Here is a 115014-nt window from a genome sequence, read left to right as displayed (position 1 = left end):
ACGCTGACAGCGTCATTGATACAATTCACCGGGCAAAGGGCGGAAACTATGCGAAAAATAAAGATTGGATTGGCATTGGGCGCGGGTTCGGCGAAGGGGTGGGCGCATATCGGCGTGATCAACGCGCTAAAGAAGTTGGGCGTTGAGGTCGATATAGTAGCCGGCTGCTCGGTGGGTGCCCTGGTGGGGGCCGCTTTTGCCAGCCATCGTTTGCCCGCCATGGAAACCTGGGTGCGTTCGTTCAGCTATTGGGACGTGATCCGATTGATGGACTTGTCCTGGCAACGGGGCGGGCTGCTACGCGGTGAACGGGTGTTCAACGCGGTGGGACAATTGCTGAAGATCGATGATATCGCCGAGTGCTCACTCAAATTCGGCGCCGTGGCAACCAATCTCAGTACCGGGCGTGAGCTGTGGTTGACGGAAGGCGATATTCATCAGGCGGTGCGTGCGTCGTGCAGCATGCCGGGCCTGTTGGCACCGGTCTGGTTTGATGGCTATTGGCTGGTGGATGGCGCAGTGGTGAATCCTGTGCCTATTTCATTGACCCGTGCATTGGGCGCCGACATCGTCATCGCCGTCGATTTGCAGCATGATGCTCATTTAATGCAGCAAGATTTGTTTTCGGTACGTAATCATGACGTAGAAGCGCCACAAGATCTCCCCGCCCGCAACTGGCGGGGGCGTTTAAGAGAACGAATCAGCAAAATGACGGCCAGAAAGCCTAATTTCACCCCAACGGCGATGGAAATCATGGGGACGTCGATCCAGGTTCTGGAAAATCGCCTGAAACGTAACCGCATGGCCGGCGACCCGCCAGATGTGTTGATTCAGCCCTATTGTCCGCAGATTTCCACGCTGGATTTCCATCGAGCGGATGAGGCAATCGCAGCTGGGAAATTGGCGGTAGAAAAACAGATCGATATGCTGTTGCCGTTGATAAAAAACAAATAACTACCGGTTTGCGGGAAAATACTCCACCGTTGGAAAAATTTCCGGCAAGCATAAATGGCCTTTTTGAGCCACTATTACACTATGGAAAGGGAAGAGGCACGGCTGATGGCATTACCATTGACTCACAAGCGCATTTTGGTGGTCGAGGACGAACTGGTTTTTCGTTCGGTGCTTGTTGGCTATTTGAAATCGTTGGGAGCAGAAACCAGTGAGGCGCCCAATGGTTTGCTGGCCTTGAGTCTGGTGGATGACGTTCATCCGGATTTAATCCTGTGCGATCTGGCGATGCCGGAAATGGACGGGATAGAGTTTGTCGAACATCTTCGCCTGCAGGGCGTACAAATTCCGGTGTTGGTGATATCGGCAACCGATAAAATGGCCGATATCGCCAAAATGCTGCGGTTAGGCGTACAGGACGTGTTGTTAAAGCCGGTGACCGATCTTAATCGTCTGCGTGAAGCGGTGCTGGGTTGTCTGTATCCCAATATGTTCACGTCCCCGGCGATTGAAGAAGTGGAGCTGTTACAGGACTGGGACGCGCTGAGTAAAAACCCCTCCGAAGCGGTGAAGCTACTCAAACAGTTGCAGCCTCCAGTGCAGCAGACCGTTGCCCATTGCCGGATTAATTATCGGCAATTAACCACCGGTGAAAACCCCGGGCTGGTACTGGATATTGCGGCGCTGTCGGATAAGGATCTGGCTTTCTATTGTCTGGATGTGACGCGTGCAGGGGATAATGGCGTATTGGCGGCGCTACTGTTGCGAGCTTTATTTAATGGGTTACTGCAAGATCATTTAGCGAATCAGCGTCAAAGGCTGCCGCAAATGAGCGCATTGTTAAAGCAAGTTAATCAATTATTACGCCAAGGCAAGTTGGAAGGGCAATTCCCACTGCTGGTGGGTTATTACCACGCCGAATATAAAAACCTGATTCTGGTCTCCGCCGGCCTGCATGCCAATGTGAATACCGGCGACAATCAAATTCAATTGAGCAACGGCGTGCCGCTCGGCACGCTGGGTGCCACCTACATGAATCAAATCAGCCAGCACTGTGCTGCCTGGCAGTGTCAGGTTTGGGGTTCTGGCGGGCGACTGCGGTTGATGCTCAGTGCCGAATAATCCCAACGGCTAAAATAGTATTTGAAATCCAGATATTTGAGATGCTTATTTTTACCTCAGTTAACCCCTTGGGTAATTGTCCTAAATTCTTTCTATTTGTGCTGCGGTTAATGCCAGACAGTCATAAGCTGGTATACTCCGAAGGTTTTTATATGGCGAAAAAGCTCATAAAGTGAGCGCTATTAAGAGAGGAAATAATGCCTGCTGTAAATCGTAAAGTCAGAAAGGCTGTGATCCCGGTTGCAGGCTTGGGAACACGGATGTTACCGGCGACAAAAGCCATTCCAAAAGAAATGCTGCCGCTGGTCGACAAACCCCTGATCCAATACGTGGTTAATGAATGTATTGCCGCGGGGATTAACGAGATTGTGCTGGTTACCCATTCCTCCAAGAATTCGATCGAAAACCATTTCGATACCAGCTTTGAGTTGGAAGCGATGCTGGAAAAGCGCGTTAAGCGCCAGTTGCTGGACGAAGTGCAGTCCATCTGTCCGAAGGGCGTGACCGTGATGCAGGTACGTCAGGGCGTTGCCAAAGGGCTTGGGCACGCCATTATGTGTGCCTATCCGTTGGTGGGTGACGAGCCGGTGGCCGTGATTTTGCCTGACGTAATCCTTGATGAGTACAGCTCCGATCTTAAAAAAGACAACTTGCACGAAATGCTGCAGCGGTTTGAGCAAACCGGCATCAGCCAGATCATGGTTGAACCCGTACCGCATAAAGATGTCGGTAATTACGGCGTAGCCGACTGCAAAGGCTATGCACTGCAGCCGGGTGAAAGTGCTCCGATGGTCAGCGTCGTCGAGAAGCCATCACCGGACGAAGCGCCTTCCAATCTGGCGATTGTAGGACGCTATGTGCTTTCTGCGGATATTTGGCCGCTGCTGTCGAAAACCCCTCCGGGCGCCGGCAATGAAATCCAGCTTACCGACAGCATCGAAATGCTGATGCAGCAAGAAACGGTTGAAGCCTATCACCTGAAAGGGATCAGCCATGACTGCGGCAACAAGCTGGGCTATATGCAGGCGTTTGTCGAATACGGCATGCGTCATCCGACACTCGGCAAAGATTTTTCGCAGTGGTTGAATCAGTTACTCGCCGCTGATAAAGAATAATTTATTTATCTTTCGTCTTAATTTGAAAAACTAGGATTTTCCCATGAAAGTAACAGTTTTTGGTATTGGCTATGTTGGCCTGGTGCAGGCTGCGGTGTTGGCTGAAGTCGGCCATGACGTTATGTGTATTGATATAGACGAACGTAAAGTCGAAAACCTGAAGAAAGGGAATATCCCTATTTTTGAGCCAGGCTTAACGCCATTGGTTCAGCAGAACTATGAAGCCGGCCGCCTGCATTTTACCACCGATGCCAAGGCTGGGGTGGCGCATGGTGCCATTCAATTTATCGCGGTGGGAACACCGCCGGATGAAGACGGTTCTGCCGATTTGAAATACGTGACTGCCGTTGCGCGCACCATCGCGGAGCACATGACCGAACACAAAGTGGTGATCGACAAATCTACCGTGCCGGTCGGCACCGCAGATAAAGTCCGCCAGGTGATGGAAGAAACCCTGCAAAAACGTGGCAGCAAAGTGCCTTTCGATGTGGTTTCCAACCCAGAGTTCCTGAAGGAAGGGGCAGCGGTAGCAGACTGCATGCGTCCTGAGCGCATCGTAATCGGTACCGATAACAAAGATGTGATCGAGCCTATTCGTGAACTGTACGAGCCGTTTAACCGCAATCACGATCGCATGATCATGATGGATATTCGCAGTGCCGAGTTGACTAAATATGCCGCCAACTGCATGCTGGCGACCAAAATCAGCTTTATGAACGAAATGTCCAACCTGGCCGAAATGCTGGGGGCGGATATTGAGAAAGTACGCCAGGGTATCGGTTCAGACTCCCGTATCGGTTATCACTTTATCTATCCAGGCTGCGGCTACGGCGGCTCCTGTTTCCCGAAAGACGTTCAGGCGCTGATCCGCACTGCGGAACATATTGGCTACCAGCCAAAACTGTTGCAGGCCGTAGAGCAGGTTAACTACCAGCAGAAGTATAAGCTGACCAAATTTATCAAGCAGCATTTCGGTGATGACCTGAAAGGCAAAACCTTTGCGCTATGGGGCTTGGCATTCAAACCGAATACTGACGATATGCGTGAAGCCTCCAGCCGGGTGCTGATGGAGCAACTGTGGGAAGCGGGCGCTATCGTTCAGGCTTACGATCCTGAAGCGATGAATGAAGTGCAACGTATTTACGGTCAACGTGACGATCTGAAGCTGGTAGGGACCAAAGAAGCGGCGCTGCATGGGGCTGATGCGTTGGTTATCTGTACTGAGTGGCAGAATTTCCGTGCGCCGGACTTCGATGTGATTAAGGGTGCGCTGAAGCAGCCGGTGATCTTTGATGGTCGCAACCTGTTTGATCCAGAGCGTCTGGAAAGCCGAGGCTTCACTTATTATGCGATTGGTCGCGGTGCGTCCATTCAGCCGGTTATTTAAGGGTTAACTATGAAATTCCTGGTTACAGGCGCGGCAGGTTTTATTGGTTATCATACTGCTGAGCGTTTGTTGGCCGCCGGTCATCAGGTTGTCGGTATCGACAACCTGAATGATTATTACGATGTGGGCCTGAAAATGGCCCGTCTTGATCTGCTGGCGGATAAGCCAGCCTTCCAGTTTATTAAGCTGGATTTGGCCGATCGAGAGGGGATGGCGCAGTTATTCGCAGAGCACCAATTCCAGCGAGTGATCCATCTGGGCGCGCAAGCTGGCGTGCGCTATTCGCTAGAGAATCCGTTGGCGTATGCGGACTCGAATCTTATCGGGCATTTAAACGTGCTGGAAGGCTGCCGACACAATAAAGTTGAGCATCTGTTATATGCTTCTTCCAGCTCGGTATATGGTCTAAATCGAAAGCTGCCATTTGCGACTGAAGATTCGGTCGATCACCCGATATCATTGTATGCGGCGACCAAGAAAGCCAATGAGTTGATGTCGCACAGCTATTCTCACCTATATGGTCTCCCAACTACCGGCCTGCGTTTCTTTACCGTCTATGGCCCGTGGGGGCGTCCAGATATGGCGCTGTTCAAATTCACCAAGGCCATATTGGCGGGTGACAGTATCGATGTATATAACCACGGCGAGATGCACCGTGACTTTACCTACATCGACGATATTGCCGAGGCTATTGTCCGCTTACAGGCGGTTATTCCTCAGCCAAATGCTGACTGGACGGTAGAGCAGGGATCGCCGGCGACCAGTTCTGCCCCATACCATGTTTATAATATCGGCAATAGCAGCCCGGTGAAGCTGATGAAATATATCAGTGCACTGGAACAGGCGTTAGGGATTGAAGCGCGTAAAAATATGCTGCCTATGCAACCTGGCGACGTGTTAGATACCAGTGCCGATACCGCCGAGCTCTATCGCGTGATTGGATTTAAACCGGAAACCAGCGTTGAAGAAGGCGTGAAACGCTTTGTTGAATGGTATAAATCATTTTATAAAGCTCAGTAATTGAGCAGTGCGTTAATGCTATAAGGGGCTCAGGCCCCTTTTTTTATGCTTTGGAAAAATGAAGGGCTCTGCCGTTAGCTGGCGGATAAATGGGGCTGTCCATTAGGATAATTACGCAAAGCCCAGTGGGGGGCTCTAAGAAACCTGAAAATAAGCATAACAAAAAGGCTCCCTTGGGAGCCTTTTTAACATGTGACTGGAATGCTATTACAGCAGGAAATCGTCCAGAGATTTACCTTGCTCTTCGATAGCTTTCTTAATCACTGCTGGGGTACGGCCCTGGCCAGTCCAGGTTTTCAGTTCACCGTTTTCGTCTTTATATTGGTATTTAGCTGGACGTGCTGCACGTTTCGCTTTACCAGCGGCTTTAGTTGCAGCCATAGTTTGCAGCAGTTCATTTGGATCAATACCGTCAGCAATCAGCATTTCACGATATTGCTGCAGTTTACGGGTACGTTCTTCAACTTCTGCTTGAGCCTGGCTGTCTTCTTCGCGACGTTCGTTCACAACAACTTCCAGTTTTTCAAGCATCTCTTCCAGCGTTTCCAGGCTGCATTCTCTTGCCTGAGCGCGGAGAGTACGGATGTTGTTCAAAATCTTTAATGCTTCGCTCATTGTCCTAGTCTCAAATTATATTGGTGGGGGGCGTCTGGATAATAATAGAGTGCTCTTTTCTTTTCTGCAATAGCCAAATTGAAAGGAACGCTCAAATTTACCTTTTAAAAGACCTAACCAGAACTCTCTGGCTAATATAAGCGGGGGAGATAAGTATTACAACCTCCCTTTTTAAGTCAAATTTTCTACAGCAGCGCTATGTTTGCTGCGCCACAAAGGCATTCATGGCTAAGTTATAATTGTGTTTTATATCAATATAACTCTGAATTCTGTGGGTTAAATCACGAGTTTTAGTCTGCCAACACTGTAAACAATAGGGGTATATCAGTAAAGGTAACGTCAAGAACTGTACCCGGTCTGTTTTATGTCATTAAATACTCAGGCGCGGCGTCTGGAGGGGTTAATAGATTTAATCTTACGCGCTGGCACCTGTTGCAGGGCCGCTTCACGGCATTGGCATAACCATTAATGTTGGGCGCTAATCATTAGTAGTAATTAAATGTGATGACGGACAGAAACCATCCTGTAAATAGATGTAAAAGCGCTATGGTAGCAGAACGGAATGTTTCATTTGAAAGTCGACTATTCGTCTGGCCCGGATATTGATTAATCCCGAGGTGTAAGCCGGTTGTCGCCTTATGGTACACTTGGCTGCTGAATCAACCGCTGAATATTTCTTATACCATTGGAGTAGCGGGCCCATGGCTCAACTTTATTTTTATTACTCTGCTATGAATGCAGGGAAATCTACCGCGTTGCTGCAATCTTCATATAATTATCAAGAACGTGGTATGCGTACGCTGGTGTTTACCGCCGAAATAGATCACCGTTTTGGCGTGGGTAAGGTGAGCTCGCGGATCGGTCTGTCTTCCCAGGCACAGCTGTATAATAATGACTCTATGCTTTTTACGATGATTGCGAAGGAACATCAGCAGCAACCTGTGCACTGCGTTTTGCTTGATGAAAGCCAGTTCCTGACGAAACAGCAGGTCGAGCAATTGTGCGATGTTGTCGATCAGTTGGATATTCCGGTGCTGTGTTACGGTTTGCGTACCGACTTCCTGGGGGAACTGTTTATTGGCAGTCAATATCTGCTGGCCTGGGCAGACAAGTTGGTGGAGCTGAAAACCATTTGCCACTGCGGGCGCAAGGCGAATATGGTGCTGCGACTTGATGAGAGCGGGAAGGCGATGCATGCCGGTGAACAGGTGGTGATTGGCGGTAACGAAAGCTACGTCTCCGTCTGCCGCAAACATTACAAAGAAGCGATACAGGCATTGGAATAGCCTCCAGCGTGCAACAGAGAGCCTTGCAGCGCGTTTTGACGCTATTGCGTAGACACTACCGCATTGATGAATAATATCACCGCATAAAAAAACCGCCTTTCGGCGGTTTTTTGTTGGCTCAACTCAATGAACCGTTATTTTTTGGTCTTCTTTACCGTCTTGGCGACAACCGGTGCGGCCAGAACCTCTTCATCAACCGCTTCGCTGAATTTACGGCCGTAGAAGGTATCCAGCATGATTTGCTTAAGTTCAGCAATCAGCGGATAACGAGGGTTAGCGCCGGTACATTGGTCATCAAAGGCGTCTTCAGACAGCTTGTCTACTTTCGCCAGGAAATCGGCTTCGAGCACGCCGGCTTCGCGGATTGAAGCAGGGATGCCCAGTTCGGCCTTGATTTCGTCCAGCCAGGTCAGCAGCTTCTCGATTTTCTGTGCGGTACGGTCGCCCGGTGCGCTCAGGCCCAGATGGTCAGCGATTTCAGCGTAGCGGCGACGCGCTTGTGGGCGGTCGTACTGGCTGAAAGCCGTTTGCTTGGTTGGGTTGTCGTTCGCGTTATAGCGAATGACGTTGGAAATCAGCATGGCGTTGGCCAAACCGTGTGGGATGTGGAACTCGGAGCCCAGTTTGTGGGCCATTGAGTGGCAAACCCCGAGGAAGGCGTTGGCGAACGCGATACCGGCGATGGTCGCAGCATTGTGCACGCGCTCACGGGCTACCGGGTTCTTGGCACCTTCTTTATAGCTGGTTGGCAGATACTCTTTCAGCAGTTTCAACGCTTGCAGCGCCTGACCGTCGGAGTATTCGTTCGCCAGGACTGAAACATAAGCTTCCAGCGCGTGAGTTACCGCATCCAGGCCACCGAAGGCGCAGAGGGATTTTGGCATGTTCATGACCAGGTTGGCGTCAACAATCGCCATGTCTGGTGTCAATGCGTAATCCGCCAGAGGATATTTCTGGCCGGTTACGTCGTCGGTCACTACCGCAAACGGCGTAACTTCTGAACCGGTGCCTGAAGTGGTGGTGACGGCAATCATTTTTGCCTTCACGCCCATTTTCGGGAACTTGTAGATGCGTTTACGGATATCCATAAAGCGCAGCGCCAGGTCTTCGAAGTGGGTTTCAGGGTGTTCGTACAGCACCCACATGATCTTCGCAGCATCCATCGGTGAACCGCCGCCCAGCGCGATGATCACGTCTGGCTTGAAGGAGTTCATCTGTTCAGCGCCTTTACGCACGATGGACAGCGTTGGATCCGCTTCAACTTCAAAGAATACTTCTGTTTCAATGCCGTGCGATTTCAGAACGGAGGTGATCTGGTCTGCATAGCCGTTGTTGAACAGGTAGCGGTCGGTCACAATGAAGGCGCGTTTTGCCCCGTCGGTCGCTACTTCTTCCAGCGCGATTGGCAGTGAGCCACGGCGGAAGTAGATTGATTTCGGAAGTTTATGCCACAACATGTTTTCTGCTCGCTTCGCTACAGTTTTCTTGTTGATCAGGTGTTTTGGACCGACGTTTTCAGAGATGGAGTTACCGCCCCAGGAACCGCAGCCCAGCGTCAGAGACGGAGCGAGTTTGAAGTTGTACAGGTCACCGATCCCACCCTGAGAAGCAGGGGTGTTGATCAGGATACGCGCGGTTTTCATCTTGTCGCCGAAGAAGGCTACGCGTTCCGGCTGGTTATCCTGGTCGGTGTACAGACAAGAGGTGTGACCGATACCGCCCATGGCGACCAGTTTTTCCGCTTTGCTGACGGCGTCTTCAAAGTCTTTGGCGCGATACATTGCCAGCGTTGGCGACAGTTTTTCGTGAGCGAAAGGTTCTGACTCATCGACCAGCTTCACTTCACCGATCAGCACTTTAGTGCTTGCCGGGACTTTGATGCCTGCCATTTCAGCGATTTTCGGTGCTGACTGACCGACGATAGCCGCATTGAGGCCACCGTTTTTCAGGATGATGTCCTGTACGGCCTTCAGCTCTTTACCCTGCAGCATGTAGCCGCCATGGGAAGCGAAACGTTCGCGCACTGCGTCATAGATGGAGTCAACCACGATGACGGATTGCTCAGAGGCGCAAATCACACCGCTGTCGAAAGTTTTAGACATCAGAATAGAGGCCACGACGCGTTTGATATCCGCCGTTTCGTCAACCACTACCGGGGTATTACCCGCACCCACGCCGATGGCCGGTTTGCCGGAGCTGTAGGCTGCTTTCACCATGCCTGGGCCACCGGTGGCCAGGATCAGGTTGATGTCAGGGTGGTGCATCAGCTGGTTGGAGAGTTCAACGGTAGGTTGATCGATCCAGCCGACGATGTCTTTTGGCGCACCGGCGGCAATCGCTGCCTGCAGCACGATATCAGCCGCTTTGTTGGTGGCGTTCTTCGCACGTGGGTGCGGAGAGAAGATGATACCGTTACGGGTTTTCAGGCTGATTAACGCTTTGAAAATGGCCGTGGAAGTTGGGTTGGTGGTGGGCACGATACCGCAAATCAGGCCGATAGGCTCGGCGATGGTGATGGTACCGAAAGTATCGTCTTCAGACAGGATACCGCAGGTTTTTTCATCTTTATAGGCGTTATAGATAAACTCTGATGCGAAGTGGTTCTTGATCACTTTATCTTCAACGATACCCATACCGGATTCTTCAACGGCCATTTTAGCCAGAGGAATACGGGCATCGGCAGCGGCGAGGGCAGCAGCGCGGAAAATTTTATCAACTTGCTCTTGAGTGAAGTTGGCATATTCGCGCTGGGCTTTTTTGACACGTGCAACTAGCTCGTTCAGTTCAGCGACATTTGTTACAGCCATAATGCTCTCCTGATAATGTTAAACTCTTTCAGTAAATCAGCCGTGCGAGCAACTAGTATAGACAGATCGGTGGAAAATGCTGTTTTAAAAACAAAGGTTTCCCATCTTTTTGTGCTGCATGTTGCTGATTTGCTTAAAGAGCTTTACCCGATGCCTCAGCAGGAGAAGACAGCGGGCCGAACAGAGATGCCACTTTTTCCTTAACCTGTTCTACTCCCTGACTACGACTAAGAGCTTAACTACTCTTGGGTAGTGATTATGTGATTTAAATCAAAAAAATCGCATGCTGACACCATTCAGCCATGGTTTTTGAGAACCATTCTTAATAACTGCGATGTCAGGCACTTTTTTCAACATAAAAAATCATAAACCGTACATTGCGTTAACAATGGTGATTTGCTTTATCAATACACGCATTAATAGATAAAAATCCTGCTGATGACCAATGGATAACCTGTGGCAATTCCATTACATTAGCGCGCGTAGGCAGTGTCACTTTTAAAGCTATTAAAGCGGAGTCATTTGTGGGCCAATCTCTGTTGGATTTTTCCGGCTACATTAAATTTTTTGTCGGCCTGTTTGCGCTGGTGAACCCGGTGGGCATTTTGCCGGTATTTATCAGCATGACCAGCTACCAGGCAGCTGCCGGGCGCAACAAAACCAACCTGACCGCCAATCTGTCGGTCGCCATTATCCTGTGGACCTCACTATTTTTGGGGGAAGGGATTTTGCGCATGTTCGGCATCTCAATCGATTCCTTCCGCATTGCCGGTGGCATCCTGGTGGTTACCATTGCGATGTCGATGATCAGCGGCAAACTGGGGGAAGACAAACAGAACAAACAGGAAAAATCAGAAAGCGCGATCCGCGAAAGCATTGGCGTCGTGCCGCTGGCATTACCGCTTATGGCCGGGCCGGGTGCGATCAGCTCCACCATCGTTTGGAGTTCCCGCTACCATAGCTGGCAGAACCTGTTGGGCTTTACTCTTGCTATCGCGTTGTTTGCCTTTTGTTGTTGGCTGTTGTTCCGGGCCGCGCCTTTGTTGGTGCGTTTATTGGGGCAAACCGGCATTAACGTCATCACCCGAATCATGGGTTTATTGCTGATGGCTTTGGGTATCGAATTTATCGTTACCGGTATTAAGGCCATATTCCCGGGACTGTTGTAATCCGGCGACGGAGTCGTGAATAGGGCGATTCGCGACTCAAATTAATTTTAAAAATTAAAATCAATTATTGGTTCGCATTAATATAGTGCGCAATATGAATGAATTTTATTCACTTGCACCAGGATGTGGCATAAATCTCAATTTGTTGCTCAATAAAAACGCTAAGCGTTGTTTTTACCCCTTATCCTCCCCAGTTTTTGCCCTTTTTCTGCCTCCTAACATCAAATCCGCTGTTAATTTAATCACATCATTCTGTAGGGCTTGTCTCGCTTTCATCCAGGTGTTATTAGTGATTAACCGCACATAAGCAGGTGTTTGTTCTTTGAACGGCTGGTTTGTTAACTGAATGTTTCTTTGTCTGTTTTGCCAGTTTGCTTCGTGCCGTCAGGATAAGGCTTGCTTTATTTTATCTGATTAAAATCAATTAGTTATGTTGTGCAACTGTCACCCTCGTCCGGGGGGTACAGATCGGGCTTGATGCAATAAAAGAGAATTGCTTAACATTTCTGTAAAAATTATTGGCTATGGAATTTGCCTTCTGCTAATATCCGAGCAACTTTCTACGCGCAATTAACGCGATTGCGTCGTCAAAGTGGGAATGATTTTTGCTGGTGTCTGTTTATTTAGAATTCTTATAAATACTTCACGAATATCGATAAGCAATGCTTGTTGGTGAAAAGGAGCCTCGACCATGCAGCAAACCCGAAAGCGCACTCCATTGGCTATGTTCATTGCCGGCTTGCTGAGTATCAGCGCCGTATATTCTGCTCAGGCGGCCGACGTTCCGGCCGGAGTGCAATTGGCTCAGCAGCAGAACATTGTAATTAACAACGGCACGGAAGTGGCTTCGTTGGATCCGCATAAGGTCGAGGGGATACCGGAAAGTAATATTATTCTTAACCTGTTGGAAGGGCTGGTCAGCACCGATGCCAATGGGCATGTGGTACCGGCGGCGGCAGCCCAATGGGAAAATCAGGATTTCAAAACCTGGACTTTCCACCTGCGTCCGGACGCGGTGTGGAGCGACGGCTCCCCGGTTACCGCACAGGACTTCGTTTATAGCTGGCAGCGCCTGGCCGATCCGAAAACCGGCTCGCCTTACGCCAGCTATCTGCAGTACGCAAAAATTGAAAATATCGACGACATCCTGACCGGCAAGAAAGGGCCGCAAAGCCTGGGCATTAAAGCCATCGATGATAAAACGCTGCAGGTCACGCTGAGCGAACCGGTGCCTTACTTCATTAGCATGCTGAGCCACACCTCGCTGAAGCCGGTAAAACGTTCGGTGATCGAGAAGTTTGGCGAGAAATGGACGCTACCGGCGAACTATGTCGGCAATGGAGCCTATCGCTTGAAAGAGTGGGTGGTGAATGAGCGTATTGTGCTTGAACGCAGCCCGAGCTATTGGAACAACAAGAAAACGGTGATCGATAAGGCGACGTTCTTGCCGATCGCCTCCGAGGTCAGTGACGTTAACCGCTTCCGCAGTGGTGAAATTGATATCACCAACAGCGCCATCCCGCCGAACCTGTTCGCGAAGATGAAGAAAGAGATCCCTGAGCAATTGCACGTTAACCCTTATCTGTGCACCTTTTATTACGAGATTAACAACCAGCGTGCGCCCTTTACCGATCCGCGAGTGCGCGCTGCCGTGAAACTTACGCTGGACCGCGACATTATCGCCAACAAAATCATGGGCCAGGGTCAGATCCCGGCGTTCAGTTTCACCCCAACCTTTACTGAGGGCGCCAAATTCACCGCGCCGGCGTGGGCGAGTTGGAGCCAGGAACAGCGCAATGCCGAGGCCAGGAAGCTGCTGGAGCAAGCCGGTTTCAGCGCCGCCAAACCGCTTAAGTTCACGCTGCTGTACAACACCTCCGACCAAAATAAGCAGCAGGCGATCGCCGCCGCTTCGATGTGGAAGAAAAACCTCGGCGCTGAGGTGACACTGCGCAATCAAGAATGGAAAACCTCGCTTGAAAGCCGCCATCAGGGTCAGTACGACATAGCGCGTGCCACCTGGTGCGGTGACTATAACGAGCCGAGCGCATTCCTCAATCTGGTGCTTTCCAACAGCAGCATCAACACCATTTTTTACAAGAGCCCGGCGTTTGACGCCCTGATGGGCGGCACGCTAAAAGCGCCGGACGAGGCTACACGCGCCGCCCTTTATCAGCAGGCAGAAGCTCAGTTAGATAAAGATTCGGCGTTGATTCCGGTGTATTACCGCGTCAGCGCCCGCCTGATCAGACCGTCGGTGGGGGGCTTTACCGGTAAAGATCCGCTGGACTACACCGATGTGAAAAATCTGTACATCATCAAGCAGTAACGAGGGGTATTACGCCACGCCATCAGCGGTGGAGTAATACAGGGAAGGCCGCCTGCCGTATTCGTTCAGCGGCAGCCGGTATAACAAGGTCCGCTCACGGGCAACGCAGGCTCCACGATGAGCCTGTGATAATAAAAACTGGAGTATACACATGACCAACATCACGAAAAAAACCATCCTTGCGGCCGGCATTATTGCCGCGCTGGGTATCACAGCAACCGGAAGTGCTTTTGCGGCCGACGTGCCGGCGGGCGTGCAACTGGCGGACAAACAAGAGATCGTTAAGAACAACGGTTCGGAAGTGCAATCGCTCGACCCGCATAAAATCGAAGGCGTACCTGAAAACAACGTAACGCGCGATCTGATGGAAGGCCTGGCCAACAACGGCCTGGATGGTTCCATTGTCCCGGGCGTAGCGGAAAGCTGGGATAACAAAGATTTTAAAGTCTGGACCTTCCATCTGCGTAAAGACGCAAAATGGTCGAACGGCAAGCCGGTCACGGCGCAAGATTTCGTGTATAGCTGGCAGCGCGTGGTGGATCCAAAAACCGCATCACCTTATGCCAGCTACCTGCAATATGCCCACGTAGAAAACGTGGATGACGTCATCGCCGGCAAGAAAGATAAGTCTACCCTGGGCGTGAAAGCCATTGATGACCATACCTTCCAGGTGACTCTGACCGAGCCGGTGCCATACCTGGTTGAAATGACGCCGCACTATGCGATGAAGCCCGTATATAAAGAAGCCGTCGAGAAGTTTGGCGAGAAGTGGACCTTACCGGCCAACTACGTCAGCAACGGCGCTTACAAACTGAAAGATTGGGTGGTTAACGAACGTATTGTGCTGGAACGTAACCCGGAATATTGGGATAACGCGAAAACCATCATCAACAAAGTGACCTTCCTGCCAATTTCTTCGGAAGTGACCGACGTTAACCGTTACCGCACCGGCGAAATCGACATGACCTATAACAACATGCCGATCGAACTGTTCCAGAAGTTGAAAAAAGAGATCCCGAAAGAGGTTCACGTAGATCCTTATCTGTGTACCTACTACTACGAAATCAACAACCAGAAAGCGCCATTTACCGACGCACGCGTGCGTGAAGCGCTGAAATTGGGTCTGGATCGCGACATCATCACCAATAAAGTGAAAAACCAGGGCGATCTGCCGGCTTACAGCTTCACACCACCATACACCGACGGCGCCAAACTGACTCCGCCTGAGTGGTTCAGCTGGACGCAAGAAAAACGCAATGAAGTGGCGAAAAAGCTGCTGGCCGATGCAGGCTATGGCCCAGGCAAACCGCTGACCTTCTCCCTGTTGTACAACACTTCAGATCTGCATAAGAAGCTGGCGATTGCCGCAGCCTCCATCTGGAAGAAAAACCTGGGTGTGGATGTGAAGTTGGTGAACCAGGAGTGGAAAACCTTCCTGGATACCCGCCATCAGGGGACCTACGACGTTGCGCGTGCCGGCTGGTGTGCAGACTACAACGAACCTAGCTCGTTCCTGAACATGATGCTGTCTGACAGCAGCAGTAACACCCCGCACTATAAGAGCGCCGAATTCGATAAGCTGATGGCCAATGTGCTGACGGCGAAAACCAAAGAAGAACGTGCCGAGCTGTATCAGAAAGCCGAAGTTCAGCTGGATAAAGATTCTGCCATCGTTCCGGTTTATTACTACGTGAATGCCCGTCTGGTGAAACCTTATGTTGGGGGTTACACCGGTAAAGACCCGCTTGATAACGTATACGATAAAAACCTGTACATCATCAAGCATTGATACGGTAAGTGCCGGCGGTGTTAACCGCCGGCCCATGTTGTGAATAATAAGCCGTTATCAGGCTGCAACACAGGGTTAGGGCAATGCTTAAATTTATATTTCGTCGCTTATTGGAAGCGATCCCGACGCTATTTATTCTGATCACCATTTCCTTCTTTATGATGCGCCTGGCGCCCGGCAGTCCATTTACCGGCGAACGCGCGTTGCCGCCGGAAGTGATGGCCAACATCGAAGCCAAATATCATTTGAACGATCCTATCTGGAAACAGTACGGCCATTATCTGGCCCAGCTGTCGCAGGGCGATTTTGGCCCTTCATTCAAATATAAAGATTATTCGGTCAACGATCTGGTGGCTGCTTCATTCCCGGTCTCTGCCAAACTGGGCCTGGCCGCATTTTTGCTGGCGGTGATCCTGGGGGTTAGCGCCGGTGTGGTGGCTGCGCTGAATCAAAATACCAAATGGGACTATACGGTGATGGGTTTTGCCATGACCGGGGTGGTGATCCCCAGTTTCGTGGTGGCGCCGTTACTGGTACTGATCTTTGCCATCACGCTGAAATGGCTGCCGGGAGGGGGCTGGAACGGCGGGGCACCGAAATTTATCATCCTGCCAATGGTGGCGCTGTCGTTGGCCTATATCGCCAGTATCGCCCGTATCACGCGTGGCTCGATGATTGAAGTGCTGCATTCAAACTTTATCCGTACCGCGCGCGCCAAGGGTTTGCCTATGCGCCGCATTATATTGCGCCATGCGTTGAAGCCTGCGTTATTGCCCGTGCTTTCCTATATGGGCCCGGCGTTTGTCGGCATCATCACGGGGTCAATGGTTATCGAAACCATTTACGGCCTGCCGGGTATCGGCCAGCTGTTTGTTAACGGCGCGCTTAACCGCGACTACTCTTTGGTATTGAGTCTGACCATTCTGGTTGGCGCTCTGACTATCCTGTTTAACGCGATCGTGGACGTGCTGTACGCCGTTATCGATCCAAAAATTCGTTATTAAGCTGGAGCACGCAAATGATGTTGACGAAAAAGAACAGCGAGGCTCTGGAGAACTTCAGCGAGAAGCTCGAAGTGGAAGGACGCAGCCTGTGGCAGGATGCCCGTCGCCGCTTTGTGCACAACCGGGCGGCGCTCAGCAGCCTGTTCGTATTGGCTTTGATTACTCTGTTTGTGATTGCGGCGCCGTGGCTGTCGCAGTTTGCCTATGACGATACCGATTGGGCGATGATGTCGGCCGCACCAAGTCTCGAATCGGCGCACTACTTCGGCACGGACTCATCGGGGCGCGATCTGCTGGTGCGCGTGGCAATTGGCGGGCGTATCTCGCTGATGGTTGGCGTGTCGGCTGCGCTGGTGGCGGTGATTGTTGGCACCCTGTACGGCGCAATGTCGGGTTACCTGGGTGGTAAAATCGACTCGGTGATGATGCGTCTGCTGGAGATCCTCAACTCCTTCCCGTTCATGTTCTTCGTGATCCTGCTGGTGACCTTCTTCGGGCAGAATATCCTGCTGATCTTTGTCGCTATCGGCATGGTGTCGTGGCTGGATATGGCGCGTATCGTGCGTGGCCAAACTCTGAGCCTGAAGCGTAAAGAATTTATCGAAGCGGCGTTGGTGTGCGGGGTTTCGAGCCGCAACATCGTGCTGCGCCATATCGTGCCGAACGTGCTGGGTGTGGTGGTGGTTTACGCCTCACTGCTGGTACCGAGCATGATCTTGTTCGAATCTTTCCTCAGCTTCCTGGGGCTGGGTACGCAAGAGCCGTTAAGCAGCTGGGGTGCATTGCTGAGCGATGGCGCCAACTCGATGGAAGTTTCACCGTGGTTGCTGCTGTTCCCGGCGGGTTTCCTGGTTGTCACTCTGTTTTGTTTCAACTTTATCGGCGATGGCCTGCGTGACGCCCTCGACCCGAAAGATCGTTAAGGAGTGCAATCATGAGCACCATTGAAAATCCGCAGTTGCAAACCGCCGGCAGCGTGAAGTCGTCGCTGTTGCTGGATGTAAAAGATCTGCGCGTGACCTTCGGCACCCCGGACGGTGACGTGACGGCAGTGAACGATCTGAATTTTGATCTGCGCGCCGGTGAAACGCTGGGTATCGTGGGCGAATCCGGTTCCGGCAAATCCCAGACCGCCTTCGCGTTGATGGGACTGCTGGCCAGCAATGGCCGCATTGGCGGTTCGGCCAAATTTAACGGTCGTGAAATCCTCAACCTGCCGGAAAAACAGCTCAACAAGCTGCGGGCAGAAGAAATTTCGATGATTTTCCAGGACCCGATGACCTCGCTCAACCCTTATATGCGCGTTGGTGAGCAGCTGATGGAAGTGCTGATGCTGCATAAAAACATGAGCAAAAGCGAAGCTTTCGAAGAGTCGGTTCGCATGTTAGATGCGGTCAAAATGCCGGAAGCGCGCAAGCGCATGCGCATGTACCCGCATGAGTTTTCCGGCGGCATGCGCCAGCGCGTGATGATCGCCATGGCACTGCTGTGCCGGCCCAAGCTGCTGATTGCCGATGAGCCGACCACCGCATTGGATGTGACGGTGCAGGCGCAGATCATGACGCTGCTGAACGAGCTGAAGCGCGAGTTCAATACCGCGATCATCATGATCACCCACGACCTGGGCGTTGTGGCCGGTATCTGTAATAAGGTCTTGGTGATGTATGCCGGACGTACCATGGAATACGGTAGCGCACGGGATGTGTTCTATCACCCGAGCCATCCTTATTCCATTGGTTTGCTGAATGCGGTACCGCGTCTGGACGCCGAAGGCGAAGCGCTGATGACCATTCCCGGCAACCCGCCGAATCTGCTGCGCCTGCCGAAGGGCTGTCCGTTCCAACCGCGTTGTGCGTACGCGATGGCGCAATGTTCGAGCGCTCCGCCATTGGAGCAGTTTGGTGAAGGGCGCCTGCGCGCCTGCTTTAAACCGGTGGAGGCGTTGGTATGACTGCGGTAACCGACAAGAAAGTGCTGCTCGAAGTGGCCGATCTGAAAGTGCACTTCGACATTCATGATGACAAACAGTGGTTCTGGCAGCCGCCAAAAACGCTCAAGGCCGTTGATGGCGTGACGCTGCGCCTGTTCGAAGGGGAAACCCTGGGCGTGGTGGGCGAATCAGGCTGTGGCAAATCGACGTTCGCCCGCGCCATTATCGGCTTGGTGAAGGCTACCAGCGGCCGCGTGGCCTGGTTGGGTAAAGACCTGCTTGGCATGAGCGATGTCGACTGGCGCAAAACCCGCAGTGATATCCAGATGATCTTCCAGGATCCACTGGCTTCGCTGAACCCGCGCATGACCATCGGTGAAATCATCGCGGAACCGCTGCGCACCTATTACCCAAAAATGCCGCGTCAGGAAGTGAAAGACAAGGTAAAGGCGATGATGCTGAAGGTTGGTCTGTTGCCTAACCTGATCAACCGCTATCCGCATGAGTTCTCTGGCGGTCAGTGCCAGCGTATCGGCATTGCGCGCGCCTTGATCCTCGAACCTAAGTTGGTGATTTGCGATGAACCAGTCTCGGCGTTAGACGTGTCGATTCAGGCACAGGTGGTGAACCTGCTGCAGCAGCTGCAGCGTGAAATGGGCCTGTCGCTGATCTTTATCGCCCACGATCTGGCGGTGGTCAAACACATCTCCGACCGTGTGTTGGTGATGTATCTGGGCCATGCGGTGGAGCTGGGTACGTATGATGAGGTGTACCACAATCCACAGCATCCTTACACCAAAGCGTTGATGTCGGCGGTGCCGATCCCGGATCCGGACAAGGAGAAGGAAAAGCAGATCCAGTTACTGGAAGGGGAACTGCCTTCGCCGATCAACCCGCCATCTGGCTGCGTGTTCCGCACCCGCTGCCCGATCGCCGGGCCGGAATGTGCCAAGACGCGTCCGCTGCTGGAAGGCAGCTTCCGCCATGCCGTGTCCTGTCTGAAGGTCGATCCGCTGTAAACGGCCATTTCATTCCATTTTGTTGCCTGAAGGGTTCATGTTTGCATGAACCCTTTTTTTATGGCATTCCCGCCACAAGGAAAAACCAACAAAAACCACAAATAACTCACGCGGCTAAAAATGAAGCTCATCGTATTTATTTAAAATAATAAATAAAATTCAATGAGTAATTCTATTTTTCTATGATTTTTGCTGTCCTCTTTATGATTTTAAAGTGTGGTTTTTGTGTTGTAATGGTGTGGTTTGTGTGGTTTTATTATCACATGTTTCGTGGTGAGAAAACGCGTATGACACAGCTAAATGAAAATGTTGATGTGGTAGTTATCGGAGGCGGCGTAGTGGGATGCGCCGTTTTCCGACGTTTCACCCTGATGGGCGCGAAAACGTTATTGCTGGAGCGAGGCGGCGATATCTTGTCCGGCGCCAGCAAGGCCAACAGCGCGATCCTCCATACCGGTTTTGATGCGCCAACGGGAAGCCTGGAGCTGCAATGCATGCAGGCGGGTTACGACGAGTATTTGGCGATCAGAGAAAAGATGAACCTTCCGCTGTTGCAGACCACGGCCATCGTGGTGGCCTGGAACGAAGAACAGCTCGCGGCACTGCCTGGCATAGTGAAACAGGCACATGAAAATGGGGTGACGGACGTGGCGCAGATTTCTGCCGCCGAAGTTTATCAGCGTGAGCCAAAATTAGCGGAGGGCGTGCTGGGTGGGGTATTAGTCCCCGGTGAATATGTCATCGATCCCTGGAGTGCGCCGCTCGCTTACGTTACGCAGGCCGTGATGCACGGTGGGGCTTACCGTTTTAACTGTGAAGTGACCAAGGCGACGCGCGATGAGCAAGGTTGGTTATTGCAGACTAGCCAAGGCAGCGTGCGTACTAAGTTGGTGATCAACTGTGCGGGTAACCATGGCGATTTGATCGATGGCCTGTGGCGGAAACCGGATTATGAAATCCGCCCAAGGAAAGGGCAGTTTCTGGTCTATGACAAAGCCGCCGCGGCGGATATCAATGCCATCATCCTGCCGGTTCCAACGCCCACCACCAAAGGCGTTCTGCTGTGTCGAACCATTTTCGGCAATATGATCCTGGGGCCGACGGCTGAAGAGCAAACCGACCGTAACCGGGCCGATGTCGATGAATCGGTGCTCAAAGGGCTGATTGAAAAAGGCAGCCGGATGTTGCCGACTTTGACGCAATACGGCGTGACCGCCACCTACGCCGGGCTACGGCCGGCAACGGAAAAGAAAGAGTACCGAATTTATCACTATCCGCAGGAAAATTGGATCAGCGTGGGCGGGATCCGTTCCACCGGGCTGACGGCTGCGTTGGGGATTGCCGCCCATGTAGAAACACTTTATCGCGACCATTTTAATCCGCTCTTTACCGATCAACCGCCTGCTGAGCTCCAGTGGCCGGTGATGCCGATGCTGTCTGATTATCAGCCGCGTGATTATGCCTGTTCGGGCAATGGCGGCATTGTCTGTCACTGCGAATTGGTCACGCGGCGTGAGCTGGAGGCGGCATTCCACTCGGCGGTACCGCCTGAATGTATCGGTGGTTTGCGTCGCCGTACCCGCGTCATGATGGGACGCTGCAACGGCTTTTTCTGCAGTAATCAGGTTGCCGAAATCGTGGGCGATCGTCTGGACAACACGCTGGTCGTTGGGAGGGTGGAATGAGTCAGTCATATGACGTGATTATTATTGGCGCCGGGCCGGCCGGTTTGGCCGCCGCCCGCGCTTTATGGGATGAAGGCGTAAATCGCGTTCTGCTGTTGGAAAGAGAAAAACAGGCGGGTGGCGTACCGCGCCATTGCCGTCATCCTACGTTCGGCATGCAGACGTTCTACCGGCCGATGAAAGGGCACCTCTGGGCCGAGCGCATTCTGAATCTGGTGCAAAACAATTGTGAAATCAGAACCGGTACCACGGTGGTAAATATCAAGCCCGGCGGTGAGGTAATCATCTCGGGCGATCGGGGCCTTGAAACCTTGCGTGCCAAACGCGTGATTATTGCCACGGGCGTGCGCGAAACGCCACGCCATGCCAGGCTGGTCAGCGGCGTAAGGCCGCAGGGTGTTCTGACTGCAGGGGCGTTACAGCAGTTTATCTATCTGAAAAAACTCAAGCCGGGCATTAAGCCGGTGATCGTCGGGTCTGAGCTGGTCAGCTTTTCCACTATCTGGACGCTGCGCAATGCGGGCATCAAGGCGCTGGCTCTGATAGATGAAAACCCCCGGCCAACGGCGTTTCGCGTGGCTGCGTTATATGCCCGTATTATGGGCGTTAAGCTCCATCTGGGTGCGCACATCACTCAAATCAATGGCGGCGAGCGGGTGGAAAGTATCGAATTTACCGCCGCGGACGGCAGCTCACAACAATTGGCCTGCGACAGCATTATTTTTACCGGCCGCTTTACCGGCGAGTATACGCTGATCCGTAACAGCCATTTGGCCTATGAGCCTGAGACTGGCCGCCCATGGTTCGACCAGCACGGTCGCTGTTCCGATCCGGCCTATTATGTTGCAGGTAATATGACGCACCCCGCCGATATGGGCGATCAGTGTTACCAGGAAGGGTTGCGCGTAGGTCGGCAAGTTGCCCGATCTCTGCAACAGGATGACGCCGTGCGATTTGAGATTCCTATTCAACTGGACGAGGTATTCCGTCTTGCTGCGCCAAATCGGGTTTCCGTGTCAGCACCGGCCGCCGATCGCGTCACGCTCAATGTCCGTGTTAACCGTTACCATAAAGGCGAAATCATCGTACGCGACGGTGAAAAAGAGCTTTACCGCGGAAAGCACCGCTGCTTGCCTGAACGTCGCATTCTTCTTAAAAATATCGATATTTCCGGTCTCACACCGAACAGTCACTTGACCGTTATCGCCCGATAGCGGTTTTTCCCACTTAGCACAATGAAAAAGCCTGCATATGCAGGCTTAGTTTATTCTGATGTCCAGAAAGCTATTTGAATTCGTGTTCAACCTCTGACCACAGACTTACGCGTTGATTGCGTGATTGATAGAACTCAATCTCTCGTTTAATGCCTGCGCTTTGATCCCAACCGGGAAGATCCAAAATAATCAACTCTTCCATCATGGCTAAAAACAGCGCATCCACCGGCGCCCACATTTTGCCAATCTCTGCTTTATCGGTGTTTTGCAACTGCAAATTAATTGGGTGCGACATGGTGACCTGGCTGAAAACCGCATGACCGGCCTCGATGATGTTGGCTGCCACTTTATTGCAGGCGAGAAATCGCTCCTGCACCACGTTCTCATCGGCATGGCTGTAGGGGCAGGCAAGGAATATCTTACGCATGGTGAACCTCATAGGATTACATAAAGAAAGCAGTGCCTGGTTACCAGGCACTGCTGGGGAATTAAGCGGGAAATTAAACGGCCAGGGGAACGGTTGGCCGATCGTTTTGCGCTGCCGCCTCTTCGCGTGCGTCGCGCTGCTCCATCCGTTGCGCCTCCGGGACGGAAATAAAGATTGCGATGGTCACGGCAATGGCACCGGCAAGGAATTTACCGACCATAATCGGCAGGACCAGGGTGGGCTGGAAGTTGGCGGTAAAGGCCAAATGGTCGCCTAAGGTCGCCTGGGCGCAGATACCAAAGGCCACGCACAGCACTTTGTCACGGGCACGCATATCTTTGAACAGGTGATAAACGGCGATGATGTTGGCCAGCACCATGACCATGCCAATGGCCCCGGCATCCGTGAGCCGAAGTTGTCGGCCGATAAACTTCATCGGGCGCTGGCAGTACTTCTGGAACAGGTAGCAAATCGGGAAGGTGCCCGCCAGCATGATGCCGATATAGCCCGCAATCTCAATCGCCCGGTAAAGTTCTTTTTCGTCGGCGAAAAGAGGATCGAACACCCAACCGCCAAAGACTTTGCTAAAGACCCCGGTGAAGTGCTGAATAATACAGGCGGCCAGCACCATTTTGATAAAGGCATCCATAATCTTGCCAAAGAACAGAAAGCATTTGACCATCCATAGGGTTCGGTATTTCAGCCCTAACGCCAGCAGGATGCAAAAAACGAACAGGGGGGAAAGCAGTTGCAAGGCATTGAAGAAGTCGATGCTTAAATAGTGGTTGGCGGGGGACGCTGTAGAAATGATATCCCGTACCGGAATATTATTAAGCGTGATGATCATCAATGAAATCAGTACGCCAAACGGAATGCTGATTAAGCCTGCCATGGCGCCCAGCGCCAGATATTTGTGGTCTGTTTGCTGTAGCATGACCAGGCCGACCGGAATTAAATAGACGATACTGGCACCGGAGGTGTAGCCAACCAACATGGCTGTGATCCATTGATCACGATTAGCCGCGATCGCGTCTGCCAACTGATAGCCGCCCATATCAACGGCGATAATCGACAGGGCGGCAATGGACGCATCCGATCCCATTGATTGGAACAGAGGGCCGACGGTGTAGGTAATAGCGTAAGAAAGAATCGGGATCGCCGCCATAATACCGGCCTGGGCCAGAAATACCGGGCCAATGGAATGAATACCATTGACGAATTCTTTGCCCAATCCGCTTTCGGGTTTGATCACCGAAGCTATGGCGCCGAGCAGGGTCCCGGCCATAATGATATAGATAATGATGTTGCCAATCTCAGACATAATTGCCTCCGTTTTCTTATTATTTATTCGCCGCGCAGGTTGCGGGAACGGGAAATAATGTCCTTATATTTTGCAAAATAAGGAGACAGATCGCGTTCTGCAGGCTCAGTGGTGACGTGTTGTGTTCTGACGTTCATCGGGTGGGTGTTGCCTAAGCCCTTGCGAGCCAGCAAAGCGACACCCTGCGCGGTAATTTCCCGGTTGGCAGGGGTAACGATGCGTTTTTGGATCAGGCTGGCAAGGAACTGCTTAAAGTAGAGGTTGGCCGATAAGCCACCGTCCACCGAAATGGTGTCGCCAATGGGCCGAACTTTGTCCATGGCGTAGATCACCTCGGCCGAGCGCATGGCGATCCCTTCAAGAATGGACTGCAGCATGTCTTTGCGCTCGGTTTCCAGCGACAGCCCAGCCCATAATCCGGCTGCCGAGCGATCCCAATAGGGGCAACCCAAGCCGGAGAGTGCAGGGATAAAAGCCAAGCCGCGAGCGATGGCCGGTTCATCCGGGAAATCGGAGAACTCCTCGATATCGCTGTACAAGCCGATCTTTTTGGCCCAGTTAATGGCCGATGCCGCGTTATAGACGCCGCCATCCAGGCCGTAGAGCGGAGGCTCGCCCGGTAATTTCCAGCATAATGTCGGGAGCAGCCCTGAGCCTTGCGCGTCGGGAACCTTGGGTCCGGTAATCGATTGCAAAAACGCGCCGGTGCCGAAAGTGATTTTCATCTGACCGGGCTGCAGGCAGCCATGACCATAAGTGCCGGCAAACTGATCGACGATGCAGGCCGTCAGCGGCGTGGTATTGCCGGCATAGGTCACGTCGCCAAAATGGCCGGTATTGTCGCGAATGTTTGGCAATGCTTCGATTGGAACGCCAAATAACCGACACAGTTCTTCGTCCCATTGCAGGGTATGAATATTGAATAACGAGGTTCGGGAAGCCGAGTTGTAATCGGTGATGTGTGTCCCGCACAGGTGGAACATGAAAAAACTATCCATCGTACCGAGTCGCAAATGGCCGCGGCGTGAAAGCTCACGGGCACCGGGCACATTGCGCATGATCCATCCCAGCTTGCTCCCGGAAAAATACGTATCCAGCGGCAGGCCGGTCTTCGCCCTGATGGTTTCTTCAAAACCATCATTGCGCAGTTGACGGATAACGGATTCGGTACGCTGGTCTTGCCAAATAATGGCGTTATAGAGCGGCAGGCCGCTCTGGGCATCCCAGGCGACGACGCTTTCGCCCTGATGCGCCAGGCCAATGGCATCCACCACCCCACACTGGCTAAGACAGGTGCGAATATTGCGCAGGATCTCCATGGGATCATGTTCAACCCAACCAGGATTGGGCGTTAATTGTTTGTGCGCGATGGCGGCGGGGGAAAAATGTTTTCCGTCCTCGCCGAACACCACGACGCGTGTTCCTGTTGTTCCTTGGTCAATGGCTGCATAGCGTTGGTTCAGCATAAAGCCCTCAGGTCTATTTTGTGGTTTATATGTTGTCATTGTGCCCGTTTATATTATTTAGTATCATCACTACACATTAAATCAACATCAAACTCACAATTTTCGATTTAATTGTGACCAACATCTTGGTTTTGGCTTCTGGCAGTGTGGTTATGCTGTGGTTTTAGCCCTGTGAAAAGTGAAATGGGCAGTTGCTTCACGTGAGGAGTTGGTAAACAATTGTCGACCAAGCAATAAAATGCCCCGCAAACCCACACTTTTTATAATGTTAAAAACAGCATAATGGATCAGAAGATGGATTACTCAAACGCATTAGAACGAAGGAACATCATTCTCGATAAGTTGAAAAATAGTGGGCAGGTGTTCGTCAATGAATTGGCTGATGACTTTAATGTTTCTCAGGAAACCATTCGCAGAGATCTGAATAAGCTTGAAGAGCTGAAACACATCAAGAAAATCCATGGTGGGGCGGTTATCGCTCAGTTTGGGTTTGAGCTGGAATTTAATCAGCGGGCCAAATTGGCTGAAGACGATAAAAAGGCCATTGCCATTAAGGCGGCCGAATTGATCAAGCCCGGGGACTCGCTGTTTATCGACTTCGGGACTACGACGCTGGAGTTTGCCAAGCAGATTGCCGGTATTAATCAGCTTACCGTCATCACCAATTCTCCGGTGATCGCCAATCTGTTCCATGACAATTCAACGATTAACCTGATCCTGATTGGTGGCCAGTTTGGCCTGTCGAAAATGGAGTGCATTGGCCCGGTGGCATTGCAGGGGATCAGCGCTTTCTATGCGGATTACGCGGTCATCGGTGCCGGGGCGGTGAGCCCAAAGGCAGGGGTGATGGATCAGGATTTGAACGAGGCCGCCATTGCCCGTCAGATGATCAAAAACAGCAACAAAACCATTGTCCTTGCCGATGGGCACAAGTTGAATAACCATGCGACAGGGCTGGTGGCAGAGTTAAAAGATATCTCGTGGTTGGTGACCAGCGATCCGGAGAAGAAACTGAAGAATCTGGTTTTCCCGGCGAATCTTCAGGTGATTGTGGCCTGAGGAGGGTAAGCAACCCTGCCGGTCACGATGACCGACAGGGTTATATGAGTATCAGAAGGTTACTCTTTCCACAGGATGTGGCAAAGCTTGTGGTCTTTCTCGCGGCACAGCAGCACGCGGGCAAAAACGTCGTTGATTGGCTCGCCATCGCTGTCTGCCAGACCAATCACTACCTCGGCAAAGAAATCCGGGTTCAGGTCAAAATCCACATGTTCCGACCAGTCTTCCGCAGGGTCATACAGTTCTGCGCCACCGCGCTCCTCAAACTGCAGATTGAACAGCAGAATATCCGCCGGATCCAGATTGTCGCCGGCCAGTTCCAGAAAGATGTCGTAAGCCTGTTCCAGCGTTTCGTCTTCAGTAAGGCGGTTATTCAAATCCATAATTAAATCCCGATCACAAATGATTTGGCGTTATTAAACCATGCCCGCTACGGCATTTATAGCAGCGGGCTGAAAAAGTAGAACAGGCGCTCGACAATCCGATGCCAGAACGGCCGTTTCTGCCACTCCTGTGCGTTCAGCAACTGCGATCGGGCAATATAATCATCCTGCACACAGGCCAGATCGCTGCCGAAACCGTCATCGTCGATCACCAGCGTGATTTCGAAGTTCAGCCACAGGCTGCGCATGTCCAGGTTCACCGTACCCACCAGGCTGAGCTGACCGTCGACCAACACGCTCTTGGTATGCAGCAGACCGCCTTCGAACTGATAGATTCGAACCCCTGCCTCCAGCAGTTCGGAGAAGAAGGAGCGGCTGGCCCAGCGTACCATCGTCGAGTCGTTGTCGCGTGGGACAATAATGCTGACCTCCACCCCGCGCAGGGCAGCGGTGCAGATAGCATGCAGCAGGTCATCGCTTGGCACAAAGTAAGGCGTGGTCATGATCAGCTGTTCGCGCGCAGAGTAAACGGCCGTCAGCAGCGCCTGGTGGATCATCTCTTCAGGGAAGCCGGGGCCGGAGGCGATAACCTGGATCGTGTGGCCGCTTTCCTGTTCGAACGGCATGATATTGACGTCCGGCGGCGGCGGCAGGATGCGTTTACCGGTTTCAATCTCCCAATCGCAGGCATAAACAATCCCCATGGTGCTGGCGACCGGGCCCTCCATGCGTGCCATCAAATCGATCCATTGGCCGACGCCGGCATCCTGTTTGAAATAGCGTGGGTCCACCATGTTCATGCTGCCGGTATAGGCAATATAGTTGTCGATCAGTACCACTTTACGGTGTTGACGCAAATCCATTCGACGAAGGAACACACGGAACAGGTTGACCTTGAGTGCTTCCACGACTTCGATACCGGCATTACGCATCATGCCGGGATAGGGACTACGGAAGAATTGCAGGCTACCGGCAGAATCCAGCATCAGGCGGCAGTGTACGCCCCGGCGCGCGGCCGCCATCAGCGACTCGGCGACCTGATCCACCAATCCGCCGGGCTGCCAGATATAAAACACCATCTCTATATTATGGCGAGCCAGCTCAATATCGCGGATAAGCGCTTCCAGCGTTGAATCCGTCGTGGTAAGCAGCTGAAGTTGGTTGCCTTTGACACCATCAATGCCCTGACGGCGATCGCACAGTTGAAACAGAGGTCTGGCAACCTCGCTGTACTCCGTAGCGAAGATCCGCTGGCTCTCTTTTAATTCGCTCAGCCAGAGTGCGGTAGAGGGCCACATGGCCTTGGCGCGTTCGGCCCGGCGTTTGCCCAGGTGCAATTCGCCAAAAGATAAATAAGCCACAATACCAAACAGCGGCAGAATGTAGATAACCAGCAGCCAGGCCATCGCTGACGGTACGGCACGGCGTTTCATCAGAATACGTAGGGTCACACCGGCGATAAGCAGCCAGTAACCAAACACCATGAGCCAACTGATTACGGTATAAAATGTTGTCATAAAGGCGAAAAATCCCGTTCGCAAACCACCAACGATGAGTGTACGCACAGAATGGTAAAGGGGAAACCTTTTCTCCGCGCTTATGTTGCAAAAATATGATTGTCTTAAGGCACTTGCTGTAAACGAAAAGGACATTTTGGGCTAACTGCCGCGTGGTCGGGGCAGAGTAAAATACGAAAAACTGTGGCTTGGATCGCACGATGAAAGGGCTATAATGCCCGCCGTTGGCTTTTGACGAATGAGTGACGAAACGATGAGACGCAGTAGAAACGAAGTGGGCCGCTGGCGGATGTTGCGGCAGAGCCAGCGCCGCAGGCATCGCTGGTTGGAACGCCAGTCATGCAGCAATCGGCATATCATTCGGGTGCGGCGTCGTCTGGACGATCAGCACCGACGTTCGTTGCTGTTTGTGGTGTCATACGAGTGGTAAAACGAAAACAGTCCCTGAGGGGACTGTTTTGTTAGCGGAGACTGGGGGTTATTTACCCAGATAGGCGTTAAGCATCCACACCTGTTTTTCCTGCTCTTTGATGTAGTCGCTCATCAGAGAAGCAGTCCCTTCATCACCGGCATCGGCAGCCAGCGTCAGCAGTTCACGCTGTTGTTGCAGCAGCACCGAATAACCGTGCAGCAACCCGCTTAGCGTACCTTTATCGTCGGTGACGTTGGTGTCTTCCTTGATGTCGGAAGTTTTCAGGTAATCGCTAAAAGCATGACGCGGTTGTGAACCCAGGGTCAAAATACGCTCTGCCAATTCATCGACTTTGGTCAGCAGGTCGTTATAGGTTTCTTCAAATTTGACGTGCAGCTCGAAGAAGTGCGGGCCTGAAATGTTCCAGTGGTAGCCGCGTACGTTCATATACAGCACCTGATAATTCGCCAGCAGCGCATTCAAGGCTTCCGAGAGCTTCGCCGATTGTTTGCTGTCCAGGCCGATATGGTTTTTTGCTGCTTTCTTCGTCGTTGCCATAATAATCTTCTCCTGATTATTTGATTCGATGATTTACACAATATCCATAACAAACACAGTAACCGGATTTATCGCAGGGTTAAAGACGTTCAAAAGCATCAATGCAATCGTCAAAACCAATATCGATAAATCCGCGAAGCAAATTGCCAAATCAGTTTAAGCAGAATGCGTTAACAACAACAGCAGCTTTCGACCATTACTTGCGCAATGCCATTTTTGCCACGCCGGCGCCCAGTGCCATCAGCGTAGCGGCTGCAATCAGCACGACGATAAATGCGCGGTCGAATGCCAGGCGCGCCAGCTGTTTAAGCTGTTCGGCCTGATCGGCTGCCAGATTGGCGGCCAGCCTCAATGCCTCGTCGATGCTGTCGTAGGCGATATCACTTACCGGCAGGCTGTCAGGCAGAGCCAGGCTGTGGCTATAGATGGCGGTCATCAATCCGCCAAGCAAGGTGATGCCCAGAACCCCGCCCAATTCATAGGAAACGTCTTCGATCGACGCTGCCATACCTGACTTCTCTTCCGGCGCGTTAAGCATGATGGCGGTTGAGGCTGCTGTGATCACGCCGCCAAGACCAAAACCGGCGATGAACAGGCAAATCAGCTGCAACACCAGGCTGCTTTGGTAAAGCAGAGCCAGGCCTGCGATACCCAAGCCGGTCAGAATAAATCCGCCGAGTATCATGCTGCGCTCACCGAAGCGCGGCAGCAGTAAGCCGGTTAACGGGCCTGCCAGCGCTGACGCCAGCGGGATCGGCAGAATAAACAGCGCGGCCTGCAAAGGGCTAAGTTCAAGCACCAGTTGCAGCCGTTGAGTCAATACCAGCTCTACGCCGACTAACGCAATCATCGACACTAACGCTACCCCGACGCCACCGGCAAACAGCCGATTCTGGAACAACGAGAAGTCGATCATCGGATAGCGTGCCCGCCGTTGGCGGCGAACGAACAGCCAGAGCGATACAACGCCGATCGCGGCGGCAATCGCCAACGCGGTAAAGGAGGGGGCCGCTTTGCTTAGTTCCTTTAACGCATAGATACAACCAACCAGACCGGCCATGATCTGTACCGAGCCGATGATATCGTAAGGGCTTTTGTTTTCGCCGCCGCAGTGTGGAATTAAACGCCATGCAAACGGCAGTACTGCCAACACCACAGGGACGTTGATCAAAAACACCGAGCCCCACCAGAAATACTCCAGCAGCACGCCGCCAACTACTGGCCCAATAGCCGCGCCGCCAGAGGCCACCGCTGCCCAGATGCCTATGGCCAAGGCGCGTTCACGCTCATCAGTAAAGACATGGCGGACAATGGACAGGGTAGCCGGCATCATCATCGCGGCACCTACCGCAAGGAATACCCGGGCAGCGATCAGCCATTCGGCCGACGGGGAAAAGGCCGCGCAAAGCGAGGCGACGGCAAACACCGGCAACCCAGCTATAAACAATCGTTTATGGCCAATACGATCGCTCAACATGCCTGCACCAGGCAGTAAACCCGCTACCACCAGTGGATAGGCATTTACGATCCATAATTTTTGCGAAGCGCTGGCATCCAGCGCCAGGGTCAGCCGTGGCAAAGCGGTGTAAAGTACCGTCATGTCGATAATAATCAAAAATAGCGCGCTGGAAATCATTGCCAGGATCAACCAGCGGTTGTTTACGTGCATAATATTATTCCAAAAAAACAAGCTACGCGGGGGCGTAGCTATAAGATCGTCACCACTCAGGATTGCCGGGTGGTATACTGGCGTAATATATATCCATACGTATGTATTGAAAAGAGGGTTTCTCAATGGGACGTCAACGCAGCATCGATCGTGACAAGGTTCTGGACGTGGCGGAAGAGATTGTCGCCACGCAGGGTGCCGCCGGGCTGACCATTGATTCTGTTGCCAGAGCTATGGGGATTTCCAAAGGTGGCGTGCAATATTGCTTTGGCAGCAAAGACGCGATGATCGATGCGATGTTCGATCGCTGGGGTAAAGCTTATGAACGGGTATTCGACGAGATTGCCGGCGAAAATCCCTCGGCCACGACGAGTGTGCAAGCGCATCTGCAGGCGACCCGAAGCTCCGATCAGGCCTCCAGCGCCAAGGCTGCCGGGCTGATGGCGACCCTGATCCAAACCCCGGAGCATCTGGACAGTACGCGTGAATGGTACCGCAGCCGGATTGCCGAACTGGATTTAGCCACTGAGGAAGGCAAGCGTGCGCGGCTGGCGTTTTTGGCCACCGAAGGAGCATTTATGCTGCGCTACTTTGGCTTGATGGAGATTGATCCGGCGGAGTGGGATGCCATGTTTGCGGATATGCAGACATTGATTTTGCAAGATGTGCAGAGTCGCTGAAGATTTTTAGTGGCTCAGGATTAACGCGGCCCGAGTCACCGCCGCGTTAATACGCCATTTGAGTATTCAGGCGTTATTTGTAGGCCACGGCATTGATGGTTTCGAAGGAGGTTTTCCCTTCGCGACCGATAATCACATAGTATTTCCCGCCTTTTTCATCGACCGCTTTAGACAATCTTGCGTGATCGATGCCCACGGTATCATCGCCATCTTGTGAGATGGTCACCGGACCAATTTCGGTGTGTTTTGCGGCTTCTTCCTTGGTGATTTCAATGGCGGCCATGGAAGAGAAGGAGGCGAATGCCAGTACAGCCAACAGATATTTAGTTGCTTTCATCACTATTCCTTTTACGTAGAGAACGAATGGATAAGTTCGAACATGACTACGGCTTAAGTGTAGGTCGCAGCTGTAGGTTTTCCATGCAGTGGTAAAAATAAGCGGTACAGGCGGTGCCTATCGCACCGATAGATAGCGAATTCAGCGGGGAAGGGAGTATGTTTATCGAACAAGATATTCCCTCGAAGAACCCTTTAGCCAGCCACTCCGTGCTGGCTTTTTTTTGTCCGCAACGAAAAGCCGCGATCCTCCGCGGCTGTAGTCAATGTTAAATTCTTTATACCTGGCGCATATAAACATCGGTGATGCGCAAGTCGAAGTTACTTTTCATTTTTGACACATCAATCAGTAGAAAAGCATGAGTTGCCCAGTCAGGGGCGCGTTCAAAGTTGGGCGGCTGAGTGGTGTAACCTTGCATTTGGCCAGGTATAGTCACGGTTTTCAGTTCAGATTCAACGCCACTGAAATTAAAGGTGTACGAGTGACCTGTCTGCTGCAGCAGTATTTGGGGCTCTTTATCTTGCTGTGCACCAAATTCGTTCAGTTTTGCCCATACAATTTTTACCTGGCAGCTTTGTCCATCACCAGCGAAAGTATTGGCGCGAAGATGATGAATGACGCTGCCGTAGCCTTTTAGCTTTATTGTCCCTAACACGGCTTGAAACACGCCGCTGCCTGCGGAGACGTTACGCCCCAGTGAGACAAAGTCGGGCTGCCGGATGAGGCTAAAATTGGTGCTGTTTGCGGTTCCCCAGCCGTAACGAGATTTGCGCACGCTGTTAATCCCTCCTGGCGGAAGAACCCAAACCTCCTCGGTCCATTTCTCATTGCCAGTGCCACTGGTATAGGTTGTGCTGTCGAGCCAGTTGTCCTGAATACCGCTATCGGTACGAACCTGTGTCAGCAAATAGGGCCAGGCAATAGGCAATTGAGTATCATGTAATGATGCCGAGCCGCCGCCATCAATCCAACCGCTGACGTTCGCATCCCCACCTTGCTGCATCTGTCCAATATTGACCTTCTCAAACACGACACGGGCTAGGTTGCCAAAATAAAATGGATTACTCGTGGTGGGATAGGTAGATGGGCTACCTCCTGCTTTAAAGGTGAACAGACCGCCAATAAAGTTAACCTTGCAGCTTTTATTATCTGGAATGTTGACGATGTAATTCTGTGGGCCATAGCCTTCAACGTGGCAATCGCGGAAAATGTGCTGTCCGCCTTCAATATGAATATATTTCCCCAGGCTGTCCGTCGATGTCTGCTGCCCATTTTTTCCGTAGATATAATCAAAGGAACAGTTGAAGAAATAGCTATACCCTCCCTGAAGATTCACGCCGCAGTTACTTTGCGCGAAGACACAGCTGTGAAAGTTCATCTCTTCACCGGAGTCTGTAGTGTTGTTTGGGAAGAAGTAACAGATGTCGCAATGATTGAAGGTAAAAGCATACATGCGTAGGAAATAGAAATTAGTGGTGCCTGTCAGGCCATGGGCGAATCCCTCAAGACCACCACCGGTGAACGTTAGAGAATTACGTGGGTAACTTTTCGAAAGCGAAGTGGAAAATGTCATCCCATCGACAAAAGTGTCAGCCCCAGGACCCAGCATACGCAGATTTTTAACACTAAGATTGCCTTGAGCGTAGCCGGCATCATTTTGCCATCCGATGGCGGTATTACGCTTATCTTGGCTGCCGTGAGCCATATCCGTGAAATCCAGCAATGCGCCGGAAAAATCATAATCGACGGTTTTGGTGTCAAAGATCAGTTTCTTTGTACACTTGAAACGGCCATTGCCAAAAATTAGGTTGCCGTTTTTCAACACGCGGGAGCCACTGGCACTGGCCAACGAACTGGCATAGTCATGCGCTTTTTGGATCGCATCCGTATCGTCAGCCAGACCATCGCCTTTAGCACCGTACAGATAAGGTGAAACTGTACCTGCCACCTCCAATATACGCAGCCAAACCCACGACGAGTTAGGGCGAATAAACATGCCACCGTCGTCTGCCGGTGTCGATTGTGCTTTAGCGACAAAGATGCCACCGCCTGCAGGTTGGCCGTTACTGCTGCTCCAGCTTGAATCATAGGCGGTTACTGCGATCAGCTCACCGGCAAGGGTAGGTACGGTGCTTCTCAATGTGGCAATATCAGGGCAGGTGTTCATCATTTGATCCTCATAGGGAAAATTGGAATTACTGTATTTATATACAGCAACCAGAGTCTATGAGCGCATCGCATCATGCACAATAGCGTGAAAGGTGAAGGTCGTTGTGCCAGTCAAGGCTAAACCAAGAAGGAGATATATACGTAAGCCAATCGTCGGCGTAACCGGCCATGCTTTGTGGTCACAACCCACTGAGGGGGAGTTCAGTGGGTTGTCTTCGCGCTAAAACACCTGTTTGAACGGTTTGACCGTTACGTCACCATAAACGCCAGCGGCGACGTAGGGATCTTGTTCAGCCCAGGCTTGTGCGTCCGCCAGCGAGGCGAACTCCGCAATAACGGTGGAGCCGCTGAAACCGGCGCTGCCCGGGTCGTTACTGTCGATGGCGGGATTGGGGCCGGCAACCACCAAACGGCCCGCATCACGCAGTGCCTGCAGGCGCGCCAGGTGCGCGGGGCGTACCGACAGGCGGTTTTCCAAGGAGTTGGGGACGTCTTGCGCGTAGATCAGATAAAGCATGTTTCACCTTTAAAATCATTGCTATAGAACGGTAAATTTAAAGTAGCGCAAAAGACGAAACAAGGGAATGCCCGCCCGCTGGAATTTAGCCATGGCTGGCGCTTATGCCTTGAAGCCGCTAGTGTTTATTCGTATAGTGCGGCCGCGCGATTCATCGGACAAGGTTTGTGAGGTAGAGAAATGACGGAACTGGTTAGAGAGAAACTCAACTTGCCCGAGGGCAAAAGCAAACTGCTGCTGCACTCCTGCTGTGCTCCCTGTTCCGGTGAGGTGATGGAAGCCATTCAGGCCTCCGGCATCGAGTACGCCATTTTCTTCTATAACCCGAACATCCATCCGCAAAAGGAATACCTGCTGCGTAAAGACGAGAACATCCGTTTTGCCGAGCAGCATGGTGTACCCATTATTGACGCCGATTACGATACCGATAACTGGTTTGCTCGCGCCAAAGGGATGGAGCATGAACCCGAGCGCGGCATCCGTTGCACGATGTGCTTCGACATGCGTTTCGAACGTACCGCGCTGTATGCGCACGAAAATGGCTACGATACCATTTCCAGTTCGCTGGGCATCTCCCGCTGGAAGAATATGCAGCAAATCACCGACTGCGGCGTGCGTGCGGCAGAAAAATACCCGGATCTTGAGTACTGGGATTACAACTGGCGTAAAAAAGGCGGTGCTTCGCGGATGATCGACATCAGCAAGCGCGAGCGCTTCTATCAACAGGAGTATTGCGGTTGCGTTTATTCACTTCGTGACACCAACCTGCACCGCAAGGCGCAGGGCCGGCCTTTGATCAAACTGGGCGTGCTGTATTACGGCGATGAAGAATAACGCCGCATTGATAACGAATAACCCGCTACGGCGGGTTTTTTAGTTCTTGGCGGCGGTAAATCAGGTTAATGAAGCGTGTAAAAGCCTCGGTGAAAAGGCAAATGGAAGGTTAATATCCCCATGAGTTTGCAGGTTTTAGCGATGAATAACGACGATTAGAGCGATAGTTTGCCATTCGTTATTGAATATGATTGCTATTTGCATTTAAACTTGGCGAACCAGAGGAAACAGAATCATTATGCCGCTAAAAAAGATGTTCCTTAATCGCCGTTTGTCCGTGCCGATTGTCCTGTCCGTTGGCTTACATAGCGCCCTGGTGGCGGGTCTGCTCTATGCTTCTGTCAAAGAAGTGATGGAGTTGCCCAAACCTGAAGATGCGCCAATCAGCGTCATGATGGTCAATACCGCCGCGATGGCGGAGCCGCCACCTCCTGCGCCGGCCGAGCCGGAGCCAGAACCGCAGGTGGAGCCTGAACCCGAACCAGAACCAGAACCGATCCCGGAGCCGCCGCCGAAGGCGATATTGAAGCCTGAGCCGGTAAAACCCAAGCCGAAACCAAAACCTAAGCCGAAGGTCGAAAAAACGGTCAAGCGTGAACCGCAGAAAACTGAGCCGCGTGAGCCTTCGCCGTTTGAAAATAACCAGCCGGCCAAGCCTATCGACAAAGCGCCAGTTAAGCAGGCACCGTCAGCCCCGGTTGCGGGTAATTCGCGTGATGTGGCACCGAGGGCGCTCAGCCGTGTCGATCCGATTTATCCGCCGCGTGCCAGAGCATTGCAGATTGAAGGCAATGTACGGGTACAGTTCGATATCGACAGCGACGGCCGTGTGAGCAACGTGCGTATTCTGTCTGCGGAACCGCGCAATATGTTCGAGCGTGAAGTGAAGCAGGCAATGCGTAAGTGGCGTTATGAAGCCAAAGAAGCGAAAGATCGTACCGTGAATATTCGCTTTAAAATTAACGGCACCACGGAAATGAACTGACCGACAGGTTAGGGTTAATTAAAGACAAGGGTCGCTTCGGCGGCCCTTTTTGCTGCCTGAAATTCGCTTTGCGTTGCCTTAATCCTGCAATACGTCTTATTGAAGCTAAATGGTGTAACGATAAACCTTTATTAAGTCCTGCTATAGAAAACCTGCCTCACTGCGCCTGACAGTGAAACACGCACCTCAACCTGATTTATTGAACAAAAGCCGATCTCTCTCTCACTTCACGCAACATTAACGCTCATTTAACTTAATTGTGAACCCGATCACTTCAACTTCTCGGCACATAAAACAAAATGAAATGGTGTAACGTTAAACCTTTTCGGGGAAAACCATGAGTTCTTACCAAGCCAGCTTACTGTCTGTCTCATTTATGACCTATATGGTGATGGCGGGTCTCCTCACTCAGATAGGCATTGTTATTAAACCGATGTCTGTTTATCTGGGTATGGGCATCACGGACGCCGCGGCGATGTTTTCTTACCTGACCGGTGGCACGCTTTTGGGAACGTTCATCTCGATGGCGGTGTATTCTCGATTTGAAATCCGTCACATCCTGCGTGTCACCTATGCCATTTTCCTGGTTGTTCTGGCCGCATTGGTGTTTCTGGATGTCAGAAATCCGTTCGTTGTTTCGTTCTATCTTTTTGTTTTGGGCACCTGCTGCGGCACCGGTTTGTCGGGCGGCGCAGTGCTTATCTCCAAAGTTTTCAACGAAAACAAACGTGCTTCCGCCTTTATAGCCACTGATTGTGCCTTTAGCGCTTCCGGTTTTATCTTTCCCTCGATGGCGACAATGATCATTGCGGCCAATATGCAATGGACTGCCGCCTACGGACTGGCGGGCGTGATTGCCGCGCTGGTGTTTATCAGCACCTTTATATTGAAATATCCGAAAGGGGATTTGGCCGAAGCCGATAAAGCAAACACCCCAGGCGCCAGGTTTAACTGGAAAGAGGTGATGACCCCCAGAGTGGTTTTAATGGGGTTTGCGCTCGGTGTTTACCTGTTTGCTCAGAGTACTTTCCTGACCTGGTCGCCCAGTTACTTGCAGCAGACGTTTGGTTTGTCCGCGGCGGAGTCCGGGGCGGCAGTGGGCAACTATTGGGGGCCATCCGTGTTTGGTTTAATCACCGCAGCCATACTGGTGAATAAAATCCCCGCACGGGTCATGTTAGTGGCGGTCTCTATCATTGCGATCCTGGTGACCTTTTACTTGAGCATAACTCACAACCCAAGGGTATTCCTGACTCTCACACTCGGCTTCGGTTTTCTGACCTCGTGCGTCTATAAATTAGGCATTTCCGTTGGCTCTCAACAGGTGAAAAATTCTCCGGCCGTGCTGGTTACCTTTTTACTGACGTGCGGAACCGTGGGCAGCACGATCTCTCCGGCTTTGTCTGCCGCCATCGTTGATCGGTTCGGGGTGGCCAGCGCGATGGTCATGACCGTCCTGGGCTTTACCGCCGTCTGTATCGCCATTGTTGCCTGTCTGATACTCGAGAAGATTGAAAACACCAAATCCACAAAGGAAATATATTCATGAAGAGAAAAGTCATTTTTGATACGGATCCCGGCATTGACGACAGCATGGCGATGCTGCTGGCACATGCCAGTTCAGAGATAGAGCTGATGGGGATTACCACCGTTTTTGGCAATGCGACTATCGAGAATGCCACCAGAAATGCGCTGTATATCAAGCAGCGGTTTGGTCTGACTGCGGATGTTGCGATGGGTGCAGATACCCCGCTGGTCGTCGCGGCGGGTGAGCCAACCACTTTTGTCCATGGGTTAAATGGATTGGGAGATATAGATATTCCTGCGGCGGAGTATCACGGCATCGATAAGCGAGCGGCTCATGACTACATTATCGATAGCGTAAAAGCCCATCCGGGCGAGATTACCTTAATCGCCGTCGGCAGGTTAACCAATCTGGCTTTGGCGGTTGAAAAGGATCCCAGCATTGCCGGCCTGGTCAAAGAGGTGATTGTGATGGGCGGAGCATTTGGCCATAACGGCCATACGGGCAATGTGACTCCCTTCGCGGAAGCCAATATCATCGGCGACCCGCATGCGGCCGACAGGGTGATGACCGCTGACTGGCCGGTGACTGTCGTTGGGCTGGACGTTACTCAGCAAACGGTAATGACTGGCGAATATATTGATCGACTACGTCTGGATTCAGCCCGATACGGTGAGTTCATTTATCGCATAACGCGTTTTTATGCGGACTTTCATCAACGGGAAATGGGTATGGAAGGGTTTTATGTGCACGACTCTTCGGCCATTGTCTATGCGATTGCCCCTGAGCTGTTCGACGTCAAAGTCGGCGCTATACGGGTGATTACTGAAGGGCCGGCCATCGGGCATACCCTGCTTAAAGAGGGGGGGAAACGTTACCCGATTGATGAGTGGAGCAGGAAACCGAAGCAACGTGTTTGCGTTCAGGTTGATCACCAGGGGGTGCTTGATCTCTATATGGCGACCATGGTGGAAAAGGCGACGGTTTAGTTTCTGAACGTCATTTTCCAAAATCGACGGGTTCACTGACCGATCCCCGGACGACCAGGCTAGGTGTTATTGATATTATGGCTTTACTCCCTGGATGAGACATTTTCATGGTCAGGCCTTCCAGGGCTTGGTAAGCAATGTCGTCCAAAGGAATTCTAACCGTGGAGAGTGACGGGAAAGACAATTTGGACATTTCTATATCATCGTAACCGATGACTGAAAGCTCCCTGGGGATCTTCAAGCCCAGTTCATTCGCCGCATTCTGCACGCCAATGGCCATTAAATCGTTATGACAGATAATGGCCGTTGGTAACGCTGCGGAGGAAAAAAGTTGATACATGGCGTCAACGCCGCTCTGATAGGTGTAGTTTCCTTCGATATAGTCGACGGCGTCTTCAGGCAGGTTAAATTCCCCCAGTGCTTTTTTCAGACCCGCGATACGGTTTGTTGTTGTCTTTAACGCTTTGGGCCCGGTCACACAGGCAATTTTTTTGTGCCCTTTGGACAGCAAGAACCGTCCTGCTATATAGCCGCCAGTCTCATTATGTAAATTGAACTCTGTACCCCCGCACAAACTCATCACATCACCGATATCGAAAGCGATAGCCACCACCGGCACCGCATGGATCTGTTTGATTACGGTATCAATTTTGTCGCGCTTCAACGATATGAGGATGATGCCGTCCACGCGGCCCGACATTAAATTAATGTAGGTGTGCAAATCCTCTTTATCGGCATGGCGGAAGCAGGAGATCACGGTAAAGTCCTGCTTGAAGCATTCATTTTCCAGCTTGAAAAACAGCTCGGAGAAAAAGGGGTTTTGGTCGACGATCGAAATGATGCCAATGCTTTTTAAACTGGCAGAGTTTTTCTTGAGTGAGGCGGCCAAGGCATTGTGTCGGTAGCCGGTAGCCTGAATGGCTTCCAGAATGCTCTGCCGGGTATCATCTTTTAGCTTTTTTTTATTATTAATAAAGTTAGATACGGTTGTTACAGAGACACCGGCATGGCGTGCAACGTCTTTAAGGGTAGCCATTCTCTACTTATAACCTCAGTTTTATGCCACAAGATGAATTGATAGGCGGAGCACTGACCAAGATAGCGATAGGCCGACTCTGGCGTCCCACGTCGTGAGGGTACCCGGTTGATTATACACAAGCAAAATCAAGATACAGGCCTTTAACCGCCAAAAGGCGTTATTGAAACGCGTTGATTAATCAGCAGCAATAAAAAAGCCCGATGGGATGCATCGGGCTAATTGAAAACGAATTTTGTCGCTACGGCTTATTCATCGAAACCTACACGGAAATTCATTTTTCCGTCGGGCAGGGCCCGTGAGTTGCCCTCATCGTCCACCGCGACATAGGTAAATACTGCCTCGGTTGCGCGATAACGCTGGCCTATCGGGGCGGAGGACACTTTCTTGACCCACACTTCGATATTGATGGTGATAGAACTGCGCCCGGTACGGATACAGTGCGCATAGCAACATACCACATCACCCACGGCGACAGGTTTCAGGAAGGTCATACCATCGACGCGTACTGTTACTACGCGTCCCTCGGCAATTTCTTTTGCCTGAATAGCGCCGCCGATGTCCATCTGCGACATCAGCCAGCCGCCAAAAATATCACCGTTGGCGTTGGTATCAGCCGGCATCGCCAGCGTGCGCAGCACCATTTCGCCACTGGGTAAAGGTCGTTGTTGAGTCATAGCTGTCTGCTTATCAAAGAAGGGATTTCACTATACTGCCCGTAGCAAAGGCTACGGGCATTAACAATTTTGTAACTATTTTTTCTGTTCTTCCGGCATGTGCCGATAAATATAAATACCGCTTAACAGGGTAAATACCAGCGTCAGCGCGGTCAGGCCGAACACCTTAAAATTGACCCAAACGCTTTGAGGCAGCCAGAACGCGACGTAGATGTTCGCCAGACCGCAGACCAGGAAGAACACCGCCCAGGCCAGATTGAGGTTGTTCCAGACTTTATCCGGCAGCGTCAGCTCTTTCCCCAGCATGCGCTGCACCAACGGCTTCTTGAGCATCAGTTGGCTGATCAGCAGCGCCAGCGCGAACAGCGTGTAGATGATGGTCACTTTCCATTTGATAAACAAATCGTTATGGAACACCAACGTCAGGGTGCCGAACACCAGCACCATCAGGAAGGTGATCAGCGTCATCTTCTCGATTTTGCGGTACTTGAACCAGGTGAACACCAGCGCCAGGGCGGTGGCGACAATCAGCGCGCCAGAGGCCACGTAAATATCGTAGAGCTTATAAAAGGCGAAAAAGACAATTAGCGGGAGGAAATCAAGAAACTGCTTCATAAATCAATCCATCATCTGTTCATCGGCCGACTATACCGGATTTGGCGGGTTCTGTGTACCGCTGGGAAGCGCTGATTATCGGCGTTTGGCCAACGGATTTCCGCCGTGAAAGCAGGAATTTGCATAAACTTACGATTGAAGTCGCGAGTTCGCGGCGTGTGGATTGCCAGCGCGGCATTGGCATCGCATGATACGCCCAATAATAGCCGGATAATTTATAACGGAAAACAGGTTATGCAGTGGAAATCTCTCCAGGCGCTAACGCCCGGTTTGACGCATTTATTAGGGTATCAACGCAGTTGGCTTAAACCGGACATTCGCGCCGGGCTTTCCGTGGCTGCCGTTGCCTTGCCGGTGGCAATTGCCTATGCCGAATTGGCCGGGGTTAGTCCGGTGGTGGGGCTTTATTCCTGTATTTTGCCGATGGTTGCCTATGCCTTCTTCGGTTCCTCACGCCAGCTCATTGTCGGGCCGGATGCTGCAACCTGTGCGGTCATTGCCGCCGTGGTGACGCCGCTGGCGGCGGGCAACATGGAGCGCCACTGGCAGCTCACCATCATGATGACGGCGATGATGGGTGCCTGGTGTCTGTTAGCCAGCCGTTTCAAGCTGGGCGCACTTGCTGACTTGCTCTCCAGACCGATACTCAGCGGGCTGCTCAACGGGGTGGCTATTACCATCATGGTCGATCAGATTGGCAAGGTACTGGGTTTCGGCGTGCATCCGGCGCAGTTGATCGAGCGAATCTACGCTTTACCGGGCAATCTGATGCACAGCGATGTATTGACCATGGCGGTTTCGCTGCTGACCCTGGTTACGCTGATCGGGTTCAAAAAATGGCGGCCTAACTGGCCGGCGCCGCTGTTTGCCATCGTTTTGGCGGCCTTTGTTACCTGGGCCGGTGGGCTGCAGCAGCACGGCGTAGTGACGGTAGGCGGTTTTAGCGACGTATTGCCGATAGTGCAGTGGCCGGATTTTCAGCCAGGCTTGCTGCGCGATATGGTGATCCCGGCGCTTAACCTGGCGGTCGTGAGCTTCGTCAGCATGATGCTGACCGCCCGCAGCTTTGCGGCCAAGAACGGCTATGAGGTCAATGCGGACGCGGAGTTTCGCGCACTGGGGCTGGTGAACATCGTCTCGGCGTTATCGCAGGGTTTCGCCATCAGCGGGGCGGATTCGCGCACGGCTGTCAATGACGCCAACGGTGGCAAGAGCCAACTGGTGTCGATTATTGCGGCAGGGGTGATTGCCTTCGTGTTGCTGTTTCTGATGGCTCCGTTGCAGTTTATTCCGGTGGCAGGACTGGGGGTAGTACTGATGTATGCCGCCTGGTCGCTGTTGGATATTCGCGGTATCTGGATCATGCGGCGCCGAAATGCGCAGGCCTTCAGGTTGGCGATGTTTACCTTCCTTTGTGTACTGCTGGTGGGGGTAATCAGCGGTATTGGCCTGGCGGTATTACTGGGGTTGATGCAGTTCTTGCGCACGGTATTCCGCCCGACGGAGCAGCTGTTGGGCGTCAATGACGAAGGCATGATCCACTCGATGGGCAACAATAACGGCATTAAGCCGGTGCCTGGGGTGATGATGTATCGCTTCAACTCGCCGTTGACCTATTTCAACGTGGCGTATTTCAAACGACGGATCCTGAACCTGGTGGATAGCACGCCGTTTCAACCGCGCTGGGTGGTGGTGGACGCCGTGGCCAGCTTTACCCATGCCGATATCAGCGTCCTGGCGGCAATTGATGAGTTGAAACGTGATTTGTTACAGCGTAACGTTAAATTGGTGTTGGCAGGGCGACGCACCGAATTGACGCGCTGGTTCCGCATCAACCGGGTAGGACGCGATCGGGAATTAATACTGGTACCGGATTTGTACCTGGCACTGAAGCTGATTCAAAGCAAGGAGCAGGCAGAACCAGCCGCGGCCCCATAAACAAAAAGGCACGCAGAAGCGTGCCTTATTTGGAGCCTGTCGCAAGATCAGCTGCGCAGCAGCATATACAGGCGGAACAGGTAAATCAGCAACAGGGCGGAAACCAGGTTGCTCAGAGCCGTCAGCACCACGCTGGCGACGTTCGGGGTCAGCACCGACAGGTGGCTCACCATAAACAGCACCAGCAGCTTGGCTGCCAGCCACAGCATCATTGCCGGAACAATCACACGCGCATTGGCGAAAGCCAGTTTGCAGCTCAGTTTGATCGACGCGAACACGCCTTTCTTGTCGGCGGTGGTGATTACCGGGGCCAGCGAGAAGGCGATCGCCATAATCACACCCGGCACGACAAACAGCGTCAGCCCCAGTTGGATCAGCAGCGTGCAAATAAACAGCAGCAGCAGCAAGCGCGGCAGCTCCGGCGCCGAAGCCCCGATAGCGCGCAGGGCGCTCAGGCGTTGCCCCTGAGAAACCAGGCGAACCAGCGTCAACATCCCGCCTACCAGCAGCACGTTACCCACTAACGCAGAGAAAGTGGCGGCGGCTGAGACCTTCAATAACACCATCTGCTGCTCAGGCGTCATTTGTTGAATGATTTCCTGGATCCCCATACCGGCGGACGCAGCAAAGTCACCTTCCGTTGCGCTCAGGATCTTCAACTGCTCGATGTCAGGGCTGAAAACCTGATTGAGCAGCACAGAAATGAACGCGGTCAACAACGCCAGTATCAGAATACTGGCCAGTTGGTTACGGAAAAAATTAAAACTGTCACGGTACAACGTGTTGGCCGTGATAGGCATGCAGACTCCTTGGCATCGAGAAACAGAGATAAATCAAAATCAGTGGGCGATTGTACCCTGTTCCACGTCGCTGTGGCACCCCGCGAATTGCACTACGGCTATTTCTTCGTCGATCTTGGCGATCGGTAAAGAAAGTGGCAACGGAACCGGCAATGGCGGCAGGCCATAACGTTCGCGAGCGCGGTCGCACGCTTCGTTACGCAGGCCATTCTCTCCCGACTGATCGAACTCACGGCAGGGGCTGGGGCGATTAAGATAAATAGAACAGGAAACCGCTTTGCCGATTTCGCCGTCGAGTGCGGTGCAGCGTGGGGACTTGCTGTTGGTCCCCTGCATACAGCGCAGGAAGGGGGTTAACGGCTCTGTTAGGGATAAAGGAACCACGCCGCCGCCATCTTCCGCTTCGGCCCAATAGAATGACACTCGAAAATAGCCGCAGCATGCGCCGCAACTGACACAGGGATTTTGAATTTCGCTCATCTTGATTGCCCGCCGACTCCTTACGACACCAACCAAAACCAACACGGAAGATGAAATTACGCAGCGGCGTTTTTTTTAGCAACTGAAATTTGAACATGTAAACAATTTGCAACAAAAAGCGTTTTTTGATTCAGATCAATTCTCGATTTATTAGTCTCTTAGGTAACCTTGTTTTTAGTAGGAATTAAAATTTTTACACATAAGATGTGATCTCGATGGGATCATAAATACCCGTAAGTAGGTATATTCCCCTTGGATGATAACCACACAAATGGAATGGATAATGAAAAAGACAACTCTGGTGGTATTGGCGGCGATGATGGCCCCTATGTTGGCAAGTGCGCATCAGGCAGGCGATTTTCTTTTCCGTGCAGGTTCTGCGACCGTACGACCAAATGCCGGATCGGATGATGTACTTGGGCAGGGCTCATTCAGCGCCAATAATAACACCCAGCTTGGCCTGACCTTCGGCTATATGGTTACGGACAATATTGGTGTCGAACTGCTGGCTGCAACGCCGTTTCGCCACAAGGTGGGCTTGAACGGTTCCGCCGTGAACGGTGATATCGCTACGGTGCACGACTTGCCGCCGAGCCTGATGGCGCAGTATTACTTTGGCGACAAGCAGGACAAACTGCGTCCGTATCTGGGCGTGGGCGTGAACTACACCACCTTCTTCGATGAAAAATTCAACGACAACGGCAAAGATGCCGGGTTGAGCAACCTGAGTTTGAAAGACTCCTGGGGTGTGGCCGCGCAGGCGGGCCTGGATTACAACCTGGATGAGCACTGGATGCTGAACATGTCAGTCTGGTGGATGAACATCGAAACCAAAACACGCTTTGACGATGCGGCCGGTAATCATCACAGCATAGATACGCGTTTGGATCCGTGGGTATTTATGTTCGGGGCAGGTTATCGTTTCTGATAGCGGTGAAACAGGGAGGCGCATACAGCGCCTCCGTTTTATTTTTACTTGATCTGCATGACGTTCTCGACGGATTTCACACCCGCTACACCACGAGTTACCTGCACTGCACGGTTGGCATCGGCGCTCGAAGTGACAAAGCCGCTCAATTGCACACGACCTTTAAAGGTCTCGACGCTGATTTCGGTAGATTTGATGGTTTTATCCGCCAGCAGCGCTGACTTCACCTTGGTCGTCACTACCGTGTCATCAATATAACCGCCAGTCCCTTCAGATTTCGCTGTTGGCGCGCAGGCACTCACTGCGAATGCCACAACGGCAGCCATGCACAAGACCGAAAGGGTTTTAAATAGCTTCATAAATTACTCTCCATGCAATGTTATTGTTGAAACTACATTCGGGTTTTCACCTGAAGACGTAGCGCACCCCTAAAAAATAAAGAAATGCCCGACGCGCAACGCTAAGTGTGAGACAAGAATTGGGTTTGTTCAAACTTTAGATGTAAAAAAAATTGCACAACTTTGAGGGTAAACAAGATGTTATCGGCGGGCGCAATCTGCTGCGCCCACCGTTGAAGCCTTATGCCCGGGTAGCCGCTTTCATTTCACGCGTAAAATTCGCCAGTTTCGTCAGCATTTCTGTCGGATTAGCTTGATTCTGCTCGATAATTTTAACGATAGCCGAACCGGATATCGCCCCGGCAGCACCGGCCTGCAGCGCATCGCGAACCTGTGCCGGTTCGGAAATGCCAAACCCTTGCAGCGGCGGTGCCGCATGGTATTCGCGCAATTTATTCACCAGGTGATGAAGTGGCAATTCAGCGCGACTTTCGGTACCGGTGACGCCCGCACGAGATAACAGGTAGGTGTAGCCGCGGCCGTGTGAGGATATTTCACGCAGTAAATCGTCGTCTGCATTGGGTGGGCAGATAAAGATAGGTGCAATGCCATGGCGCGTTGCTGCAGCACGGAAGGGCGCGGACTCTTCATACGGCACGTCGGCAATCAGTACCGAATCAACGCCGACTTCGGCACAGCGTTGGTAAAACGCATCGATGCCTTTATGGAATACCAGGTTGGCGTACATCAGCAGGCCGATAGGAATGTTCGGGTGTTTCTGGCGGATCGCCGCCAGCATTTCGAAGCACTGAGTTGGCGTCACGCCTGAGGCGAAGGCGCGCAGCGCAGCACTTTGAATCGTAGGGCCATCGGCCAGCGGATCGGAGAACGGAATGCCCAGTTCCAGCGCGTCGGCACCGGCTTCAACCAGGGTATCGACGATCTGCAACGAAAGCGCCGGGTTCGGATCGCCGAGGGTAACGAACGGGACGAACGCGCCTTCTTTCTTATCTGCTAGGCGGTTGAACAGTTGTTGATAACGTTCCATCAGATTTCTCCCCGAGCTTTCAGAATGTCGTGAACGGTAAATATGTCTTTGTCGCCGCGGCCGGACAGGTTAACCACCAGAATCTGTTCTTTTTGCGGCGTTTCACGGATCATTTTCAGCGCGTGCGCCAGAGCATGGGAAGACTCCAGCGCCGGGATAATCCCTTCGCTACGCGACAGCGCTTTGAAAGCGTCCAGCGCTTCGTCATCGGTAATAGACACGTATTCAGCCCTACCGATGCTGTTCAGATAGGCGTGTTGCGGCCCGACTGAAGGGAAGTCCAAGCCGGCGGAAATAGAATAGGATTCTTCGATCTGGCCTTCGGAAGTCTGCATCATCGGCGCTTTCATGCCGAAATAGATGCCCACGTGGCCGTGTTTGAGCGGTGCGCCGTGCTGGCCGGTTTCAATCCCTAAACCTGCAGGTTCAACGCCGATCAACCCGACGCTGGTATCGTCGATAAAGTCGGCAAACATACCGATGGCGTTTGAGCCACCGCCAACGCAGGCCAGTACGGCATCCGGCAGGCGGCCTTCACGCTCCAGCATTTGTGCTTTGGTTTCTTCGCCGATCATGCGCTGGAATTCACGCACAATCGTCGGATACGGGTGCGGACCTGCAGCGGTACCCAGCATATAGTGGGCGGTTTTGTAGCTGCCAGACCAGTCGCGCAGCGCTTCGTTACAGGCATCTTTCAGCGTGGAGGAACCGCTGTGCACCGGGATCACTTCCGCTCCCATCAGGCGCATGCGGAAGACGTTGGGTGACTGGCGCTCGATATCTTTGGCGCCCATATAAATGCGGCACTTCAGGCCGAGCAGGGCACAGGCCAGTGCGGAGGCAACGCCGTGTTGACCGGCACCGGTCTCGGCGATGATTTCGGTTTTGCCCATGCGCTTGGCCAACAGCGCCTGACCCAATACCTGGTTAGTTTTGTGCGCGCCACCGTGCAGCAGATCTTCACGCTTCAGATACAGCTTGGTTTTGGTACCGGCAGTGAGGTTTTTGCACAGTGTCAAAGCCGTCGGGCGACCGGCGTAGTTTTTCAACAGGTCGATAAATTCAGCCTGGAATTCTGGATCGCGCTGGGCGCTGACAAAGGCTTCTTCCAGTTGTTTTAAGGCCGGCATCAGAATCTGCGGCACATATTGGCCACCAAATTCGCCGAAGTAGGGGTTAAGCAGCGTCATTTTAGTTCCCGTTATTATCCGTTAATCATAATTAGTAAGCGCGCAGGGTCTGGAACACCGCCGCCAGACGGGCAGGATCCTTAATGCCGGGCTGGCTCTCTACGCCGGAGTTAAAGTCCAACCCGGCACAGCCGAGTTTGGCTGCGTCAACGCAGTTGTCTGCGCTCAGGCCACCGGCCAGCATCACGTTTTCCAGGTTTTCGCCGTGCAATACCGACCAGTCGAAACGCTGCCCGGTGCCACCCGCGCCGTTATCCAGCAGATAACGATCAACGTGCTGCAAATCGCGCTGCGGTAAATGGTCTTTTACGCTCAGTGCTTTCCAAATCTGGCACTCGGCAGGCAGTTCGGCGCGCAGGGCGCTGATATAGGCCTGATCTTCCGAGCCGTGCAGTTGCACCGCTTTCAGCCCCAGGCGTTCGACGGTTTTAACCAGGGTCTCTACCTGCGCGTCGCAGAATACGCCGACATATTTCAGGGGGGCACCCGAGATAACTTCACGGGCGCGGTTGATATCAACATAGCGCGGTGAACGCCCGACGAAAATCAGTCCACCATACACCGCACCTGCCTGATAGGCCGCGCTGGCATCCTGCGGACGGGTCAGCCCGCAGACTTTGTTGTCGCCCAGGATCACCCGGCGTACGGCGGCACGGAGATCGGTTTCCGACATTAATGCGCTGCCAATCAGGAAACCGTTGGCAAAGTGGCTCAGTTCGCGGATCTGACCGTAATTGTTGATGCCGGACTCGCTGATCACCGTCACCCCGTGTGGGACGCGAGGCGCCAACTGGCGAGTGCGATCCAGATCGATACTCAGGTCGCGCAGATCGCGGTTATTGATACCGACCACGCGCGCTTCCAAAGCAATGGCCCGTTGCAGCTCTTCTTCGCTGATCACTTCGGTCAGCACGCCCATGTTCAGGCTGTGCGCTACCGCAGCCAATTGACGGTACTGATCGTCGTTCAGCACGGACAGCATCAGCAGAATGGCGTCGGCCTGATAGAAGCGCGCCAGATAGATCTGATACGGGTCGATAATAAAGTCTTTGCACAGCACCGGCTGTGTCACCGTCTTGCTGACCAGCGGCAGGAAGTCGAAGCTGCCCTGGAAGTATTTTTCATCGGTCAACACCGAGATCGCCGAGGCGAAATCTTTGTAGACCGAAGCAATTTCCACGGGATCGAAATTCTCGCGGATTAATCCTTTGGAAGGGGATGCCTTTTTACATTCAAGAATAAACGCCGTTCTGGCACCCTGCAGCGCGTGATAAAAGCCACGCTCGCTGGGGACGATTTCATTTTGAAAACTGGCCAGTGGCTGTTGTTGCTGTCGTGCTGCGACCCATTGCGCTTTATCACGAACAATCTTGTTGAGCACGGTTTCCTGCATCATTTATCCTCTTGCTGCCAGTGCGGTTACGCGCTCGTAAGCTTTCCCGCTGTGAATCATGTCCAGTGCCTGCTGCGCGTTTTGGCGCAGGTCTTCATGCCCGAATAACTTCAGCAGCAGCGCCACGTTAGCGGCCACCGCAGCGGCGTGCGCCGGGTCACCTTTACCTTGTAACAACCTTGCCAGAATGTCACGATTTTCTTCCGGCGAACCGCCCAGCAGGGCCTCCAGCGGGTAGCGTTGCAGCCCGAAGGATTCTGGCGTCAGCTGATAGCTTTCAATTTCGCCGTTGTTCAGCTCGGCCACGTGGGTCGCGGTGTGGATCGCCACTTCATCCATGCCACCGCCGTGCACGACAGCGGCTCGTTGATAACCCAGCACGCGCAGGGTTTCGGCAATCGGCAGCACCAATTCCGGGCTATAAACGCCGATCAGCGCCAGTGGCGGACGCGCCGGGTTGATCAGCGGGCCGAGTACGTTGAATACCGTACGGGTTTTCAACTGCTGACGTACCGGCATCGCATGGCGGAAACCGGTGTGATACTGCGGCGCGAACAGGAAGCATACGCCCAGGTCATCCAGCGCTTGGCGCGCTTGTTCCGCTGGCAGATCCAGACGAATGCCGAACGCCGCCAGCAGATCGGATGATCCTGACCGGCTGGAAACGCTGCGGTTACCGTGTTTTGCCACTTTGGCGCCGCACGCGGCCGCCACAAAGGCGCTGGCGGTGGAAATATTAATGCTGTTGGTGCCGTCACCGCCGGTGCCGACGATATCGGCAAACGGGTAGTCCGGGCGCGGGAACGGCAGGGCATCGGCCAGCAGCGCTTTAGCCGCGCCGGCGATCTCTTCCGGACGTTCGCCGCGAATTTTCATGCTGATCAGCGCCGCGGCCAACTGGCTTGGCTCCAGCTCACCGCGAACAATGGCGCTGAACAACTGCTGGCTTTCCTGCTGATTCATCGACTCTGAGCGGTACAGTTTTTCAAGAATAGTTTGCATCGTCGTTTCCTCTCGTTATTTCGCCAGCGCCCAGGCCAGAGTTTGCTCAAGCAAACGCGCGCCGTGAGTGGTCAGGATAGATTCCGGATGGAACTGGAAACCGCATACGCGATGCTTGTCATGACGTACTGCCATCACCATGTCGCCGAAGTGGGCGTTAACGGTGAGTTCGGCCGGGATATTGCTGCCGACCAGGGAATGATAACGGGCCACCGGCAGTGGGTTCACCATACCGGCAAACATCCCTTCGCCATCGTGGCTGATGGCCGACGCCTTGCCATGCAGGATTTCCCCGGCCTGGCCGACGTGCCCGCCATAGGCTTCGACGATTGCCTGATGGCCGAGACAGATGCCGATAATGGGTAACTGGCCGCGCAGGCGCTGCAACAGCTCCGGCATGCAGCCGGCTTCGGCCGGTGTGCCCGGGCCAGGAGACAGCATCAGCACCGGCTGGGTCAGTTGCTGCAGGCGCTCGATAATCACCTCGGCAGAAATTTGGTTGCGATAGATCACCACCTGATGGCCGCTGGCGCGCAGCTGATCGACCAGGTTGTAGGTAAAGGAATCAACGTTATCGAGCAGTAAGATATCGGCCATCAGAACACCTCCTTGGCCTGGTGCGCACTGGCAATGGCGCGCAGCACGGCACGTGCCTTATTACGGGTTTCATCGGCTTCCGCCTGTGGTACAGAATCCAGCACTACGCCGGCACCGGCTTGCACGGTGGCAATGCCGTCTTCAACATACGCGGAACGGATGACAATACAGGTATCCAAATCACCGGTGGCGGTGAAGTAACCCACTGCGCCGCCGTAGCTGCCACGACGGGTGCCTTCGGAAGCGGCAATCAGCTGCATGGCGCGCACTTTAGGTGCACCGCTCAGCGTGCCCATGTTCATACAGGCCTGATAGGCGTGCAGCACGTCAAGGTCGGCGCGCAAGGTGCCGATCACACGGGAAACCAGGTGCATTACGAAAGAGTAGCGGTCCACTTTGGTCAGATCGGCCACGTAGCGGCTGCCGGCCTGGCAGATGCGCGCCAGATCGTTTCGCGCCAGATCGACCAGCATCAGGTGCTCGGCCAGCTCTTTATGGTCAGTACGCATTTCCAGCTCGATACGGCTGTCCAGATCCAGGTCCAGTGAACCGTCGGCACGACGACCGCGTGGGCGGGTACCGGCAATCGGGTAGATTTCAATCTGGCGGTTGTTGGCGTCGTATTTCAAGGCACTTTCCGGCGACGCGCCGAACAGGGTGAACTCGTCATCCTGCATAAAGAACATATAGGGGCTTGGGTTGTTGTCTTTCAGCGTCTGATACGCGGCCAGCGGGGCCGGGCAGGGCAGCGAGAAACGACGCGACGGCACCACCTGAAAAATTTCACCCTGACGAATGGCCTGTTGCAGCTCGCTGACCACGGCACCGTATTCTTCATCGGTCTGGTTGCAGCTCAGCTGCATGTTTTCCAGCTTCTGGTGAGGAATGGGCTGCGGCGTCTGTTTCAATTGCACCTGCAGCTGTTCCAGGCGCAGTTGCAGGCGTTGCTCCTCGGCCGGGTCGGCCGTGAATACGCTGGCCTGCAGACGGGCGACGCCGCGTTGGTGATCCAGCACCAACAGGGTTTCCGCCAAATAGAAGCAGAAGTCCGGGCAGCGCTGATCCTGACGCAGTACCGGCAGGTCTTCGAAGCCGGCGACCAAATCGTAAGCAAACAGGCCACCAAGCATGACGGCTTCACGTTCGTCGGCGGGAGAATCCACCAATGTTAGCAGGGTGCGCAGCGCGTCAAATACCGACAGCGACCGCAGGCGAGCGTCTTCATCCTGGATAGCGTCAATCGGCGGGAAAGTCAGTTCCCGGCCGTTAGGGCGCACCTGAATCTGTACTTCAGGCGGCAGCGCCTCATCCAGCAGCGGCAGCATTGCCGCACCGTTGGCGGTCAGCGCCTGCAGGGTGACGATACGACCCAGTGCGGTGATACGCAGGGCACTGTCGATCACCAGCAGGCTTTGCAGGTTTTGCTTGCTGTTGATTTCAGCAGATTCCAACAGCAGGGTTGCCGGACGCGCGCCACATAACTGGTGGAAAATAGTGGTCGGATCGCCCCGGTAACTGGCCTCCGCCTTCAGTAATTTAAGCTGTGGTTTGATGTTCATCTTGGGTCTTCCAGTTAAAATTTGTCCATAAAAAAGCCCGCGTTACCAGCGGGCTTAGGGAATCTGCAGTGTCAGATGACAGGTATGCGTGATTACACCGCCCGCGAAAGGGAGGTACGCCACCAACGAAGAAGAGAAGTTTGCTTATTCATTTCTGTGCTCTCTTGTTTATCATCCAACCAGGGTATCGCCCTGAACTTGTGTACTAGTTAACTGGTTCGCGAGAATAAAGTCAACCCTCTTTTCACACAATGTTTTAGCCGCAAGCGTGAATAATTTTCATCGAGCGGAACAGGCCGTCGGCCAGAATAGATTTCCGTCCTGCGGGCGAACGCGGGTATGATAGAAGGCCAAACCTTTGACGGATATTTCTTTTGACAGACAGCAGCCCCCAGCCTTCCGCCTTTACCCTGTACGATCTCCACAGCCATACCACCGCCTCTGACGGCTATTTGACGCCGGCGCAGTTGGTGCAACGGGCCGTTGAGATGCGGGTAGGCGTATTGGCGATTACCGACCACGACACCACCGAAGGTTTAGCCGCCGCAGCCGCAACCATTGCCGAGCTGTCGTTACCGCTGCAGTTGGTGAACGGGGTGGAGATCTCCACGCTGTGGGAAAATCATGAGATTCATATCGTGGGTCTGGGGATTGAAACTGCACATCCGGCGATGGTGCAATTGTTGGCCGAGCAGACTGAGCGCCGCAACCTGCGCGCACAGGAAATTGGCGTCCGGCTGGCGAAAGCACGTATTGACGGTGCATTTGAAGGCGCGCAAAAGTTGGCGGACGGTGGGGCGGTGACGCGTGGTCACTTCGCCCGTTATCTGGTGCAGATTGGCATCGCAGACAATATGGCTCAGGTGTTCAAGAAATACCTGGCCAAAGGCAAAACCGGCTACGTTCCGCCACAGTGGTGTACAATAAAACAAGCCATTGATGTGATTCATCAATCCGGCGGTCAGGCGGTGATAGCGCACCCGGGCCGTTACGACCTGACGGCCAAATGGCTGAAACGGTTGTTGGCGCACTTTGCCGAACAAGGGGGGGATGCCATGGAGGTTGCCCAGTGTCAGCAGGCACCGCATGAGCGTTCGCAACTGGCAAAGTATGCGCAGGAATATCAATTATTGGCGTCGCAGGGCTCTGACTTTCATCAGCCCTGCTCGTGGATCGAACTGGGCCGCAAACTGTGGTTACCCGGCGGGGTTGAACCCGTGTGGCGTGACTGGCCACAACCGCAGCAGGGCAAGGTCAGTTGATTTAACGTGGGCGATGCCGCCCGCGTGCATCATTTTTAGGAGCAAGTCATGAGTCAGCTTTTTTATATCCATCCAGATAACCCGCAACCGCGCCTGATCAACCAGGCGGTGGATGTGCTGCGTAAAGGTGGGGTGATCGTCTATCCTACCGATTCCGGCTACGCGTTGGGTTGCAAGCTGGAAGACAAGACGGCCATGGAACGCATCTGCCGTATCCGTCAATTGGACAGCAATCATAATTTTACCTTGATGTGCCGCGATCTGTCCGAGCTGTCTACTTACGCTTATGTCGACAATACCGCGTTTCGACTGATCAAGAACAACACCCCCGGCAACTACACGTTCATTTTGAAAGCGACCAAAGAAGTCCCGCGTCGCCTGATGAACGACAAGCGCAAAACCATCGGTCTGCGCGTGCCGTCTAACCCGATTGCGTTGGCGTTGCTGGAAGTGCTGAATGAGCCGATGATGTCGACCACGTTGATGCTGCCAGGCAATGATTTTGCCGAATCCGATCCGGAAGAGATCAACGATCATCTGGGCAAGCAGGTGGATCTGGTGATCCACGGCGGCTTCCTGGGCCAGCAACCGACCACGGTGATTGATCTGACCGAGTCCGCGCCGGAAGTGGTGCGTGAAGGGGCAGGCGACGCAACGCCTTTCCGTTGATGCATAATTACGCTGCCGCTTTTGCTCATTTTCTGAAAAGTGGCGGTAACGGCGTCATTTGCCGGTAAAGCCGCTATTCTACAATATCAAAAACTGATAATAGGCAGGATGCGTAGCAATGATTAAGCGGATTTCTCTTTTGGTGGCCATATTGTTTTCCTCTGCGGCCAGCGCGGGGTTTTATTCCGGCAGCGCCTTGCTGTCGGAAACCAGCGGCTATGTGAAAAATAAGAACGGAGCGGCTACCGTCGCCGAAGCGCTCGATGGCGGGATGTTTATGGGCTATGTGGCCGGCGTATTCGATACCTTCTCAATGCAGGGCAATCGTAGCATTTGTCCGGATGCCGGGATGAGCGTGGGGATGGCGGCGGACGCGGTGATGCAGTATTTAAATGAACACCCGGAACAGCTTCACTATTCCGCGCCTTCGGTGATTATGCTGGCATTAACCGCCGCTTATCCCTGTGAACGGCATTAATCGCGTTTATTTAGTGCGTATTTTTTCATTCGGTGCGAAGCCCCTTATTTAGCATCTATTCCAATAGATGAAACTGACGAAGGCTGTCATTTTACTGCTAATGCACAAATCCCCTTATCGTGGGGGATATGACGTTTAGGAGACAAAATGACAGCGTTTCGCCATGGCACCCTTTCTCTCGATTATCATGATTCCGGTTCAGGCCCGCTGACGTTGGTCCTGCTGCCCGGTTGGTGTGAACCAAAAACCGTATTTGCCCCCTTTACCGCACTGGCGTCGCAAAAGTATCGGGTGATCAGCCTCGACTGGCGGGGGCACGCCCTGTCTGATCGTGATGCCGGACTCTCCCTTGGCGCACAGGATCTGCTGGCAGATCTCCAGCAATTGCTGCTTGAGTTGCAAGTGGAGCGGTTTGTGACGCTGTCGGTAGCGCACGCCAGTTGGATAGCGGTGGCGTTGGCCGAAAACATGCCGCAGCAGATGCAGGGAATGGTGTTTCTCGATTGGATCATGACCCAGCCTGAGCCTGCATTTTTCGATTCCGTTCAGCAAATGCAGCGGCCTGAACACTGGCTGGCGGCGCGGGATGATTTATTCACATTCTGGCAGGGCGGTATTGAACACCCACAGGTAAAACAGCATTTGACCGTTGAAATGGCGCAGGAGGATTATCGCGTTTGGCAGGCCGCCGGCGTGGCGATTGAGCAAGCTTACAGGCAATACGGTTCGCCGCTAAACCGGCTGGGGGAATTAACCTCACCGCCTGCTTGCCGGCATATTTACTCACTGGATCGTGGCGAAGACTATTTGCGGCAACAGCAGAGCTTTGCCGCCAACCATCCATTTTTCTCGGTCGTGCGGCTGGAGAATGCCCGTACTCACCTTGGTATTCTCGAGCAGCCAGCGGCAGTGTATCGGGCGGTAGTCGATTTCCTCGATGATTAATCCGTTTTCCGAGTAGGTTATAAAGCGGGGGCAGACCCGCTTTTCAGCGAGTTCTCACGCAATCGATAGCTTTCGATAATCGACCAGACAACAAAGTGGGTTTCAACCCTATTGAAAGCCTGTATAATGCGCGGTTCGATCCAAGTAAACGTATTGTTACCGCTGTGGCGCCTGACGCCGCGACGGTCATCCCCCCGACGCCTGTGAAGGCGACACTAGAGGTTGCTCAATGAGCGAAAAGTTACAGAAAGTTTTAGCGCGCGCCGGTCATGGCTCGCGTCGTGAAATCGAAACCATTATTGAAGCCGGGCGCGTCAGCGTCGACGGTAAAATTGCCAAACTGGGTGATCGCGTTGAAGTAACCCCTTCAATGAAAATCCGTCTGGATGGTCACGTCGTTTCGGTTAAAGAATCTGAAGAAGCGGTTTGCCGCGTGCTGGCTTATTACAAGCCGGAAGGCGAATTGTGTACTCGCAGCGACCCAGAAGGTCGCCCGACGGTCTTCGATCGCTTGCCCAAGCTGCGTGGTTCGCGCTGGGTAGCGGTAGGGCGCCTGGACGTCAATACCTCAGGCCTGCTGTTGTTCACCACCGACGGTGAACTGGCTAACCGCCTGATGCACCCAAGTCGTGAAGTTGAGCGTGAATATGCCGTGCGCGTATTTGGCCAGATTGACGACGAAAAAGTGAAGCAGCTAAGCAAAGGCGTTCAACTGGAAGATGGCCCGGCGGCTTTCCGCACCATCACTTTCCAGGGTGGCGAAGGCATAAACCAGTGGTACAACGTAACCCTGACCGAAGGGCGTAACCGCGAGGTTCGTCGTCTGTGGGAAGCCGTTGGCGTCCAGGTTAGCCGCCTGATCCGTGTGCGTTACGGCGATATCGACCTGCCAAAAGGCATTCCTCGTGGCGGTTGGACCGAACTGGAATTGCCGGCGATCAACTACCTGCGCGAACTGGTTGACCTCAAGCCTGAAACCGTCAGCAAGATGCCTGTTGAGCGCGAGCGTCGCCGTGTGAAGGCTAACCAGATCCGTCGTGCCGTTAAGCGTCACACCCAGGTGGCTGGAAGCGGTCGCCGCAGTGCTGCGGGCAGCAAGCCGGGCAAACCAAGCAAACGCAGCTGATTATCACGCTGTAGCCCATTCGGGCTGCGGCGTTTTTCTTTTCGTTACCAGTCAATCCCCTGTTGTGCCTTGATACCCGCGTCAAACGCGTGCTTCACCGGCCGCATCTCGGTCACCGTATCCGCCAGCTCCAACAAATCACGATGGCAGCCACGCCCGGTGATGATCACCGTCTGGTGCGCAGGACGTTGTCGTAGCGCTTCCAGTAGCTCATCCAGTTCAAGGTAGCCGTAGCTGACCATATAGGTCAGTTCGTCCAGCAGCACCAGATCCAGGCTGCTGTCTGCCAGCATACGTTTGCCGTGTTGCCATACGGCCTGACAGGCGGCGGTATCGCTGGCCTTATCCTGTGTTTCCCAGGTAAAGCCGGTCGCCATCACCTGAAACTCGACGCCGTGCTGTTGCAGCAGATTTTTCTCACCGTTCGGCCATTCACCCTTGATGAACTGAATGACGCCAGCTTTCATCCCGTGGCCAACGGCCCGGGTCACGGTGCCAAACGCCGCAGTGGTTTTACCTTTACCGTTGCCGGTGAATACCAGCAGCAGCCCCCGCGCTACCTGAGCAGCAGCAATGCGCGCATCCACCTGCTCTTTAAGGCGCTGTTGTCGTTGTTGGTGGCGATCTTCAGCCATGATAAAGCCCCTTTTATTCGGCCGCGCCGGGTTTACGGTTAGGTTGAGCATCGAAACTCATACCGGTTTTACGGCGGCTGTCATCCCCCATCAAATAGAGGTAAAGCGGCATGATGTCAGCCGGGGTTTTCAGCTTGCTTTTGTCTTCGTCAGGAAACGCAGATGCGCGCATTTGGGTGCGAGTTCCGCCCGGATTGATGCAATTTACCCGCAGATTGCGATTTTTGTATTCATCGGCCAGCACCTGCATCATGCCTTCGGTGGCGAATTTTGACACGGCGTAGGCGCCCCAGTTGGCACGCCCGGTGCGGCCAACGCTGGAACTGGTAAACACCAGCGATCCGGCGGGGGATTTCAACAGCAGAGGCAGCAGCGCCTGGGTGAGCATAAAGGTCGCATTGACGTTCACTTGCATCACCTCGTTCCACATCGTCATTGACAGCTCGGCCATCGGGGCGATGTCACCCAGCAGGCCGGCATTGTGCAACACGCCGTCGAGACGCGGGACGCGGGTTGCCAGCTCATTCGCCACCTGTTGGCACTGCTCTTGCGTAGTATGCAGCAGGTCCAGCGTGATGGTGTAAGTGGGGGCGTCACTGAGTTTGGCGATTTCGGCCTGTACCGCCTTTAGTTTGCTTTCGGTGCGGCCCAACAGCACTAATTGTGCGCCAAATTTGGCATAGGTGAGTGCGGCTTCGCGGCCGATGCCGTCACCGGCGCCGGTGACCAGAATAATACGTTGTTGCAACAGATCCTGCTTGGGTTGGTAATGCACAATAATTCCTCGCGCCTTGGTGGCTGGTCTCCCGCTTGCATCGGGGAGGGGGTGGATTGAGGGGCCATGACAGGAGCAAAGGCTCGACCGCATGTAGGCCCCGCAGCGAATTTGGATCATCATCTTGATGAATAATCCGTGTTATATGCCTTAAATGGATCGTATTTTCAATGATTAGGCGGCAGAAACGGCATTCTTTTGTAACAAAAATGGCAGGGGGCCAGCTTGGTTAAGCCAAAACCCGCCCACATAGTAAAGAGGCCGCACAAGGAATTTTTATTTAGTCGCGACAGCCACCGCTTCGGTTGGCTAGAATGAATGAGATAGTACTAACAACCTGTTAATAAAGGCGGAATCTGTGGAGTTTATATCTGTTTACGGCCTGTTTCTGGCCAAAGTCGCGACGGTTGTGATTGCCATCGCCGCGCTGGCGTTGCTGGCGGTCAGCCTTGGGCAACGCAAAGCCCGACACAAAGGGGAACTGCAGCTTACCGACCTCGGAGAACAATACCGGGACATGCAGCGCGATATGCGTTTGGCGCGGATGGGCGAAGCGGAACAAAAGGCCTGGAGCAAGCAGTTTAAAAAGCAGACCAAAGCCGACGATAAACTGAAGAAGCAGCGTGCCAAAGCCGGAGCGGTGGAAGCCACCAAACCTTGTCTTTACGTGCTGGATTTCAAAGGCAGCATGGATGCCCATGAAGTGACTTCACTGCGCGAGGAAGTTTCCGCGGTGCTGGCCGTGGCGACGCCGCAAGATGAAGTTCTGCTGCGGTTGGAAAGCCCGGGCGGGGTGGTTCATGGCTACGGGCTGGCTTCATCGCAGTTGGCCCGTTTGCGTGCCGGCGGCATTCGCCTGACGGTCGCGGTAGACAAAGTCGCCGCCAGCGGCGGTTACATGATGGCCTGCGTGGCGGATCGCATTGTGGCCGCGCCCTTTGCCATCATTGGTTCGATCGGCGTCGTGGCGCAAATCCCGAACTTCCACCGCTTGCTGAAAAAGAATGATATCGATGTGGAGTTGCACACCGCCGGCGAGTTCAAACGCACATTGACGCTGTTTGGTGAAAACACCGAGCAGGGGCGTGAGAAGTTCCGTGAAGATCTGAATGAAACCCACGAACTGTTTAAAGAGTTTGTGCATCAGCAGCGCCCATCGCTGGATATCGACAGCGTGGCGACCGGTGAACACTGGTTCGGGACCCAGGCGAAAGAAAAAGGGTTGGTTGATGCAATTGGCACCAGTGACGATCTGCTGATTGCTGAAATGGAAAATCACGAGGTGGTGGGGGTGCGCTATGCACGTCGTAAACGCCTGATGGATCGTTTTACCGGCAGCGCGGCCGAAAGTGTCGATCGTCTGCTGTTACGTTGGTGGCAGCGCGGGGAAAAACCGCTGCTTTAAGCGTAGCGATTAAATAGCAGGGGGGCTGAACCCCCCTTTTTTTTATGCTTAATCGACCAAATGGTATTTCTCAGAAAACACGTGAGCCAGGTGTTTAAACATATTAAATACTGCGGTAGTTTTTGCCGTTGGCAATCCATCAGGATCTAAAAAGAATTCTCCGCGAAAAACTAAAACGCTGCCTTTTTGTTCAACATCGGTAGCAACCATGCCATGCAGATAATCATCGTGCTGGCGAATCAGGTTATTTGCTTCTTGCAGTAAGGTTTCACGATCAATGGGTAAGGTATTAGCGCGCATTTATTACACTCCAAACATAAATTCTGCTCATATTCTAACGTCAGTTCGCATTTATCCGCAAACAGACTAAGGTTTATTTGCCGTCTGGATGGCTAGCGGTATCTGCCGATTGGCGAAATCTGCCTTTCCGTGCTAATTAGGTTGCGTGACGCTTTTTATCAGGTACAGTGTGGGATTTTGCGGCGTCGGGTGGAAGGTTTTGTTTACGCCATAAATGAGTCTCACACAGCCATACTTCTGGGGCATGGGTGAATAGCAGGCAGGATCAACAACTTGCGTTCAGGTTGAGCAGTTAAGCAGCCAACAGAAAAAAACATGTTGATCTCTTGCCAGACTGCCGCAATATAAAAAAGAGATATGAATCGCTGCGGCACGGCGAGATAAAAGACTTCTTTTTAGAAGAAATAAAATTAGGTAAAGGTAAATATGGGTAAAGCTCTCGTAATAGTTGAGTCCCCGGCAAAAGCCAAAACTATTAATAAATACTTAGGTAATGACTACGTGGTGAAGTCCAGCGTCGGTCATATCCGTGATTTGCCGACCAGTGGCTCAGCCAGCAAAAAGAGCGCTGACTCAACCGAAAACAAAGCCAAGAAGAAAGTTAAAAAAGATGAGAAGACGGCGCTGGTAAATCGGATGGGCGTCGATCCTTACCATGGCTGGGAAGCGCAATATGAAATTCTGCCGGGTAAAGAAAAAGTTGTCGCCGAGTTAAAGTCGTTAGCGGAAAACGCTGACCACATTTATCTCGCAACCGACCTTGACCGCGAAGGGGAAGCCATTGCCTGGCACCTGCGGGAAGTGATTGGGGGTGACGACAAACGCTTTAGCCGCGTGGTGTTTAACGAAATTACCAAGAACGCGATCCAAAATGCGTTCAAACAGCCGGGTGAGCTGAATATCGATCGTGTTAACGCACAGCAGGCGCGTCGTTTTATGGACCGCGTTGTGGGTTACATGGTTTCGCCACTGCTGTGGAAGAAAATTGCCCGAGGCCTGTCTGCTGGGCGTGTGCAATCCGTTGCGGTACGGCTGGTGGTAGAGCGTGAACGCGATATCAAAGCCTTCGTGCCGGAAGAATATTGGGAATTGCACGCCGATTTGTTAGCGAAGGGCGATACCGCGCTGCAAATGGAAGTTACGCATGCCCACGACAAACCTTTCAAGCCGGTTAATCGCGAGCAGACTCACGCCGCGCTTAAACTGCTGGAAAAAGCCCGCTATACGGTACTGGATCGCGAAGACAAACCGACCAGCAGCAAGCCGGGTGCACCTTACATTACTTCCACGTTGCAGCAGGCAGCCAGTACCCGTCTGAGCTTTGGCGTGAAGAAAACCATGATGATGGCTCAGCGTCTGTATGAAGCCGGTCACATTACCTATATGCGTACCGACTCCACCAACCTGAGCCAGGATGCGCTCAACATGGTGCGGGGTTACATCGGCGAAAACTTCGGTGACAAGTACCTGCCGAAAGCGCCGAATCAGTACAGCAGCAAAGAAAACTCGCAGGAAGCGCATGAAGCTATCCGTCCTTCGGATGTGAACGTGCTGGCCGAACAGTTGAAAGACATGGAAGCGGATGCGCAAAAACTGTATCAGCTGATTTGGCGCCAGTTTGTCGCCTGCCAGATGACCCCGGCGCAGTACGACTCCACCACGCTGTCGGTTAAAGCCGCTGATTACCTGTTGCGCGCCAAAGGCCGTACGCTGCGTTTCGATGGCTGGACCAAAGTGATGCCTGCGCTGCGCAAGGGCGATGAAGACCGCACCTTGCCGTATGTAGAAGTGGGCAGCGAGCTGGAACTGCAAAAGCTGATCCCAAGCCAGCACTTTACCAAACCACCTGCACGTTACAGTGAAGCCTCGTTGGTAAAAGAGCTGGAAAAACGCGGTATCGGCCGCCCATCTACCTACGCTTCGATTATCTCAACCATTCAGGATCGTGGCTATGTGCGGGTCGAAAGCCGCCGTTTCTACGCCGAAAAAATGGGCGAGATCGTTACTGACCGTCTGGAAGAAAACTTCCGCGAGCTGATGAACTATGACTTCACCGCCCGCATGGAAGATGGTCTGGACCAGGTAGCGAACAACCACGCCGAGTGGAAAGCGGTGCTGGATGAATTCTTTGCCGAATTCAGCGAACAGCTGGAAACGGCGGAAAAAGATCCTGAAGAAGGCGGTATGCGCCCGAATCAGATGGTGATGACCAGCATTGACTGCCCGACCTGCGGTCGCAAGATGGGCATTCGTACCGCCAGCACCGGCGTGTTCCTGGGCTGTTCCGGCTATGCGCTGACGCCGAAAGAACGCTGCAAAACCACCATTAACCTGGTGCCGGAAACGGAAGTGCTGAACGTTCTCGAAGGGGATGATGCGGAAACCAACGCATTGCGTGCCCGCCGTCGTTGCCAGAAATGCGGCACGGCGATGGACAGCTACCTGATCGATAACCAGCGCAAGCTGCACGTGTGCGGTAATAACCCAGCGTGTGACGGCTACGAGATCGAAGAGGGCGAATTCCGCCTGAAAGGCTATGACGGCCCGGTAGTGGAGTGCGATAAATGTGGTTCCGAAATGCACCTGAAAATGGGGCGCTTCGGCAAGTACATGGGATGCACCAACGAGAACTGCAAAAACACCCGCAAGATCCTGCGTAACGGTGATGTTGCACCACCGAAGGAAGATCCGGTTCCATTGCCGGAACTGCCGTGCGAAAAGTCGGATGCTTACTTTGTTCTGCGTGACGGCGCAGCCGGGGTGTTCCTGGCGGCCAATACCTTCCCTAAATCGCGCGAAACCCGTGCGCCATTGGTGGAAGAACTGGCTCGCTTCAAGGATCGCCTGCCTGAAAAACTGCGTTATCTGGCAGATGCGCCGGTAACGGATGCGGAAGGCAACAAAACCATGGTGCGTTTCAGCCGTAAAACCAAACAGCAGTATGTCTCTTCGGAGAAAGACGGCAAAGCCACCGGATGGTCCGCTTTCTACATCGATGGCAAGTGGGTTGAAGGCAAAAAGTAAATTTACAGCCTGAATGCAACATGAAAAAACCAGCCCCCGTGGCTGGTTTTTTATTGGCTAAAGCCGGTGAACAGATCTATTCTTTGCTGTTTTTTCCATCCTGGCGCTGGGGTTTCGCGTTGATCGCAATGCAAAATAATCGTTACCATAGTGTGACGCGGATCTATACTTGAAGCTGTAGCGTGATATAGTGGTTATATAAAAAGTTTTTTTATGATTAAAGCTTATTAGCAACGGCGGTTTCTTCAGCATCTGAGTGAAACACTGTGTTCATGGCTTATTAGTTTTCAGCATACCGGGGCGACACCGATATACCTGGCTGCGGCTCAACGCAGTGTTTAACCTAGGATGGTATAAGATATGAAATTGCAGCAGCTTCGTTACATCGTGGAAGTGGTTAACCACAACCTGAATGTCTCCTCGACGGCAGAAGGGCTTTACACCTCACAGCCCGGCATCAGTAAGCAGGTACGGATGCTGGAAGATGAGCTGGGTATCCAGATTTTCGCCCGCAGTGGCAAGCACCTGACTCAGGTAACGCCAGCAGGATTGGAAATCATCCGTATTGCGCGTGAAGTTTTGTCCAAAGTGGATGCGATCAAAGCCGTCGCCGGCGAGCATACCTACCCGGACAAAGGCTCGTTGTACGTGGCGACCACCCACACCCAGGCGCGCTACGCGCTGCCTAACGTCATTAAAGGCTTTATTGAGCGCTATCCGCGAGTCTCTCTGCACATGCATCAGGGATCGCCGACGCAAATTGCGGAAGCCGTCTCCAAAGGCACGGCAGATTTCGCCATTGCCACTGAAGCGCTGCACCTCTACGACGATTTAATCATGCTGCCGTGCTATCACTGGAACCGCGCGGTAGTGGTGAAACCCGATCATCCTTTAGCCGGTAAAAGCCACATTACCATCGAAGAACTGGCAGCTTACCCGATCGTGACCTATACCTTCGGCTTCACCGGCCGCTCTGAGTTGGATACGGCATTCAACCGTGCCGGACTGACACCGCGCATCGTATTTACGGCTACCGATGCCGACGTGATTAAAACATACGTGCGTCTGGGCCTTGGGGTGGGTGTGATCGCCAGCATGGCGGTGGACCCGATACAAGACCCGGATCTGGTGACGGTGGATGCTCGAGATATCTTCACCTACAGCACCACCAAAATCGGCTTCCGTCGCAGCACCTTCCTGCGCAGCTATATGTACGATTTTATCCAGCGTTTTGCGCCACACCTGACGCGTGACGTGGTCGACAACGCGGTTGCACTGCGTTCCAACGAAGAGATCGAAGCGATGTTCAAGGACATCAAGCTGCCGGAAAAATAAGCCGGTAATCTAACGACTAGCAAAAAGATTTATGCAGCAGGAGAGGCACGTTCTCTCCTGCTTTCCCCTCTTACTGACTTTCTCCATTCAGGCTTTAGCGCTCAGTTAACCGCCTTTTGCCAGTTTACGCTGTACTGAAAGCAGGGTGCGCCGTCGGATCCACCCGCTGGCGGGACGGATCATCGCCCAATAGCCGGCAAGCCGCGCTTTAACCTGCGATGTCGGGCACCAGATAAAGGTTTCGGTACGCAGCATAGCGAGCCCGGAAGCCTCCGGGATAACCTTAAAACGCAACACCAGTTTTGCGGCTTTCTGGTCGTTAAATTGGTGAAAATCCTCTGCAGTTGCCAGTTTATTGACGCCCAACATAGGCCGCCAAAAACGCCCGGCCAGCCCAAGCGAGACTTCATGGCTGTCCTGATGGAGCAGGGTAAAGGTGTCGAAGCCAAAGGCCGCTGGCGGCGTGGTGAGCTCGGTTTTGAAGAGCCGTTGGCGCACCGTACCCGGCAGTTGGCGTAGCATCAGCAGCCTGCGGATGATCGGGTCTTCCGCCATATCCAGTGATAACACCGCTTGAATAATGGCTTCGGGTGCAGCGTCGATAGGTTCTGACTGGTGTTTTTCATAAAAACTGAACGCGGGAAGATAAGCCGAAGCATCTTGCCAGCCTCGACACTCTTGTTCACTGACGAATCCCAAAAATGCCACTGCGTCTCCTTAAGCTTAAATTATGCCTCCACCACCGTCGAAAAGTGTAGACCTGGACGCGGGAGTATTGCCGTTGGATCTCGGCCGGCAAACAGTTTGCATTTTATGCCATGTCCCGACGAGATTTAAACCTGCTGAATATTAAGCCTTTTTCAGTGTTGGTACGAGCGCCATATTGAGGTGGAAATGCCTGGCATGAGATTTCCCTGATATGGCCGTCGTTCAATGTGATCCATAATCCCCCTCTGTTTGTTTGGATACAGGGATGTTGGTGTGAACGATAAGGACATTAGACGTAAAGCTTGGCAAGCCGTGTTCATGATCAGTGGTTTGTTCTGGCTGTTGGTGGGTTCATTGGTCTGCTGGTTGATCTAAGCCCCTGGCCTAAATAAATCCCATCCCGTAGAAACCTTCATTTTTTGACCTTTCCTGACTCGCCGTGTTTGCCAAGACGGGAGGGTAATCCCTTCCTTTGGTCTTGCCTGTGCCACATATCCGACCAGTTTAGGGTCGTTTCCGCGCTAATCCGCTGCCCGAACAAGTACTTACCTCCGTTGATTGTTCTTGCCTATCGTTATGATCAAAACGTGTTGTTATCAAAACGTTACGTCATCTTTGTGTTATCTTTAAATAAGACCTCAGTGATTACCCTGTTTTAGACATAATAAGAAATGGAGGAGCTATGTCGTCCGATCTTCGTGAAACGAGTATGGATAAGCTGGTGGCGCTCAATACTGAGTATGGCTATTTCAGCCTGCCATTGGCGGCAAAACAGTTGGGCAACATCGACCGACTGCCAAAATCAATGAAAGTACTGTTGGAAAACTTGCTGCGCCATGTGGATGGCGACACCGTGCAGGTTGACGATCTGAAAGCTATTGTTGGCTGGTTGCAAACGGGCCATGCCGATCGTGAGATTGCCTACCGTCCGGCCCGCGTGCTGATGCAGGATTTTACCGGAGTGCCTGCGGTCGTAGATTTGGCTGCGATGCGTGAAGCGGTGCAGCGGTTAGGCGGGAACGTTGACCAGGTCAACCCGCTGTCACCGGTCGATTTGGTGATTGACCACTCGGTCACCGTTGATGAGTTCGGCGATGACGACGCTTTTGAAGAAAACGTGCGCATTGAAATGGAGCGCAACCACGAGCGTTACACCTTCCTGCGTTGGGGGCAAAAAGCCTTTAACCGCTTCCGCGTTGTGCCGCCGGGCACCGGTATCTGCCACCAGGTCAACCTGGAGTATCTCGGCCAAACCGTATGGCACACGGACGAGAGCGGGCAGCGTATCGCTTACCCGGATACCCTGGTCGGTACCGATTCTCACACCACCATGATCAACGGTCTGGGCATTCTGGGCTGGGGTGTGGGCGGTATTGAAGCCGAAGCGGCGATGTTGGGTCAACCGGTGTCTATGCTGATCCCTGACGTGGTGGGCTTTAAACTGACCGGTAAGCTGAGCGAAGGCATTACCGCCACCGATCTGGTGTTGACCGTGACCCAAATGCTGCGAAAACACGGCGTGGTGGGAAAATTTGTCGAGTTTTACGGTGACGGCCTGGCAGACCTGCCGTTGGCCGACCGGGCAACCATTGCCAACATGTCGCCAGAGTTTGGCGCGACCTGCGGCTTCTTCCCGGTGGACGAAGTGACGCTGGGTTACATGAAACTCAGTGGCCGTAGCGACGAGCAAATCGCACTGGTAGAAGCCTATGCCAAAGCGCAAGGCATGTGGCGTAACCCGGGCGATGAACCGGTGTTTACCAGCACGTTGGCGTTGGATATGTCGACGGTGGTCGCCAGCCTGGCAGGGCCGAAGCGCCCTCAGGATCGCGTGGCGCTGCCGGACGTGCCTAAGGCGTTCAACGCCGCGACAGAACTCGAGATCGGCAATCAGCATCGCAAGTCCGAATTCAAAACCTTCACTTTGAACCAACAGCAGCATGAGCTGCATAACGGCGCGGTGGTTATCGCGGCCATTACTTCTTGCACCAACACCTCGAACCCCAGCGTAATGATGGCAGCCGGCCTGTTGGCGAAGAACGCGGTTAACAAAGGTTTGCGAACCAAGCCTTGGGTGAAAACCTCGTTGGCACCGGGGTCCAAAGTGGTGACTGACTATTTTGACAGCGCCAAACTGACCTCCTACCTGGAGGAACTCGGTTTTAATCTGGTCGGTTACGGCTGTACCACCTGTATCGGTAACTCCGGGCCATTGCCTGATCCGATCGAGCAGGCGATTAAAGAGGGTGATTTGACCGTAGGGGCGGTGCTATCCGGCAACCGTAACTTTGAAGGTCGTATCCATCCACTGGTTAAAACCAACTGGTTGGCTTCACCGCCGCTGGTGGTCGCTTATGCGCTGGCTGGCAGCATGAAGATTGATCTGACCAAAGAGCCTCTGGGCGAAGGTCACGACGGGCAGCCGGTCTATCTGAAGGATATCTGGCCGAGCAGCAAAGATATTGCCCAGGCGGTGGAAGAAGTTCGCACTGAGATGTTCCATAAGGAATACGGCGCGGTATTTGACGGTGACGCCAACTGGCAGTCGATTCAGGTTGCCGGCTCGGCCACCTACCAATGGCAGGGCGATTCTACCTATATCCGGCATCCGCCATTCTTCAGCACCATGAAGGTGAAGCCGGATCCGGTGCAGGATATCAAGGATGCGCGCATTCTGGCGATCCTGGCCGACTCGGTGACCACCGACCATATCTCTCCAGCGGGGAATATCAAGCGTGACAGCCCGGCGGGACGTTATCTGAGCGATCATGGCGTTGCGGCGCAGGATTTTAACTCCTACGGCTCTCGCCGTGGTAACCATGAAGTGATGATGCGTGGCACCTTTGCCAATATTCGTATCCGTAACGAAATGGTGCCGGGTGTCGAAGGGGGCTACACGCGCCATATTCCGTCGCAGAATCAGTTGTCGATCTATGACGCCGCCATGCAGTATCAACAAGAAGGCGTGCCGTTGGCGGTGATTGCCGGTAAAGAATACGGTTCAGGCTCCAGCCGTGACTGGGCGGCGAAGGGGCCACGGTTGCTGGGTGTTCGGGTGGTTATTGCCGAATCCTTTGAACGTATTCACCGTTCTAACCTGATTGGGATGGGCATTCTGCCGCTGGAATTCCCGGCAGGCGTGACGCGCAAAACGCTGGGGCTGAGCGGTGACGAGCAGATCAGCGTCAGCGGGCTGCAAACGCTGCAGCCGGGGCAGACGGTGCCGGTACATATCACCTATGCCGACGGGCGCAAGGAAGTGGTGAATACCCGTTGTCGTATCGATACTGGCAACGAGCTCACTTACTATGAAAACGACGGTATCCTGCACTATGTGATCAGGAAAATGCTGTAATAAAAAAGGGCGCCTTATTCGGCGCCCTGATTTTTTCCCGCAGGGAAATTACTTCTGGTCCAGCAAATGGCCCATTTTGGCTGCCTTGGTGGCCAGGTAACGTTCGTTCTTCGGATTGCGGCCAACGATCAGCGGCACGCGCTCGGTGATGTTGATGCCGGCTTCCGTCAGGATCTCAACCTTTTTCGGGTTGTTGGTCAGCAAGCGTACCGCATCCACGCCCAACAGCTTGAACATGTCGGCGCACAGGGTGAAGTCGCGCTCATCGGCGGCAAAGCCCAACTGATGATTGGCCTCTACCGTATCAGCGCCTTTGTCCTGCAATGCATAAGCGCGGATTTTATTCAGCAAACCGATATTGCGACCTTCCTGACGATGGTAGAGCAGGATACCGCGACCTTCTTCTGCGATATGCTCCAGCGCAGCTTCCAACTGAAAACCGCAGTCGCAGCGCAGGCTGAATAATGCATCACCGGTCAGACACTCAGAATGTACGCGTGAGAGTACCGGCATCGCGCCAGAGATATCACCGAACACCAGCGCCAAATGGTCGTGTCCGGTAGCCAGTTCTTCGAATCCTACCATCAGGAAATCGCCCCAAGGTGTTGGCAATTTGGCCTCTGCCACCCGTTTAAGCTGCATGTTGCTCTCCACAAATACATCCGATTCAATCATGGTTGCGCATCCTACTTCCGGTTCGGTGAACTGACCAGTATTAAAATGCGCAACGACGATCGGCATTTCGTTAATTATCGGCTATTTTGCCATAACTTCTTGCCCTGCGGTGCTCAGCAAACCAGCATCCGGCGTTTTCAGCCAACTATTATTGCGATAGGTTTTTTATCTGTTTAATTTTTAGAGTGTTATCGATATTGCAAGATTGTTACACTGCAAATTGGCTTAAGCAAAGGACGATAGGAATGTTTGAGATAGCAAAACGTACGGCCGCAGGGGCAATAGTTCTGTTGCTGATGCCTTTGGCGGTGTGGCTTTCCGGCTGGCAATGGCAACCGGGGGGCGACGGACGCCTTCTGAAAGGTCTGTACTGGCTGACCGAAACGGTCACTTCCCCCTGGGGCATTATCACCAATATCATTCTTTGCGCCTGGTTCCTGTGGTGCCTGCGTTTTCGCATCAAGCCGGCCATTGGCCTGCTGGTGCTGCTCAGCGCGTCGATAATGATTGGCCAGGGCGTGAAGTCCTTTATCAAGGACCGGGTACAAGAGCCACGGCCTTTCGTGCTGTGGCTGGAATCAGCCCATCAGATTGATGAAAAGTACTTCTACTCACTCAAGCGCAAAGAGCGGGGGGCGTTGGTCAAAGAGCAACTGCAGGACCAGCCGCTGGTGCCCGTATGGTTGCGCGAACATTGGCAGTTTGAGACCGGTTTTGCGTTTCCTTCGGGCCATACCATGTTTGCCGCCAGTTGGGCGCTGCTGGGCGTGGGGTTGCTGTGGCCGCGTAGGCATTACAAGACCGTGGCGATACTGATGGTTTGGGCAGTAGGGGTGATGGGGAGCCGTTTGTTGCTGGGGATGCATTGGCCGCGTGATCTGGCGGTGGCGACCTTGATCAGTTGGCTGTTGGTGACCCTGGCCTGTTGGCTGGTGCAACGCTGGTTCGGGCCTTTGACACCGCCTCCGCAGGAGCAACAGGAAATTGCGGAAAGAACCCTGACCCATAAGCATTAGGTGACCGCGTCACTTTTAACGGCGTCGGGATGGCGCCGTATTAACCGCTTACATAAGACCTTCATTGCAATTCGCACTAATGCCCCCATATCTTGATTAATCTATTATTTTGAGACGCTCTCTCATAAATTTGTCCGGGAGTGCCGTTTACTGTCGAATATGCCAGCATATATATGGTTTTATCGTGCCTCAGGGTTTCCCTGCTACGACGGGAAATGCTAACTTATTAGTTAGGGACGCCACGTATTGGCATAGTTCATCCGATTAACTCGGCATCGCGGGAAAGAATGTGAAATATTTGCTGATTTTTTTGTTAGTTCTGGTGATCTTCGTGATTTCTGTCACGTTGGGCGCGCATAACGATCAGGTGGTGAGTTTTAACTATCTGGTTGCGCAGGGCGACTATCGCGTATCGACTCTGTTGGCGGCGTTGTTTGGCGCCGGTTTTGTTCTCGGTTGGGTCATTTGCGGCCTGTTTTATCTGCGCACCCGTATTGCGCTGGGGCGTGCCGAACGCAAAATCAAAAGGCTGGAACTGCAGCTTGAACAACCTGCTGAGCCGGCAGCTCAGTCCGTTGTCAGCAAGGAATAATCTTCTATGTTAGAGCTGCTGTTTCTGTTGCTGCCCGTGGCTGCCGCGTACGGATGGTACATGGGGCGCAGAAGTGCTCAACAGGATAAACAACAGGAAGCCAACCGTCTGTCGCGCGAGTACGTGGCCGGGGTTAACTTCCTGCTCTCCAACCAGCAGGATAAAGCGGTCGATCTGTTCCTTGATATGTTGAAAGAGGACAGCAACACCGTTGAAGCCCACCTGACGCTGGGTAACCTGTTCCGTTCGCGTGGTGAAGTCGACCGCGCTATCCGCATCCATCAGGCGCTGATGGAAAGCGCTTCCCTGACCTTCGAACAACGTTTGCTGGCCGTGCAACAGCTGGGCCGCGACTACATGGCCGCTGGCATGTACGATCGTGCCGAAGACATGTTTGGCCAACTGGTTGGCGAAGAGGATTTCCGTCTTTCTGCGCTACAGCAGCTGTTGGCGATCCATCAGGCCACCAGCGACTGGCTGAAAGCCATCGACGTGGCGGAAAAACTGGTCAAATTAGGCAAAGACAAACAGCGCGTCGAGATCGCACATTTTTATTGCGAACTGGCCTTGCAGGCGATGGGCAGCGACGATCTCGATAAGGCGATGGGATTATTGAAACGCGCGGCTTCGGCAGACAATCAGTGTGCGCGTGTATCTATCATGGTGGGACGTATTTATATGGCCCAGGGTGAGTACGCCAAGGCGGTTGAGTCGCTACAGCGCGTACTGAATCAGGATAAAGAACTGGTCAGCGAAACCCTGCCGATGCTGCAAGAGTGTTACCAGCATCTGGAACAGCAGCAGGGTTGGGCGGACTTTCTCAAGCGCTGCGTGGAAGAGAATACCGGCGCTACTGCAGAACTGATGCTGGCGGAAATAATTGAGCAGCATGAAGGGCGTGACGTGGTGCAGGTGTATATCAACCGGCAGCTACAGCGCCACCCGACCATGCGAGTATTTTACCGCCTGATGGATTATCACCTGGCGGATGCGGAAGATGGTCGTGCCAAAGAGAGTCTGTTACTGCTGCGCGATATGGTCGGTGAGCAAATTCGGACCAAGCCGCGCTACCGCTGTCATAAATGCGGTTTTACCGCTCACTCGCTGTATTGGCATTGCCCGTCATGTCGGGCCTGGTCATCGGTTAAGCCGATCCGCGGGTTGGACGGACAATAACGACAATAAAAAACGGGGCCTAATCAGGCCCCGTTTTCTTATGATCACTAAACCGACTTATTTTTTCTTGCCGGTCTTCGCGCTACCTTTCAACAGCTGACGCAGCTTCTTCAACTCTTTCTGATTCAGCGGTTGCTCAACTTCTTCTTCAATCCCCTGATTATCGATTTCGCCATGATGCAACTCGGCTGCTTTTTTAGCGGTTTTTTCCGCTTTGGTCGGAAGATCGAAGCTGCTTTCTAGACGCTGGCAAACCTCGGCACTCAGAGAGAGTTGATTATCGGCAGCAATGGCACGAATTTTTTCTTTGAGTTCCAGAGGAATTTTAATGGTTAATGTAGATATCTCGCTCATTTTGAAGCCTTTCTGCGGGAGGATTGCCTTCAAGCTAAGCCACTATGGGGAGAGAGTCTAGTGTGTAATAAAAATTTAATATTTTTGTAACATTACGGTGCGGGAATAGCGAACGATCTGGCGGGGGAAATAAAGTAAAGCCCGGCGTGCCGGGCCCTATACCTAATAGCTTATTTGTAGATAACTGCGGTACCACTCAGCATGTTGTTACCACCGGCAGAAATGATGCGGTAGCTGCTGGCGCCTTGGGCGTCGGCTTTAGCGGCCAGTTTGGCTTCCAGGCCACTCAGGGTAGTGGCATGACCGGCGGAAACGACGCCTGAAGCGGTCAGGCTGCTGGCCTGTTGCTGATCCACCGGTTCAGCGGCGAAGGTAGCGAAAGAGGTCATGGCGATAACGGCTGCTGCTGCAAAATATTTGATGCTTTTCATGAGAGACTCCAGTCTGTTTGTTTAGGTTGGAAGGCGTATGCTTCCGATGTGTTGAATAATAAAGCATCCGTAGGGATTTAAAATCTGATAATGCTGAGTATGTTGTTCAAATTATTTGATTCATAATTTACGCATCTTTACGGCGGTTTACGCAGGCTGGGTTAAGGGCGGTCAGGGGTTATTGACGCTTGATGACGTACGAGGGGATAACATTACTTAAGCGCAGAGCGCGCTGCGGCTGGGATTTCTGTCGGCCGGCATGTAGAATGCGGCGGTCAGTTTGGCGGGTTATTACCTATTTATGTCCATTTTACAGAAGGTAGAAGAAATGAAGTCTGAAAATAACATCAATAACAATGACTTAAAATCATCTCCGATCATCGTTGCGCTGGATTACGCAGATATTGGCGCGGCACTGGCATTTGCCGATCGTATTGATCCGCAGGACTGCCGGTTAAAAGTGGGCAAGGAAATGTTCACCCTGTTTGGGCCGCAGCTGGTGCGCGATTTACACTCGCGTGGTTTCGACGTGTTCCTGGATTTGAAATTCCATGACATTCCCAACACCACCGCCCGTGCCGTTGCTGCTGCGGCCGAGTTGGGTGTATGGATGGTGAACGTGCATGCCAGCGGTGGTGCACGCATGATGACCGCAGCGAAAGAAGCATTGCAGCCCTATGGCGCTCAGGCCCCGTTGCTGATCGCCGTCACCGTGCTGACCAGCATGGAAGCAGAAGATCTGCGTGGTATCGGTATCGAGCTTTCTCCGGCCGAGCATGCGGAGCGCTTGGCGCGTCTGACCCGCGATTGTGGGTTGGATGGCGTTGTTTGTTCAGCGCACGAAGCCGAGCGTCTCAAAGCTGCCTGTGGCCAACAATTCCAACTGGTGACGCCGGGCATCCGTCCTGAAGGCAGCGACGCCGGCGATCAGCGACGCATCATGACGCCGGTACAGGCGCAAGCGGCTGGCGTTGATTATATGGTGATTGGGCGCCCGATCACCCAATCCGCGGATCCGGCCGCTACGCTAAGTGCGATCCGCGCTTCTCTGGCTTAAGGAGACGACAATGAACAACGATAACAGCCGGCTGGTGTATTCCACCGATAGCGGGCGTATCAAGCAGGAAGACGTCAAACCGCCGCGTGAAAAGGGCGACGGTATCGTGCGTATTCAGCGCCAGACCAGCGGGCGCAAGGGAAAGGGCGTTTGCCTGATCACCGGCGTTGATCTGGATGATGCCGCATTGGACAAGCTGGCGGCAGAGCTCAAGAAAAAATGCGGCTGCGGCGGTTCGGTGAAAGAGGGCGTGATCGAGATCCAGGGCGATAAGCGGGATCTGCTTAAACAGCTGTTGGAAGCCAAAGGGATGAAGGTCAAGCTGGCGGGCGGCTAATCGAATCGCCTGAGCGAATGGCCATGCCGCGGTGCAATACTGCGGCATGGCTGGGATACTGCTGCCGGGCGTTAACCCGTTGATGGTAACCCGCCATCGATGAAAGGTAAAACAGACCTGAAATAATCTTTATTATGCGTAATACGTCAAAGCGATATCGCTTTTGCCAGCCTGTCGGCAGAGGTATCTGAATACTGGCCGAACAGGTTATTTACCTACCTGATGACCAATGATGCCCCCCACCGCAGCCCCGCCGAGCGTACCCAGTGCGCTACCATCGGTCAGCACCGCGCCGCCTACGGCCCCCGCACCGGCACCAATGGCGGTGTTACGGTCACGTTTGGACATGTTTGAACAAGCGCTGAGTGAAAACGCCAGAGTAAGCGCCAGAGCGGCGGTGGCAAAACGTTTATTGATAATCATCATAATGACTTCTCCTTAGCATTGGCTATCTGGGAGTGCCTATTAAGTATAGGCATGAACCCGAATTTCGGCCTGCTAGTGGCTCCCAGTAAGTATCGCTATAAAAAATGGCATTTTTTGTTAAAGGCAGAATAATTGAAACGTCAAGAGCGCTCCCTCCGCCAATATTCACTATAAGCTTCTGCTGAACGATAAACAGGTAAATAATCTTAAAGTCCATTGCGCGCTATTTAATCCCCAGCGCGCAAATTGCCGTTTCCAGCAGAAGACTACGCGGTCTTTAGCGATTTACGCCATACCGCCCCCAAGCCTGCCTGCCGACAATATTCCCAACAGGGTTAACCGGGAAAGAAACATGCTTAACGATCTCAAGCAGCAGGTATTGGAGGCTAATCTGGCGCTGCCACGTCATCATCTGGTGACCTTCACCTGGGGGAATGTCAGCGCTGTCGATCGGCGTGAGGGATTGATGGTGATCAAACCCTCGGGGGTGGAATACGGGGTGATGACCCGTGACGATATGGTGGTGTTGGAACTGGAAAGCGGCAAGGTGGTGGAGGGGGACAAAAAGCCCTCTTCAGACAGCGATACCCACCGCGCGTTGTACCTGGCATTTGGCGATGCCGGGGGCATAGTGCACACCCATTCGCGGCATGCCACCATTTGGGCGCAGGCCGGGTTGGATATTCCGGCCTGGGGCACAACGCACGCCGACTATTTCTACGGCGACATTCCCTGTACCCGGCGGATGCAGGATGAGGAAATTAATGGCCGCTATGAATGGGAGACCGGCAGAGTGATTGTCGAAACCTTTGGCCAGCGCCGGTTAAATCCGGCGGCGGTGCCGGGTGTGCTGGTGCATTCTCATGGCCCCTTTACCTGGGGGGGAAACGCAGAAGCCGCGGTTCATAATGCGGTGGTACTGGAAGAGATTGCCTATATGGGGATTTTTTCGCGCCAGTTGTCGCCGGGCCTGGCGAATATGCAGCAAACCCTGCTGGACAAACATTACCTGCGCAAGCACGGTAAAAACGCCTACTACGGCCAGTGAGCATCAGGAGGTCCGCCTGTCGGCGGCTCTCCCGTTGTTTCGTCTGAAGGCTAGTCGTTCACCATATCCAACTGTATTCCCTGGCGCTTCAACAGGTGTTGATACTCCAACGACAGCCGCGAATCGGTGATTACCCGCTGAACCTTGCCCTGCTGGGCCAGCGGATTGGGCTGAATTTGACCGAATTTTGACGAGTCGGTCAGGACAATATTTTCTACGCCCTTCGCCAGCACGGCGTTGACCACGTCGGCGCGCATCATATCGCGGCCGGTGAAGCCAGTATCCGCATGATAGCCATCGATGCCAATAAACGCCTTGCTGAAATGCACTTGCTGAATGCATTGGCGGGTTAATGGCCCGACCACGGTCTCGCTCTTTTTCTGGTACATGCCGCCCAGCACGATCACTTCGCAATCCGTCTCTTTTAGCAGATGGGCGATATAGTGGCTGACGGTGATCAGCGTGATGCGTTTGCGCTCGGCGATATAACGCGCCAGCAGCGCGTTGGCGCTGCCGCTTTCGATAAAAATGGTTTCATCGTCGTTAACCAGCGAGGCGGCATACTGCGCGAGCTTTTGCTTGAGGGTGAAGTTGGACATCATGCGCGCATCGACATCGTCGCTTTCTAATGCCAGCGCGGAACCGTGCACCCGTTTCAGGTAGCTGCGTTTCTCCAGCAGGTTCAAATCCTGGCGGATCGTCACTTCTGAAACGCCGGTGGCCGCGGCCAAATCGCTGACGCTGATACGCCGGCGATCGTTTACCAATTGAAGTATTGTCTGTTGTCTTGAATTCATATCAACCTGATGTGCGGCCACCAATGTGCGGCCGCTAATATTTATTGTTTAAATAGTATGTTCTGTTCGCGCAATAATATCATCCTGCGCGTCAGGGGATAATGCGGTAAAGAAAGCGGAATATCCAGCAACGCGGACCACTAAATCACGATATTGGTCAGGATGTTGCTTCGCTTTCAGCAGCGTTTCCCGCGACACGATGTTGTATTGCACATGCCAACCCTGGTAGTCCTCAAAGAAGGTGCGCAGCATCAACATCAGTTTTTCTCGATCCCGCGGATCCTCCAACGTCGCCGGGTTCAGTTTCTGATTCAGCAACACGCCGCCGAGGATCGACGCGGTGGGCAGTTTGGACAGCGAATTGAACACGGCGGTCGGTCCCAGATGATCGGTACCGGAGGCCGGGCTGGCACCTTCCGCCAACGGCGTATGCGCTTTACGGCCGTCTGGCGTGGCCAGGGTAGCCGCGCCAAAGGGCACGTTAGCTGAAATCGACGACGTTCCAGCGTAGTAGGTGCCGCCTATCGGGCCACGACCAAAGCGGGTGTTGTGGTACTGCTTCAGTTCGTCGATATAAGTCTGATAAGCACGCACCAGCAGTTGATCGACCTCATCCTCGTCGTTACCGTATTTTGGAGCGGCGTTGAGCAGACGCTGGCGTAACTGTTCGCCGCTCAATCCGTCGAAGTCATTTTCCAGCGCTGCCGCCAATTGCCGTTGGCCAATAACCCCTTGTTCGAAGACCAGCTTGCGCACCGCCGCCAGGCTGTTGCCCAGGTTGGCTATGCCGACCTGCAGACCAGAAACCCAATCGTATTTTGCGCCACCTTGCTTGATACTTTTGCCGCGTTCGATGCAGTCATCCACCAGCGCTGAGCAGAGGATATCGTGAGCGTTCTCTTCTAATACGGTATCGACCACGCACTCAATTTCGATCGACTTGCGCGTGTAATAGCGGATCTGGTTGTCCCAGGCACCCAGCACCTGCTCAAAGTCGGCGAAGTTTTCCTTCGAGAGCGCCCCTGCTTGTGGCAGGAAAACTTTGCCGGAGGTCGCATCGCGCCCTTGTTCCAGTGCCGCCAGCATGACACGAGCGAAGTTGATAAAGCTCATGCCGGTGCAGCGGTAACCCCATTTCCCGCCCACGGCGGTTTCGATACAGCCGATCGCCGCGTAGTCATAGGCATCCTGCGGCTCCACGCCCAGTTTGATAAACTCAGGGATAACGATTTCATCGTTGTTGAAGGCCGGCATGCCGAACCCACAGCGGATCACCTGCACGCAGGCGTCGAGGAAGTCGTTACTCATTCCTGCATGGTAACGCACGCTGAGATTAGGCTGGGTGGAGCGTAAGCGCCCGCAGGACTCCAGAATGGCATAGGACAAGGGGTTAACCGCATCGCAAGGTTTGCCGTTGATCAGTTGCTGTCCGCCAATAGTGACGTTCTGATACAGCGGGCTGCCTGCCGAGGCCTTGGAATGTGAGCCGGAACGGATCTTGTTGATCTCCAACAGCTTCAACCAACAACTGTGCAGCATTTCAATCGCACGCTCGCGTGACAACGTCTGTTCCAACTCTACGTCACGACGGTACCAGGGGTAGAGATATTGGTCGAGGCGGCCAAAGGACACCGAATGGCCGTTGGATTCAATCTGTAGCGTCAGTTGAATGAAGTAGCACAGTTGCAGGGCCTGCCAGAAGGTCTGCGGTGGCCGATGGGCAATCAGCTCACAGTTTTCCGCTATGGCCAGCAGCTCTTCACGCCGCCACAAACGGTTTTCCGTCTGCGCCATGTCGCGCGCCAACTGGGCAAAGCGCAAGATATGCGCGCTCAGCGCTTCCAGGGTCAGATCGATTGCCTTCAGGAATTGCTCCTGATGCAACTCTTCCCAGTCGGTAAGCCGGATACGACTGCGACGTTCATCGACCTTCTCGCGCAGCCCGTCGAGGCCTTTTTCCAACAGTAGTGGGAAATTCACCGCGAGATGGGCATCCCCTGAGGTCATATTGCCTTCAGCCTTGATGATACCGGTGGCCAGCAGGGCCTTTTGTTCGTCGGTAAACATGCCGTAGCAGCGATCTTGCACCGTCTGGCCGCGCCACCACGGGCATAGCCGATGCAAAATGGCCTTGTTCTCTTCGCTGACTGAGAAACCGGCGCCCGGACGGTCGGCCAGTTGGTCAATCTCGTCTTCGATCCAACTGACGGTATATTCGGGGAAAATCGGCGCAGCGCGTAATTCGCTGGCCTGGTTGCCGATAATCAACTCGTCGTTATCGATTCGCAAAGTTCGCTTAGCCAAATGGTTAGCCAATGCCAATGCCCGACGAACCGGCAAGGGTTTGTCCTGATGCTGCTGATAGGCTTCGGTGTAGTGCTGGGCGCGTTCGGTGCAAACCGGCGGTTTGACGATATGGATCAGCGCGTTCTTGTGAGCCTGGGTGCGTTCGGACAGGGTGGTCAGATCCAGCTTAGTCATGGTGTTATCCTCGCAAAATGGCAGTCAGCCCTTTGGCCTCGGCGTACTGTTCGGCATAGGCCAGCAGTTCAGGGGCATCTAGTGGGGTGCGGGCCGCGTGATAAGGCTCGCCGAGCAGGTTATATTTGTTGATACCCAACGTGTGGTACGGCAAGAAATGAATCTCTGTAACGCCGGCCTCATCGGCGGCGAAATCGACAATCGCGCGAATTGAGCGGCGATCGGCGTTAAAGTCGGGGATCAGCGGGACGCGCACGGTCGTTCGGGTACCGTGCGCGGCCAGGCGGCGGAAGTTTTCCATTACCCGTTTGGCGGAGCCGCCGGTCCACTGCTTGAAACGTTTTTCATCGACGTGTTTCAAATCCGCCAGCATCAGATCGAGCCAAGGCAGCGAAGGTGCTATGTGCGACCAGGGCGTATGCAGGCAAGATTCCACCGCGGTATGAATGCCGGCCTCACGGCCGCGCTTCAGCAGTTCTGCCGCCATGGCAGGCTGCATGAAGGGTTCACCGCCGGAGAGTGTCAGGCCGCCACCGGTGCGCAGATAAAAAGGCCGATCGCGCAGCACCTCGGTCATGATATCGTCGATATTTACTGCGCTGCCGCACAGGCTGAGTGCGTCGGTTGGGCAACGGGCGGCTAATGCGGCATACTCTTCGTGGCTGAGTAACTCGCGCTGGATCAGCAGGTTGTCGTCTATTCGTTGAATCGCCTGAGGATGGCCTTCGGCGCACAGGGTACAGCCGCTGAGGCATAAACGCGGATCGAACAGCAAATCCGCTTTTCGCGAGCGGCTTTCCGGATTCTGACACCAGAGACAGCCCAACGAGCAGCCCTTCAGGAACACTACGCTGCGGATGCCTGGACCATCATGGGTGGAATAGCGCTGCAGATTGAAGATCACGAGTCACCTGTCATTCGGTTGCTTTTCTTTTGTCATTAAAGTTGTTTCGAATGAAAGTTGATTTGATTTCGATCAAATATAAATGCGTTGCATGTTCCTACTATGATGAGAGTTTGAATTCGTCCACAAAAGATTCAGGAGTCCGTAATGGAGCTTTATCTCGATACCGCCGATGTGAACGCAGTAAAACGACTGGCGCGCATCCTGCCTCTGCACGGTGTGACAACCAATCCGAGCATTGTTGCCAAAGAGGGAAAACCGATTTGGGAAGTGTTACCGGCGCTGCGCGATGCGCTGGGGGGCACCGGCAAACTCTTTGCTCAGGTGATGGCTAACGACGCCGAGCGCATGGTGGCGGAAGCGGCGTTGCTTCATCAGCGAGTGCCTGGGCTGGTGGTTAAGGTACCGGCGACCACAGAAGGCCTGGCAGCGATTAAAAAACTGAAGTCAATGTCGATTCCTACGCTGGGGACGGCGGTTTATGGTGCGGGTCAGGGACTGCTGGCGGCGCTGGCGGGGGCTGAGTATGTGGCCCCTTACGTGAATCGCCTGGACGCGCAGGGCGGTGACGGCATTGAAATGGTTCACGAGCTGCAGCAATTGCTGACGCTGCACGCGCCGGGAGCCCGGGTGCTGGCGGCCAGTTTCAAAACGCCGCGTCAGGCGCTGGAATGCTTGCTGGCGGGTTGTCAGGCCATCACTCTGCCGGTCGACGTGGCTGAGCAGTTCCTCGCGGCACCGGCGGTTCAGGCTGCGGTAGAGAAATTCGAGCAAGATTGGCAGGGGGCGTTCGGCACTAATCTGCTGAACTGAGAACCGGATAAGCAAAGAAAAGGGCGCCCGTTGACAAAGTGCTCTGTTGTTTAATGGTAGGGGCGCTGCATGCTGTGCCCAATAGCATAATCAATGGGTTAAATCGGGTCGAACATGTTCGACCCCTACCGGTTTAGCCTTTACGCAGGTTTGTCAGCAGTCTGAGGGCGCCGCAGCGCCCTGATTATAACCAACTGAATTTATACATTTTCACGCAGGACGATCGGCGACTCCTGCGCCGTGGGCTGGCTGGCATTCAGCGCGCGACGGATCACAAAGAAGGCGGAGACCAGCATGGTTACCGCCACCAGCATAAAGAAAGCGCACAGTGCGGCGTTAATCTGGTTACTGAAAACGATGGTCTCCATATCCTTCAGCGTCTTGGCCGGTGCGATCAGCGTGCCTTGTTCAATACCGGCAGAGAATTTCTTCGCCTGCGCCAGGAAGCCGATGCTCGGTTTCTCGTGGAATATTTTCTGCCAGCCGGCGGTCATTGAGGTAATAAACAACCAAACGGTCGGCAAAATGGTCACCCAGGCATAGCGCTGTTTTTTCATTTTGAACAGCACCACGGTACCGAGGATCAAGGCCATCGAGGCCAGCATCTGGTTGCCGATACCGAACAGCGGCCACAGCGTATTGATGCCGCCGAGCGGATCGACCACCCCCTGATAGACAAAGAAGCCCCAGCCGGCGACGGCCACGGTGGTTCCCGCCAGATTACCGAACCAAGAACGGTTGTTAGCTAACCTTGGGATCGCCACGCCGACCAGATCCTGCACCATAAAGCGACAGGCACGGGTCCCGGCATCGACGGCGGTCAGAATAAACAGCGCCTCGAATAGAATGGCGAAGTGGTACCAGAAGGCCATCATTGCGCGGCTGTTAAACACCTCGGTAATGATGTGTGCCATGCCCACGGCGAAGGTCGGGGCGCCGCCGGCGCGCGACAGGATGGAATGTTCCCCGACGTCTTTGGCAATCATCGTCAGGGTTTCCGGGGTGATCATAAAGCCCCAGCTGTTAATCACCTGAGAGGCATTCTCCACCGTGGTGCCGATCAGCGCCGCCGGCGAGTTCATGGCGAAGTAAACGCCTGGGTCGATCACCGACGCGCAAATCAACGCCATGATAGCCACGAAGGACTCCATCAGCATGGCGCCATAACCGATAAAGCGAATATGGCTCTCGCGCTCCACCAGTTTCGGCGTGGTACCGCTGGAAACCAGCGCATGGAAACCGGAAATCGAACCACAGGCGATGGTGATAAACAGGAACGGGAACAGCGAGCCGGCGAACACCGGGCCGCTGCCGTCGATAAAGCGCGATACCGCCGGCATTTTCATTTCCGGCATGGCGAAGACGATACCTACAGCCAACCCGATAATGACGCCAATCTTCATAAAGGTGGACAAATAGTCACGCGGTGCCAACAGCAGCCACACCGGCAACACCGAAGCGACAAAGCCGTAAACCACCAACACCCAGGTCAGCGTGGTGCCGTGCAGCGTGAAGAAGGGCCCCCAGTAGGGGTCTTGCGCCACGTTGCCGCCGTAGATGATCGCCAGCAGCATCAGCGCAAAACCGATCACCGAGATTTCAGCGATTTTACCCGGCCGGATAAAACGCATATACACGCCCATAAACAGGGCGATTGGGATGGTTGCAGCGATGGTGAACAAGCCCCAGGGGCTGTCGGCCAGGGCTTTAACCACCACCAGCGCCAGCGCGGACAGAATGATAATCATCACCCCCAGCGCGCCCAGCATGGTGATCACTCCGGCGAAGGCACCCAGTTCCTGCTTGGCCATTTCACCCAGCGAACGACCGTCACGACGGGTAGAGATGAACAGGATCAGGAAGTCCTGCACGGCGCCGGCCAGCATTACCCCGACCAGGATCCAGATAGTGCCGGGCAGAAAGCCCATTTGCGCTGCCAGAATAGGGCCAACCAGCGGCCCGGCCCCGGCGATGGCAGCAAAGTGGTGGCCAAACAACACCCACTTGTTGGTAGGGACATAGTCCAACCCGTCGTTGCGACGTTCGGCCGGGGTCATACGGCGGTCGTCGAGCTCAAAGACTTTTTTGGCGATAAACAGGCTGTAGAAGCGATAAGCGATGCTGTAACAGGCGACCGCCGCTACCACCAGCCAAACCGCATTGACGTGTTCACCGCGGCTTAGCGCCAGCATGGCGAAGGCGAATGCACCGACCAACGCCACCACCAGCCAGATGATCCCGGACTTGACGTTTTTCATGTTCAACAACTCCTTGGTGTGCAGAAAAAAGAAAGAAGTGTTCTTAGGGAGAATGGCTACAAATTAAAAGTAGGAGTTTTGCAGGCGAAGAGAAGCAGGTCGGATGAGAAATGTGAAGCCGGTTGAGTAATAGCGTAAAAACAAGGTGATGAGGATGTTACTGGGAATAAAAAAACACCGGAGGGAGACCCGTCCGGTGTTTGTCTGGCATAACGTTTATGTTGCGGGTTAAGCTGCCGGTCTGGCGATCACGCTGCGGGTTTCCATACGCACTTCGGCGATGGTGACCTGCAGGGTATCCCCCTGGCGATAAACGACTTCGCCTTTGATCTGCACCGTGCCGGTATCCTGGCTGCATACCATTTCATCACGTACCGCGTGAATGAAGGGCGCCGGGATAAAGGCCACTGCGCCATTGTCCAGCAGACGAACGCGCAGGCCGCCGCGGGTTACGTCGATGATTTCCGCGTTGAAGCGTTCATCGGTGCCTGCTTTATCCTTGAGGTAGCGCGCGTAGAGCCAATCGCCGACGTCACGTTCCGCCATCCGGTTCAGGCGACGACGTTCGGCCAGTTGGATTGTCACTTCGTCCAGCGGTTTCTCTGCGGACTGCCCGGTGATAACGGCTTTCAGCAAGCGGTGGTTGACCATATCGCCGTATTTCCGGATCGGAGAGGTCCAGGTGGCGTAAGCCTCCAGGCCCAGACCGAAATGTGGCCCCGGCGTAGTGCTGATTTCGGCATACGTCTGAGAGCGGCGAATACGGCTGTCGAGGAACTGGGTCGGTTGCGAATCCAGGTGACGACGCAGTTCGCAGAAACCTTCCAGCGTCAGCAGCTTCTCGGCTTCGGCTTCAACGCCGTTGGCTTGCAGCACGGTTACGGCTTGCTCAACCAGCAGTGGATCGAAACCGGTGTGCACGTTGTAAATGCCAAAGCCCAGACGGTCGCGCAGCACAATGGCGGCGCAGACGTTGGAAGCAATCATGCACTCTTCGACGATGCGGTTGGCGGTGCGACGTTGTTCGGTGATGATCTCCAGCACTTCGCCTTTTTCACCCAGCACAAAGCGGTAGTCTGGGCGATCTTTGAATACCAGAGCATGCTGGTGGCGCCAGGCGTTACGTGCATCGCACACGCGCTTGAGCAGGGTGATTTGCTGTGCGATTTCATCGCTCGGCGGCTGCCAGCCGGTAATGCCTTCCAGCCAGTCGGAGACTTCGTCATAAACCAGTTTGGCTTTTGATTCGATCTCGGCGCCGAAGAAGCGAATATCGTCACCCAATGCGCCGTCTGCACCGATGGTCACGCGGCAAGCCAGCACCGGACGGCGTTGGTTCGGACGCAGTGAACACAGGTTGTCTGACAGATCGCGCGGCAACATAGGGATGTTGAAACCTGGCAGGTAGTTGGTAAAGGCGCGCTTGCGGGCGATTTCATCCAGCGCGCTGCCTTGCGCGACGTAGGCGGTCGGATCGGCAATGGCGATGGTCAATTGTAGCGAGCCGTCGCCGTTGTCCTGCACAAACAGCGCATCGTCCATATCTTCGGTGCTGGCGCTGTCGATGGTGACAAAATTCAGAGCGGTCAGATCTTCACGCGGCACGGAAGCATCCGGCTCATCGATAGCGATCATCTCCGGCGCTTCTTTTTCCAGGCTGTGACGGGCCAGCGTGACCCACCACGGCGCAAGGTGATCTTCACCGTCAGTAATAAATTGGGTCAGATCGGCGTTGAAGCCGCGATCGCCTTTCAGCGGGTGGCGGCACATTTCCGCTACCGCCCAGTCACCGGCCTGGAGGTTATGCTTCAGTTCACGCACCGGACGGCAAGGGATCGCATCTTTCAGCAACGGATGATCGGGTACGATGGACAGACGGTCATCACGCTTTTGCACACGGCCGACAAAGCGCGACAGGAAGGGCTCGATCAGGCTTTCCGGCTCGGCGATTTCACGTTCTTTCTCGGTATGCAGGGTTGCGGTCACTCGGTCCCCGTGCATGACTTTCTTCATGTACGGTGGCGGAATGAAATAGCTTTTTTGACCGTCGACCTCAAGAAAGCCAAAGCCTTTCTCAGTCCCTTTTACTACGCCTTCAACGCGCGGGGTCTGAGAGTGAAGTTGCTGTTTAAGCTGCGCCAGCAGCGGGTTATCTTGAAACATATCGTCCAGTGAATGGGTTGTGAGTGGCAAGATTTGCGGCTGACAGTTTTACGCGAATCACCCGCTGCGGGCAAGCCAAACGTCACGGTTTTCCCGCGTTGGGGCGCGATTTTATGGAATATTGGGCGTTCAAAAGGCGGGAAGAAAACCCCGGCTCGAAACGCCGGGGGGAAACGGGGGGTAAATCAGTTCTGTAGCGGCGTAGGCTGCAGGATTTCAATCCAGTAGTCGTCGGGATCCTTGATAAAGGCCACGTAATTCATGCGACCTTCATGCAGACGTTTCTGGAAGTTCACGCCAAGGCGCTCAAAACGCTCGCAGGCAGCGTGCACGTCAGGCACCGTCACACAGAGGTGGCCAAAGCCACGCGGCTCACTGTTGCCGTTGTGGTAATGAAAATCAGCCTGCTGCTCGGTGCCGTGGTTATGGGTGAGCTCCAAAATACCCGGTTGACTCAGGACCCAGCGTTTACGGGCATCGTCATCCTGTGGGATCTGGTCGCGCGGGCTGCGGGTCAGGTAGCAAATGGTGAACGCGGCTTCATTGAAGGTTTCCAGATACACCGGGGTAAAGCCCAGCACGCGGGTATAAAAGTCCAGCGCTTGGGTTAAGTCCTTCACGCGGATCATGGTGTGATTGAACACATAGCCGTCGGTGACGGTTTCCGGCTGCGCGGTTACGCCCGGCAGGGTCAGTAAATCATTCAGTGGCATAGGGATCCCTCTTAGGTTGTCGATACGACTCTAGGGCAAATAAATGCTAATCTAAAGTGATTGTTTCTAACCAAAACACTAACTAAAAGTGAATGAATCATGAAGCTGAGTCAGCTTAGATTTTTCTGCGCCGTGGTGGAGTATAAAACCATTGCCGCCGCCGCGCGGGAATTGCACTGTGTCCCCTCCAACGTCACGTTGCGCATCAAAGAGTTAGAAGACTCACTTGGCGGCGAGTTGTTTTTTCGCGATAAAAACCGGCTCTATGTCACGCCGAAAGGCCGACAGTTCTATCAACAGGCCGTCGACATCCTGACGCTGGCAGACCGCAGCCAACAATTGTTCGCCGGTCGTCAACCGCAGGGCCTGCTGAATCTGGGGGCGCTGGATTTTTCTCTGATCAGTCACCTGCCGTCACGCATCGCTCACTTGCGCCGCAGCCAGCCCCACATGCAGGTCAACGTGCTGAGTCGAGACTCGCTGGTGCTGGAACGGATGCTGATTGACAGCGAGATCGATCTGGCGTTGACCGACGGGCCGATAGAGCACCCGCTGCTGGCCAGTCGCGCGGCGTTTGATGAGCGCCTGGTGCTGTTGATGCCGGCCTCGGTGCCGCAGCTGGACGCCGCAACCCTGGCACAGTTAGAGTTTTATACTTTCAGCCGCGAGTGTTCTTTCCGCCTGAAAATCGATCGCTGGTTGGCCTCACGCCAGCTAAAGCCGCGGATGACGCTGGAGATGGAGTCGTACACGGCGATGGCAGCCTGCGTAAAAGCGGGTTGTGGCGTCGCCTGTGTTCCGGGGTCTTTGCTGCCGATGATCCTGCCTGAGCAGGCGTTAAAAGTGGTGGAAATGGGGGCGGAAGGGGTCAGCAATTTGTACTTCGTGTGGCGCCGCCATCAGCTCTCTGACGAGTTGCAGACGGCGCTCGATCTGTTAATGCACCCGGCGTGAACCGGGCGCATCCATTCAGGCAATACGCAGCGTCGGTTGCGCCACACAACGGCGGATCTCCACCGGTATCGACTTCGACGTTGGCGTGCCGGTGCCGTCACCAAAGCTGGCAAGCGGAACCAACGGGTTAGTCTCTGGATAGTAAGCCGCCAGATTACCGCGTGGGATATCGTAGCTTACCAGTTTGAAGCCACTGACCTTACGTGTAATGCCGTCATTCCACAGTGTTTCAATCTCTACCAGCTCACCGTCTTGCATATCCAACGCCGCCAGATCTTCAGGGTGTATAAACAGCACCTCTCGTTGGCCGTAGACGCCGCGGTAACGGTCATCCAGTCCGTAGATAGTGGTGTTGTACTGATCGTGCGAACGCAGTGTTTGCAGCGTGAAGGGCGCCTGTCGGCCATCCAACTGCGGGAACAGGCTGGTTGGCAGAGGCGCAGCGCTAAACTCGGCCTTGCCGCTTGGGGTGTCAAAGCGCAGTTCTGCGGCGGCATTACCCAGGTAGAAACCACCGGGCTGGTCGCAGCGCCGGTTGAAATCTTCGAAACCGGGAATGGTGGCGGCGATATGGTCGCGGATCAACGAATAATCGTCTGCCAGCTCCAGCCAGTCGAGCTGCTGGTTGCCCAACACCGCATCGGCGATGCCGCATACGATGGCGGTTTCTGAACGCTGGGTCTCCGCAAGTGGTTTACCGACGCCTTCCGACGCGTGCACCATGCTGAAAGAGTCTTCAACCGTAATGTACTGTGGGCCGCTGGCCTGCATATCCTGTTCGGTACGGCCCAGGGTCGGCAGGATCAGCGCGTCTTTGCCGGTGACCAGATGACTGCGGTTGAGCTTGGTGCTGATATGCACAGTCAGATCACAACAGCGCAGGGCACGGGCAGTGCGTTCGGTGTCCGGCGCAGCCGCGGCCAGATTGCCGCCCAACGCCAGCAAGACCTTAACCTCACCGCGCAGCATCGCCTCAATGGCCTCTACGGTGTTATGGCCCGGCTCGCGTCGCGGCGAGAAGTTAAAGTGCTGCTCCAGGCTGTCGAGCAGTGCCTTGGGGGACTTCTCATCAATGCCCATGGTGCGGTTGCCTTGCACGTTGCTGTGGCCACGTACCGGACACAGGCCGGCGCCCGGTTTACCCAACTGACCGAACAGCAGCTGCAGGTTGGTGATCTCACGTACCGTTGGCACAGAATGCTTATGCTGGGTGACGCCCATCGCCCAGGTGCAGATCACGCGTTCGGCACCCTGATAAATCGCCGCCGCCTGACGCAATTGTTCCTCGCTGAGGCCGGACTGCTGGGTGATTTGTTGCCAGGTCGTAGCATCGACCTGCGCCAGATACGCCTCGACGCCGACGCTGTGTTGACTGATGAATGCCTGATCGAACAGGCCGGGTTCACCGGCCGCCAGGCGCTCACGATGACTTTCCAGCAGCGCTTTCACCATGCCGCGCACGGCTGCCATATCCCCGCCGAGGTTGGGTTGGTAATAGGATGAACTGATCGGCGACGACTTGGGCGTCAGCATTTGAATCGGGCTTTGCGGATCGGCAAAACGCTCGAGGCCACGTTCGCGCAGGGTGTTAAAACTGACGATGCGCGCACCGCGGTTGGCGGCATTTTTCAGGCTATGCAGCATGCGCGGGTGGTTGGTGCCAGGATTCTGGCCAAACACGAAGATGGCATCGGCTTTTTCAAAGTCGTCCATGCGAATGGTGCCTTTCCCTACGCCGATACTTTGTTTGAGGCCCACGCCGCTGGCTTCGTGGCACATATTGGAGCAGTCAGGGAAATTGCTGGTGCCGAGCATACGACCAAACAATTGATACAGATAAGAAGCTTCATTGCTGGCGCGGCCCGAAGTATACAACTCGATCTGGTTCGGGTTATCCATCTGGTTAATATGCTGGGCGATTAACGCCAGTGCGTCCGGCCAACTGATCGGCTGGTAGTGGTCTGTTTCGGCGTTATAGCGCATGGGGTGGGTGAGACGGCCCTGGTATTCCAGGAAATAATCACTTTGCTGCAGCAGGGTGCTGACGCTGTGAGCCGCGAAAAACTCCGGCTCGACCGCGTTACGCGTGGCTTCCCAACTGACCGCTTTGGCGCCGTTTTCGCAGAAACTGAAGGTGCTGTGGTTGTCGTCGCCCCAGGCACAACCTGGGCAGTCGAAGCCGCGAGCCTTATTCACGCGCATCAGGTTACGCAGGTTTTGCAGCGTCTGTTTACTGTCGAGCACATAGCGGGTAGTGGCTTCGAGTGAACCCCAGCCGCCCGCCGCGCCGGTATACGGCTTTATTGACGGTTTAAATTTCATATTGTTCTTCGCAGGTGATGTAGCTAATAAGTGAACGCTTTTTTAAGCGCTTTCAGTGTTTATGTCACAAGTTTAGGTTGGGGCGGTGTGAGCGTCTAATCGAATGGGACAATGGCGGCATAGAGCAGATTTATCGCGTAGCGGTACCGGGCAAACAAATCGTTGCATTATGACATCTGCTGAAAAAGAGTAACGATTCCGCTTTCCCGATAATTAATGCAGTCTATATCACGGATTATATTGGCATTTTATTTAGCCCGCAGGGCCTGAGGAACAGTGATTGAAGCGTTCAGTATGGGTGATGATCGCCGGCATGTTAGTGCCGCTGGCGGTACAGGCAGCAGATATTCCCTTCAGTATTGCGCAAAACACACCGCCGGCGATAGACGCCGCCTCTTACGTATTGATGGATTACACCACTGGACAGGTGTTGGCGCAGGCAAACGCAGATCAGCGCCGCAACCCAGCCAGCCTGACCAAGCTGATGACCGGATTGGTGATTGATCACGCGCTCGATCAGCACAAAATTGGCCTGGATGACGTGGTGACGGTGGGCAATGACGCCTGGGCTCAGGGCAACCCGGTGTTTAAGGGATCATCATTGATGTTCTTAAAGCCAGGTGACAGGGTCACGGTTCGCGATCTCAGCCGCGGTATCATCATTGATTCGGGCAACGATGCCTGTGTCGCGATGGCGGATTATGTGGCAGGTAGCCAGGCGGCATTCGTTAAGTTGATGAATGAAAAGAGTGCCCAGCTTGGCCTGCAGAATACCCATTTCGAAACCGTGCATGGGCTGGATGCGCCGGGGCAATTCACTACGGCGGGCGATTTGGCGGTGATTTCACGCGCTATCATCATGAGCGAACCGGCGGAGTATCACATGTACAGCGAGAAATCGCTGACCTGGAACGGCATCACCCAGCAAAATCGCAATGGGCTGCTGTGGGATAAAAACCTGCACGTCGACGGGTTGAAAACCGGGCATACCGCCTCGGCCGGCTTTAACATTATTGCCTCGGCCACTGAAGGAGACCGGCGGCTGATTGCGGTGGTGATGGGCGGTAAAAGTTCGAAAGGGCGTGAAGAGCAGGCGCGCAAATTGCTGACCTGGGGCCTGCGTGATTTCACCACCGTGCATCTGTTCAGCGCCGGGCAAAATCTGGGGCAGGAAAAAGTGTGGTATGGCGACCGTCATGAGGTCGCGGTGGGCAGTGCAAAAGAGGAATATCTCAGCCTGCCGAAAAGTGAAGCCGACAAACTGAAGGCGCAGTATGTGGTCAGCGTTCCGCGCCTGGATGCCCCGTTGACCCAAGGGCAGACGATTGGCGAAATCCGTATCAGCGATAACGGCAAGCTGCTCAAAACCTTGCCGCTGGTGGCATTGCAACCGGTCCAGCAAGGCGGCGCGTTCTCACGATTGATGGACTACGTAAAACTGAAGATTTGACCCCTCCGGGCGTAGCCAGCTGCGCCCGAAACCCTACAGCGATGGTATACTCAGGTCAGTCATGACTTATTGAGCCGTTTTATGGATATTAAGCAACTGATCTACCTGTGTAATCTCGAACGCGAGCGCCACTTCGGCCGTGCGGCAGAGGCCAGCTTTGTCAGTCAGCCGACATTGTCTATGCGGCTGAAAAATTTGGAAAAAGAGCTGGGCGTATCCTTAATCAACCGCGGTAACAACTTCGAAGGTTTTACTGCCGAAGGCGAGCGGGTGCTGTCGTGGGCGCGTGAGATCGTGTCGGTTTATCAGGGGCTGAAGCTAGAGGTCGAGTCGCTTAAACACGGGCTTAACGGCACGTTGCGCATCGGAGTGGTACCGCAATGCAGCATCTCGCTGGCGCAAATGTTAAAGGACGTCAGTGAGCGTTACCCTCAGCTGGATTATCGGGTAGCGGTGCTGAGTGCCGATCAGTTGCTGGAGGCGTTGACGGCACATACCGTAGATGTCGGCATCGGTTTCTTCGAGCTTTCCACGCTGCAAGAGCTGCACTTTCAGTCCCAGCCATTGGCGGACGCAGGGGTCGAGCTGGTTTTCCACCCGCAGCATTTTCCTGAGTTGGTAGGAGATACCCCCCTGACGCTGGAGGATGTAGCCACGCTGCCACTGTGCCTGGCTGAGCCGACGCGTTACTTCCGCCGTTATCTTGATCAAAACTTCCGTGAAGCCGGACTGACGCTGCACGTTCGAATGGAAACCACCTCAATATTCCAACTGTTGCAGGGCATTTTCGTCGGTCTGGGCTGTGGGCTTTTCCCGCATGGCAACCTGTTACCGGCAATGATGCCGGAGTTGCAACACCGACCGATAGCGATCGCGGCGATGTCACGTCATGCTGCGGTCGTGGTCGCCGAGCCGGGACGCGCATCGCCGTTGGCGCAGCATTTCTTTGATGCCGCACGAGGTTGGTTGCTGCGCTAGCGATTACGCCAGGTTTTCACTGAGATGTTGGGTGTCGCCGAGCGTTTGACGCAGGCGGTTCTCCCAGGCATACAGCGCGCCGGTGAGGATCACGTCCAGCGCCTGCGCCTGATTCAACCCACTGTTAAACAGCGGCTGCACGCTGCGCGGCGTGAACTTTTCAGGCGTGCGGGTCAGGTCGGTTGCTACGCGGATCACAGCCTGGTTAACCGGGTCATTGGTACTCTCCAGCCCCTGCTCAATGCTATTGAACAGGGCGCCGACCAGTTCTTCTTGTTGAATATCCTGTGCGACGGTCGCTGCGCAGTAGCGGCTGCCGTTAATACGGGAAACTGCCAGCGTCGCCAGCGCTTTGAGCCGCGCCGACAGGCCATAACCGTCGGCATTGATACTGTTGAACACGCCATTACGTTCACGCAGCGCGGGCGCATCGTGGGCCAGCAACAGATAATAGGATTCGCTGCGAGCGTCGGGATGGCTTTGATCCAGCACGTCGAGCTGTTCGGCACGGGCCTCTTCCGGCACCACCACGGGAAGACGCGCTTGCCATGCCAGTTCTTCCTCGGTGAACACAATGCCTTCGGCGTCAGCGATGTTCGGGAAACCGGGCACCACTCCCGTTGGCCGCCCGGCCAAGGCAGCCACGCCGGCGACCACGCGTGCCTGGTAGCTAACAAAACCGATAATCTGCGAAAAGGTCACGATATCCGCCGGGCTTAACCCGACGTCGCTCAGCTGCTGCAACGCCTTGCTGCAAATCAACGTCGGTTGACTGGCGAGCTGGCGGGCATACTGAGTGATTTGGGCAAGGCGGATATTACTTTCACGTGAGGCGTCGGGGCTGTACAGGGGGGCGAGGCGGGCGGCGTAGTGGCTACAAAGAGACTGAACGCCGGTCACCTGTGCCACGGTTAATGCGGTACTGAGGCGGTCATAAGGTGACAATGTCACTGAGCGTGACAGTTCGACCCGATCGGGAAACAGCACGTGATATCCGGCCAGGGAGGCGTTAAATACCCCGGCGCGTGCAGTCAGCGCGGTGTTCAGCGCTTCGTCGGCAAAAGCGCCCAGCCCCAGCAAAAATCGATCGCGGATGCCGGCCGCCTGCGGCTCCAACGGCTGCTCACCGCGCACGCTGCTTTGGGTTTCGTGATACCACTGGGCATTATGTTGTCGACGTAGTAGTTCCATAGGGGATGATCCTTAATCATGAGCAACAGCCACCGGTGCAGCAGGCAACGGCGGCAAGACAAAATGGCAACATGCCCGCAGAGGGACACGGAATGACAGGATCAGCCTTGGTCATCACAACACAGCGCGTGACCATAAACAGAGAAACCTGCGGCTAAAGCGAGTAGAAACTGCGAGAGTCGGCGATTGCGATGGCTGTTCATCAGTGCGATATCCTGTCGTTTAATAAGCTCAACGTAGGGGATATCCTCACCGATTCGATTGGCGAGATAAAATAATGTTAAGGACTAATCAATAACTGAATGGAATAAAATATAATGATATATAGCAAGATTGTAATTTGTATTTGCGGTTTTTGGCTAAGCGCTCACTGAATCGGGGCGATAAAAAACCCGCTTTAAGGCGGGTTGAGACCGTTGACGAAGTGCTCTGTTGTTTTTCTGTAGGGGCGCTGCAAGCTGCGACCAATGGCATAATCAATGAGTTAAATCGGATCGAACATGTTCGACCCCTACAGGTTTAGCCTTTCACGGATATTTGCAGTCTGAACCCGCTTTAAGGCGGGTTCTCTTTATGATTTGACGATCAGAATCTGCCGCCGTCACGTCGCCAGGCGTCTGCGGTAAGCGCCTCGCCAAAGTGGCTGGCAATCAGGCGTTTGGTCAGCTCATGCAGCGGTGAAGCCAATACCTCGGCCGTACTGCCGCGTTCGACGATTTCCCCTTCATGCATCACCATCACCTGATCGCTGATGTGTTTCATCATGCCCAGGTGTTGAGTCACATAAATGTAGGAAATGCCGTGTTTCTCCTGCAGTTCCAGCATCAGGTTGATGATTTGCGAACGCATCGACATATCCAGCGAGGCCAGCGCCTCATCGGCTACGATCACCTTCGGTTGCAGGATCAAGGCGCGGGCCAAAGCCACTCGCTGTTTCTGGCCGGACGCCAGCATATGCGGGTAATAATTGGCGTGATCCGGCAGCATCCCCACCTGACGCAGGGTTCGGTTGATCTGTTGCTCACGTTCAGGGGCTGCCATTTCGGTATTGAGCCGCAGCGGGGCGTCCAACAGCTGGCCGATACGCTGACGAGGATTGAGCGAGGTGCTCGGATCCTGAAATATCATGCGGATACGCTGGCTGCGGTAACGATAATCGCCATAGTTAAGCCGATGGTCGTCAATCAGCAGTTCTCCGGCTGAGGGCTCGACCATGCCGGACAGCATCTTGGCCAGGGTGGACTTGCCAGAGCCGTTTTCACCGATGATCGCCAGCGTTTGCCGTTCACGCAGGGTAAAGCTGACCGATTTGACCGCTTCGACATGCTGGCGGCGAAACAGCCCGGTACGGTAACGGTAGGTTTTGCTCAGATTGCGCACTTCCAACAGCGTTTCCATGTTATTGCTCCTCCATGTTCAGCGGGAAGTGACAGGCGAACAGGTGGTTTTTCACCGGACGCAGGCGAGGTGTCTCAATGCATTTCTTCTGCGCATAGGGGCAGCGCGGCCCCAGCCGACAACCTATCGGCAAATGCTCCAGCGACGGAATGGCTCCCGGCAGGGTATTGAGGCGGCTTTTATGCGGCAATGCGCGGCCAAAGTCCGGCATTGCGCGGATCAGCGCCTGAGTGTAAGGGTGGTGCGGTGCGGCCAGCAGGTCTTCGCATTGGGCGCTTTCTACCGTCTGCCCGCAGTACAACACGTTGACCCGATCGGCCCATTTGCTCATCATTTGCAGATCGTGGCTGATCAGCAAAATGGTGGTGTTGTTGTTTTGGTTCAAACGCGCCAGCAGACGGAAAATCTGCGCCTGAGTGGTCGGTTCCATGGCGTTGGTCGGTTCATCGGCGATCAGCAGGCGCGGCTGATTGGCCAGGGCGATGGCGATCATCACTTTCTGGCACTCACCGTCGGTCAGCTCATAAGGAAAGCTGCCCATGATGTCTTTGTGATCCTTGATGCCCACCCGGTGCAGCAGCTCTATGGCGCGGCGTTTGCGCCAGTTAAAGCGCTGCCACCAGCGGCCTTTGTAGGTCCAACCCGGAATGGCCTGCACCAGCTGACGGCCGATGCTTTCGGAAGGATCCAGACAGGATTGCGGCTCCTGGAAAATCATCGACACGTTATGCCCGACCAGCTTGCGTCGTTCACGCGGTGTTAGCTGCAACAGGTCGATATCATCGAAACGGAAACGGTCGGCAGTGACGCGCCAGTTGTCTTTGGTGACGCCGCAGATCGCTTTGGCGATCAGGCTTTTACCGGAACCGGACTCGCCCACCAGGCCGCGGACTTCCCCCTCACTCAGGGTCATGCTGACGCGATCGACTGCCTTTACCGGGCCTTCGGCGGTCATAAATTCAATCGTCAGGTTGCGGATATCAAGTAATGGCATTATTCCACCCCCGTATTGATTGCGCGGCGCATACCGTCGCCCAACAGGTTAACCAGCAACACGCTGACCAGGATTGCCGCGCCGGGCAGCATCACTGTCCAGGGGGCGACGTACACCAGCTCCAGTGAATCGCCGAGCATGGCGCCCCATTCAGGGGACGGCAGCTGTGCGCCAAGATCGAGGAAGCCGAGGGCGGCAATGTCCAGGATCGCCATCGACAGCGCTCGGGTGAACTCCGTCACCAGCACCGCCACAATGTTGGGCATCACGGCGTACCACAGTATTTGCAAGGTTGACGCGCCATCGAGACGCACCGCCACCACATATTCTTTTTCCAACTCGTCATGCACTGCGCTGTAGATAGTGCGCACCATGCGAGGCAACAGCGCCAGCCAGACGGCCAGCATGGCGTGCTCGAGTTTTGGCCCAAGGAACGCCACCACCACGATCGCCAGCAGCAGCGAAGGGATGGAGAGCAGGGTGTCGAGAATGTGATTGAGCACCGCCGAGCGCAGGCCGCGGGTTACCCCGGCAAACACCCCGAGGATCACCCCGACAAAGGCGGCGGCAACGGTAACCAGCAATGCGGAACCGAAGGTGGCGGCGGTGCCGGTCAGCAGGCGGCTGAGAATGTCGCGGCCGAGATCGTCGGTGCCCAGGAAGAAGGAAACGTTGCCGTAACGTGACCAGGAAGGCGGCAACAGTTGATAACCCAGGAACTGTTGATCGAGCGCATAAGGGGCCAGCAGGCTGCCGAACACGGAAAGCAGCAGCAGCGCTATCACGCCGTAGAAGCCGATCATCGCCAGCGCATCGCCGTAAAAAATCCGCCAGGTATACAGCAGCGGGCTCGGCATTTTCTTTTCGCGGTATACGTTATCTAAGGGCATACCATTCCTTATGTTTCAGTGGGTTGGTGGCAGCGCCTAAAATATCGGCCAGGACGTTAATGGTGATCACCAGCGTGCCGACCACCATAACGCCGGCGGAGATCGCCGCATAATCCTGCTGGCGAATGGCATTGATCATCCAACGCCCGAGCCCCGGCCAACTGAACACCACTTCGGTGATCATCGCCAGCGTCAGCATGGTGGAAAACTGCAGCCCCAGCTTGGGCACGATAGGCGGCAACGCATTGTGCAGCACGTGGCGGCGGATAATGGTGAAACGGGATAAGCCACGGGTTGCGGCGGCTTTGATGTAGTTCTGATTGAGCACGTCGTCGGTGCTGATACGCATCAAACGCACCACCTCGGTGGTGGGTGCTACCGCCAGTGCGGTAATCGGCAAAATCATATGGCGCAGCGCGCTGCCGATCATTTCCGTGCGGTAGGGTGAATCGGACAACCAGGCGTCAATCAGGGCAAAGCCGGTGATGGGCTTGACCTGATACAGCAGATCGAAACGTCCGGAGACCGGCAGCCAGCCAAGGTGCAGCGAGAAAAACAGCATCAGCAGCAGTGCCAGCCAGAAAACCGGCATCGAAAAGCCTAACAGCGCAAAGGTGCTGATGGCGGTGTCCTGCCATTTGCCTCGCATCACGCCGGCAATAATGCCCAGAGGAATGCCGATAAACAGAGCCAGAGTGAAGGCGAGCAGGCACAGCTCCATAGTGGCAGGAAACACTTCGCGCAGCTGTTCGCTGATTGCCTGGCCATTAATGCTGGAGACGCCAAAATCCCAGTGCAGCAGGCTGACAAAGTAAAACTGGTAGGCATCCAGCAGGGCAGCGCCGTTCAGCGGCGCCCGCGGTGTGAAATAGCTGAGGCTAAAGCTGACCAATGTCAGGAAGAACAAGGTGATCAGCAGCAGCAAGAAACGGCGTAAGGTAAAGATAATCACTTTTTCGGCCCCTCCGCAGACTCACGGTACACCCCGGCAAAGGACGCATTGCCGAACGGGCTCAGTACCAGTCCTTTGATGTCGTAACGATAGGCCTGCAGGCGCAATGACGACGCCAGCGGCAACACCGGCAACTGCTGCTCAAGAATTTTCTGCGCCTTCTGATAGTTTTCGATGCGCTGCGCCAGCTGTTGTGACAGCAGGGCATTTTGCAGCACTTCGTCAAACGCCGGGTCACACCAGTGAGCATAGTTGGTTTGTGAGCGGATTGCCGCGCAGCTCAGCAGCGGCCGGAAGAAGCTGTCCGGGTCGTTACTGTCGGTGGCCCAGCCGGTGAGGGTCAGATCGTGATTCATCTCCATCAGCCGCGCCTCCTGGAAACGGCCTTCGACCGGCACTATGGTCACGTTAATGCCGACCTGAGCCAAATCGGCCTGGATCAGCTCGGCGGTTTTTAACGGACTGGGGTTGTAGGATTGCGAGGCGGTCGGTACCCACAGGCGCAGGTTCAGCGACTCAATACCCGCTTGCTTGAGCATTTCGCGCGATTTAGCCGGATTGAATTCGGTAACGTGCGCTTCATTGTCGTAGGCCCAGGAGGCGCGCGGCAAGATGGAGGCGGCGGTTTCCGCGGTGCCATAGTAAATCGACTGCATCAGACGCTGGTTGTTGATCGCCAGCGAAATCGCCTGACGGACGTTCAAATCGTTCAGCGGCGGTTTGCGGGTGTTAAACGCCAGATAGGCGATGTTCATGCCTGGGCGCAGCGTCAGCCGCAGGCGCGGGTCATCGCGCAGAATTGAAAGCTGGCTGGCGGCGGGATAGGCCAGCACGTCGCACTCACCGGTCAGCAATTTCGATAGCCGTCCGGTACCGCCGGCGCCCAGATCGATCACCACCTGCGGCATACGCGGTTTACCTTTCCAGTAAACATCGTTGCGCGCCAGGCGGATATATTGCCCTGAGCGGTATTCATTGAGCATGAACGGCCCGGTACCGACCGGTTCGCGGTCAATCATCTCCTGACGGCCTTCACGCGTCAGATCGTCTGCGTATTCTGCCGACAACACCGGCGCATAGTGGGTGGCGATGTGCCACAAGAATGAGGCGTCCGGCGCTTGCAGGCGGATTTCCACCGTGTACTCGTCCAGCTTCTTCACGCTTTGCACCGAGTCGCCAAATTGCAAACTGTCGAAATACGGGTACTCGCCGCCGTTGACGTCATGGTAGGGGTGCTTTTGGTTAAACACGCGCTCGAAGCTGAAGACCACGTCGTCGGCATTCAGCTTGCGGGTCGGTTTGAACCAGTCGGTGGTCTGGAACGGCACGTCTTTGCGCAGGTGAAAACGGTAAGTGGCCCCGTTATCCAGCACTTCCCAGCTTTGCGCCAATTCGGGGATCAGCCGGTAGGTGTACGGATCGACGTCCAGCAAGCGGTCATAAAGCTGTGCGGCCAGGGTATCGACCGTCAGGCCGCTGCTGGCCATCTGCGGGTTGAAGGTGTTCAGTATGCCGCTGACGCAATAGACAAAGCCGCTTTGGCGGATGTCCGGCAATGGCGATGCCGCGGTGGGCGCAGGGGGTGTGGAGGCCAGAGCGCTGCCGGCAAGGCAGCTCAGTGACAATATCCAAAGGGGTAAACCACGCATAGAGGCTTCATGGGTTAATAAGCAATAGCATTAGTGTATCGCACTCTGGCGAACAGCCCAATCCATTGAGCAAAATGGCTGAGTTTTCTGCTACTTGATTGAACAATTCGGCACTTCAGACAAAAAAGTTACAATTGATATGTTATAACATAACAAAATCATGTTACCGTTCCCTGGCAATGTACTGATAATAGCAAGGGGATGTATGAACAAGGTTGCACTTCCACCACGCCAGCCGCTGCCGGACGCGCAGGCCTGGCAGGGCGCAATGAGTGATGTCGGGCTCGATTGGGTCGGGATGCAAGGGATAGCGTTGCCGCTGGAGTTGGCTGGAAAGCCGTTGATGGCAAGGGTCAACGCCGGGATCAATTTGCGCGCCGGCAGCCAAGGTACGCGGGGTATACACATGTCGCGGCTGTATCTGGCGCTGGATGAGTTAACCCAGGGCGAACTGACGCCGCAACGCATTGCCGATCAACTGCACGCTTTTTTGGCATCGCAGCCGGAAAACAGCGACCGCGCCAGCCTGCACATCAGCGGTGAGCTGCTGTTGTCGCGTCCGGCGCTGCTTTCGCCACACCGGGGCTGGAAAGCCTACCCGCTGGAAATTAGTGCCTCGCTGGCAAGCACACTCACCCTGACGCTGACGGTGGGCGTGCCCTATTCGTCCACTTGTCCGAGTTCGGCGGCGCTCAGTCGTCAATTGGCGCAGCAGCAGTTTCAGTTTGATTTCGAACATTCGGCGCAAAAGGTTGACCAGCAGCAGGTCATCAACTGGCTGGGCGATCACGGTATGCCGGGGACGCCTCACAGTCAGCGTAGCTGGGCCTGGGTGACGGTGACGCTCAATGAGCGCGAAACGGCATTGCCGGTGGTCAACCTGATAGATCGTATCGAGCACGCGCTCGGCACGCCGTTGCAGACGCTGGTGAAACGCAGTGACGAGCAGGCGTTTGCCCTGGCTAACGGCCAGAACCTGATGTTCTGCGAAGATGCCGCTCGCCGCCTGTACCGAATGCTGCGTAGCCAGTGCAGCCACCGCGCCTTTTCGCTGCGGGTCGAACATCAGGAAAGCCTGCATGCCCACAATGCCGTGGCGGAGTTGAGCTGGCGGGAGGATCAGGATGCTGCGTAAAAACCCCAGTGGACACCTGCCGCAGGTCTCACCGCAGGCCTATATCGATCCTACCGCGATAATCTGCGGCCGGGTGATTATCGAGGATTTTGTCTACGTTGGGCCGTACGCGGTGATCCGTGCCGACGAACTCAATGCGGCCGGAGATATGGAACCGATCGTGATCGGCTCTCATTCCAATATTCAGGATGGCGTGGTGATCCACTCGAAAAGCGGCGCGGCGGTTACCATCGGCCGCTTCAGCTCCATCGCCCATCGCGCCATTGTCCATGGGCCGTGCTGCATCGAAGACCGGGTGTTTATCGGTTTCAACAGCGTGTTGTTCAACTGTCACATCGGTTCCGGCTGCGTGGTGCGCTACAACGCGGTGGTGGATGGCGTGACGTTGCCGCAGAACCTGTATATCCCGTCAACCGAGCGGGTCGGCGCCGACAGCGATCTGTCGCTTTACCGGCAGGTCGATCGCGGCGCACTGCAATTTTCTGAAGAAGTCGCCGCCACCAACGTTGAACTGGTGCGCGGTTACCAGGCATTACGCAATGAGTTTTGAGTGAGGAATTCCATGAATCCATTACCCGTAACCGTGCTTTCCGGCTTTCTCGGCGCCGGTAAAACGACGGTATTGAACCATATTTTGAACAATCGTCAGGGCATGCGCGTGGCGGTTATCGTCAACGACATGAGCGAAGTCAACATTGACGCTGCGCTGGTCGAGAACGAAGTCCAGCTCGATCGCCAGCAGGAAAAATTGGTGGAGATGAGCAATGGCTGCATCTGCTGCACGCTGCGCGAAGATCTGCTGATTTCGGTACGCGAACTGGCGCAGGCCGGGCGCTTCGATTACCTGCTGATCGAATCCAGCGGCATTTCCGAACCTTTACCGGTGGCGGAAACCTTTACCTTTGAGGACGAACAGGGGGAAAGCCTGTCGCAATTTGCGCGGCTGGATACCTTGGTCACCGTGGTGGACGGGGTTAATTTTGTCCAGCAGTACCAGCAGGCGCAGACGCTGCAGGAGGCCGGTCAAAGCCTGGGCGAGGACGATCTGCGCAGCGTTGCGGATCTGTTGATCGAACAGATTGAGTTCTGTGACGTGATGCTGGTAAGCAAAACCGACCTGCTGACGCCAGAACAGCAGGGAGAAGTGATGGCGCTGCTGACCAGTTTGAATCCGGATGCCCGTATTCTGCCCATATCGCCAGGCAAATTGCCGCTGGAGGCGGTATTGAACACCAACAGTTTCAGCTTCGACAAAGCGCAGCAGGCGCCGGGCTGGTTGAAGGAGCTACGCGGCGAGCACCTGCCCGAAACCGAAAACTACGGGATCAGCAGCTTTGTTTATCAGGCGCGCCGTCCCTTTGCACCGGACAAATTCTACCGGGTGATCAACGGTGACTGGGGCGGTGGCAAGCTACTGCGTTCCAAAGGGTTTTTCTGGCTGGCGACACGCCCGCGTCAGGCCGGGCAGTGGAGCCAGGCGGGAGGGATTGCTCATTATGGGCTGGCAGGTACCTTCTGGCGCGCCATAGCACAAGATAGATGGCCGGAAGATGAAGAGACGAGGGCGCAGATTATGGAGAAATGGGTGGAGCCCTTTGGTGACATGCGCCAGGAGTTGGTGTTCATCGGCCAGCATCTGCAGCAGGCCAAAATAACGCGTTTGCTGGACGCTTGCCTGCTAAACGATGAGGAAATGGCCGCCGGGGTGGATTACTGGCACGAGATGGCCGACCCCTTCCCTGAGTGGTAATTGCACAATGACAGTGTGGTAATGAGAAAAATTCTCAACAAAGTGCTTTACATATGATACTGATAACTATTATCATCACTTGGCAGTTCACGGAAGGCCACTCCCTGTGGTTCTGCTGTGGAAGGCACGACATTGCTCACATTGCTTCCAGTGTTTTTTAAGCCAGCTCGGGTGCTGGCTTTTTTTTTGCCCGCTATTCGTCGTCCGCCTCGCCATTTTGCAGTAACGCATGTTTTTTCAGCATGCCGCGTAGCTGGTGGTAGGTCAGCCCCAGCAACTCCGCCGCTTTACGTTGGTTAAACCTTCCCTGTTGCAGTGCCGCTTCGATCAGAGACTTCTCCTGCGCCAATTGCCAGGCTTTTAAATCCAACGGCAGTACCGGCAGGCCATCATGCGCCTCGGCCTCTACAGGCAATGGCACACTTTCCCGCTGGGCGAACGGGTTGATGACGATGTTATCCAGCGCTTCCGCGCTGGTGCCGTGGCGGTAGACCGAACGCTCCACCACGTTTTTCAATTCGCGTACGTTGCCTGGCCAGTGATAGCCGAGCAGGGTATCTCTGGCACGCTCGGTAAAGCCAGGAAACAGCGGCAACGACAGCTCACGACACATCTGGATCGCAAAGTGTTCGGCCAGCAACATGATGTCTTGCTGGCGCCGGCGCAGCGGCGGCAACTGCACCACGTCGAACGCCAGGCGGTCCAGCAGGTCGGCGCGGAATTTTCCTGCCGCCGCCAGCGCGGGCAGGTCGTCGTTGGTGGCACACACCAGCCGGACATCGACCTGCAGCGGTTGGCTACCGCCGACGCGTTCAAGATGGCCGTATTCAATCACCCGCAGCAATTTTTCCTGTACCAGCATCGGTGCGGTCGCCAGTTCATCGAGAAACAAAGTGCCGCCGTCGGCGCGTTCAAATCGACCCAGGTGGCGCTTCTGCGCACCGGTAAAAGCCCCGGCCTCGTGGCCGAACAGTTCCGAATCCAGCAGGTTCTCATTCAGAGCCGCGCAGTTAAGCGAGATAAATGGCCCTTGCCAACGGTTGGAGAGGTAATGTAAACGGTGAGCGATCAACTCCTTACCGGTTCCGCGCTCACCAATAACCAACACCGGCTTGTTCAACTTTGCCAGTTGCGAGACTTGCTCCAATACTTCGACAAAGGCGTTTGCTTCGCCCAGCAGGTTTTCTAACTGTTCGCTCATGATGAAATTCGCCAATGTTTGGTGAAAATAATCACTCTACAGGATGCGTTCAGAGAGTCAAAAATAAATAGTCGTTATTATTCAACGAAATAAAAGTTGGCACGGGTTTTGATTAAGTCTTTGGGCAATCTGCATGATTTAACGCGGCGCTTCAGACGCCATCAGAACCAAGAGGAAGTGAATTATGGGTATTTTTTCTCGTTTTGCCGACATCGTGAACGCCAACATCAATACGCTGCTGGATAAGGCAGAAGATCCGCAAAAACTGGTGCGGTTGATGATCCAAGAGATGGAAGACACGCTGGTCGAAGTCCGTTCTACCTCAGCGCGTGCGCTGGCGGAGAAAAAGCAGCTGTTACGCCGTATCGAGCAGGGTGAAAACCAACTGAGCGACTGGCAGGACAAAGCCGAACTGGCGCTGCGTAAAGATAAAGAAGATCTGGCCCGTGCGGCGCTGATCGAAAAACAAAAAGTGGCCGACCTGATCTCTACGCTGACTCATGAAGTCTCGACCGTAGAAGAAACCCTGGCCCGCATGAAAAGCGAAATCGGCGAGTTGGAAAACAAACTGACCGAAACACGCGCACGCCAACAAGCACTGACATTGCGTCATCAGGCGGCGTCGTCTTCCCGCGAAGTGCGTCGTCAGCTCGACAGCGGCAAACTCGATGAGGCAATGGCGCGTTTCGAGCAGTTCGAACGTCGCATTGACCACATGGAAGCCGAAGCGGAAAGCGTCAGCATCGGTAAAAAGAAGTCTCTGGATCAAGAGTTTGCCGAGCTTAAAGCCGACGATGCCATCAGCGAGCAGTTGGCGGCGCTGAAAGCGAAAATGAATCGTTCCGAGTAAGGCAATAAAGGTTTTGAAAATAAATCAGGAAAATCAATTTATTGATTTTCGGCTGATAACACAAAGGGGGAAAAACCACGCTTTTATCCCCCTTTGTCAATAACCTGGGCGGCCACGGTAGGGTGGCCGCCCACCAAAGACGCATTAAGAAGGAAAAGAAATGAGTGCTCTATTACTTGCCATTCCGTTGACAATCTTTGTGTTGTTTGTCGCACCGATTTGGCTTTGGCTGCATTACAGCAATCGGCAACAAAACGGCATTCAACTGAGCCATCAGGAAATGCAACGTCTGGCACAGCTGGCGGAAGATGCCAAGCGTATGCGTGAACGCATTCAGGCGCTGGAAGAGATCCTCGATGCAGAACACCCGAACTGGAGACAGTCTTGATGAACAACACTCTGGGCAGTAAAAAGCTTTATCGCGTACCTGAAGAAGGGATGGTGAAGGGCGTCTGCGCCGGTCTGGCCCATTATTTCGACGTGCCGGTACGCCTGATCCGGGTGATCGTGGTGTTATCGATGTTCTTCGGGCTGTTTTTCTTCACCCTGATTGCTTATTTCGCGCTGGTGTTCGTGTTGGATGAAGCGCCGGCCAGCCGTTTTGACGGCGAACAGCAAAAAACGCCGCGTCAGTTGCTCGACCAACTTGAATATCAACTGGGCAGCGGCGAACAACAGCTGCGACAGGTTGAGCGTTACGTCACGTCGGACACTTTCGGCGTACAGAGCCGTTTCCGCAAGCTTTAACCCGCCCCGCATGCTATGGCCTGCGCCGTGCGCAGGTCAGGCTTTGCACCCGTCATCATCCTTTATTGACCCGAACTGTGCCGGAGGGCATTGATAATGAACAAAACCTATGCCGCAAGCGCCGCTAAAACCGGTGGATTTAAACGAGGAGCAGGTGCAATGTTGAAGACAGTGTCTAAAGTCATCATCATAGCGTTACTGAATTACGGCCCGGCAGGGGCGGCCGGCTGGCTGCTGCGGACCGTGGGTCGCAAACCGATTCGCTTTGTACTGGCGCTGGTGCTGGAACCTCTGTTCCGCAAAGGCCTGAACAAGGTGTTTGGGCGTTATACCCGTCATACTTGAAGCTGCCTCTTTGTTGGCTGCGCTTGCCCGCCCTGGTCACATAGTGCGCTATGCTTCCAGGGCTTACAAACTGGCCGCCGCGATGCAACTCCAATTATTTAGGGCCTATGCCAAGGAGAACAATGAAACGACTGCAAAATGAGTTAACGTCGCTGGTCAACCGCGGAATGGATCGCCATCTGCGCCTGGCGGTGACCGGTCTGAGCCGTAGCGGCAAAACCGCCTTTATCACCGCTTTCGTCAACCAATTGCTGCACGTTCACAGCGGTGCGCGCATGCCGCTGTTCTCGCCGGTGCGTGAAGAGCGCCTGCTGGGCGTGAAGCGCATTCCGCAGCGCGATCTCGGCATTCAACGTTTTACCTATGATGAAGGGTTGGCGCAGCTGTATGGCACACCGCCGAGCTGGCCGACCCCGACGCGTGGCGTCAGCGAAATTCGCCTGGCGCTGCGTTACCGCTCCAACGATTCGCTGCTGCGTCATTTCAAAGACACGTCGACCCTGTACCTGGAAATCGTCGATTATCCCGGCGAGTGGTTGCTGGACCTGCCGATGCTGGAACAGGACTATCTGGCCTGGTCGCGGCAAATGGCCGGCCTGCTGCAGGGCGATCGCGCCGAGTGGGCCAAGCCTTGGCTGGCGCTGTGCAAAAGCTGCGATCCGCTGGCTCCGGCGGATGAAAACAAACTGGCGGCTATCGCTCAGGCTTACACCGACTATCTCCTGCGTTGCAAAAGTGAAGGGCTGCACTTTATTCAGCCGGGGCGCTTTGTCCTACCGGGGGATCTGGCCGGTGCGCCGGCGTTGCAGTTTTTCCCGTGGCCGAATGTGGATGCTCAGGGTGAGTCGAAGCTGGCGCAGGCGGATAAACACAGCAATATCGGCATGCTGCGTGCGCGTTTCAATTATTACTGCCAGTCGATCGTCAAAAACTTTTATAAAGAGCATTTTGTCCGTTTCGACCGCCAAATCGTGTTGGTGGACTGCTTGCAGCCGCTCAACAGTGGCCCGCAGGCGTTTAACGACATGCGCCTGGCGCTGACCCAGTTGATGCAGAGTTTCCACTATGGCAAGCGCACGCTGTTTCGCCGGTTGTTTTCGCCGACCATCGACAAGCTGATGTTCGCCGCCACCAAAGCCGACCATATTACCGCCGACCAGCACGCCAATCTGGTGTCGCTGCTGCAGCAGTTGGTGCAGGAAGCGTGGCAGAACGCCGCGTTTGAAGGCATCAGCATGGACTGTGTTGGGCTGGCCTCGGTACAGGCTACCGAGAGCGGTATCGTTGATCATCAGGGGCAGCGCATCCCGGCGTTAAAAGGCAATCGTCTGAACGACGGAGCGCCGCTGACGGTTTTCCCCGGCGAAGTGCCGGCGCGCCTGCCAGGGCCGGCGTTTTGGCAAAACCAGGGCTTCCATTTCGATGAGTTTCGTCCACGCGCCATGAGCGTGGACAGCCCGTTGCCACATATTCGCCTGGACGCGGTGATGGAGTTTCTACTGGGAGATAAATTGCGATGAGCGAGCCGATAAAACCGCGTATCGATTTTGAACAACCGCTGCAACCGCCGCAGGAGCCCGTGCTGCGTGCTAACGTCGCTTTCGACGAACAGCAGGCGGAAAGCTTTTTCCCGGCGGCGCCGGAGCTGCAGCAGGAAGACGAAGAGGGGCGCGCCGAAGGCATCGTCAATGCGGCCCTGAAACCCAAACGCAGCCTGTGGCGCAAAATGGTCACTGCCGGGCTGGCGCTGTTTGGCGTCAGCGTAGTGGCGCAGGGCGTACAGTGGGTACATACCGCCTGGGTGCAGCAGGATTGGATTGCCATGGGCGGTGGCGTAGCGGGTGGCTTGATCGTTTTTGCCGGGGTGGGGTCGGTGGTGACCGAATGGCGCCGGTTATACCGTCTGCGTCAGCGTGCCGAAGAGCGAGATGTGGCTCGAGAACTACTGCACAGCCACGGTTTGGGCAAAGGGCGGGAGTTCTGCGAGAAGTTGGCGCGTCAGGCCGGTCTGGATCAAGGGCATCCGGCGTTGCAGCGCTGGCAGGCCTCGCTGCATGAAACCCAAAACGACCGTGAAGTGGTGGCGCTGTACGCCAAACTGGTGCAGCCGGTGCTGGACAACCAGGCTCGGCGTGAAATCAGCCGTTCGGCCGCGGAATCCACGTTAATGATTGCCGTCAGTCCGCTGGCGCTGGTGGATATGGCGTTTATCGCCTGGCGCAATATTCGCCTTATCAACCGCATCGCGGCGCTGTATGGCATCGAACTGGGCTACTTTAGTCGTCTGCGGCTATTCCGCCTGGTGCTGTTGAACATTGCCTTTGCCGGTGCGTCCGAACTGGTGCGCGAAGTGGGGATGGACTGGATGTCGCAAGATCTGGCGGCTCGTTTGTCTGCCCGTGCAGCACAGGGGATCGGTGCCGGTTTGCTGACCGCGCGGCTAGGCATCAAGGCGATGGAGCTGTGCCGTCCACTGCCTTGGCTGGAAGGTGAGAAACCCAAACTGGGCGATTTCCGCAGCCAATTGGTCGGCCAACTGAAAGAAACCATGAAGAAAGGCGACAGCAAAGCCAAATAATCTCCTCACGGCGTCCATTTGGACGCCGTGCTTCCTTTCTGCCTCTGTCACGCCGTGCAAAGCCAATACGTAACCTTCACTTGACGAAAGACGATCCCCCTGCAAATACATTATATTTATCTGCAAATTTATTGGCGGTTGTGATAACTCTCTGCCGATCAGCTAAAATGACGCCGATGGTGTTATTCACTTGCGTTTAAAAACATCAACAACAGCGATAAATCAGAGTTCTGTCAACTTTTGCTGACAGATTGCTTCTACCGTTCGGGGTGAGAGAGTATCATCATTGCCAGTCATCCCCGCACCTGCAGAGATAAGGCCAATACTGATGCGTTTGGAAGTTTTTTGCGAAGACCGAATCGGTCTGACTCGAGAGTTACTCGATCTTTTGGTATTGCGCAGCATAGATTTACGTGGCATCGAAATCGATCCCATCGGCCGCATTTACCTCAATTTTTCCCAGCTGGATTTTGACACCTTCCGTGCCTTGATGGCAGAGATCCGCCGCATCGCCGGCGTGACCGACGTACGCACCGTGAATTTCATGCCGTCCGAGCGTGAGCACCGCGCCCTGCGGGCGTTGCTGGAGTCGATGCCGGAACCGGTCTTCTCGATAGATATGAAGGGCAAGGTCGAGCTGGCTAACCCGGCGGCTCAGGCGCTGTTCGGTTTCAGCGAAGACAAAATCCGCAACCAGACCGCCACTGCGTTGATTGGCGGTTATAACTTCAGCCGCTGGCTGGAGAGCGAACAGGCGACTCCGCAATCTGAGCGGGTGGTGATCCGCAGTCAGGATTTCCTGATGGATATCACCCCCATCTATCTGGAAGACGAAAACCAGCAGAAAGATACCGTCGGCGCGGTTGTGATGCTGAAGTCCACGGCGCGCATGGGCCGTCAGCTACAGAACTTGTCGGTGAACGACGATACCGAATTTGATCACATCGTCGCCGCCAGCCCGAAAATGCGCCAGGTGCTGGATCAGGCGCGCAAGCTGGCGATGTTGGATGCGCCACTGTTGATTGTCGGGGATACCGGTACCGGTAAAGATATCCTGGCCCGGGCCTGTCACCTGCGCAGTCCGCGCGGCAAGCAGCCGTTCCTGGCGCTAAACTGTGCCGCTTTGCCGGACGACGTAGCGGAAAGCGAGCTGTTCGGCCATGCGCCGGGCGCTTACCCCAATGCGCTGGAAGGCAAGAAGGGCTTCTTCGAGCAGGCACACGGCGGTTCGGTATTGCTCGATGAAATCGGTGAAATGTCGCCGCGCATGCAGACCAAACTGCTGCGCTTTATTAACGACGGCACTTTCCGCCGGGTTGGCGAAGAACACGAAGTGCATGTTGATGTACGCGTGATCTGCGCGACGCAGAAAAATCTGACCGAACTGGTGCAACGCGGTGAGTTCCGTGAGGACTTGTATTATCGCCTTAACGTACTCACCATTACCCTTCCGCCGCTGCGTGAGCGTCCGCAGGACATCATGCCGCTGACCGAACTGTTCGTGGCGCGCTTTGCCGATGAGCAGGGCGTTGCGCGGCCGAAATTGTCCAACGATCTGGGTAGCTTCCTCAGCAAATACGGCTGGCCGGGCAACGTGCGGCAGTTGAAGAACGCCATCTATCGCGCGCTGACGCAAACGGAAGGTTTCGAACTTCGTCCGCAAGATATCGTTCTGCCGGAATTTGAAGTTGAAATGTCATTGGGCGATGAAGTGTTGGACGGCTCGCTTGACGACATCAGCAAGCGTTTTGAACGCTCGGTGTTGACGCGGTTGTACCGCACTTATCCAAGCACGCGAAAGCTGGCGAAACGCCTGGGGGTTTCACATACCGCGATCGCCAACAAGCTGCGCGAGTATGGTCTTAGCAGCCGAAAGCCGGCTGGGGAAAGCGAAGAGTAAAAAGAATGGGCGCCTAAGGCGCCCATTTTAATACTTGGCTATCAGAGCCCGGCATTCGCGGGCCTTATGAATGACATTACTTCAAGGCAGCCAGCGCCGCGTCATAGTCTGGTTCGTTGGTGATTTCATTCACCAGCTCGCTGTACAACACGTTATCCTGGCCATCCAGCACCACGACCGCACGTGCAGTCAGACCGGCCAGTGGGCCCTCGGCGATTTCAACGCCGTAGGCTTGTTTGAATTCTGCACCGCGCAGAGTGGACAGGGTCACCACGTTGCTCAGGCCTTCCGCGCCACAGAAACGTGACTGTGCGAACGGCAGGTCGGATGAAATGCACAACACGACGGTGTTATCCAGGCCGCTGGCCAACTGGTTGAATTTACGCACTGAAGTCGCACAAACGCCGGTATCGATGCTTGGGAAAATGTTCAGAACTTTGCGTTGACCCGCGAAGCTGCTCAGCGCCACATCTGACAGGTCTTTGGCAACCAGAGAGAAGGCTTTGGCTTGTTCGCCGGACTGTGGCAGATGGCCTGCAACGCTAACCGGGTTGCCTTGAAAATGTACTGTCTGAGTCATTAGCTTGATTCCTTTTACAGGTGTTTATACAAAGGGCATGAGCCTAATGAAAAGGGACTTTACGCCGCGCTTAACATTAGGTTCACACCCTGGCATCAGTTTATGTCAACAATTGCGGGTTGGATATATAAAGTTTGCTAAATAGTTGTATATATTAGGTTGTGTCCAGAATTTATCCTTCTGGTCGCCCTTGTTTATGCGCAATTTTCGCCTCAGGAGCCGTTATGAGAAGCATGCGTTTTTACCCAGAAGCCTGGCCGCTGCATACTGCCTTTGTGATAGCTCGCGGTAGCCGTACCGAAGCCAAAGTCGTGGTTGTCGAAATTGAACAGCAGGGCGTGCGTGCCAGCGGCGAATGTACGCCATATGCGCGTTACGGCGAAAGTGAAGCCTCGGTGATGGCGCAGCTGGCTGAAGTGGTAACGGCTGTGGAACAGGGCGTGACGCGGGAGCAACTGCAGCGGCTAATGCCGGCAGGTGCAGCGCGTAATGCGGTGGATTCTGCACTGTGGGATCTGGAATGTCGCCTGAACGGCCAGAGCCTGTGGCAACGCAGCGCAGTCGTAGAGCCGGAACGCATTGTGATGGCGCAAACCGTCAGCATCGGCTCGCCGGAGGCGATGGCGTTCGCCGCGCGTGAGCTTGAGCAACAAGGGGCCCGGCTGTTGAAAATCAAGCTGGATAACCACCTGATCAGTGAACGACTGGTGGCGATCCGTGCGGCAGTGCCGACGGCCACCTTGATCGTCGACGCCAATGAGTCCTGGCAGGCGGAGGGGTTGGCGGCACGTTGTCAGCTGTTGGCGGATCTGGACGTGGCGATGCTGGAGCAACCGCTGCCGGCGAAGGACGACAGCGCGCTGGAAAACTTTATCCACCCGTTACCGATTTGCGCCGATGAGAGCTGCCACACGCGTAGCGATCTACCGCGGTTGGCCGGTCGCTATCAGATGGTCAATATCAAGCTGGACAAGACCGGCGGTCTGACGGAAGGGTTGGCGTTGGCGGCATTGGCGCGAGAGCAAGGGTTCGCCATCATGCTGGGCTGCATGCTCTGCACTTCTCGAGCGATCGGCGCGGCGTTACCCTTGGCTCCGGGGGCGCGATTCGTCGATTTGGACGGGCCAACCTGGCTGGCGAAGGACGTTGAACCGGGTCTGGATTTCGAATGTGGGGCGATCAACCTCGCCCCGTAACCGACTCAGTCCGGGTAGGTCAGTAATTCCACCATGGCGTCGAGGTAGCTTTCGCTGGCGGCATCGGCAGAGATTGGTGGGAACTCTGCGGTGATGCAGGGCAGCGACAGATCGGCGCACCAACTGCCGAACGATCCCGGCGTCTCGTAACCGACGCTGGTGACCAGCGGCAGGGCAAATTTGTGCGAAAGCCAGACGCCAAGCTGAGAGCTGGCAGGATCTTCGATGCAGGCCAAGGGTTCATGGAAGGAGACTACCCAGCGAGGTTTCAGCCGATGGATCAGGTGGCACAGCGCCTGGGTCTCCGGCTCGGAACCCGGACGACCACCGGTCGAAAGCTTAACGTCCCGAGCCTCCGCCGCGCTGTTCCAGCGATAAACCGTGTCGCCAGAGCGCCAGTTGGCCGCCGGGAAATTGCGATTCAGGTCGACCCCGTTGGCATTGGCGCGCAGCCCGAGTTGGCAGCCATCCGGGTTGACGGCCAGCACCACATGGTGACGCAACTGATTGGGGGCGATGCTGCGCAGCGCACAGGACAGCGTGACAATAGCGGCACCTTCGTCGCCGTGCGTACCGGCGATGATCAGCCCGGTATCCGGGCTACTGATGGCCGCCGGGAAATAGAGCAGCGGTGCGCCCAGCAGCGAACTGCCGTAATTCTCTCCTGCAACGGCCAATTGGCCACGTTCACTGCGCGGTCGATGCTGGATCATGATGCGTTCCCTGATTTAAAGGTCGAGAGTGATTATCATTTTATTCAGTGTATTACGCTTTAGCTGCACTTTCCCAGAGCTATTGTTCAGCTATCGCGCGTTATGTGAACTGTGCGTTAGCGCAGGTAACAATAAAACCCCGCCGGTCAATTCGCTGTTGTTATACTATCGGCAAAGCTAACCCAATAACCAAACAGGGGATTTAACATGCCAGTAGCCAGAATTATTGCCAGCTATAGCGAAAATGAAAAAGATACCATCACGCTGCTGTGCGGCGTGGACGAGGAAAACCAAATCCGCCAGGGTGAATGGTTCGGCGTGGTGAAAAACGACGACGGGCGCGGCGATGAGTCCAACTATCCGTTTACCCTGCACGTCGACTATCAAAAAAACAGCTTCTATCTGGACTATGGCTATGACGATGCCGAGTCACGTCAGATGCAAAAGACCGATATCCATGCCAAGCCGCTGGTGGAGAAAGGCTTCTTCACTATCTTCGATGAAGAAGAGGGCGAAGAATTCAGCTACCGTATCAACAGCATCCATCTTTACGAATAATCCTCGTCGAGATCAAAATGCCCGTGTCGACTTCGTCGTACGGGCATTTTTTATTGCCTGGCCCCCAGTTTTTACATCTTGTCCGCCTGGAACTCTAGGTGAGACTAATCTTGTGCTATAAGATAAAAAATTCAGATGGTTAACGGGGATGAATCAGAATGACGAGAAAAATAATTCAACAGGGTTTTCGTTTGGCGCTGTGTGCGGTAGCGATCGGCGCAGGATTGAGCAGCGCAATGGCGGCGCAGGTTCCCCCGGGTACCACTCTGGCGGAAAAGCAGGAAATTGTTCGCCATATCAAAGATGAGCCTGCTTCGCTCGATCCCATCAAGGCGGTCGGGCTGCCGGAAGCACAATTGGCGCGTGATCTGTTTGAAGGTTTGGTGAATCAGGATGCCAACGGCAAAGTGATCCCTGGCGTTGCCACCCGTTGGCAAACCACGGATAACCAAACCTATATTTTCACACTGCGTAAGGACGCACGCTGGTCTAACGGTGACCCTGTCACGGCAAAAGACTTTGTCTATAGCTGGCAACGCCTGGTCGAACCAAAAAGTCTGTCTCCCTTTGCCTGGTTTGCCCAGCTGGCAGGTATCCAGAATGCCGATGAGATCATTACCGGTAAATTGCCAGCGGACAAGCTGGGCGTAACGGCGCTGGATGATTACACCTTAAAAGTACAGTTGAATAAGCCGGTACCCTATTTTGTCAGCCTGACGGCCAACTTCAGCCTGTTCCCGGCGAATAAAGCGGTGGTGGAGAAATTTGGCAATGACTGGACCAAAGTCGGCAATCTGGTGGGCAACGGTGCGTATAAGCTACAGGAGCGTGTGGTCAACGAGAAACTGGTGCTGGCGCCCAACGAACACTATTGGGATCACGCGCATACCGTTTTGACCAAGGTGACCTTTGTACCAATCAACCAGGAATCTAACGCCACTAAACGCTACCTGGCCGGCGATATCGATATCACCGAATCCTTCCCTAAAAACATGTACCAAAAACTGCTGAAAGACATTCCGGATCAGGTGTATACCCCGGACCAACTCGGCACCTATTATTATGCTTTCAACACCCAACGGGCGCCGACCAACGATGTGCGGGTGCGCAAGGCGCTGTCTTACGCGATCGATCGCAAAATTATCGCCGAAAAAGTGTTAGGCACCGGTGAGAAACCGGCTTATCACTTTACGCCGGATGTGACCGCAGGGTTTAAACCGGAAGTGAGTCTGTTGCAACAGCAGCCGCAGGCCGAACTGGATGCCCAGGCCAAGGCGCTGATGCAGGCGGCCGGCTATGGCCCTAATAACCCTTTGAAGCTGACGCTGTTGTATAACACTTCAGAAAGCCATCAGAAAATAGCCATCGCCGTGGCCTCAATGTGGAAGAAAACCCTTGGGATCGATGTTAAGTTGCAGAATCAGGAATGGAAAACTTATATCGACAGCCGCAACACCGGCAATTTCGACGTGGTGCGCGCTTCCTGGGTGGGCGATTACAATGAAGCCTCGACCTTCCTGTCGTTGTTGAGCTCCACCCACAGCGGCAATATCGCCAAATTCAAGAGTGCGGATTACGACAAGCTGTTGGCGCAGGCCAGCCGTGAAACCAGCGCCGCGGCCCTGACGGCGGATTACAACAAACTGGAGCAGATCATCGCGGAACAGGCGCCGATCGCGCCGATTTACCAATACACCAATGGCCGTCTGATCAAGCCTTGGGTAAAAGGTTACCCGATCACCAATCCGGAAGACGTGGCCTACAGCCAGACGATGTATATTATCAAGCATTAATAACTGCATTTAACCAGGCTCCGTTAATTCGGGGCCTGGTTATCAATATTTGTCGAATAATAAAATAAACCCCAATAGCTTATTTCAGCCAGGGCGATGCTGTCCGTTGAAATAACCGGAGAGCCCTTTATATTCGGCAATGAATAGTGGGTAAAACAGGTCGTTATTTATGCTTTATAAGCTGTCCCGCATGGCATCAACCAGGATGCGGCCGCTCATGTCCGTTTGGGTAATGCGATAGCTGGTTGGGTAAGAACGCCGGGTGCTGAGATGATCGTGCACCGATACCTTGCCAACCTGCGCACCGCTGGCATTCTTAACGATAAACTCGCTGATCTCTTCCTGGCCCTGATTTTGAAAATTAACGCTGCGGATTTTCTCCAGCGTATCGCTGTCGTTTAATTTTAAATGGTCGCGTAACATAACTACCTCCTCGTAGTGAGGGAAGTATATGCCTCTCAAATTTGAGCTGGAACAGCTTTTTGTTAATTTTTTATTGTCATTATGAATTAAGATTGCTGTGAATATGTTAAGTCATAATAATGGCGCGATAGCCAGCGCTTTATTCCACGATATCCGCATTTATCGGTCGGGTTTTATTTCATCTCCGTTATTATTAGTCTGCATTTTTGTTAAATAATACCTGACGCCCAATGGGTGAGGGAAATACGCAGGACACGTCATGTGTACAGTCGGGAACGATCGCTAAATCACGTTTGGCGCGCGGGGCAATAAAACGTC

General features: G+C 54.2%; 105 protein-coding genes, 1 pseudogene and 1 other annotated feature (1 of these 107 cut by a window edge). Of the genes and pseudogenes, 57 read left to right on the top strand and 49 right to left on the bottom strand.

Features of this window, described 5'->3' with window-relative positions; genetic code table 11:
* Positions 1 to 48: 48 nt before the first annotated feature.
* The 5 genes from rssA (at position 49) to H0S68_RS13410 (ending at position 5595) form a co-directional block, all read left to right on the top strand.
* Positions 49 to 954 (top strand): patatin-like phospholipase RssA, encoded by a 906-nt coding sequence (rssA, locus tag H0S68_RS13430; RefSeq protein WP_122079521.1) that lies wholly within the window; start codon positions 49 to 51, stop codon positions 952 to 954.
* Between the two features lie 105 nt (positions 955 to 1059).
* Entirely contained in the window at positions 1060 to 2073 is a 1014-nt protein-coding gene (gene rssB / locus H0S68_RS13425; protein WP_041415428.1) for a two-component system response regulator RssB, read from the top strand.
* A 197-nt stretch (positions 2074 to 2270) separates the two neighbouring features.
* Positions 2271 to 3188: a UTP--glucose-1-phosphate uridylyltransferase GalU gene (gene galU / locus H0S68_RS13420; RefSeq protein WP_130016750.1), complete on the top strand. Its 918-nt coding sequence runs from the start codon at positions 2271 to 2273 to the stop codon at positions 3186 to 3188.
* 43 nt (positions 3189 to 3231) lie between these two features.
* Entirely contained in the window at positions 3232 to 4575 is a 1344-nt protein-coding gene (locus H0S68_RS13415) for a UDP-glucose dehydrogenase family protein (RefSeq protein WP_061069108.1), read from the top strand.
* Between the two features lie 9 nt (positions 4576 to 4584).
* Complete coding sequence (locus tag H0S68_RS13410; RefSeq protein ID WP_122079518.1) at positions 4585 to 5595, top strand: NAD-dependent epimerase; 1011 nt, start codon at positions 4585 to 4587, stop codon at positions 5593 to 5595.
* Between the two features lie 207 nt (positions 5596 to 5802).
* On the opposite strand, the gene hns is transcribed toward H0S68_RS13410, so the two are convergent.
* On the bottom strand, positions 5803 to 6210 hold the full coding sequence (gene hns, locus H0S68_RS13405; RefSeq protein WP_006321188.1) for a histone-like nucleoid-structuring protein H-NS: 408 nt from the start codon (positions 6208 to 6210) through the stop codon (positions 5803 to 5805).
* 701 nt (positions 6211 to 6911) lie between these two features.
* On the opposite strand from hns, the gene H0S68_RS13400 reads away from it, so the two are divergent.
* On the top strand, positions 6912 to 7496 hold the full coding sequence (locus H0S68_RS13400; RefSeq protein ID WP_410528763.1) for a thymidine kinase: 585 nt from the start codon (positions 6912 to 6914) through the stop codon (positions 7494 to 7496).
* A 134-nt stretch (positions 7497 to 7630) separates the two neighbouring features.
* Here H0S68_RS13400 and adhE read toward each other — a convergent pair whose 3' ends face one another.
* On the bottom strand, positions 7631 to 10303 hold the full coding sequence (gene adhE / locus H0S68_RS13395; protein ID WP_020827189.1) for a bifunctional acetaldehyde-CoA/alcohol dehydrogenase: 2673 nt from the start codon (positions 10301 to 10303) through the stop codon (positions 7631 to 7633).
* Between the two features lie 524 nt (positions 10304 to 10827).
* Here adhE and H0S68_RS13390 point away from each other — a divergent pair.
* The 9 genes from H0S68_RS13390 to H0S68_RS13350 all read left to right on the top strand — a co-directional run bounded on the left by H0S68_RS13390 (position 10828) and on the right by H0S68_RS13350 (position 22442).
* The gene (locus H0S68_RS13390) at positions 10828 to 11472 is read left to right on the top strand and encodes a YchE family NAAT transporter (RefSeq protein ID WP_020827188.1); all 645 of its coding nucleotides are present in this window, start codon (positions 10828 to 10830) and stop codon (positions 11470 to 11472) included.
* Between the two features lie 691 nt (positions 11473 to 12163).
* A complete protein-coding gene (locus H0S68_RS13385) occupies positions 12164 to 13801 on the top strand; it encodes an ABC transporter substrate-binding protein (protein WP_410528762.1) in 1638 nt (545 codons plus the stop codon).
* 151 nt (positions 13802 to 13952) lie between these two features.
* Positions 13953 to 15590, top strand: coding sequence for an oligopeptide ABC transporter substrate-binding protein OppA (oppA, locus tag H0S68_RS13380; RefSeq protein WP_020827186.1), 1638 nt, complete (start codon positions 13953 to 13955; stop codon positions 15588 to 15590).
* Between the two features lie 83 nt (positions 15591 to 15673).
* Positions 15674 to 16594 (top strand): oligopeptide ABC transporter permease OppB, encoded by a 921-nt coding sequence (oppB, locus tag H0S68_RS13375; protein ID WP_020827185.1) that lies wholly within the window; start codon positions 15674 to 15676, stop codon positions 16592 to 16594.
* Between the two features lie 14 nt (positions 16595 to 16608).
* On the top strand, positions 16609 to 17517 hold the full coding sequence (gene oppC, locus H0S68_RS13370; RefSeq protein ID WP_020827184.1) for an oligopeptide ABC transporter permease OppC: 909 nt from the start codon (positions 16609 to 16611) through the stop codon (positions 17515 to 17517).
* Positions 17518 to 17528: 11 nt separating this feature from the next.
* A complete protein-coding gene (locus H0S68_RS13365) occupies positions 17529 to 18545 on the top strand; it encodes an ABC transporter ATP-binding protein (protein WP_020827183.1) in 1017 nt (338 codons plus the stop codon).
* Positions 18542 to 19543, top strand: coding sequence for a murein tripeptide/oligopeptide ABC transporter ATP binding protein OppF (gene oppF, locus H0S68_RS13360; RefSeq protein ID WP_020827182.1), 1002 nt, complete (start codon positions 18542 to 18544; stop codon positions 19541 to 19543). The genes H0S68_RS13365 and oppF overlap by 4 nt, the downstream gene beginning before the upstream one ends.
* Positions 19544 to 19830: 287 nt before the next feature.
* Complete coding sequence (locus H0S68_RS13355; protein ID WP_128864686.1) at positions 19831 to 21228, top strand: NAD(P)/FAD-dependent oxidoreductase; 1398 nt, start codon at positions 19831 to 19833, stop codon at positions 21226 to 21228.
* Positions 21225 to 22442, top strand: a complete 1218-nt coding sequence (locus H0S68_RS13350) for an FAD-dependent oxidoreductase (RefSeq protein WP_130016746.1) — start codon at positions 21225 to 21227, stop codon at positions 22440 to 22442. Before H0S68_RS13355 ends, H0S68_RS13350 begins: the two co-directional genes overlap by 4 nt.
* A 70-nt stretch (positions 22443 to 22512) precedes the next feature.
* On the opposite strand, the gene H0S68_RS13345 is transcribed toward H0S68_RS13350, so the two are convergent.
* The 3 genes from H0S68_RS13345 to H0S68_RS13335 form a co-directional block, all read right to left on the bottom strand.
* Positions 22513 to 22869: a DUF1937 family protein gene (locus H0S68_RS13345; protein WP_128864684.1), complete on the bottom strand. Its 357-nt coding sequence runs from the start codon at positions 22867 to 22869 to the stop codon at positions 22513 to 22515.
* Positions 22870 to 22942: 73 nt separating this feature from the next.
* Positions 22943 to 24190: an ethanolamine utilization protein EutH gene (gene eutH / locus H0S68_RS13340; RefSeq protein ID WP_410528761.1), complete on the bottom strand. Its 1248-nt coding sequence runs from the start codon at positions 24188 to 24190 to the stop codon at positions 22943 to 22945.
* Between the two features lie 23 nt (positions 24191 to 24213).
* Entirely contained in the window at positions 24214 to 25656 is a 1443-nt protein-coding gene (locus H0S68_RS13335) for an FGGY family carbohydrate kinase (protein WP_410528760.1), read from the bottom strand.
* Between the two features lie 294 nt (positions 25657 to 25950).
* Between H0S68_RS13335 and H0S68_RS13330 the strand changes: the two genes are divergently transcribed.
* Positions 25951 to 26715, top strand: coding sequence for a DeoR/GlpR family DNA-binding transcription regulator (locus H0S68_RS13330; protein ID WP_020827176.1), 765 nt, complete (start codon positions 25951 to 25953; stop codon positions 26713 to 26715).
* Positions 26716 to 26774: 59 nt separating this feature from the next.
* Here H0S68_RS13330 and H0S68_RS13325 read toward each other — a convergent pair whose 3' ends face one another.
* Together H0S68_RS13325 and cls are read right to left on the bottom strand one after the other, a co-directional pair.
* Positions 26775 to 27098 carry an HI1450 family dsDNA-mimic protein gene (locus tag H0S68_RS13325; protein ID WP_004945300.1) on the bottom strand — a complete coding sequence of 108 codons (324 nt, stop codon included), beginning with the start codon at positions 27096 to 27098 and terminating at the stop codon, positions 26775 to 26777.
* A gap of 56 nt (positions 27099 to 27154) precedes the next feature.
* Complete coding sequence (cls, locus tag H0S68_RS13320; protein WP_261439485.1) at positions 27155 to 28615, bottom strand: cardiolipin synthase; 1461 nt, start codon at positions 28613 to 28615, stop codon at positions 27155 to 27157.
* A gap of 253 nt (positions 28616 to 28868) precedes the next feature.
* Between cls and H0S68_RS13315 the strand changes: the two genes are divergently transcribed.
* Positions 28869 to 29045 carry a YciY family protein gene (locus tag H0S68_RS13315; protein ID WP_071827036.1) on the top strand — a complete coding sequence of 59 codons (177 nt, stop codon included), beginning with the start codon at positions 28869 to 28871 and terminating at the stop codon, positions 29043 to 29045.
* Positions 29046 to 29093: 48 nt separating this feature from the next.
* Here the strand turns inward: H0S68_RS13315 and H0S68_RS13310 are convergent, their stop codons facing one another.
* Positions 29094 to 29585, bottom strand: a complete 492-nt coding sequence (locus tag H0S68_RS13310; RefSeq protein WP_020827174.1) for a Dps family protein — start codon at positions 29583 to 29585, stop codon at positions 29094 to 29096.
* A 196-nt stretch (positions 29586 to 29781) separates the two neighbouring features.
* On the bottom strand, positions 29782 to 31254 hold the full coding sequence (locus tag H0S68_RS13305; RefSeq protein ID WP_122079512.1) for an MFS transporter: 1473 nt from the start codon (positions 31252 to 31254) through the stop codon (positions 29782 to 29784).
* A 125-nt stretch (positions 31255 to 31379) separates the two neighbouring features.
* Between H0S68_RS13305 and H0S68_RS13300 the strand changes: the two genes are divergently transcribed.
* A complete protein-coding gene (locus tag H0S68_RS13300; protein WP_130016744.1) occupies positions 31380 to 31934 on the top strand; it encodes a TetR/AcrR family transcriptional regulator in 555 nt (184 codons plus the stop codon).
* 73 nt (positions 31935 to 32007) lie between these two features.
* Here the strand turns inward: H0S68_RS13300 and H0S68_RS13295 are convergent, their stop codons facing one another.
* The 3 genes from H0S68_RS13295 to H0S68_RS13285 all read right to left on the bottom strand — a co-directional run bounded on the left by H0S68_RS13295 (position 32008) and on the right by H0S68_RS13285 (position 34957).
* The gene (locus H0S68_RS13295) at positions 32008 to 32271 is read right to left on the bottom strand and encodes a DUF1471 domain-containing protein (protein WP_048758642.1); all 264 of its coding nucleotides are present in this window, start codon (positions 32269 to 32271) and stop codon (positions 32008 to 32010) included.
* Positions 32272 to 32548: 277 nt separating this feature from the next.
* Positions 32549 to 34441 (bottom strand): hypothetical protein, encoded by a 1893-nt coding sequence (locus tag H0S68_RS13290; protein ID WP_236591408.1) that lies wholly within the window; start codon positions 34439 to 34441, stop codon positions 32549 to 32551.
* Between the two features lie 219 nt (positions 34442 to 34660).
* Complete coding sequence (locus H0S68_RS13285; protein ID WP_020827169.1) at positions 34661 to 34957, bottom strand: YciI family protein; 297 nt, start codon at positions 34955 to 34957, stop codon at positions 34661 to 34663.
* 180 nt (positions 34958 to 35137) lie between these two features.
* On the opposite strand from H0S68_RS13285, the gene H0S68_RS13280 reads away from it, so the two are divergent.
* The 4 genes from H0S68_RS13280 (at position 35138) to H0S68_RS13265 (ending at position 39290) form a co-directional block, all read left to right on the top strand.
* Entirely contained in the window at positions 35138 to 35791 is a 654-nt protein-coding gene (locus H0S68_RS13280; protein ID WP_020827168.1) for an epoxyqueuosine reductase QueH, read from the top strand.
* Positions 35792 to 36029: 238 nt separating this feature from the next.
* Positions 36030 to 36776: a TonB system transport protein TonB gene (gene tonB / locus H0S68_RS13275; RefSeq protein ID WP_020827167.1), complete on the top strand. Its 747-nt coding sequence runs from the start codon at positions 36030 to 36032 to the stop codon at positions 36774 to 36776.
* Between the two features lie 337 nt (positions 36777 to 37113).
* Positions 37114 to 38325: an MFS transporter TsgA gene (gene tsgA, locus H0S68_RS13270; RefSeq protein WP_410528759.1), complete on the top strand. Its 1212-nt coding sequence runs from the start codon at positions 37114 to 37116 to the stop codon at positions 38323 to 38325.
* Entirely contained in the window at positions 38322 to 39290 is a 969-nt protein-coding gene (locus H0S68_RS13265; protein ID WP_410528758.1) for a nucleoside hydrolase, read from the top strand. Before tsgA ends, H0S68_RS13265 begins: the two co-directional genes overlap by 4 nt.
* A gap of 10 nt (positions 39291 to 39300) precedes the next feature.
* On the opposite strand, the gene H0S68_RS13260 is transcribed toward H0S68_RS13265, so the two are convergent.
* The 3 genes from H0S68_RS13260 to H0S68_RS13250 form a co-directional block, all read right to left on the bottom strand.
* Entirely contained in the window at positions 39301 to 40326 is a 1026-nt protein-coding gene (locus H0S68_RS13260; protein ID WP_259217460.1) for a LacI family DNA-binding transcriptional regulator, read from the bottom strand.
* Between the two features lie 248 nt (positions 40327 to 40574).
* Positions 40575 to 41003: an acyl-CoA thioester hydrolase YciA gene (gene yciA / locus H0S68_RS13255; RefSeq protein ID WP_020827163.1), complete on the bottom strand. Its 429-nt coding sequence runs from the start codon at positions 41001 to 41003 to the stop codon at positions 40575 to 40577.
* 75 nt (positions 41004 to 41078) lie between these two features.
* Complete coding sequence (locus tag H0S68_RS13250; RefSeq protein ID WP_410528757.1) at positions 41079 to 41618, bottom strand: septation protein A; 540 nt, start codon at positions 41616 to 41618, stop codon at positions 41079 to 41081.
* Between the two features lie 234 nt (positions 41619 to 41852).
* On the opposite strand from H0S68_RS13250, the gene H0S68_RS13245 reads away from it, so the two are divergent.
* Entirely contained in the window at positions 41853 to 43556 is a 1704-nt protein-coding gene (locus tag H0S68_RS13245; protein ID WP_020827161.1) for a SulP family inorganic anion transporter, read from the top strand.
* 47 nt (positions 43557 to 43603) lie between these two features.
* Here H0S68_RS13245 and H0S68_RS13240 read toward each other — a convergent pair whose 3' ends face one another.
* Positions 43604 to 44356 (bottom strand): YciC family protein, encoded by a 753-nt coding sequence (locus H0S68_RS13240; protein WP_044551674.1) that lies wholly within the window; start codon positions 44354 to 44356, stop codon positions 43604 to 43606.
* Between the two features lie 39 nt (positions 44357 to 44395).
* Entirely contained in the window at positions 44396 to 44836 is a 441-nt protein-coding gene (locus H0S68_RS13235) for a YkgJ family cysteine cluster protein (RefSeq protein ID WP_020827159.1), read from the bottom strand.
* 283 nt (positions 44837 to 45119) lie between these two features.
* Between H0S68_RS13235 and ompW the strand changes: the two genes are divergently transcribed.
* On the top strand, positions 45120 to 45764 hold the full coding sequence (ompW, locus tag H0S68_RS13230; protein WP_020827158.1) for an outer membrane protein OmpW: 645 nt from the start codon (positions 45120 to 45122) through the stop codon (positions 45762 to 45764).
* A 44-nt stretch (positions 45765 to 45808) separates the two neighbouring features.
* Here the strand turns inward: ompW and H0S68_RS13225 are convergent, their stop codons facing one another.
* The 6 genes and pseudogenes from H0S68_RS13225 to H0S68_RS13200 all read right to left on the bottom strand — a co-directional run bounded on the left by H0S68_RS13225 (position 45809) and on the right by H0S68_RS13200 (position 52891).
* Positions 45809 to 46123 carry a BON domain-containing protein gene (locus H0S68_RS13225; RefSeq protein ID WP_020827157.1) on the bottom strand — a complete coding sequence of 105 codons (315 nt, stop codon included), beginning with the start codon at positions 46121 to 46123 and terminating at the stop codon, positions 45809 to 45811.
* 220 nt (positions 46124 to 46343) lie between these two features.
* Positions 46344 to 47150 (bottom strand): tryptophan synthase subunit alpha, encoded by an 807-nt coding sequence (gene trpA / locus H0S68_RS13220; protein ID WP_128864675.1) that lies wholly within the window; start codon positions 47148 to 47150, stop codon positions 46344 to 46346.
* Positions 47150 to 48340 (bottom strand): tryptophan synthase subunit beta, encoded by a 1191-nt coding sequence (gene trpB / locus H0S68_RS13215; RefSeq protein ID WP_020827155.1) that lies wholly within the window; start codon positions 48338 to 48340, stop codon positions 47150 to 47152. The genes trpA and trpB overlap by 1 nt, the downstream gene beginning before the upstream one ends.
* A gap of 31 nt (positions 48341 to 48371) precedes the next feature.
* Positions 48372 to 49733, bottom strand: a complete 1362-nt coding sequence (trpCF, locus tag H0S68_RS13210) for a bifunctional indole-3-glycerol-phosphate synthase TrpC/phosphoribosylanthranilate isomerase TrpF (RefSeq protein WP_172958990.1) — start codon at positions 49731 to 49733, stop codon at positions 48372 to 48374.
* A gap of 3 nt (positions 49734 to 49736) precedes the next feature.
* Positions 49737 to 51332: pseudogene (gene trpD / locus H0S68_RS13205) on the bottom strand (bifunctional anthranilate synthase glutamate amidotransferase component TrpG/anthranilate phosphoribosyltransferase TrpD).
* Positions 51332 to 52891, bottom strand: coding sequence for an anthranilate synthase component 1 (locus tag H0S68_RS13200; protein WP_128864673.1), 1560 nt, complete (start codon positions 52889 to 52891; stop codon positions 51332 to 51334). Before H0S68_RS13200 ends, trpD begins: the two are co-directional and overlap by 1 nt.
* A 27-nt stretch (positions 52892 to 52918) precedes the next feature.
* Positions 52919 to 53022, bottom strand: a sequence feature (Trp leader region).
* 243 nt (positions 53023 to 53265) lie between these two features.
* Between H0S68_RS13200 and rnm the strand changes: the two genes are divergently transcribed.
* The 5 genes from rnm to rluB all read left to right on the top strand — a co-directional run bounded on the left by rnm (position 53266) and on the right by rluB (position 57371).
* Positions 53266 to 54153 carry an RNase RNM gene (gene rnm / locus H0S68_RS13195; RefSeq protein WP_046373391.1) on the top strand — a complete coding sequence of 296 codons (888 nt, stop codon included), beginning with the start codon at positions 53266 to 53268 and terminating at the stop codon, positions 54151 to 54153.
* A gap of 48 nt (positions 54154 to 54201) precedes the next feature.
* Entirely contained in the window at positions 54202 to 54822 is a 621-nt protein-coding gene (locus H0S68_RS13190; RefSeq protein WP_020827149.1) for an L-threonylcarbamoyladenylate synthase, read from the top strand.
* Positions 54823 to 54940: 118 nt separating this feature from the next.
* On the top strand, positions 54941 to 55300 hold the full coding sequence (locus H0S68_RS13185) for a Rap1a/Tai family immunity protein (protein WP_020827148.1): 360 nt from the start codon (positions 54941 to 54943) through the stop codon (positions 55298 to 55300).
* A 147-nt stretch (positions 55301 to 55447) separates the two neighbouring features.
* Positions 55448 to 56245, top strand: a complete 798-nt coding sequence (locus tag H0S68_RS13180; RefSeq protein WP_020827147.1) for an alpha/beta fold hydrolase — start codon at positions 55448 to 55450, stop codon at positions 56243 to 56245.
* 229 nt (positions 56246 to 56474) lie between these two features.
* Positions 56475 to 57371 carry a 23S rRNA pseudouridine(2605) synthase RluB gene (rluB, locus tag H0S68_RS13175; RefSeq protein ID WP_020827138.1) on the top strand — a complete coding sequence of 299 codons (897 nt, stop codon included), beginning with the start codon at positions 56475 to 56477 and terminating at the stop codon, positions 57369 to 57371.
* Between the two features lie 44 nt (positions 57372 to 57415).
* Here the strand turns inward: rluB and cobO are convergent, their stop codons facing one another.
* Positions 57416 to 58006, bottom strand: coding sequence for a cob(I)yrinic acid a,c-diamide adenosyltransferase (gene cobO, locus H0S68_RS13170; RefSeq protein ID WP_187961443.1), 591 nt, complete (start codon positions 58004 to 58006; stop codon positions 57416 to 57418).
* Between the two features lie 13 nt (positions 58007 to 58019).
* Positions 58020 to 58781, bottom strand: a complete 762-nt coding sequence (locus tag H0S68_RS13165) for a YciK family oxidoreductase (RefSeq protein WP_020827136.1) — start codon at positions 58779 to 58781, stop codon at positions 58020 to 58022.
* Positions 58782 to 59139: 358 nt separating this feature from the next.
* Between H0S68_RS13165 and sohB the strand changes: the two genes are divergently transcribed.
* The gene (sohB, locus tag H0S68_RS13160) at positions 59140 to 60186 is read left to right on the top strand and encodes a protease SohB (RefSeq protein ID WP_020827135.1); all 1047 of its coding nucleotides are present in this window, start codon (positions 59140 to 59142) and stop codon (positions 60184 to 60186) included.
* 48 nt (positions 60187 to 60234) lie between these two features.
* Here the strand turns inward: sohB and H0S68_RS13155 are convergent, their stop codons facing one another.
* On the bottom strand, positions 60235 to 60486 hold the full coding sequence (locus tag H0S68_RS13155) for a YciN family protein (RefSeq protein WP_129982764.1): 252 nt from the start codon (positions 60484 to 60486) through the stop codon (positions 60235 to 60237).
* Positions 60487 to 60912: 426 nt separating this feature from the next.
* Here H0S68_RS13155 and topA point away from each other — a divergent pair, with 426 nt between their 5' ends.
* On the top strand, positions 60913 to 63510 hold the full coding sequence (gene topA, locus H0S68_RS13150; RefSeq protein WP_020827133.1) for a type I DNA topoisomerase: 2598 nt from the start codon (positions 60913 to 60915) through the stop codon (positions 63508 to 63510).
* A 360-nt stretch (positions 63511 to 63870) separates the two neighbouring features.
* On the top strand, positions 63871 to 64845 hold the full coding sequence (cysB, locus tag H0S68_RS13145; RefSeq protein ID WP_020827132.1) for an HTH-type transcriptional regulator CysB: 975 nt from the start codon (positions 63871 to 63873) through the stop codon (positions 64843 to 64845).
* A gap of 105 nt (positions 64846 to 64950) precedes the next feature.
* Here cysB and H0S68_RS13140 read toward each other — a convergent pair whose 3' ends face one another.
* Entirely contained in the window at positions 64951 to 65553 is a 603-nt protein-coding gene (locus H0S68_RS13140) for a hypothetical protein (protein ID WP_410528756.1), read from the bottom strand.
* A gap of 318 nt (positions 65554 to 65871) precedes the next feature.
* Here H0S68_RS13140 and H0S68_RS13135 point away from each other — a divergent pair, with 318 nt between their 5' ends.
* Positions 65872 to 65928 (top strand): hypothetical protein, encoded by a 57-nt coding sequence (locus H0S68_RS13135; RefSeq protein ID WP_313771371.1) that lies wholly within the window; start codon positions 65872 to 65874, stop codon positions 65926 to 65928.
* Between the two features lie 307 nt (positions 65929 to 66235).
* Positions 66236 to 68908, top strand: coding sequence for an aconitate hydratase AcnA (acnA, locus tag H0S68_RS13130; protein WP_128865181.1), 2673 nt, complete (start codon positions 66236 to 66238; stop codon positions 68906 to 68908).
* 48 nt (positions 68909 to 68956) lie between these two features.
* Here acnA and ribA read toward each other — a convergent pair whose 3' ends face one another.
* On the bottom strand, positions 68957 to 69550 hold the full coding sequence (ribA, locus tag H0S68_RS13125) for a GTP cyclohydrolase II (RefSeq protein ID WP_410529464.1): 594 nt from the start codon (positions 69548 to 69550) through the stop codon (positions 68957 to 68959).
* 278 nt (positions 69551 to 69828) lie between these two features.
* Between ribA and pgpB the strand changes: the two genes are divergently transcribed.
* From pgpB to lapB, 3 genes are all read left to right on the top strand, one after another.
* Complete coding sequence (gene pgpB / locus H0S68_RS13120) at positions 69829 to 70599, top strand: phosphatidylglycerophosphatase B (RefSeq protein WP_130016736.1); 771 nt, start codon at positions 69829 to 69831, stop codon at positions 70597 to 70599.
* Positions 70600 to 70888: 289 nt separating this feature from the next.
* Complete coding sequence (locus tag H0S68_RS13115) at positions 70889 to 71191, top strand: LapA family protein (RefSeq protein WP_020827127.1); 303 nt, start codon at positions 70889 to 70891, stop codon at positions 71189 to 71191.
* 6 nt (positions 71192 to 71197) lie between these two features.
* Positions 71198 to 72367, top strand: coding sequence for a lipopolysaccharide assembly protein LapB (gene lapB / locus H0S68_RS13110; protein WP_020827126.1), 1170 nt, complete (start codon positions 71198 to 71200; stop codon positions 72365 to 72367).
* A gap of 57 nt (positions 72368 to 72424) precedes the next feature.
* Here lapB and H0S68_RS13105 read toward each other — a convergent pair whose 3' ends face one another.
* Together H0S68_RS13105 and bhsA are read right to left on the bottom strand one after the other, a co-directional pair.
* A complete protein-coding gene (locus H0S68_RS13105) occupies positions 72425 to 72721 on the bottom strand; it encodes an Arc family DNA-binding protein (RefSeq protein WP_020827125.1) in 297 nt (98 codons plus the stop codon).
* 170 nt (positions 72722 to 72891) lie between these two features.
* Positions 72892 to 73152, bottom strand: coding sequence for a multiple stress resistance protein BhsA (bhsA, locus tag H0S68_RS13100; protein WP_048758666.1), 261 nt, complete (start codon positions 73150 to 73152; stop codon positions 72892 to 72894).
* Between the two features lie 328 nt (positions 73153 to 73480).
* On the opposite strand from bhsA, the gene pyrF reads away from it, so the two are divergent.
* Together pyrF and yciH are read left to right on the top strand one after the other, a co-directional pair.
* A complete protein-coding gene (gene pyrF / locus H0S68_RS13095) occupies positions 73481 to 74209 on the top strand; it encodes an orotidine-5'-phosphate decarboxylase (RefSeq protein WP_187961439.1) in 729 nt (242 codons plus the stop codon).
* Between the two features lie 10 nt (positions 74210 to 74219).
* Positions 74220 to 74546, top strand: coding sequence for a stress response translation initiation inhibitor YciH (gene yciH, locus H0S68_RS13090; protein ID WP_020827122.1), 327 nt, complete (start codon positions 74220 to 74222; stop codon positions 74544 to 74546).
* A gap of 207 nt (positions 74547 to 74753) precedes the next feature.
* Here yciH and osmB read toward each other — a convergent pair whose 3' ends face one another.
* Positions 74754 to 74972: an osmotically-inducible lipoprotein OsmB gene (gene osmB, locus H0S68_RS13085; protein ID WP_004945176.1), complete on the bottom strand. Its 219-nt coding sequence runs from the start codon at positions 74970 to 74972 to the stop codon at positions 74754 to 74756.
* Between the two features lie 352 nt (positions 74973 to 75324).
* Here osmB and araD point away from each other — a divergent pair, with 352 nt between their 5' ends.
* Positions 75325 to 76020: an L-ribulose-5-phosphate 4-epimerase gene (araD, locus tag H0S68_RS13080; RefSeq protein ID WP_174574317.1), complete on the top strand. Its 696-nt coding sequence runs from the start codon at positions 75325 to 75327 to the stop codon at positions 76018 to 76020.
* Between the two features lie 50 nt (positions 76021 to 76070).
* On the opposite strand, the gene H0S68_RS13075 is transcribed toward araD, so the two are convergent.
* From H0S68_RS13075 to H0S68_RS13065, 3 genes are read right to left on the bottom strand one after another with little or no spacing between them, the layout of a single operon-like run.
* On the bottom strand, positions 76071 to 76817 hold the full coding sequence (locus H0S68_RS13075) for a DNA-binding transcriptional regulator YciT (protein WP_115058708.1): 747 nt from the start codon (positions 76815 to 76817) through the stop codon (positions 76071 to 76073).
* A gap of 48 nt (positions 76818 to 76865) precedes the next feature.
* Entirely contained in the window at positions 76866 to 79298 is a 2433-nt protein-coding gene (locus tag H0S68_RS13070; RefSeq protein ID WP_410528755.1) for a formate C-acetyltransferase/glycerol dehydratase family glycyl radical enzyme, read from the bottom strand.
* A gap of 4 nt (positions 79299 to 79302) precedes the next feature.
* Positions 79303 to 80202: a glycyl-radical enzyme activating protein gene (locus H0S68_RS13065; RefSeq protein WP_142815121.1), complete on the bottom strand. Its 900-nt coding sequence runs from the start codon at positions 80200 to 80202 to the stop codon at positions 79303 to 79305.
* A gap of 147 nt (positions 80203 to 80349) precedes the next feature.
* Here H0S68_RS13065 and fsa point away from each other — a divergent pair, with 147 nt between their 5' ends.
* Entirely contained in the window at positions 80350 to 81015 is a 666-nt protein-coding gene (gene fsa / locus H0S68_RS13060; RefSeq protein WP_048758681.1) for a fructose-6-phosphate aldolase, read from the top strand.
* Between the two features lie 200 nt (positions 81016 to 81215).
* On the opposite strand, the gene H0S68_RS13055 is transcribed toward fsa, so the two are convergent.
* The 3 genes from H0S68_RS13055 to gloA all read right to left on the bottom strand — a co-directional run bounded on the left by H0S68_RS13055 (position 81216) and on the right by gloA (position 86149).
* Positions 81216 to 83273 carry a carbon starvation CstA family protein gene (locus tag H0S68_RS13055; protein ID WP_116690360.1) on the bottom strand — a complete coding sequence of 686 codons (2058 nt, stop codon included), beginning with the start codon at positions 83271 to 83273 and terminating at the stop codon, positions 81216 to 81218.
* A gap of 228 nt (positions 83274 to 83501) precedes the next feature.
* A complete protein-coding gene (locus H0S68_RS13050) occupies positions 83502 to 85436 on the bottom strand; it encodes an exoribonuclease II (protein WP_410528754.1) in 1935 nt (644 codons plus the stop codon).
* 185 nt (positions 85437 to 85621) lie between these two features.
* Positions 85622 to 86149: a lactoylglutathione lyase gene (gene gloA / locus H0S68_RS13045; RefSeq protein WP_129940685.1), complete on the bottom strand. Its 528-nt coding sequence runs from the start codon at positions 86147 to 86149 to the stop codon at positions 85622 to 85624.
* Positions 86150 to 86248: 99 nt separating this feature from the next.
* On the opposite strand from gloA, the gene H0S68_RS13040 reads away from it, so the two are divergent.
* The gene (locus tag H0S68_RS13040; RefSeq protein WP_122079488.1) at positions 86249 to 87103 is read left to right on the top strand and encodes a LysR family transcriptional regulator; all 855 of its coding nucleotides are present in this window, start codon (positions 86249 to 86251) and stop codon (positions 87101 to 87103) included.
* 15 nt (positions 87104 to 87118) lie between these two features.
* Here the strand turns inward: H0S68_RS13040 and H0S68_RS13035 are convergent, their stop codons facing one another.
* Positions 87119 to 89425: an FdhF/YdeP family oxidoreductase gene (locus H0S68_RS13035; protein WP_129940683.1), complete on the bottom strand. Its 2307-nt coding sequence runs from the start codon at positions 89423 to 89425 to the stop codon at positions 87119 to 87121.
* Between the two features lie 301 nt (positions 89426 to 89726).
* On the opposite strand from H0S68_RS13035, the gene dacD reads away from it, so the two are divergent.
* Together dacD and H0S68_RS13025 are read left to right on the top strand one after the other, a co-directional pair.
* The gene (gene dacD / locus H0S68_RS13030) at positions 89727 to 90875 is read left to right on the top strand and encodes a serine-type D-Ala-D-Ala carboxypeptidase DacD (protein WP_410529463.1); all 1149 of its coding nucleotides are present in this window, start codon (positions 89727 to 89729) and stop codon (positions 90873 to 90875) included.
* Positions 90876 to 90956: 81 nt separating this feature from the next.
* Entirely contained in the window at positions 90957 to 91853 is an 897-nt protein-coding gene (locus H0S68_RS13025; protein ID WP_020827110.1) for a LysR family transcriptional regulator, read from the top strand.
* Between the two features lie 3 nt (positions 91854 to 91856).
* Here H0S68_RS13025 and H0S68_RS13020 read toward each other — a convergent pair whose 3' ends face one another.
* The 6 genes from H0S68_RS13020 to sapA all read right to left on the bottom strand — a co-directional run bounded on the left by H0S68_RS13020 (position 91857) and on the right by sapA (position 98927).
* On the bottom strand, positions 91857 to 93044 hold the full coding sequence (locus H0S68_RS13020; protein WP_410528753.1) for a CMD domain-containing protein: 1188 nt from the start codon (positions 93042 to 93044) through the stop codon (positions 91857 to 91859).
* Between the two features lie 585 nt (positions 93045 to 93629).
* On the bottom strand, positions 93630 to 94442 hold the full coding sequence (sapF, locus tag H0S68_RS13015) for a putrescine export ABC transporter ATP-binding protein SapF (RefSeq protein WP_020827108.1): 813 nt from the start codon (positions 94440 to 94442) through the stop codon (positions 93630 to 93632).
* A 1-nt stretch (position 94443) separates the two neighbouring features.
* Complete coding sequence (gene sapD, locus H0S68_RS13010; RefSeq protein ID WP_020827107.1) at positions 94444 to 95436, bottom strand: putrescine export ABC transporter ATP-binding protein SapD; 993 nt, start codon at positions 95434 to 95436, stop codon at positions 94444 to 94446.
* Positions 95436 to 96326, bottom strand: a complete 891-nt coding sequence (gene sapC, locus H0S68_RS13005; protein ID WP_020827106.1) for a putrescine export ABC transporter permease SapC — start codon at positions 96324 to 96326, stop codon at positions 95436 to 95438. Before sapC ends, sapD begins: the two co-directional genes overlap by 1 nt.
* Positions 96313 to 97278: a putrescine export ABC transporter permease SapB gene (sapB, locus tag H0S68_RS13000; protein ID WP_046373407.1), complete on the bottom strand. Its 966-nt coding sequence runs from the start codon at positions 97276 to 97278 to the stop codon at positions 96313 to 96315. Before sapB ends, sapC begins: the two co-directional genes overlap by 14 nt.
* Entirely contained in the window at positions 97275 to 98927 is a 1653-nt protein-coding gene (sapA, locus tag H0S68_RS12995; RefSeq protein WP_020827104.1) for an ABC transporter substrate-binding protein SapA, read from the bottom strand. Before sapA ends, sapB begins: the two co-directional genes overlap by 4 nt.
* A gap of 205 nt (positions 98928 to 99132) precedes the next feature.
* Here sapA and folE2 point away from each other — a divergent pair, with 205 nt between their 5' ends.
* Genes folE2 through zigA form a run of 3 tightly spaced genes read left to right on the top strand, consistent with a single transcriptional unit; the run spans position 99133 to position 101812 of the window.
* The gene (gene folE2 / locus H0S68_RS12990) at positions 99133 to 100062 is read left to right on the top strand and encodes a GTP cyclohydrolase FolE2 (protein WP_187961381.1); all 930 of its coding nucleotides are present in this window, start codon (positions 99133 to 99135) and stop codon (positions 100060 to 100062) included.
* Positions 100052 to 100612, top strand: coding sequence for a carbonate dehydratase (locus H0S68_RS12985; RefSeq protein ID WP_046373410.1), 561 nt, complete (start codon positions 100052 to 100054; stop codon positions 100610 to 100612). The genes folE2 and H0S68_RS12985 overlap by 11 nt, the downstream gene beginning before the upstream one ends.
* A gap of 12 nt (positions 100613 to 100624) precedes the next feature.
* The gene (gene zigA, locus H0S68_RS12980) at positions 100625 to 101812 is read left to right on the top strand and encodes a zinc metallochaperone GTPase ZigA (protein WP_262244105.1); all 1188 of its coding nucleotides are present in this window, start codon (positions 100625 to 100627) and stop codon (positions 101810 to 101812) included.
* A gap of 193 nt (positions 101813 to 102005) precedes the next feature.
* On the opposite strand, the gene pspF is transcribed toward zigA, so the two are convergent.
* Positions 102006 to 103013, bottom strand: coding sequence for a phage shock protein operon transcriptional activator (gene pspF, locus H0S68_RS12975; protein ID WP_020827100.1), 1008 nt, complete (start codon positions 103011 to 103013; stop codon positions 102006 to 102008).
* A 184-nt stretch (positions 103014 to 103197) separates the two neighbouring features.
* Here pspF and pspA point away from each other — a divergent pair, with 184 nt between their 5' ends.
* From pspA to tyrR, 7 genes are all read left to right on the top strand, one after another.
* Positions 103198 to 103863 (top strand): phage shock protein PspA, encoded by a 666-nt coding sequence (gene pspA, locus H0S68_RS12970; RefSeq protein WP_020827099.1) that lies wholly within the window; start codon positions 103198 to 103200, stop codon positions 103861 to 103863.
* Between the two features lie 160 nt (positions 103864 to 104023).
* Positions 104024 to 104251: an envelope stress response membrane protein PspB gene (gene pspB / locus H0S68_RS12965; protein ID WP_012145351.1), complete on the top strand. Its 228-nt coding sequence runs from the start codon at positions 104024 to 104026 to the stop codon at positions 104249 to 104251.
* Entirely contained in the window at positions 104251 to 104610 is a 360-nt protein-coding gene (gene pspC / locus H0S68_RS12960) for an envelope stress response membrane protein PspC (RefSeq protein WP_020827098.1), read from the top strand. Before pspB ends, pspC begins: the two co-directional genes overlap by 1 nt.
* 96 nt (positions 104611 to 104706) lie before the next feature.
* Complete coding sequence (gene pspD / locus H0S68_RS12955; protein ID WP_048758703.1) at positions 104707 to 104955, top strand: phage shock protein PspD; 249 nt, start codon at positions 104707 to 104709, stop codon at positions 104953 to 104955.
* Positions 104956 to 105077: 122 nt separating this feature from the next.
* Entirely contained in the window at positions 105078 to 106475 is a 1398-nt protein-coding gene (locus H0S68_RS12950; RefSeq protein WP_020827096.1) for a YcjX family protein, read from the top strand.
* Positions 106472 to 107533: a YcjF family protein gene (locus H0S68_RS12945; RefSeq protein WP_115058718.1), complete on the top strand. Its 1062-nt coding sequence runs from the start codon at positions 106472 to 106474 to the stop codon at positions 107531 to 107533. Before H0S68_RS12950 ends, H0S68_RS12945 begins: the two co-directional genes overlap by 4 nt.
* 328 nt (positions 107534 to 107861) lie before the next feature.
* Entirely contained in the window at positions 107862 to 109433 is a 1572-nt protein-coding gene (gene tyrR / locus H0S68_RS12940; protein ID WP_020827094.1) for a transcriptional regulator TyrR, read from the top strand.
* Positions 109434 to 109509: 76 nt separating this feature from the next.
* On the opposite strand, the gene tpx is transcribed toward tyrR, so the two are convergent.
* Entirely contained in the window at positions 109510 to 110013 is a 504-nt protein-coding gene (gene tpx, locus H0S68_RS12935) for a thiol peroxidase (RefSeq protein ID WP_020827093.1), read from the bottom strand.
* Between the two features lie 224 nt (positions 110014 to 110237).
* Here tpx and ycjG point away from each other — a divergent pair, with 224 nt between their 5' ends.
* The gene (ycjG, locus tag H0S68_RS12930) at positions 110238 to 111209 is read left to right on the top strand and encodes an L-Ala-D/L-Glu epimerase (RefSeq protein WP_262244107.1); all 972 of its coding nucleotides are present in this window, start codon (positions 110238 to 110240) and stop codon (positions 111207 to 111209) included.
* Positions 111210 to 111214: 5 nt separating this feature from the next.
* Here ycjG and mpaA read toward each other — a convergent pair whose 3' ends face one another.
* On the bottom strand, positions 111215 to 111922 hold the full coding sequence (gene mpaA / locus H0S68_RS12925) for a murein tripeptide amidase MpaA (RefSeq protein ID WP_020827091.1): 708 nt from the start codon (positions 111920 to 111922) through the stop codon (positions 111215 to 111217).
* A gap of 207 nt (positions 111923 to 112129) precedes the next feature.
* Here mpaA and H0S68_RS12920 point away from each other — a divergent pair, with 207 nt between their 5' ends.
* On the top strand, positions 112130 to 112480 hold the full coding sequence (locus H0S68_RS12920) for a hypothetical protein (protein WP_020827090.1): 351 nt from the start codon (positions 112130 to 112132) through the stop codon (positions 112478 to 112480).
* A gap of 158 nt (positions 112481 to 112638) precedes the next feature.
* Positions 112639 to 114273 (top strand): ABC transporter substrate-binding protein, encoded by a 1635-nt coding sequence (locus H0S68_RS12915; protein ID WP_410528752.1) that lies wholly within the window; start codon positions 112639 to 112641, stop codon positions 114271 to 114273.
* Between the two features lie 174 nt (positions 114274 to 114447).
* On the opposite strand, the gene H0S68_RS12910 is transcribed toward H0S68_RS12915, so the two are convergent.
* The gene (locus H0S68_RS12910) at positions 114448 to 114696 is read right to left on the bottom strand and encodes a hypothetical protein (RefSeq protein WP_020827088.1); all 249 of its coding nucleotides are present in this window, start codon (positions 114694 to 114696) and stop codon (positions 114448 to 114450) included.
* 193 nt (positions 114697 to 114889) lie between these two features.
* On the bottom strand, positions 114890 to 115014 hold the 3' end of the coding sequence (locus H0S68_RS12905; RefSeq protein WP_187961378.1) for a hypothetical protein. 958 nt of this gene lie beyond the right edge of the window; the window shows 125 of its 1083 coding nt (coding positions 959-1083); the start codon falls outside the window, past its right edge; its stop codon occupies positions 114890 to 114892.

The organism is Serratia sp. AXJ-M (genome assembly GCF_046531865.1).
Lineage (GTDB): Bacteria > Pseudomonadota > Gammaproteobacteria > Enterobacterales > Enterobacteriaceae > Serratia > Serratia liquefaciens.
The sequence above is the reverse complement of the archived record's forward strand: the minus strand, read 5'-3'. Positions and strand labels throughout refer to the sequence as shown.

What these genes read in the sequence shown, in the direction of transcription:
- rssA (WP_122079521.1), top strand. Translation starts at nt 49, where the DNA reads ATGCGAAAAATAAAGATTGGATTGGCATTGGGCGCGGGTTCGGCGAAG.
- rssB (WP_041415428.1), top strand. Translation starts at nt 1,060, where the DNA reads ATGGCATTACCATTGACTCACAAGCGCATTTTGGTGGTCGAGGACGAA.
- galU (WP_130016750.1), top strand. Translation starts at nt 2,271, where the DNA reads ATGCCTGCTGTAAATCGTAAAGTCAGAAAGGCTGTGATCCCGGTTGCA.
- H0S68_RS13415 (WP_061069108.1), top strand. Translation starts at nt 3,232, where the DNA reads ATGAAAGTAACAGTTTTTGGTATTGGCTATGTTGGCCTGGTGCAGGCT.
- H0S68_RS13410 (WP_122079518.1), top strand. Translation starts at nt 4,585, where the DNA reads ATGAAATTCCTGGTTACAGGCGCGGCAGGTTTTATTGGTTATCATACT.
- hns (WP_006321188.1), bottom strand. Translation starts at nt 6,210, where the DNA reads ATGAGCGAAGCATTAAAGATTTTGAACAACATCCGTACTCTCCGCGCT.
- H0S68_RS13400 (WP_410528763.1), top strand. Translation starts at nt 6,912, where the DNA reads ATGGCTCAACTTTATTTTTATTACTCTGCTATGAATGCAGGGAAATCT.
- adhE (WP_020827189.1), bottom strand. Translation starts at nt 10,303, where the DNA reads ATGGCTGTAACAAATGTCGCTGAACTGAACGAGCTAGTTGCACGTGTC.
- H0S68_RS13385 (WP_410528762.1), top strand. Translation starts at nt 12,164, where the DNA reads ATGCAGCAAACCCGAAAGCGCACTCCATTGGCTATGTTCATTGCCGGC.
- oppA (WP_020827186.1), top strand. Translation starts at nt 13,953, where the DNA reads ATGACCAACATCACGAAAAAAACCATCCTTGCGGCCGGCATTATTGCC.
- oppB (WP_020827185.1), top strand. Translation starts at nt 15,674, where the DNA reads ATGCTTAAATTTATATTTCGTCGCTTATTGGAAGCGATCCCGACGCTA.
- oppC (WP_020827184.1), top strand. Translation starts at nt 16,609, where the DNA reads ATGATGTTGACGAAAAAGAACAGCGAGGCTCTGGAGAACTTCAGCGAG.
- H0S68_RS13365 (WP_020827183.1), top strand. Translation starts at nt 17,529, where the DNA reads ATGAGCACCATTGAAAATCCGCAGTTGCAAACCGCCGGCAGCGTGAAG.
- oppF (WP_020827182.1), top strand. Translation starts at nt 18,542, where the DNA reads ATGACTGCGGTAACCGACAAGAAAGTGCTGCTCGAAGTGGCCGATCTG.
- H0S68_RS13355 (WP_128864686.1), top strand. Translation starts at nt 19,831, where the DNA reads ATGACACAGCTAAATGAAAATGTTGATGTGGTAGTTATCGGAGGCGGC.
- H0S68_RS13350 (WP_130016746.1), top strand. Translation starts at nt 21,225, where the DNA reads ATGAGTCAGTCATATGACGTGATTATTATTGGCGCCGGGCCGGCCGGT.
- H0S68_RS13345 (WP_128864684.1), bottom strand. Translation starts at nt 22,869, where the DNA reads ATGCGTAAGATATTCCTTGCCTGCCCCTACAGCCATGCCGATGAGAAC.
- eutH (WP_410528761.1), bottom strand. Translation starts at nt 24,190, where the DNA reads ATGTCTGAGATTGGCAACATCATTATCTATATCATTATGGCCGGGACC.
- H0S68_RS13335 (WP_410528760.1), bottom strand. Translation starts at nt 25,656, where the DNA reads ATGCTGAACCAACGCTATGCAGCCATTGACCAAGGAACAACAGGAACA.
- H0S68_RS13330 (WP_020827176.1), top strand. Translation starts at nt 25,951, where the DNA reads ATGGATTACTCAAACGCATTAGAACGAAGGAACATCATTCTCGATAAG.
- H0S68_RS13325 (WP_004945300.1), bottom strand. Translation starts at nt 27,098, where the DNA reads ATGGATTTGAATAACCGCCTTACTGAAGACGAAACGCTGGAACAGGCT.
- cls (WP_261439485.1), bottom strand. Translation starts at nt 28,615, where the DNA reads ATGACAACATTTTATACCGTAATCAGTTGGCTCATGGTGTTTGGTTAC.
- H0S68_RS13315 (WP_071827036.1), top strand. Translation starts at nt 28,869, where the DNA reads ATGAGACGCAGTAGAAACGAAGTGGGCCGCTGGCGGATGTTGCGGCAG.
- H0S68_RS13310 (WP_020827174.1), bottom strand. Translation starts at nt 29,585, where the DNA reads ATGGCAACGACGAAGAAAGCAGCAAAAAACCATATCGGCCTGGACAGC.
- H0S68_RS13305 (WP_122079512.1), bottom strand. Translation starts at nt 31,254, where the DNA reads ATGCACGTAAACAACCGCTGGTTGATCCTGGCAATGATTTCCAGCGCG.
- H0S68_RS13300 (WP_130016744.1), top strand. Translation starts at nt 31,380, where the DNA reads ATGGGACGTCAACGCAGCATCGATCGTGACAAGGTTCTGGACGTGGCG.
- H0S68_RS13295 (WP_048758642.1), bottom strand. Translation starts at nt 32,271, where the DNA reads ATGAAAGCAACTAAATATCTGTTGGCTGTACTGGCATTCGCCTCCTTC.
- H0S68_RS13290 (WP_236591408.1), bottom strand. Translation starts at nt 34,441, where the DNA reads ATGATGAACACCTGCCCTGATATTGCCACATTGAGAAGCACCGTACCT.
- H0S68_RS13285 (WP_020827169.1), bottom strand. Translation starts at nt 34,957, where the DNA reads ATGCTTTATCTGATCTACGCGCAAGACGTCCCCAACTCCTTGGAAAAC.
- H0S68_RS13280 (WP_020827168.1), top strand. Translation starts at nt 35,138, where the DNA reads ATGACGGAACTGGTTAGAGAGAAACTCAACTTGCCCGAGGGCAAAAGC.
- tonB (WP_020827167.1), top strand. Translation starts at nt 36,030, where the DNA reads ATGCCGCTAAAAAAGATGTTCCTTAATCGCCGTTTGTCCGTGCCGATT.
- tsgA (WP_410528759.1), top strand. Translation starts at nt 37,114, where the DNA reads ATGAGTTCTTACCAAGCCAGCTTACTGTCTGTCTCATTTATGACCTAT.
- H0S68_RS13265 (WP_410528758.1), top strand. Translation starts at nt 38,322, where the DNA reads ATGAAGAGAAAAGTCATTTTTGATACGGATCCCGGCATTGACGACAGC.
- H0S68_RS13260 (WP_259217460.1), bottom strand. Translation starts at nt 40,326, where the DNA reads ATGGCTACCCTTAAAGACGTTGCACGCCATGCCGGTGTCTCTGTAACA.
- yciA (WP_020827163.1), bottom strand. Translation starts at nt 41,003, where the DNA reads ATGACTCAACAACGACCTTTACCCAGTGGCGAAATGGTGCTGCGCACG.
- H0S68_RS13250 (WP_410528757.1), bottom strand. Translation starts at nt 41,618, where the DNA reads ATGAAGCAGTTTCTTGATTTCCTCCCGCTAATTGTCTTTTTCGCCTTT.
- H0S68_RS13245 (WP_020827161.1), top strand. Translation starts at nt 41,853, where the DNA reads ATGCAGTGGAAATCTCTCCAGGCGCTAACGCCCGGTTTGACGCATTTA.
- H0S68_RS13240 (WP_044551674.1), bottom strand. Translation starts at nt 44,356, where the DNA reads ATGCCTATCACGGCCAACACGTTGTACCGTGACAGTTTTAATTTTTTC.
- H0S68_RS13235 (WP_020827159.1), bottom strand. Translation starts at nt 44,836, where the DNA reads ATGAGCGAAATTCAAAATCCCTGTGTCAGTTGCGGCGCATGCTGCGGC.
- ompW (WP_020827158.1), top strand. Translation starts at nt 45,120, where the DNA reads ATGAAAAAGACAACTCTGGTGGTATTGGCGGCGATGATGGCCCCTATG.
- H0S68_RS13225 (WP_020827157.1), bottom strand. Translation starts at nt 46,123, where the DNA reads ATGAAGCTATTTAAAACCCTTTCGGTCTTGTGCATGGCTGCCGTTGTG.
- trpA (WP_128864675.1), bottom strand. Translation starts at nt 47,150, where the DNA reads ATGGAACGTTATCAACAACTGTTCAACCGCCTAGCAGATAAGAAAGAA.
- trpB (WP_020827155.1), bottom strand. Translation starts at nt 48,340, where the DNA reads ATGACGCTGCTTAACCCCTACTTCGGCGAATTTGGTGGCCAATATGTG.
- trpCF (WP_172958990.1), bottom strand. Translation starts at nt 49,733, where the DNA reads ATGCAGGAAACCGTGCTCAACAAGATTGTTCGTGATAAAGCGCAATGG.
- H0S68_RS13200 (WP_128864673.1), bottom strand. Translation starts at nt 52,891, where the DNA reads ATGAACATCAAACCACAGCTTAAATTACTGAAGGCGGAGGCCAGTTAC.
- H0S68_RS13190 (WP_020827149.1), top strand. Translation starts at nt 54,202, where the DNA reads ATGAGTCAGCTTTTTTATATCCATCCAGATAACCCGCAACCGCGCCTG.
- H0S68_RS13185 (WP_020827148.1), top strand. Translation starts at nt 54,941, where the DNA reads ATGATTAAGCGGATTTCTCTTTTGGTGGCCATATTGTTTTCCTCTGCG.
- H0S68_RS13180 (WP_020827147.1), top strand. Translation starts at nt 55,448, where the DNA reads ATGACAGCGTTTCGCCATGGCACCCTTTCTCTCGATTATCATGATTCC.
- rluB (WP_020827138.1), top strand. Translation starts at nt 56,475, where the DNA reads ATGAGCGAAAAGTTACAGAAAGTTTTAGCGCGCGCCGGTCATGGCTCG.
- cobO (WP_187961443.1), bottom strand. Translation starts at nt 58,006, where the DNA reads ATGGCTGAAGATCGCCACCAACAACGACAACAGCGCCTTAAAGAGCAG.
- H0S68_RS13155 (WP_129982764.1), bottom strand. Translation starts at nt 60,486, where the DNA reads ATGCGCGCTAATACCTTACCCATTGATCGTGAAACCTTACTGCAAGAA.
- topA (WP_020827133.1), top strand. Translation starts at nt 60,913, where the DNA reads ATGGGTAAAGCTCTCGTAATAGTTGAGTCCCCGGCAAAAGCCAAAACT.
- cysB (WP_020827132.1), top strand. Translation starts at nt 63,871, where the DNA reads ATGAAATTGCAGCAGCTTCGTTACATCGTGGAAGTGGTTAACCACAAC.
- acnA (WP_128865181.1), top strand. Translation starts at nt 66,236, where the DNA reads ATGTCGTCCGATCTTCGTGAAACGAGTATGGATAAGCTGGTGGCGCTC.
- ribA (WP_410529464.1), bottom strand. Translation starts at nt 69,550, where the DNA reads ATGCAGCTTAAACGGGTGGCAGAGGCCAAATTGCCAACACCTTGGGGC.
- pgpB (WP_130016736.1), top strand. Translation starts at nt 69,829, where the DNA reads ATGTTTGAGATAGCAAAACGTACGGCCGCAGGGGCAATAGTTCTGTTG.
- lapB (WP_020827126.1), top strand. Translation starts at nt 71,198, where the DNA reads ATGTTAGAGCTGCTGTTTCTGTTGCTGCCCGTGGCTGCCGCGTACGGA.
- H0S68_RS13105 (WP_020827125.1), bottom strand. Translation starts at nt 72,721, where the DNA reads ATGAGCGAGATATCTACATTAACCATTAAAATTCCTCTGGAACTCAAA.
- bhsA (WP_048758666.1), bottom strand. Translation starts at nt 73,152, where the DNA reads ATGAAAAGCATCAAATATTTTGCAGCAGCAGCCGTTATCGCCATGACC.
- pyrF (WP_187961439.1), top strand. Translation starts at nt 73,481, where the DNA reads ATGAAGTCTGAAAATAACATCAATAACAATGACTTAAAATCATCTCCG.
- yciH (WP_020827122.1), top strand. Translation starts at nt 74,220, where the DNA reads ATGAACAACGATAACAGCCGGCTGGTGTATTCCACCGATAGCGGGCGT.
- osmB (WP_004945176.1), bottom strand. Translation starts at nt 74,972, where the DNA reads ATGATGATTATCAATAAACGTTTTGCCACCGCCGCTCTGGCGCTTACT.
- araD (WP_174574317.1), top strand. Translation starts at nt 75,325, where the DNA reads ATGCTTAACGATCTCAAGCAGCAGGTATTGGAGGCTAATCTGGCGCTG.
- H0S68_RS13075 (WP_115058708.1), bottom strand. Translation starts at nt 76,817, where the DNA reads ATGAATTCAAGACAACAGACAATACTTCAATTGGTAAACGATCGCCGG.
- H0S68_RS13070 (WP_410528755.1), bottom strand. Translation starts at nt 79,298, where the DNA reads ATGACTAAGCTGGATCTGACCACCCTGTCCGAACGCACCCAGGCTCAC.
- fsa (WP_048758681.1), top strand. Translation starts at nt 80,350, where the DNA reads ATGGAGCTTTATCTCGATACCGCCGATGTGAACGCAGTAAAACGACTG.
- H0S68_RS13055 (WP_116690360.1), bottom strand. Translation starts at nt 83,273, where the DNA reads ATGAAAAACGTCAAGTCCGGGATCATCTGGCTGGTGGTGGCGTTGGTC.
- H0S68_RS13050 (WP_410528754.1), bottom strand. Translation starts at nt 85,436, where the DNA reads ATGTTTCAAGATAACCCGCTGCTGGCGCAGCTTAAACAGCAACTTCAC.
- gloA (WP_129940685.1), bottom strand. Translation starts at nt 86,149, where the DNA reads ATGCCACTGAATGATTTACTGACCCTGCCGGGCGTAACCGCGCAGCCG.
- H0S68_RS13040 (WP_122079488.1), top strand. Translation starts at nt 86,249, where the DNA reads ATGAAGCTGAGTCAGCTTAGATTTTTCTGCGCCGTGGTGGAGTATAAA.
- H0S68_RS13035 (WP_129940683.1), bottom strand. Translation starts at nt 89,425, where the DNA reads ATGAAATTTAAACCGTCAATAAAGCCGTATACCGGCGCGGCGGGCGGC.
- dacD (WP_410529463.1), top strand. Translation starts at nt 89,727, where the DNA reads ATGATCGCCGGCATGTTAGTGCCGCTGGCGGTACAGGCAGCAGATATT.
- H0S68_RS13025 (WP_020827110.1), top strand. Translation starts at nt 90,957, where the DNA reads ATGGATATTAAGCAACTGATCTACCTGTGTAATCTCGAACGCGAGCGC.
- H0S68_RS13020 (WP_410528753.1), bottom strand. Translation starts at nt 93,044, where the DNA reads ATGGAACTACTACGTCGACAACATAATGCCCAGTGGTATCACGAAACC.
- sapF (WP_020827108.1), bottom strand. Translation starts at nt 94,442, where the DNA reads ATGGAAACGCTGTTGGAAGTGCGCAATCTGAGCAAAACCTACCGTTAC.
- sapD (WP_020827107.1), bottom strand. Translation starts at nt 95,436, where the DNA reads ATGCCATTACTTGATATCCGCAACCTGACGATTGAATTTATGACCGCC.
- sapC (WP_020827106.1), bottom strand. Translation starts at nt 96,326, where the DNA reads ATGCCCTTAGATAACGTATACCGCGAAAAGAAAATGCCGAGCCCGCTG.
- sapA (WP_020827104.1), bottom strand. Translation starts at nt 98,927, where the DNA reads ATGCGTGGTTTACCCCTTTGGATATTGTCACTGAGCTGCCTTGCCGGC.
- folE2 (WP_187961381.1), top strand. Translation starts at nt 99,133, where the DNA reads ATGAACAAGGTTGCACTTCCACCACGCCAGCCGCTGCCGGACGCGCAG.
- H0S68_RS12985 (WP_046373410.1), top strand. Translation starts at nt 100,052, where the DNA reads ATGCTGCGTAAAAACCCCAGTGGACACCTGCCGCAGGTCTCACCGCAG.
- zigA (WP_262244105.1), top strand. Translation starts at nt 100,625, where the DNA reads ATGAATCCATTACCCGTAACCGTGCTTTCCGGCTTTCTCGGCGCCGGT.
- pspF (WP_020827100.1), bottom strand. Translation starts at nt 103,013, where the DNA reads ATGAGCGAACAGTTAGAAAACCTGCTGGGCGAAGCAAACGCCTTTGTC.
- pspA (WP_020827099.1), top strand. Translation starts at nt 103,198, where the DNA reads ATGGGTATTTTTTCTCGTTTTGCCGACATCGTGAACGCCAACATCAAT.
- pspB (WP_012145351.1), top strand. Translation starts at nt 104,024, where the DNA reads ATGAGTGCTCTATTACTTGCCATTCCGTTGACAATCTTTGTGTTGTTT.
- pspC (WP_020827098.1), top strand. Translation starts at nt 104,251, where the DNA reads ATGAACAACACTCTGGGCAGTAAAAAGCTTTATCGCGTACCTGAAGAA.
- pspD (WP_048758703.1), top strand. Translation starts at nt 104,707, where the DNA reads ATGAACAAAACCTATGCCGCAAGCGCCGCTAAAACCGGTGGATTTAAA.
- H0S68_RS12950 (WP_020827096.1), top strand. Translation starts at nt 105,078, where the DNA reads ATGAAACGACTGCAAAATGAGTTAACGTCGCTGGTCAACCGCGGAATG.
- H0S68_RS12945 (WP_115058718.1), top strand. Translation starts at nt 106,472, where the DNA reads ATGAGCGAGCCGATAAAACCGCGTATCGATTTTGAACAACCGCTGCAA.
- tyrR (WP_020827094.1), top strand. Translation starts at nt 107,862, where the DNA reads ATGCGTTTGGAAGTTTTTTGCGAAGACCGAATCGGTCTGACTCGAGAG.
- tpx (WP_020827093.1), bottom strand. Translation starts at nt 110,013, where the DNA reads ATGACTCAGACAGTACATTTTCAAGGCAACCCGGTTAGCGTTGCAGGC.
- ycjG (WP_262244107.1), top strand. Translation starts at nt 110,238, where the DNA reads ATGAGAAGCATGCGTTTTTACCCAGAAGCCTGGCCGCTGCATACTGCC.
- mpaA (WP_020827091.1), bottom strand. Translation starts at nt 111,922, where the DNA reads ATGATCCAGCATCGACCGCGCAGTGAACGTGGCCAATTGGCCGTTGCA.
- H0S68_RS12920 (WP_020827090.1), top strand. Translation starts at nt 112,130, where the DNA reads ATGCCAGTAGCCAGAATTATTGCCAGCTATAGCGAAAATGAAAAAGAT.
- H0S68_RS12915 (WP_410528752.1), top strand. Translation starts at nt 112,639, where the DNA reads ATGACGAGAAAAATAATTCAACAGGGTTTTCGTTTGGCGCTGTGTGCG.
- H0S68_RS12910 (WP_020827088.1), bottom strand. Translation starts at nt 114,696, where the DNA reads ATGTTACGCGACCATTTAAAATTAAACGACAGCGATACGCTGGAGAAA.